This window comes from Hymenobacter aerophilus DSM 13606 (assembly GCF_000382225.1).
Taxonomy (GTDB): domain Bacteria; phylum Bacteroidota; class Bacteroidia; order Cytophagales; family Hymenobacteraceae; genus Hymenobacter; species Hymenobacter aerophilus.
Window position 1 is genome coordinate 57109 of the sequence record NZ_KB907809.1, and the last position, 97509, is coordinate 154617.

Here is a 97509-nt window from a genome sequence, read left to right on the forward strand (position 1 = left end):
GAGCTGGAGCAGCGCGGCTACGAGGTAAATGCCAACGACACCATCTGCCGGCAGGTAAGCAACCGCGACAAGGATTTGCGCCGCTTTGCCGCCCAGTATGACCAGGTAGTGTTCGTGTCGGGCACCAAAAGCTCCAACGGCAAAGTGCTTTACCAAGTCTGCAAGGATACCAACCCCGCCACCCACTTCATCTCCAAAATCGACGACCTCGACCCCGCGTGGTTCCAACCCGGCCAGAGCGTGGGCATTTGCGGGGCCACCAGCACCCCAATGTGGCAGATGGAGCAGGTGCGCGACACGCTGCTGGCGCTGTGAAGTGGTGCGTGAGTTGGTGAATGACTAAGCAAGCGAATGAGTGAACCAAGCTATCCTGCTGCCGAAGTTACTGTCGCCCCGCCCACCGCGAGCCGGCCGGGGCGGGTGCGGCCGGCGCCGCTGCAGGGCCGGGGCGTGCTGGCGGCGGGGCTGATTCTGGCCTGCTGGACCGGGTTGCTCACGTTTCTGCTGGCCTTTTACCAACCCGACTGGCGCACGCCGTGGCCTTACCTGCTGGCGCTGCTGCAAACCCACCTCTACACCGGCCTGTTCATCACGGCCCACGATGCCATGCACGGCGTGGTCAGCCCCAACCGGCGCCTCAACCACGCGATTGGTACGCTGGCGGCCGGACTGTTCGCCTTCAACTGGTTTCCGGGGATGCTGGCCAAACACCACGCCCACCACCAGCACGTGGCCACCGAGCACGACCCCGATTTCCATAACGGCCGCCACCCGGGCTTTTTGCCCTGGTTCGTGCGTTTTGCCTGGAACTACGTGACGGTGTGGCAGGTGCTGCTGATGGCGGCCACTTACAACGTGCTGAAACTGTGGTTTCCGCAGGCCAACGTTATTGCCTTTTGGATGCTGCCGGCCGTGGCGGGCACGTTTCAGCTGTTCTATTTCGGCACCTACCTGCCGCACCGCGGCGAGCACGCCGAGGACAACCCGCACAAGTCGCGCAGCCAGTTTCGCCACCACGCCTGGGCCTTCGTGAGCTGCTATTTCTTCGGCTACCACTACGAGCACCACGACCAGCCCTACCTGCCCTGGTGGCGCCTCTGGAAAGCGAAAAGCTAGTTTCGCCGGATAAGGGTACTGTTGACAATCTGCTCGGTTACCCGCTCGCGGTAGGTCTGGCCCAGCGGCAGGGCGTGGCCGGCCACCTTCACTTCCAGCGAGTTCATGGAGTCGATGTGGGCGGCATTGACGAGGTAGGAGCGGTGGGTGCGCACAAACAGGCCGCTGGGCAGCTGGTACTCCAGGTTTTTGAGGTTCACCAGCGTCAGGTGCGAGCGGCCGTCGGCGGTTTTTATTCTGGTGAAATCCTTGAGCGCCTCAATGTAGAGCACTTCGCGGTAGCGCAGGCGCACAAACTGCGCATCGGTACGGATAAAAAACGAGCCCCAAACCGCAGCCGTATCCGGCGGCGGCTCCAGCGCGCCGGTTTGGCCGCGCAGCAGGTTCGCCACTTTGTTTACCGCTTTCAAAAACCGCTCAAGCGAAATAGGCTTGAGCAGGAAGTCAATCACATCGAGGTTGAAACCCTCCATGGCGTACTGCGGATGCGCCGTCATGAGTACCACCAGCGGCGGCGCGTGCAACGACTTCACCAGGTCGATACCGCTGAGGTGGGGCATCGTGACGTCGGAAAACAGCACCTGCACGGGGTTCTCCAGCAGGTACTGGTGCGCCTCTAGCGGGTCGGTAAAGGCCGCCTTTATCTCCAGCACGTTCGTCATGGTGGCATACGCCCGGAGCAGTTCCAGCACCAATGGGTCGTCGTCGAGCAGCAGACAGCTGATTTTCATAAGGCGATAAAGAACCTGGGGTTTCAGGTGAATATAGAAGGATAAAATCAGATTATTTCAATAGATAGGGAAATATAGCAAGTTCATCTGGTATCAGCGCGCGTTGGTATACTATTTATTCTGTTTGCTATACTATTCAAGGGGCTGATAAGTCGAGCATTATAAAGCCCAAACAGCCCGACAGGCGGCACCAACCATCCCGGGATGATTAGTGCCGCCTGTCGGGCTGTTTGCTTAGAACGGACCAGCTGTAGCTGGCCCGTTCAGGCATTATTAGTGAACGGCGTTGGTTTTCTTGCAGCACTCGGGCAGCCGCTCGTACGCCTTGTCGTCGGCCAGCTGGTCGTTGGCGTCGTAGCCGGTTTTCTGCACGGCCGTTGTCAGGGCGGCGGCGCTGGTTTTGTCGGGGCGGTAGGTAACGGTCAGCATCTGGCTGGGCACGTCGAGGGTGGCCTGCTGCACGCCTTTCTCATAGGCCATGGCCTTTTCGAGGCGGGCCTTGCACATGTCGCACACGGCCGAGGTTTTGAGCTGCAGCGTTTCGGTGGCGGGGCCTTTGGTTTTCACCTTGGTCGTGGTCTGGGCAAATGCACCGCCCGAAATCAGCAGCAGGCAGGAAAGCAGGAAGGAGGGGAAGAATTTCATAAGTCTAAAAAAGGTTGGAGAGTGAAAAAAGTGCGTTTTCAACTGAAAAAAAGTGGCGTTACGGCAGCGTGAAGCGCATACCCAGGTAGCTCATGCGGCCGTACACCGGGCCCCACACCATGGCCGCATCGAAAGTCGGGCCAAACGGCGCGGCGGCTCCCTGAATGGGGTTACGCTGGCGGTAATTGGTCAGGTTTTCGACGCCGGCATACACCTCCCAGCGCTTGAAAGCCCGCGTCAGCTGGGCGTTCAGCAGGGCATAGCGCGGGCTGAAAACCGGCCCCTGCTCGGCCGTGCCGGGCTCGGGCGCCAGCGGGCGTTGGCCGTAGCCCTGCACCGTGAGATCGGCGCGCCACTTGTCGAAGGCCGTGGCGTAGGCCAGGTTGAGGAACAGGCGGTGGCGGGGCACCAGCACCCGCGGCAGCAGCTCGCCGTTGTAGCTGGTTTGCACGTCGAGGTACTTGTAGGCCGCCTTGGCCTGCAGGCCCTTCACGGGTTCCACCTGCACTTCGGTCAGGAAGCTGCGCGAGAAGCTGCGCCCGCCCGGCTCGAGGTTGCCAATCAGCAGCCGTTCGGGGTCGGTGTAGGAGTCGGCCACCACCTGGTTCTGGAACTCGGTGTGGTAATAATCGGCCACTAAAGTGCCCTGCCGGCCGAAAGCGGTGAAGTACTGCGTGGCCGAGCCGCCTACACTCCAGGCCTTCTCGGGCCGCAAATCGGGACTGATGACGAACTCGCGGGAGCTGACGAACATACCCGAATTCTCGGCCAGCGGGTTGGCCACGCGCAGGCCCTTGCCGGCCGCAAAACGCAGCACGGTGTTTTTAGCCGGGTCGTACTTCACGTTCAGCCGGGGCGTGAGCAGCCAGCCGTACAGGTTGTGGCGGTCGAGGCGCAGGCCGCCGACAACGGTCAGGTTGCTGGCGTTCTGGTAGGTGTACTCGCCGAACGCGCCCGGCACCTGCTCGCGGCGGTTGCGCGCCAGCAGGGTAGAGTTGGTCGTGCTCGGGTTGTACGTTTCGCGGTAGTCGTCGTGCACAAAGCTCAGGCCGGTGCGGTAGGTGTGGGCCGTGGTGCCGATGATGCTCTGAAACAGCAGCGTGGCCAGGCCCGTGCGCTGGCGGCCGTCGTAGTCGCGGCGGCCGTAGCGCGAGGTGAAGTCGTGGTCGGTGGCGCTCAGCAGCAGCCCCAGGCTCTGGTAGGGGCGGCCGGCCCAGGCGTAGCTGGTTTTGGCGTAGCCGGTGTAGCGGTTGGTTTCCTGCGTAATGCCGTACGCAGGGCCGTTGGGTGCATCCTTTTCGCGGAAGCTCACCTGCCCGCCCTGCCGGGTTTCGCGCAACGCGCCCAGCCCGATTTCCGTCACGAAGCCGTTGCCCGAGTTGTACTTCCACTTGTTGAAAGCATTGAACTGGGTGGCGCGGGGCAAATCCAGAAAGCCGTCGTCGTTGCGGTCGATGCGGCCGCCCAGGTGGTCGGTGTGCAGCAGCAGGGCCGTGCTCAGCTTGGGCGTGAGGCGGTGGGCCAGGTTCAGGTTGACGTCGAATTTGCCCATGTCGTTGACGTAGGCGTTCAGGTGCAGGCGGTCGGTTTTTTCGGGGTCTTTCAGGTGGATATTCACCTGGCCGGCCATGCTTTCGTAGCCGTTCACCACCGAGCCCATGCCCTTGATGATGTCGATGCCCTCAATCCAGGGGCCGGCCAGATAGCCCAGCCGGTAGGGCGTGGCCAGCCCGCGCAGGGCCGGCAGGTTTTCCAGCGTCAGCAGCGTGTAGGCGCCATCGAGGCCCAGCAGCTGAATCTGCTTGGCGCCCGACGCCGCGTCGGTGGTCGATACCTCGACCGAGGCGTTGGTTTCGAAGCTCTCGGCCAGGTTGCAGCAGGCCGATTTGGTCAGGTCGCGGCTGGTGATGACCTGGGTGTTGGTGGGCGTGAGGCCCGAGTAGGCGAGGGCGCGGGCCTCTACTTTCACCTCGGCCAGCTCGGCGGAGCGGCGCAGCGGCACGCGCAGGTAGCGTGCGCCCTCGGCCCGCACGGTGTCGGGCAGGTAACCCAGGAAGTTGATGATGAGCCGGTTGTCGGTGCCGGCGGGGCGCACCAGCGAGAAGGCGCCCTGCTCGTCGGTGGTGGCGGCCCCGGCGGGGTTGCTCAGCCAGCGCACCACGGCGCCGGGAATGGCCGATTGATTGGTGGCGTCGAGCACCTGCCCACGGACGGGGGCCACGGAGGCATCGGGCGTCTGGGCGTGGGCGGCCGTCGTGGCGGCCAGCAGCAGGCCGGCCACCGTCAGGGCCCGGCGGCTGAGCCGGATAGGAGAATCCATAAAAAGCAGCGGTTTAGCGTTTTCCGAAAAATGCGCCGGCCCCATCGGGCGCGGCGAAGCGGGCGGCCAGGCACGGCCGCCACCGGAAAAACGCTAAACGACCAGTACGCCCACCCGCGTGAGCAGCGCCCGCCCGCCCAACGGCGGTGGCGACGAATCGGCGGCGTACCAGCGCAGCGCGGGTACGAGGCCAACGGCGGCCTTAAAAGCCGGGAACGGGGCCGTCGGCCAGGCCGGCAGCAGCGCCGGAGCCGGCGCCTTCACCAGGCTTAGCTGCGCCGAAGCGGTGTCGAGCTTATGAAAATCGGCCCCGAACTCGCAGCACGACTTGGTGAGGTGCGCCGGACCGGCCTCGTGGGGGCCATCGGCCAACTGCATCGGTGGGCAGCCGTGGCGGGCCGCCTGGAAGATGATATCGGTGCTGCGCTGCCCGCTCTGGCGGCACAGGTGCTGCTGCACCGCCAGGCCCACCGAGGAGGTGAGCACCAGCAGGGCCAGCCAGACACTGAAGAGCCGATGGAGGAGCGGGCGTTTCATAAGCAACGGCAAAGATACGACTGCCGGATTTAATGCCCGTGCACAATCACGGATGGCCCGTTCATTATTAAGGGGTTCCTGCGAATGCCTGGGCCGGGTAAGCCGCGCCACGCCGGGGCCGCGCCTTTGCTGCCGCGCACCCCCGGGCCGGCTTCCGCCGGAAAATTTGCGGCAATAAGGTTGCACTAAGCAGGTGCGTTTTTGCCGGGTAGATGCGTACTTTTGAGTTTCCCCGAATCTTAAACGGCCCTTTTTGTGCCCGACTACGCCAACGATACCGCCTACCACCGCCCCGTGATGCTGCGCGAGTGCCTCGAAGCCCTCGACCTGCAGCCCCAGGGCCGCTACGTGGATGTTACCTTCGGCGGCGGCGGCCACTCGGCCCGCATTCTGGAGCGCCTGCAAAGCCCCGGCCACCTCTACAGCTTCGACCAGGATGCCGACGCCGAGGCCGAAGCCGCTCAGCTGGCCCGCCCCGAGTTTACCTTCATCCGCGCCAACTTCCGCGACCTGCTGCCGGAGCTCCGCCAGCGCGACGCGCTGCCCGTCGATGGCCTGCTGGCCGATCTGGGCGTTTCGTCGCACCAGTTCGATACGCCTGAGCGCGGCTTCAGCACCCGTTTCGACGGGCCGCTGGACATGCGCATGAACCCCGACGGCGCCGACGCCTCGGCCGCCGACCTCATCAACAACTACTCGGAAGCCGAGCTGCACCGCATTTTCGGTATGTACGGCGAGGTAACCAACGCCCGCACGCTGGCCGCCACCGTGGCCCAGGCGCGGCGCGGGCAGGCCATTACCACCATTGCGGGCCTCAAGAAAGCCATTGCGCCCTGCACGCCGCGGGGCAAGGAAAACAAGTACCTGGCCCAGGTTTTCCAGGCCCTGCGCATCGAGGCCAACGACGAAATGGCCGCGTTGCGCGAAATGCTGGAGCAAACGGCTCAGGTGCTGCGCCCCGGCGGCCGGCTGGTCGTCATGAGCTACCACTCGCTCGAAGACCGGCTGGTGAAGAACTTCCTGGCCAAGGGAAAATTCTTCGGTGAGGCCGACAAAGACCTGTTTGGCCGCACCGATTTGCCCTTCGAGGTCGTTACCCGCAAACCTATCGAGGCCACGGCCGAAGAAATTGCCCTCAACAGCCGCGCCCGGTCGGCGAAGTTGCGCATCGCTACGAGGAATTAGTAATTGATAATTTGTAATTAATAATTTTCAGATAATTAGCTTGCATTATTTCGGTTATACAAGACTTGCTTTTTTGTAAAAGTCTGCTCTGTGAATAAACCAGCAAATTGAAAAATAGAATTATTCATTACTAATTCTTAATTACTAATTAACAAAAAGAATGTCCGCCAATACCGTTCGTCCTGCCAGCACCCCGCCCCGCGCCAACGTGCCCCGCGCCGTGGAGCCGGAGCCGGTGCGCCCGGTGGCCGCGCCGGAACCCGAGCCGCTGGCCCCCGAGCCGGAGCCCGCGCCCCGGCCGTCGGCCCGGATGGCCCGACCGGCCGCGCCGACGGCCGGCAAGCGGAGCACCTGGAGCGTGTTTACGCTGCTTGAGCGGGCCACGCGCATGGATGGGCTGTTTCGGGAGGGGCTGCCGGTGCGGCTGCTGCCGCATCTGCTGTTCATCATGTTTCTGGTGCTGCTCTACATCGGCAACACGCACTACGCCACGCGCATGAACCGCGGCATTCAGAAGCTCAAGCTGGAAACCGAGGACCTGCGGGCCGACTACACCACGCTGAAGTCGGACTACATGGAGGCCAGCAAGCAGAGCGAGGTGGCCCGGCGCGTGGCGGCCTACGGGCTGGTAGAAAGCTCCTCGCCGCCCTTCCGCATTGCCGTGCCCGGCGGCGGCCTCGACGAAGCCAAGCTCGACATGATGCCCGGCCTCACGGCCGACTCGGTGGTGGCCATGACGGCCCGCGCCCGCGCCGACTCGCTGCGCCGGGTGGTGGGCCCGGCCCTGGGCACCGATTCGGTGGTGGAGGTGGGCGCCCCGCCCGCGCCCATCGGCACCGACCTCAATGGCGAGCCGGCGCCGGCCGCCGCATCTTCCAATCGAGCCGCAACCCGCCCGCGATGAAAGGAAACGTAAAAAAAAGCATTGTTACCCGCATCCGGCTGGCCTTTCTGGGGGTCTGCCTGTTTTCGGCGGCCATTGTGTGGCGCATTGCCCACATCCAGTTCACCGAGGGTGCCAAGTGGAGTGCGCTGGAGCAGGAGCGCCGCGTAATTTACCAGCCCGTGTTTGCTACCCGCGGCAATATATATTCTGATAATGAGAGTATTATGGCCACTTCGCTGCCCTTCTACCGGGTGGCCTGGGACCCGAGTGTGGTCAACGAGGCGCTGTTCAATCAGAAGGTGGACTCACTGGCCGGGCTGCTGGCCAACTTCTTCGGCGACCGGACCAAGCAGGAGTACTACCGGCGGCTCAAAAACGCCCACGACCCCAAGCGCGGCGTGCGCTATATCCGCCTCAACTCGCGCCAGATCAACTACCAGGAGAAAAAGGAGCTGGCTTCGTGGCCGATTTTCCGGGAGGGCAAGAACCGCGGCGGCATCATTTTCGAGAAGATTGACAAGCGGTTCCGGCCCTTCGGCGGGCTGGCCCAGCGCACGATTGGCTTTCTGAACGAGGACAAGAACGGCGCGGGCCTGGAGTTCACCTTCAACCGCCACCTCGCCGGCAAAGACGGCGAGGCCCTGTTCGAGCGCCTGCCCGGCGGCAACAAGCCGATTTACGACGGCACCGAGGTGAAGCCCCAGCCGGGCTACGACGTGAAAACCACGCTCGACATCAACCTGCAGGACATGGCCGAAAATGCCCTGTACAAGTCGCTGGTGCAGAATAACGCGCAGTACGGCACCGTGATTCTGATGGAGGTGAAAACCGGCCATATCAAGGCCATTGCCAACCTGGGCAAGGTGGCCGAGGGCGTGTACCGCGAAAATTACAACTACGCCATTGCCGACCAGGGCCGCACCGAGCCGGGCTCGACTTTCAAGCTGGCCTCGATGATGGCCGCCTTCGAGGAAAACTCCGATCTGCAGCTCACCGACACGATAAATACGGGCCGCGGGGCCATGAGAATCGGGGGCGCCGTGAAAACCGACTCGCACCCCTACGGCCGCATCACGCTGCAGCAGGTGATGGAGAAGTCCAGCAACATCGGCGTGGCGCTGCTCACCGAGCGCACCTTCAGCAAGAACCCCGAGCGCTACACCAACCACCTCAAATCGTTCGGGCTCGATAAGCCGCTGGGTTTCCAGATGGCCGGCGAGGCGCGGCCCTACATCAAAGACCCCAACGACCGGAGCTGGAGCCGCACTTCGCTGAGTACCATGAGCATTGGCTACGAATTGAAGCTGGCCCCGCTGCAGACGCTGGCCCTCTACAACGCCGTGGCCAACGACGGCGTGAAGGTGCAGCCCATGATTGTAAGCGAAATCAAGCAGGCCGATAAGGTAATTGAGCGGTTCGAGCCGGTGGTGCTCATCCCCAAAATCTGCTCCGAGGAAACCCTGCAGAAGGTGCGCACCATGCTCGAAGCGGTGGTGGAGCGCGGCACGGCCCGCGGCATCCGCACCAGCGACTACCTGATTGCGGGCAAAACCGGCACGGCCTGGAAGTTCAAGAACGGCGCCTACACCCGCACCTATTCCACCAGCTTCTGCGGCTACTTCCCGGCCGACAAGCCCAAGTACAGCTGCATTGTGGTGGTCGATTCGCCCAAAAACGGCCGTATTTACGGCGGCGACGTGGCCGCGCCCGTCTTCCGCGAGCTGGCCGACAAGGCTATGGCCCGCGACGCGGCCTCGGAGCGGCCGTTGCTAGCCCGCGCCCCGGTGCGCCGCTCGCCGGTGCCGCTGGTGAAGGCCGGCATGCAGGACGAGCTGACGATGATGTTCAGCCAGCTGGGCATCCGCCATGAGGCCGCCGCCCCCACCGAAGACTGGGTGCGCACCGCCCGCCCCGACTCGCAGGCCGCCGACGTGCAGCTGCAGCCGCTGCCGATGCGCCCCGGCCGGGTGCCCAACGTGGCCGGCCTGACGCTGCGCGATGCGCTGTTCTTACTGGAAAACCGCGGCCTGCGCGTGCGCACCAGCGGTACGGGCCGCGTCGTGAGCCAGTCGGTGGCCGCCGGCACGCCCGCCAAGCGCGGCACCACCGTGCAGCTGACGCTGGAGCCGATTGGCATGCAGCCGCGGCCGCTGGCAGTGGTTAATTAGTATTGGGTAGCAAGTACTGAGTAGTGAGATGACGTTCAGTAGCCTGCAAAGGACTTTTCAAGCGGCAGCTCACTGCTTTCTACTGCTCACTCAATACGCAGTACCCAATACTCAATACTACAGATGACGCTTACCCAACTCCTCGCCGCCACCACTATGCTCGCTCAGCGCGGGCCAACGGACCCAACCATTACCGCCCTCACGCTCGATTCGCGCCAGGCGGGGCCGGAGACGGTGTTTTTTGCCCTGCGCGGCACGGCCACCGACGGCCACCAGTTTATTGCTAAAGCCGTGGCACAGGGCGCGGCCGTGGTGGTGTGCGAGGAGTTGCCGGCCGAGTTGAACCCGGCTACCAGCTACGTGCAGGTGGCTGATTCGGCGGAGACTATGGCGTTGATGGCGGCCGAGTTTTACGGGCATCCGTCGCGGCAGCTGCAACTGGTGGGCATTACGGGCACGAATGGCAAAACCACCTGCGCCACCATGCTGCACAAGCTGTTCCGCGAGCTGGGCTACCACTGCGGGCTGCTGAGCACGGTGCAGAACCAGATTGATGAGCAGGTGATACCCAGCACCCACACCACGCCCGACGCCATCCGCCTGAACGCGCTGCTGGCCGACATGCTACGGGCCGGCTGCACCCACGTGTTCATGGAAGTTAGCTCGCACGCCGTGGTGCAGCACCGCGTTACGGGCCTGCACTTTGCGGGCGGCGTGTTCACCAACCTCAGCCACGACCACCTCGACTACCACGGCACATTCGATAACTACCTCAAGGCCAAGAAGAAGTTCTTTGACGACTTGCCGAAGTCGGCCTTTGCCCTGAGCAATGCCGACGACAAGCGCGGGGCCGTGATGCTGCAGAACGTGGCCGGCCGCCGCGAACTGTACTCGCTGCGCGGCCACGGCGAGTTCCGGGCGCGGCTGCTGGAAAACGCCGTGCACGGCCTGCACCTCGAAATTGAGGGCCGTGAGGTGCAGTTCCGGCTCATCGGCGTGTTCAACGCTTACAACCTGCTGGCTATTTACGGTACGGCGGTGCTGCTGGGCGAAGACGCTACGGAGGTGCTCACGGTGCTCTCGGGCCTCACGTCGGCGCCCGGCCGCTTCGAGCCGGTGGTATCGGGCCCGGCGCGCATCACGGGCATTGTGGACTACGCCCACACGCCCGATGCGCTGGAAAACGTGTTGCAGACCCTGGCCGATATCCGCCAGCCCAGCCAGCAGATTATTACGGTAGTGGGCTGTGGCGGCAACCGCGACGGGGCCAAGCGCCCTGAAATGGCCCGCCTGGCCGCCGTGCTTTCCGAGCGCGCCGTGCTCACTTCCGACAACCCGCGCTTCGAAGACCCCAACGATATTCTGGCCCAGATGCAAACCGGCGTGCCGGTTACGGCGCTGGGCAAAGTCCTGACCATTGCCGACCGGCGCGAGGCCATCAAAACGGCCGTGGCGCTGGCCCAGCCCGGCGACATTGTGCTGGTAGCCGGCAAGGGCCACGAAACCTACCAGGAAATCAAGGGCATCAAAAACGACTTCGACGACAAGCGGGTGCTGAGCGAGATGTTCGCGCTGCTGGGGAAGTAGGGCGTTGGGGCTGATTTGATGAAACAACATTATTCAGAGCGAAGCGAAGAATCTCGCGTGCCAAAGTAACTCAGGTGTTGAGGTTACCATTGCACGCGAGATTCTTCGCTTCGCTCTGAATGACGTTGTTTTTCATACTTAATCTCCCAAAAACTCCGCGCCAACCGCCAAAAACGAAGCGCTAAAATCTACCTTTGCGCTTCAACCTGCCTGCCGACCACCGCGCCCATGCTGTACTACCTGTTCAACTATCTGTATAAAGTACACCACATTCCGGGTACCGGCGTGATGCAGTACAGCTCGTTTCGGGCGGCGCTGGCCATCGTTTCGTCGCTGATAATTGCGCAGTATTTCGGGGCGCCGCTGATTCGGCTCTTGCAGCGCCAGCAGATTGGCGAAACCATCCGCGACCTGGGCTTGCAGGGGCAGGCCGAGAAGAAGGGCACGCCCACGATGGGCGGCCTCATCATCCTGCTGGCCATTCTGGTGCCGGTGCTGCTGTTTGCCAAGCTCGACAATATCTACATCATTCTGATGCTGCTCAGTACGGTTTGGTTGGGATTGATTGGCTTCGTGGATGACTACATCAAGGTAGTAAAGAAGAACAAAGACGGGCTGTCCGGGCGCTTTAAAATTCTGGGGCAGGTGGGTTTGGGCCTTACGGTGGGCTGGGTACTGTTTTTCAGCAACGACGTAACCGTGCGCCAGTACGTGCTGCCCAACGGCACGTTTTCGGCCGTGAATGCCAGCACGGTGTACCAGGACGTGAAGCTGATGATTACCACCGTGCCCTTCATCAAGAACAACGAGCTCAACTACGGCGACCTGTTCGCCACGGCCGGCGACTTTTTCAACGAGTACTACGCCTTCTTCTACATTCCCATCGTCATCATCATCATCACGGCCGTCAGCAACGGGGCCAACATCACCGACGGCCTCGACGGGCTGGCGGCGGGCACTTCGGCCATTATCGGTACTACGCTGGCCATTTTCGCCTTCGTGAGCGGCAACGCCCTGCTGGCCGACTACCTCGACGTGATGTTCATCCCGAACTCGGGCGAGCTGGTTATCTTCTGCGCCGCTTTTGTGGGGGCCTGCGTGGGCTTTCTGTGGTACAATAGCTATCCGGCGCAGGTGTTTATGGGCGACACCGGCTCGCTGGCCATCGGCGGTATTATTGCCGTGCTGGCCCTCATCGTGCGCAAGGAGCTGCTGATTCCGGTGCTGTGCGGCGTGTTCCTGATTGAAAACCTGTCGGTGATTGTGCAGGTGAGCTACTTTAAGTACACCAGGCGCAAGTACGGCGAGGGCCGGCGGCTGCTGCGCATGTCGCCGCTGCACCACCACTACCAGAAGCTGGGCTACCACGAGTCCAAAATCGTGTCGCGCTTCTGGATTGTGGGCATCATGCTGGCCGTGCTGACGCTGGTGACGCTGAAACTGCGCTAGAACGAGTACTGAGTAGTTGGTATTGAGTAGTGAGACTTTGCCAATTCCAACTAACCGGTTTTCTCACTACTCAATACCAACTACTCAGTACGAAAGAATGCACTACGTAATCTTGGGAGCCGGCGAGAGTGGGGTAGGGGCGGCGCTGCTGGCCCAGGCCAAGGGCCACACTGTGTTCGTGTCCGACCAAAGCCCGATTCAGCCCCGCTACCAGCAGAAGCTGCGCGACGCCGGTATTCAGTTTGAGGAGGGGCAGCACACGCTGGCCGAAATCCTGACGGCCGACGAGGTGGTGAAAAGCCCGGGCATTCCGGAGAAGGCGGCAGTTATTCAGGAATTGCGAAAGAAGGGCACGCCCATTATTTCCGAAATCGAGTTGGCCGGGCGCTACACCCGCGCCAAGTGCATCGGCATTACGGGCACCAACGGCAAAACCACCACCACGCTGCTCACCTACCATCTGCTGAAGGAAAGCGGCCTGAACGTGGGGCTGGCCGGCAACGTGGGCTTTTCGCTGGCCGAGCAGGTTATCGAGGACCGGCACGACTATTACGTGCTGGAGCTGAGCTCCTTCCAGCTCGACGACACCTACGATTTCCAGCCCTGGGTGTCGGTGCTGCTCAACATCACCCCCGACCACCTCGACCGCTACGACTACTCGCTCGAAAAGTACGCCAAGGCCAAGCTGCGCATCACCCAGCGCCAGGACAGCAGCAACTTTTTCATCTACAACGCCGACGACGAAACCATTCAGCGCTACTTCCCCGGCGCGCTGCGGCCGGTGCGCCAGTTGCCCTTCAGCCTGCACCACCGCCCCGATTTCCATCTGGCGGGCTACTACACCGAGCAGGATGAGGTGTGCGTGGATTTGCTGCCCGGTTTCTACAGCCAGGCCGAAGAAATCAGCACTGCCGCTTCGCCGCTCATCGGCCGCCACAACCGCCAGAACACGCTGGCCGCCATTCTGTGCGCCCGCCTGGCCGGCCTGGAGGCCCCGCAGATTGAGGCCGCCCTGGCCACCTTCCGCAACGCCGACCACCGCCTGCAGCTGGTGGGCGAGCTGAACGGCGTGCGCTTTATCAACGACAGCAAGGCTACCAACGTGGAGGCCGCCTGGTACGCGCTCGATGGCATTGAGGCCCCGATTGTGTGGATTGCGGGCGGCACCGACAAGGGCAACGACTACGCCACGCTGCTGCCGCTGGCCGAAAACCGCGTAAAAGCGCTAATTTGCCTGGGCCTCGACAACGAAAAGCTCCGCGCCAGCTTCGGCGGCGTGGTGCCGCACCTCGAAGAAAGCCAGCGTATGGCCGAGGCCGTGCAGCGGGCCGCCGCCCTCGCCGCCCCCGGCGACGTGGTGCTGCTCTCGCCCGCCTGCGCCTCCTTCGACCTGTTTCAGAACTACGAGGACCGCGGCCGCCAGTTCGCAACGGCCGTGGCGGAGTTGGAAGCCGGGGCGTAGGGGCCGGAAAGACCGTGTCCTGCTTCATTTGGCGTCCGCGCCGCCGAAGTCTGACTCGCTCCAACTCTTAACCGGCCGAAAATCAGCGTAATAAATTCAATCAGCGAAAATCAGTGATTCATGGTAACCAACTGGCTGCGTAAAAACCTGAAGGGCGACCCGGTGCTGTGGGGCATTGTGGTGCTGTTTTCGCTGATATCCATTGCGGTGGTGTATTCGGCTACGGGTACGCTGGCCTACAAGAGCCGCGGCGGCAACACCGAGTACTTCCTCTTCAAGCACAGCAGCCTGATTGTGCTGGGGTTGCTGTTTATGTGGCTGGCCCACCGCATCGATTACCGCCACTACTCGCGCATCTCGCTGTACGCGCTGCTGGCTTCGGTGCCGCTGCTCATCTTCACCTTCGTGATGGGCTCGACGCTCAACGAGGCCTCGCGCTGGCTCACCATCCCGGTTATCAACCAGACGTTTCAGCCTTCCGACCTGGCCAAGCTGGCCCTGATTACCCACCTGGCCTCCATGCTCAGCCGCCGCCAGCAGCACGTGGGCGACTTCAAAACGACCCTGCTGCCGGTGATGCTGTGGGTGGGCGTGATTTGTGGATTGATTATCCTTTCCAACGCTTCCACGGCGCTTTTGCTGTTCGCTACCTGCCTGCTGCTGATGTTTATCGGGCGGGTGCCGCTCAAGCAGATGGCCGTGATGGTAGCTATTGGCGTGGTCGTGGGGGGCGTGGGCCTGGCGTCCGGGCAGCGCTGGAAAACGGTGCAGTCGCGCGTCGAGAGCTTCACCGATAAGAGCAAGCCGGTGCCGTTTCAGTTGGAGCACGCCTACATTGCCGAGGCCACCGGCGGCTTGTTCGGCAAGGGGCCCGGCAAAAGCACCGAGCGCAACATCATGCCCCACCCGTATTCCGACTTCATCTACGCCATCATCATTGAAGAATACGGCCTGTTTGGGGGCGTGGTGGTGCTGTTTCTGTACCTAGCCTTCCTGTATCGGGGGCTGAAAACGGTAATGAACAGCTACGGGGCCTTCGGGGGGCTGCTTTCGGCGGGACTTACGTTCAGTCTGGTGCTGCAGGCCATGGTGAACATGGGCGTGGCCGTGGGCCTGGGCCCGATTACCGGCCTGCCGCTGCCGTTGCTGAGCATGGGCGGTACCTCGCTTATCTTCACCGGCATCAGCATCGGCATCATCCTAGCCGTAAGCCGCGGCGAGCGGGAAATCCGCCCCATGAGCGACCAGCCCGCCGACACCGCCCGCATTCCTAAAGTGGCCATTTCTTGAGCTGTTAGCTGAAAGCTGTTAGCTGTGAGCTTTCGTTGAGAAGCAGCAGTTGGCGGTCAGCTAACAGCTACTAGCTCTCAGCTAACAGCTAAAAAATGAAACTTATTATCAGCGGCGGCGGCACCGGGGGGCACATTTTTCCGGCCGTGGCCATTGCCAACGAAGTGCGCCGCCGGTTTCCCGAGGCTGAAATCCTGTTTGTGGGCGCCAACGGCCGCATGGAAATGACCCGCGTGCCCGAGGCCGGCTACGAAATCATCGGCCTCGATATTGCCGGTTTGCAGCGTAGCCTGACGCCCAAAAACCTGCTGTTCCCCATCAAGGTGATGCGCGCCGTGCGCAAGGCGGGCAAAATCATCGACAAATTCCGGCCCGATGCGGTGGTGGGCGTGGGGGGCTACGCTTCGGCGCCGGTGCTGCTGGCGGCTACTTCGCGCAGCATTCCGGCCCTGATTCAGGAGCAGAACTCCTACGCTGGCCTCGTGAATAAGCTGCTGGCCCGGCGCGTGCAGCGCATCTGCGTGGCGTATGAAGGCATGGAGAAGTTCTTCCCGCAGGAGCGGCTCACGCTGACCGGCAACCCCGTGCGCACCGAAATTGCCAGCGGCCAGCGCGCCGAAGCCCTGGCGTTTTTCGGGCTCGACGCCACGCGGCCGGTGCTACTCGTAATTGGCGGCAGCCTGGGGGCGCGTACGCTCAACCAGGCCACGGCCGCCGCGCTGCCCCGCCTGCAGGCGGCCGGCGTGCAGCTGCTCTGGCAAACCGGCAAGCTGTATTTCCCGGAGGCCGAAAAGCAGGTTGCCCCGTTTGCCGCCGACAACTTACAGGCCCTGGAGTTCATTCGCCGCATGGATTTGGCCTACGCCGTGGCCGATGCGGTGGTGAGCCGAGCCGGGGCGCTGTCGGTATCAGAGCTGTGCCTGACGGGCAAGCCCAGCATCCTGGTGCCCTCGCCCAACGTGGCCGAAGACCACCAGACCAAGAACGCCCTGGCCCTAAGCACCCGCGACGCCGCCCTGCTCGTGCGCGACGCCGAGGCCGCCACCACGCTCTACGACGAGGCGCTGGCGCTGCTCCAGAATCCGGCCCGGCAGCAGCAGCTAAGCGCCAACATCCGGGCGCTGGCCCGCCCCCAGGCCACCAGCACGATTGTCGACGAGCTGCTGAAACTGATTCCGAATGTGGGCTGAGGACCACGTTTTATTAATCCATCATCCCGAACCTGCTACTGCCTTCCTGAAATGAAATCCAACGTCTTTTTCCTGGGAATCGGGGGCATCGGCATGTCGGCGCTGGCGCGCTGGTTTCGGGCCAACGGGCACGTGGTAAGCGGCTACGATAAAACCCGCACGCCCCTGACCGACGCCCTGACGGCCGAAGGCATCACGATTCACTACGACGACGCGGTGGAGAACATTCCGGCCGCCGTGCGCGAAAACCCGGCCGATACGTTGGTCGTGCTCACGCCCGCCATCCCGAAGGACCACCGCGAATGGGCCTGGCTGCGGGAGCAGGGCTACGACATCCGCAAGCGCAGCCAGGTGCTGGGCGTGCTCACCGAGGGCCGGCCCACCATTGCGGTGGCCGGCACCCACGGCAAAACCACCACCAGCAGTATGGTAGCCCACCTGCTGCACCACGCCGGCGTGCCCTGCGCGGCGTTTCTGGGCGGCATCAGCGTAAATCTGGGCTCGAACCTGCTGCTGCCTGCGGCCGGAGCCAGCAACGAAGCAGCCGCCAGCCAAATCCCGGTTGTGGTAGAGGCCGATGAGTACGACCGGAGCTTCCTGACGCTGTTCCCGACGGTTGCCATCGTCACCAGCACCGACGCCGACCACCTCGATATTTACGGCGACGCCGATACGCTGCTCGAATCGTTCCGGCAGTTTGTGGGGCAGATTCAGCCGGGCGGCACACTTATCATCAACCACACGGCCCACCCCAGCGTGGCCGCCGCCGCGCCGGCCGGCGTGCGGGTGCTGCGCTACGGCCTGAACCCCGAGCAGGGCCCGGAACTGTACGCCGGCAACATCACGGCTGAGGGCCACCTGTTCCGCTTCGACATGCACGGCCCGGCCGGTTCGGCCAGCTCGAACGGGCCGGAGCAAAACAAGCCAAAAGCTGACGGCTCTCAGCTGACAGCTCAAATAGAAGGGCTGGAGCTGGCCGTGCCGGGCTTCCACAACGTGGAGAACATGCTGGCCGCCGCCGCCGTGGCCCGCCTTTATGGCCTTTCTGATGAGCAGCTGCGCGCCGCCGTGGCCGCTTACCGGGGCGTCAAGCGCCGGTTCGAGTTCATTGTAACGGCCGGCACCCCTCAGCAGCCCAAGGTGTACGTGGACGACTACGCCCATCACCCACGCGAAATTGAGGCGTTTTTGCAGTCGTTGCGGGCCCTGTACCCGGGGCGGCGGCTGCGGGTGGTTTTCCAGCCGCACCTGTTCAGCCGTACCCGCGATTTTGCGGCCGGATTCGCTGAGAGCCTGAGCCTTGCCGATGAAGTGGTACTGCTCGACATCTACCCGGCCCGCGAGCAGCCGCTGCCAGGCGTAACGGCGGAGTTGATTTTATCCCAAATCACGGCCCCGGAAAAATCTCTGCAAACCAAGGCCGAAATTTTGCAGAATGCCGAAACCAATCCGAATTTTGACGTATTAGCCACCGTAGGCGCGGGCGACATCGACCAGTTAGTGCCTCAATTAAAGAATATTTTGAATATTCGCTGGCCGAATGGTTGAGCTGGCCGGCCCCGCCGCTCGTCTGCCCTTCTGCCTCTCAAGCCCTTAGTACCCACCTGCCCCAATGAAGCGCGACGCCCAGAACCTGCTGATTGCCACCGTCTGCCTGCTACTGCTGCTGGGCTTGGGGGCATTTGCGGCCACGCGGCAAGCCAACCGCAAAGTGGGCGGCGTGCTGGTGTCGGTGAGCAATGAGTTCAACAACTTCTTCATCGGCCAGCGCGAAGTAACCGGCCTGCTCACCCGCCAGGGCCGCGACCGGCTCGAAGGCGCCGACCCGGCCGACATCGACCTGAAGGCCCTCGAAGCCCGCCTGAAAGCGCATAGCTTCGTGAAGGAAGCGCAGGTGTACCGCGACCTGGCCGGCAATCTGCACGCCGATGTGCGCCAGAGCCGCCCCATTGCCCGCCTCGTGCACGCCGACGCCCGCCAGGACAGCTACCTCGATGCTGACGGCCGCAAGCTGCCGCTGTCTTCGCTGTTTACGGCCCGGGTGGTGCCCATTTCGCGGCCCGGCGGCCAGCCCCTGGCCGCGTCCTTTTTTCAGGACAGCAGCGGCACACGCTACCTGGAGTTTCTGCGTTACATCGACGAAAAGCCCTTCTGGCGCGCTCAGGTTGCCGAAATATTTGTGGCGCCCAACGGAAAAATTTCGTTCACCCAGCAAGTAGGCGACCAGCGGGTAGAATTTGGCTTTCCGGATAATATTTCTGAAAAATTCGCGAAACTAATGGTATTTTACCGGCAAATTCCGCCGGTGCTTGGCTGGGACACGTACCACCGCGTCAACGTCGAATTCAAGGACCAAATCATTTGCGAATAAAACTGTCCGTGTAAACCGCTACCTTAAAGCGGATTAAACGCCTTATCTCTGCCTGCTCCCGCAAACCTCTCGCCCTCCCTCCCCATGCAACACGATAAAATTGTAGTCGGCCTCGATATCGGTACCACCAAAATCTGCGCCCTGGTGGGTCGCAAAAACGAATTCGGCAAGCTGGAAATTCTGGGGCTGGGCAAAGCCGTGTCGGAGGGCGTGGTACGGGGCATTGTGTCGAATATCGACAAAACGGTGGACGCCATCAAGAAGGCCATCCGGCAGGCCGAGGAGCAGTCGGGCATCAACATTGGCGTGGTGAACGTGGGCATTGCGGGCCAGCACATCAAGAGTCTGCAGCACAACGGCAGCATCACCCGCGCCTCGGCCGAAACCGAAATCACCCAGGCCGACGTGGAGCGCCTCACCAGCGACATGTATCGCCTCGTAACGCCGCCCGGCTCGCAGATCATCCACGTAATGCCCCAGGACTACAAAGTAGACTACGAGGAGGGCATTCTGGACCCCGTGGGCATGTCGGGCGTGCGGCTGGAGGGCAACTTCCACATCATCACGGCCCAGAGCACGGCCATCAACAACGTCTATAAGTGCGTAACCAAGGCCGGGCTGGAAATTGACAACCTGATTCTCGAGCCGCTGGCATCGAGCATGTCGGTGCTCAGCGACGAGGAGAAGGAAGCCGGCGTGGCGCTGGTCGATATTGGCGGTGGCACCACCGACCTGGCTATCTTCAAGGACGGCATCATCCGCCACGCGGCGGTGCTGCCCTTCGGCGGCAACATCATCACCACCGACATCAAGCAGGGCTGCCAGGTGATGCAGAACCAGGCCGAGCAGCTCAAGGTGAAGTTCGGCAAAGCCATTGCCGAGGAAGCCTCGGAGTACGAAATCGTGAGCATTCCCGGCCTGCGCGACCGGGCGCCCAAGGAAATCAGCCTGAAAAACCTGGCCTACATTATCGAGGCCCGGATGGAGGAAATCGTGGAGCTGGTGTACGCCGAAATCCAGCGCCTGGGCTTCCAGGACAAGCTGGCGGCCGGCATCGTGATGACCGGCGGCGGCTCGCAGCTCCAGAATCTGGTGCAGCTCACCGAGTACGTTACCGGCCTCGACACGCGCATCGGCTACCCCAACGAACACTTGGGCAAGAGCAAGATTGAGGCCGTGAAGTCGCCCATGTACGCCACCACGGTGGGCCTGGTGCTGGCCGGCTACCGCTCGCTCGACGACCGCCTGGCCCAGCGCGGCTACGAGGAGCCCGAGCAGGAGCAGAACTACTACGTGGCCACGCCCGAAGTACGGCCGGCCGCGGCCCCTCCTCAAACCCCACCTGCTCCCGCCGCGCCGGCCGCCGAAAAGGCCGCCAAAAAAGCGGGCGCCGGGGATTTTTTCCAGCGAATTCTTAATCGCACGAAAGACCTGCTGATTAACGATTTCGACGACAAACAATACTAGCGTTAATTATGACTTTTGAATTTTGAATTCTGCGTTTCGATACCAATAGTCTGCTGAACGGCAGGCGCCGCGACGTCTAATTCCTGATTTAAAATCCATAATTCATAATTGACTTTCCGCATGAATTATACTTTCGACATTCAGCCGCAATCAACCTCCATCATTAAAGTGATAGGGGTAGGGGGCGGCGGCTCCAATGCCGTCAAGCACATGTATGCCCAGGGCATCAAAGACGTGGAGTTTGTTATCTGCAACACCGACAAGCAGGCCCTGGCCTCCTCGCCGGTGCCCAACCGCATGCAAATCGGCATCGACCTGACCGAAGGGCTGGGGGCGGGCGCCAACCCCGAGCGGGGCAAGCAGGCCGCCATCGAGAGCCGCGAGCAGATTCGGGAATTGCTGAGCCAGGGCACCCGCATGGTGTTTATTACGGCGGGCATGGGCGGCGGTACCGGTACCGGGGCCGCGCCCGTAATTGCCAAAGTGGCCAAGGAGCTGGGCATTCTCACGGTGGGCATCGTCACGGCGCCGTTTATGTTTGAGGGCCGCAAGAAGCGCCAGCAGGCCGAGCAGGGCATCAAGGAGCTGAGCGAGGACTGCGACACGGTGCTGGTGATTCTCAACGACAAAATCCGCGAGATGTACGGCAACCTGCCCCTGAGCGCAGCCTTTGCCAAAGCCGATACCGTGCTGACGACGGCCGCCAAGTCGATTGCCGAGATTATTACGGTGACTTCGGACGTGAACGTGGACTTCGAAGACGTGAAAACGGTGATGAAGGACTCGGGTGCGGCCGTGATGGGCAGCAGCGTAACGGAAGGCGAAAACCGCGCCGCCCGCGCCGCCGAGGAGGCGCTGGCTTCGCCGTTGCTCAACAACACCGATATTCACGGCGCTCAGCGCATCCTGCTCAGCATCATGTCGGGCGACCAGGCCGAGCTGGAGATGGACGAGCTGACCGAAATTACGGAGTACATCCAGGATAAGGCCGGCCAGAATGCCGAGGTGATTTTCGGCCACGGCATCGACCCCTCGCTGGGCCAGAGCATCCGGGTAACCGTAATTGCCACTGGTTTCGCCCGCGACGCCCACAACATTACGGCCGTTGTGCCCCGCGACGATGCCCGCGCCGACCCCGGAACGGGACCAGCCGCCGAGCAGCAGCCGGCCGAACCGGCCGCTGCGCCAGCCGCGCCGGTGGTACCCACCTTCGGCAGCCCGGCGCCGGCCGAGCCGCCGGTAGTGGTGCGCGACCTCGAAACGTCGCCGCCGCAGCACACCGCCGGGCCGGTGTCCGCCCCCTCGATGCCGGCCCCCGAGCCGCAGCTGCAGTACCAGTACCCGCCGCAGCCCCAGACGCCCCCCGTGGCCACCGTGCAGCACAGCTTGCCCCGGCCCACGCTGGAAGCCCGCGCCGAGGAGCGTCGCCAGCGCCTGCAGGCCCTCAGCAACGGCCTGACCAACGACGCGCTGAAGGAACAGCTGGAAACGCCGGCCTACCTGCGCCGCCAGGTGAAGCTGGAAAATGTGGTGCCCTCCTCGGAGCAGAACGTGAGCCGCTTCAACCTCTCCGACGACAACGAGCTGCTGGGCGACAACCGTTTCCTGCACGACAACGTCGACTAGTTCTCTCAGTCAGGCTGATTCTGACAGATAGAAGTTAAAAATCAACGGGCCGCCCCAGCAATGTCTGGGGCGGCCCGTTGATTTTTGCGGTCAGTGGTTAGCGGAGCGAGTCGGGCGGCGACAATTCAGGCGACAATTCAGCCGAATCGGCAGGGAAGCGGTCGGGGTGCATCATTTCGCGCTCGGGGGCCAGGTGGCCGCTACGGCCCCGGCGCGGCGCCGACGTACAGGCCCCCAGCAGAACAAGGCCAAACAGGAGAGTATATTTCATGGGGCGAAAGCAGGGAAAAGAAACAGCGCTTACGCAAACGGCAAGCTTTCGGCCACCCCTTACATTTGCACCCGCGCCATTAGCCGGCGGCGCCTGGCTTCCAGGCCAGATGATGCGCAGCGGAGCCTAGAAGCGCAGCAGGTACTCTACCTGTTCGCGCAACAGCTGCTGGTAGAAGGGCTCGGTTAGCTCGCCATCGGCGTTCAGGTGCTTGTCGATGAAGGGCAGGCGCACGCGCTGGGGCAGCACGGCCGTGCCTAGGTACATCAGCACATCGGTGAGGTGGTTGAGGGGCAGCAGCCCACCCTGACTGCCGCTACTCAGCCCGACCAGCGCCGCTTTTTTGTGGCCCAGGCCCGCGGGGTAGGGGAGCCCGTCAATAAATGCCTTTAGCACGCCCGGAAACGAGCAGTTGTACTCGGGCACGATGAATACCAGCTTTTCGGCACTGGCGGCCAGCGAGGCCAGGGCGTTGAACTCGTCGTGGCGGCCGGCATTGTTGTAGAGGGCCGAAGTCGTGAAGTCGGCCGGCAACTCCAGCAAATCCAGTATCTGGGCCTCCACGCCGTGCTCGGCCAGCAGGCGGGCGTACAAATCGGCTACGCGGCGGGCGCGCGACTCGGGGCGGTTGGTGCCGACAACTATGGTTATCATTCAGTAAGTGAGTAAAGCGAAGGGTAAAGGTAGTCGCCGGGTGGCGACAAAAAAGGCGAAACGGAAGCCCGTTTCGCCTTTTCAGGGAATCCTGCGAGGATAACCGCCGAACCTTACGCCAGGTTATTCGACGTGGCCTTGGCCGACAGGAATTCCTGGTTGAGGATGGCAATGTTTTCGAGCGAGATACCCACGGGGCACTCGGCCGCGCACGAGCCGATGTTGGTGCAGGCACCGAAGCCCTCCTTGTCCATCTGGGCCACCATGTTTTCCACGCGGGTTTTGCGCTCCACGTGGCCCTGGGGCAGCAAGGCCAGCTGGCTCACCTTGGCCGACACGAACAGCATGGCCGAAGCATTTTTGCAGGCTGCCACGCAGGCGCCGCAGCCGATGCAGGTAGCCGCCTCAAAGGCGCGGTCCGCAATGTCCTTCGGAATCGGAATTTCGTTGGCATCGGGCGTACCGCCGGTGTTGATGCTCACGTAGCCGCCCGCCTGAATGATGCGGTCGAAGGCCGAGCGGTCCACGCTCAGGTCTTTGTTGATGGGGAAAGCCGAGGCGCGCCAGGGTTCAATGGTGATGGTGTCGCCATCGGAGAACTTGCGCATGTGCAGCTGGCAGGTGGTAGTGCCCTGCTCGGGGCCGTGGGCCCGGCCGTTGATGAACAGGTTGCACGAGCCGCAGATGCCTTCGCGGCAGTCGTGGTCGAAGGCCACGGGCTCCTGGCCCTGGCGCAGCAGGTCCTCGTTGAGCACGTCGAGCATCTCCAGAAACGACATATCGGGCGAGATGTCCTTTACCTGGTAATCGACGATGCCCCCCTGGCTGATGCGGTTTTTCTGCCGCCACACCTTCAGGGTGAGGTTCATGGGTTTGGCGTTGGGGTTACTTCCGGCCATTGTTTTATGAGCTTCAAGCTGTCAGCTACAGGCTGCAAGCTTTTCGTTTTAAAATTGAGACTACCGAACTGCACTTGCAGCTTGCGGCTTATTGCTTGCGGCCTATTTGTAGCTGCGCTGGGTGAGTTTCACGTTTTCGAACGTGAGCTCCTCCTTGTTCAGCTTCTCGGGCTGGTTGTCGCCCATGTATTCCCAGGCGGCCACGTAGGCGTACTCGTCGTCGTTGCGCAGGGCCTCGCCCTCGGGGGTCTGGTACTCCTCGCGGAAGTGGCCGCCGCAGCTTTCGTTGCGGTCCAGCGCGTCGTCCACCATCAGCTCGCCGAGCTCCAGGAAGTCGGCCACGCGGCCGGCCTTCTCCAGGGCCTGGTTCATCTCGGCTTCGGTGCCGGCCAGCTTCAGGTCGCTCCAGAACTCCTGGCGCAGCTTAACAATTTCCTGCTTGGCGAAGCGCAGGCCCTCGGCGTTGCGCGACATGCCGCAGTATTCCCACATGATGTGGCCGAGCTTCTTATGGAAGTCGTCGGGCGTGCGGGTGCCGTTGATGCTCATCAGCTGCTGCATGCGCGACTGCACAGCGGCCGTAGCCTCGGCAAAGGCCGGGTGCTCGGTCGTGACGGGCTTGGGCGGCGTCTTGGCCAGGTAATCACCAATGGTGTAGGGAATTACGAAGTAACCATCGGCCAGACCCTGCATGAGGGCCGAAGCGCCGAGGCGGTTGGCGCCGTGGTCGGAGAAGTTGCACTCGCCGGTGGCGTACAGGCCGGGCACGGTGGTCTGCAGGTTGTAGTCAACCCAGAGGCCGCCCATGGTGTAGTGCACCGCCGGGTAGATGCGCATGGGCCGCTCGTAGGGATTTTCGCCAGTGATTTTGGCGTACATATCGAACAGGTTGCCATACTTTTGGCTCACGGCCTCGGCCGAGGTACGCTTGATAACGTCGGCAAAGTCAAGGAATACGGCCAGGCCCGTTGAGCCTACGCCGCGACCTTCGTCGCACATCATTTTGGCGTTGCGCGAGGCCACGTCGCGGGGCACCAGGTTACCGAAGGCCGGGTACTTGCGCTCCAGGAAGTAGTCGCGGTCGGCCTCCTGAATGTCGTTCACGTGGATTTCGCCCTTGCGCAGGCGCTCGGCCATCTCCTTGGTGGCCGGCACCCACACGCGCCCGTCGTTGCGCAACGACTCCGACATGAGCGTCAGCTTCGACTGGTAGTCGCCCGATACGGGGATGCAGGTGGGGTGAATCTGGGTGAAGCAAGGGTTGGCGAAGTACGCGCCCTTTTTGTGGGCCCGCCACGCAGCGGTGGCGTTGCAGTACATAGCGTTGGTGCTCAGGAAGAACACGTTGCCGTAGCCGCCGGTAGCCAGCACCACGGCGTGGGCCGCGTGCTGCTCAATCTCGCCCGTGAGCAGGTTGCGGGTGATGATGCCGCGGGCCTGCCCGTCGACGGTCACCAGATCCAGCATCTCGGAGCGGGTATATAACTTCACTTTGCCGTAGGCCACTTGGCGCGAGAGGGCCGAGTAGGCACCCAGCAACAGCTGCTGGCCGGTCTGGCCGCGGGCGTAGAACGTGCGGCTTACCTGGGCGCCACCGAACGAGCGGTTAGCCAGCAGTCCGCCGTATTCGCGGGCGAAGGGCACGCCCTGGGCCACGCACTGGTCGATGATGTTGACCGATACCTGCGCCAGCCGGTACACGTTGGCCTCGCGGGAGCGGTAGTCGCCGCCCTTCACCGTATCGTAGAACAGGCGGTACACCGAGTCGCCGTCGTTCTGGTAATTTTTGGCGGCGTTGATGCCGCCCTGGGCCGCAATGGAGTGGGCGCGGCGGGGCGAGTCGTGGAAGGTGAAGGCCTTCACGTTGTAGCCTAGCTCGGCAAACGAGGCGGCCGCCGAAGCGCCGGCTAGGCCGGTGCCGACCACAATAATATCGTACTTCCGCTTGTTGGACGGGTTGACGAGCTTGACGTTGAACTTATGCTTTTCCCACTTCTCGGCTATCGGGCCTTCGGGGATTTGGGATTCGAGTACCATAAAGGGCAGAATAAGAAGGTGGGAAATTAGCGCAGCGCGTCGGGCGCCTCAGTCAGCGACTGTTCAACGGCCTGCTCGGTGGGCAGGCGGGGCTGATAGGCGTCGCTGAAGAACATGATAATGGGGATGATGGCGAACAGCGCCGATACTACCACCGCGAAGGCGTAGCCCGTGTAGTAAATGGCGGGCGTGTACTTGGGGTGCTTCACGCCCAAGGTCTGGAAGCCGCTGCGGAAGCCGTGCCAGAGGTGGTAGCCCAAGGCAATCTGCGCCAGCGCGTACAGCGCCACGTACCACGGAATTTTAAACGAGGTGGCCGCTACCGAGTACAGGTCGCCGACCGGGTGGTCGAGGTTGGGCACTTTCACTTCGGCCAGGCCGCCGAAGGCGTCGAAGCGAGAGCGAATCCAGAAGTTCATCAGGTGCACAATCAGGAAAATGAGCAGCAGCGTACCCAGCAGGGCCATGTTGCGCGAGGCCCACTGCGAGTTCTGCTCGGAGTGATTCACCACGTAGCCCTGGGCGCCGCGGGCCTTTTTGTTCTTGATGGCTAGGGCCAGACCCTGGTAGATATGCAGGGCAAAGCCCAGCATCAGCACGATTTCCATGAACCGGATGATGGGGTTGGTACCCATGAACTCGGCCCAGAAGTTGAAGCTGGCCCCGCCGTCGTGGCGCAGCAGCTGCAGGTTAATCAGCAGGTGAACCAACAGAAAGGAGCACAGAAACAGGCCGGTAGTGGCCATAATGATTTTGCGGCCGATGCTGCTGGTGAGGGTTTTGGAAATCCAACTCATAGAGAGCTACTAAGTAGGGTGGGGAAGTCGATTATAACGGCCAAAGTTAGGCGCCCGGCTAGTAGGAAACAATCTGAATAAAGACGGTGGTCTGGCCGGAATCAAACGGAAGCCAACTCCGTTAGTATCTTGCTTCGGCCTAACAACCTCCGCTGCCCGGGTTTTGTTAGGTTTCCGCCGGGTTTTTCCGGACCTTTCTATCTGCCGTTTCTTCGCCGGCCCAGCTGCCCGAATCTATGCGTATCGCTCTACATATCCGCCCGTTGCAGCGTTGGCTGGCGGGGCTGCTTCTTCTGCTAGGCTTTCTGGCGGCGGCCCCGGCGGCCCGGGCCTCGCACCTGGCCGCCGGCGACATCCAGGCCCGCACCGACCCCAACAACCCCCGGCGCATCTTTTTCACGCTCTCGCTCTACGTGCGCGTGCCCGGCCCCAACATCGCCGAGGAAAACACGGTCACCATCTTTTTCGGCGACAAAACCTCCCAGCAGAAGATTCCTTTTGTGTCGCAGACCCGCGTGGCCCCGGAGTATCTGCTGAACGTGTACAAGTTCGAGCACACCTATAACTCCACCGGCATTTTCACGGTGGGTTACGCCAGCGTCAACCGGCCGGCAGGGGTGCTCAACATGGCCAACTCGATCAACGAGAGCTTCTATATCTCGACGACGATTCTCATTAACGCCTTCGTGCAGAACACGTCGCCGAAGCTGCTGGCGCCGGCCATCGACAAAGGCAGCGTCGGGCAGGTGTTTCTGCACAACCCGGCCGCCTACGACGCCGAGGGCGACTCGCTGGCCTACGAGCTGCTGCCCAGCCAGAAGGCCGGCGACCCGCAGACGGCCATTGCCAACGGCAACCAGCTCAGCCCCAGTATCACTACGGGCTTCACTTTTCCCAACAACCTGCCCGGCATTGATGCGCGGCAGGTAGCCTACAGCGGCCCGCCGGCCGGGGTGCCGGGCGACAAGGCCATTTTCACCATTGATGCCTTTACCGGGCAGCTGGTGTGGAATGCGCCGGCCCAGGTGGGCACCTACAACGTGGCCTTCAAGGTGAAGGAGTACCGCCGCACGCCCGGCCGGCCCACCCAGCCCACGCTGCTGAGCGAAACCATCCGCGACATGCAGATTATCGTGAAGGCAGAAAAGAACCTGCGGCCCGTTATCAATGTGCCGCCCGATATCTGCGTGGTGGCCAACACGGCCGTGCCCGGCGGCACCATCACGGCCACCGACCCCGACGGCAACCCGGTGCTGCTCGAAGCCTTTACCGGCCTACTGCCCACGCCGGCTTCGTTCCAGCAGAGCACCAAGGGCCCGCCCGTGGCCCGCGCCCTGTTCCAGTGGACGCCCGACTGCTCCTACATCCGCCGCCAGCCCTATTCCATTCTGTTCAAGGCCACCGACGAGCCCACCAACGGCAGCTCGCCCTTAATCGACCAGCGGGCCTGGAATATTACGGTGGTGGGGCCGGCCCCGCAGAACCTGCAGGCCACGCCGCAGGGCAACGCCATGCTGCTGAACTGGGACAGCTACAGCTGCCAGAACCCGGGGGCGCAGATGCTGATTTTCCGCCGCGAAAATTGCTTTGCCTTCACGCCCACTACCTGTGAAACGGGGCTGCCCGCCGGCTCGGGCTACGTGCAGATTGGCTCGGTGGGCGTGGGCACCCGCACTTTCCTCGACGACAACGACGGGGCCGGTCTGGTGCGGGGCAAAACCTACTCGTACCGCATTTATGTGAAGTTTGCACAGCCCGGCGGGGGCGAAAGCCTGGCTTCCAACGAGGCCTGCGTGAAAGTGGAGGGCCGCTCGCCGCGCCTGACCAACGTGACGGTGGACAAAACCGATTCGGCCGCCGGCCAGATTACCGTGCGCTGGAACCAGCCGGCGCCGCTGGGCAACTTTGCCGAGCCCCGCGGCTACCGCCTCTACCGCGCCACCGGCCTCAACCCGGCCCCGGCCGACTTCCAAAAGGTGTACAGCACAACCAATCTGCGCGACACCACCTTCGTGAACACCGGCCTCAACACCACCGACAACGCCTATACTTATCGGCTCGACTTTTTCAGCAAGACCACCATTGCGGCCGATTCGGTGGAGCGCACCCAGCCGGCCTCAAGTGTGCGGCTGAAGGCCACGCCCAATCCGTTGAACAAAACGATTGGCATCAGCTGGACCTTTAATGTGCCCTGGGACAACAGCCAGCGTCCGACCACGGTGTACCGGCGCGAGCCGAACGGCGCGTTCCGGCCCGTGGGCAAAGCCAGCAGCACGGCCACCGGCGGCCAGTTCGTGGACGATGGCAAGGTGCTGCCGCTGGTGCAGGACCGCACGTACTGCTACTACGTGAAGACCAACGGCACCTACGACATCACCCTGCCCGACTCGCTTATCAACCTGAGCCAGGAGCAGTGCGTGCCGCTGCAGGCCGTGCCCTGCACGCCCATTCTCACGCTCAAGCCCACCAACTGCGACAGTCTGGCCAACCGGCTGTTCGAGCTGCCCAAAACGCCCATCGAGGGCATGCGGTTTAATAATGTGCTGAGCTGGACGCTGAGCAACCTGCCGACCGAAGATTGCAGCCGCGACATCAAAGAGTACATCATCTACTTCGCGCCCAACGACCAGGCCGAATTGAGCGAGCTGGCCCGCGTGCCCGGCACCCAGACCACCTACACGCACACCGATCTGGCCACGGCCGAGGGCTGCTATGCGGTGCAGGCCGTCGACTCCAAAGGAGCCGTGAGTGCGCTCAGCAACAAGGAGTGCAAGGACAACTGCCTGCTGTTCCTGCTGCCCAACATCTTCACGCCCAACAGCGACGGCAAGAACGACACGTTCCGGCCCAAGGTGTTCAGCCCGATTGAGCGCACGTCGGTTAAGATTTACAACCGCTGGGGTAAGAAGGTGTACGAAGGCGACCAGGACCCGCTCATCAACTGGAACGGCGGCGGCACGGGCGAAGGCAACTCCAACGGCAAGGTGTCGGATGGCATGTACTTCTACCAGGCCGAGGTAACGTTCAAGGATGCCCGGCGCACCACCCGCACTTTCAAAGGCTGGGTGCAGATAAACCGCTAACCATAGCGAACTTCAGTCAACTGAGAAGCCGGGTTTCCTTGCATAGGAGCCCGGCTTTTTTGGGGGCAGGCCGAACCAGGTTTGGTGGGGCGGTGCTTTCCGGTCCGGCATTTTTATGCAGCTTGCGGCCGTAATCTTCCCGCCTGCCCCGGCGGCGCTTCCACCCGGAGGCTGCCGTGGGGCTTATTCTGACATTTCTGACACGTATGAAAGCAGTTATTTTCCCCGGCCAGGGCAGCCAGTTCAGCGGTATGGGCCGCGAGCTGTACGAGCAGCACCCCGAAGCCAAGCGCCTCATGGACCAGGCCAACGACATCCTGGGTTTCTCGCTGACCGACGTAATGTTCACCGGCTCCGACGAGGAGCTGCGCCGCACCGACGTAACGCAGCCGGCCATTTTCCTGCACTCGGTGGCGCTGGTGGCCGTGCTGCCCGATTTCCGGCCCGATATGGTGGCCGGCCACTCGCTGGGCGAGTTTTCGGCGCTGGTGGCGGCTAAAGTGCTGCGCTTCGAGGACGCGCTGCAACTGGTAGCCCAGCGCGCCCGCGCCATGCAGGCCGCCTGCCAAGAGCAGCCCGGCACCATGGCCGCCATTTTGGCTCTTGATGATGACACCACGGCCCGCATCTGCCAGGAAATTACGGCCGGTGGCAACATAGTGGTGGCTGCCAACTACAACTGCCCCGGCCAGCTGGTGGTGTCGGGCTCACAGCGCGGCATCGAGCTGGCCTGCGAGCAGCTGAAGGCCGCCGGGGCCAAGCGCGCCCTGCCGCTGCCCGTGGGTGGCGCCTTCCACTCGCCGCTGATGCAGTCGGCCGAGGCGGCGCTGGCCGAGGCCATTGCCAAAACCAGCTTCGCGGCCGGCATCTGCCCCGTGTACCAGAACGTGGACGCCGCCCCGCACACCGACCCCGACGAAATCCGCGAAAACCTCGTGCGCCAGCTCACCGCCCCCGTCCGCTGGACCCAGAGCGTGCAGCGCATGGTGCACGACGGCGCCACCGAGTTCGTGGAGTGCGGCCCCGGCAAAGTGCTCCAGGGCCTCGTGAAAAAGATTGCGCCCGAGGTAACGGCGCAGTCGGCAACGGTGGCGTAGCGTTTCCCGCAGAGGGGCGCAGAGGTTAAACCGCAGAGGTCCGCAGAGCCGTTCTTGAACAGCTCTGCGGACCTCTGCGGTTTAACCTCTGCGCCCCTCTGCGGGAAATCAAATCCGAGTCACAGCCAGCGTATCCCCACACTCGGCCAGCAGTTCTGCCATAGTGCGCCGGAGCCCCGGATGCACCACGGCCGCCGCAATTTCGGCCAGCGGCAGCAGGGCGAAGCGGCGTTCCGGCAAGCGTGGGTGGGGCAGTTGCAGCGTGGGCGTATCGAGCACTAAATCGTCGTAGAGCAGCATGTCCACGTCGAGGGTGCGGGCACCCCAGCGCACCAGCCGCTGCCGGCCCGCGTGCTGCTCGGCGGCCTGGCAGGCGGCCAGCAGCTGGGCAGGGGAGAGGCTGGTTTGCAGCGCCAGCGCCTGGTTGAGGAAGGCTGGCTGCTCGGTCAGGCCCCAGGCGGCCGTTTCGTAGAGGCCCGAGGCGGCTGTTACCGGGCCGGCCGTGCGGCCTAGCTCCGCCACGGCGGCCTGCAGCGTGGCGGCCCGGTTGCCGAGGTTGGAGCCCAGCAGGAGGTAAGCGGTGCTCAATGGTTAACGCTTCAGATTGGATTCAAAGAACTCCACCGTGGCTTCGGCCGCCTGTCGGGCTTGCTCGGGCAGCTCGGCCGACTGCCAGGGGTGGGCGCCGCCGAAGTTGTGGGTGGCGCCGGGCAGCACACGCAGTTCGGCGGCGGGCTGCCACTCGTGCAGCTGGTGGGCGCGGGCCAGCGGCACGGTTTCGTCCTGGTCGCCGTGCACGATGAGCACGGGCCGGCTGCCGAGGCGCTGGCGCAGGTTCTGCTCGATGTCGAGGCGGTCCTGGTTCTGGTAGTAGTTCTCCACGAGCTGGTAGTAGAGCGGCAGCTGTTGTTTGGTGCGCGAGTTTTCCACGTGCAGCACACCCTTCTGCTGCCAGTCGGCCATCTGCTGCTCGGTCCAGCCGGGGTTCACCTGGCTGATGGCGGCCCAGGTGGCCACGGCCCGCACGCGTGCGTCTTCGGCCGCTTTCAGCAGCACCAGCCCGCCGCCCCGGCTGTGGCCGATGAGGGCCAGCCGGGCCAGGTCCATGTCGGCGGCCGGAATGCCCGTGGCGCCCGGCGTCTGCAGGGCATCAAATAATGCGCCCACATCATCCAGCTCGATGCTGAAGTTGTTGCGGCCGAAGGCTTCGAGGTCCTCTAAATCGCCCGAGCCGCCCACTACCACGCCATTGTGCGAGAGGTTGAGCTTCACGAACACAAAGCCCCGGCGGGCGAACCAATCGGCCAGCACGTTGAAATGGCCCCAGTCCTTGAACCCCTTAAAGCCGTGCACAAACACCACCACCGGCTTGGCTTGGCCATCGGCCACGAAATGCGCATCGGCGGCAAACGGACGGTTGTGGGTGGGGTTAGTCAGCTGAAAATCGACGATAGTAGGCTGGGGCGTAGGCATGTTGGGCTGATGATGATGGGCTGATAGGGCAAATATACTGTCATCCTGAGCGGCGCGAAGGACCTTATAACAGTAGCACAGATATAGCAACGATTGGTGCTACCGCAAGAAGGTCCTTCGCTGCGCTCAGGATGACAGGCGGACTCATTCCCTAACTCCCTCATTCACGCATTTACTGCCCCCTCCGCCTTTTCCCGTATCATTGCAGTGCCCAAACCCGCCGCATGACCAATTCGCTGGACCAGATACAGGCTCCGATTGCCCTGGAGATGGTGGAATTCGAAAAGAAATTCCGCCAGTCGATGCAGAGCAGGCAACTGCTGCTCGACAAAATCATGGGCTACATCATCAAGCGCAAGGGCAAGCAGATCCGGCCGATGTTCGTGTTTTTCACGGCCAAAATCTGCGGCGGCGACCCGCTGCCCGAAGCCACCTTCCGCGGCGCGGCCCTGATTGAGCTGCTGCACACGGCCACCCTGGTGCACGACGACGTGGTGGACGAAAGCAACTACCGCCGCGGCTTTTTCTCCATCAACGCCCTCTGGAAGAACAAGATAGCCGTGCTGGTGGGCGATTACCTGCTGAGCAAGGGCCTGCTGCTGAGCCTGGAAAACGACGATTACGAGCTGCTCAAAATCGTGAGCAACGCCGTGCGCGAGTTGAGCGAGGGCGAACTGCTGCAGATTGAAAAGGCCCGCCGCCTCGACATCACCGAGGATGTGTACTTCGACATCATCCGGCAGAAAACGGCCTCGCTCATTGCCTCCTGCTGCGCCGTGGGCGCCTCCTCGGCCGGCGCCGACCGCGAAACGGTGGAGCGGGCCCGGCTGTTCGGCGAGAAGGTGGGCATGGCCTTCCAGATCAAGGACGACCTGTTCGACTACGGCACGGCCGAAATCGGCAAGCCGGTGGGCATCGATATCAAGGAGAAAAAGATGACCCTGCCGCTCATCTACGCCCTGCAGCAGGCCGACTGGCTCACCAAGCGCCGCGTCATCTTCAACGTGAAAAACAACGACGGCCGCCGCGACCGGGTGCAGCAGGTGATTGAGTTCGTAAAGCAGTCGGGCGGCCTCGACTACGCCATTGCCGTGATGGAGCGCTACCGCGACGAGGCCCTGGCCGTACTGCGCACTTTCCCCGAATCGGCCTCGCGCACCTCGCTCGAACAACTCATCAACTACACCATCGAACGAAATCACTGATTCACGCTGATTATTCGTGATTTCGCTGATTTTTATCGGTGTATTCGTCGTAATAGAAAAAGCCACTGCTACCTGGTAGCAGTGGCTTTTTCTATTACTCTAGTACAGTGCGTAAGCGCGCACAGAATCGGTGTAATAACGACTAATCAGCGTGAATCAGTGATTTAGTGCTGCACCTGGTAGTACACCTGCTCGGGGTCGACTTCCGATACCTCGAAGCGCACGCCTTTGGGGCTGCTCTTGACGGTAATTTCGTGGGTCATTTCGCAGGTGGGGCACTGCAGCTGCTCGGTTTCGTACTGGCCGTCGTCGGGCATGGTGGCGAAGTGCTCGGCGGCGGGCACACCGATAGAGGCCGTGAAAACTTCCTTGTGGCACTTATTGCACTCAAACTTAAGGCCTACGGTGTGGCCCTGAAGCTCATCGACGGGGGCGGGGGTACTCTTCTGCTGAATCCACATAAACAAAGCGGGTTTGGTTGGTAGAGGGATGGGGAAAGGGAAACTAGGGCCGCAGCCCTGCCCGGTGTACGCAGAAATGCCAACGCGGGGTTGGGTCGGCGTAGCACCGGCCCAACCCCGCGTTGGCATTTCTGACTTTGCGGCCTGCCCGGCTTACAGATGGAACGTGAGCACCGGCTGGGCGGAGTGGGTGGCCACCTTTTCGGCGATGCTGCCCTGGAAAAACCGGCTGAACGCCGAGCGGGCGTGGGTGGGCACCACAATCAGGCCGGCGCCGAGCTTGCGGGCCGCATCCTCGATGCCGCCGCTGATGCTGCCGGCTTCCATCAGCATCGGCTCGGCGGGCGCCAGCTGGTGGCGCTCGATGAAGCCGTCGATTTGCTGGCGGGCCTGGTTGGCGTTGCCGTCCGTCACGTGCAGCAAGTGCAGGCGCGCCTCCGGAAACAGTTCCCGCACCTGCTGCAGGCCGGGTACGGCGCGGTCGGCTTCGGCCCCGAAGCTGGAGGCAAACACGATGTCGTGCACCTCGTTGAGGTTGGTTTCCTGCTTGACGGCCAGCACCGGGCAGGGCGCCAGGCGCACCATCTGCTCGGTGTTCGACGAGGCAAAAAACCGCTCTACCGCGTCGTGGTGCTGGGGGCCGAGCACGACCAGGTCGATGTGCTGGCGCTCAATTACCTTCAGAATGGCCTCATCCACGCCCACCTGGTCGGTCAGGTCGTGCACGGGCACGCCGGGGGCGAGCTGGGCCGCCTCGGCCAGCAGCTGCTGCATGCGCTGGCGGGTGGCTTCGAGCAGCTTGATGACGAAAATCCGGTCGATGCCGTGGCTGTTAGGCAGCTCGGTGCCGCCAACCGGCCCGCCAAAGGTGCTGAAGTTGGCCGTGCGCGGCTGGTCGGGCAGGGCCAGCACGTGCAGCAGCGTAACCGTGCCCCCGGCCCGTTGGGCCAGCTGCAGCGCGGCCCGGAAGGCGTGGTGCGCCTCGGCCGAAAAGTCGGTGGGAACCAGAATGTTTTTCATAATCCGGAAGATAAAAGAGTGAAAAAACGCAGCCAGCTTTAAGCGGGCCAACATGGGCCGGCACGATGCGCCCACCCATGTTGCCCCGCCTAAAGCTAGGAGTTAATTCGCACCGGGCCGCATGACGCCCGAGCCGGGTTGCGGGCCTTACTCGGCCAGCAGCTGGTCGATGGTCTTGTTGAAGTCGGCCTTTTCCTGCTCGTAGTACTGGCCGGTGCCGGGGCCCGAGAAGCCGCTGTGAATCTTGCGCACCTCGCCTTTTTTGTCCAGGAAAATGGTGGTCGGGAAGGCCAGCACTTTGGTTAGCTGGGGCAGGCTGGCACTGGCGGCCGCGGCTTTGCCCTCGCCGGCATAGGCCAGGTCGTAGCCCACGTTCAGGCGCTGCTTCATTTTGCGCAGGCGCTCCTTGGCGGCCTCGGGGGCATACGTGGCCCGCTCGTAGCCCAAACCAATAATTTCGACGCCGCGCTGCTTGTTTTCGGCGTACCAGGGGGCCAGGAAATTGGTTTCGTCCATGCAGTTGGGGCACCACGAGCCCAGCAACTGCACCACCACCACCTTGCCGCGGTACTTGGCATCAGATGGCGAAATCGAGCCGCTGCCTTCCACGCTGGGGAAGCTGAAGGCGAGCTTTTTCTGGCCGGGCTTCATGCCAGTCAGGGCGTTGGCGTCGGGCAGCTGCACGGTGGGGTCGAGCGTGGCCGTCCAGGTTTCGTGCCCCGTCAGGCCCGAGTAGAAGTCGCCGCTGATGCGGTTGATGTTGCCCGGCTGGCTGAGCTTGCCATCGAACAGGTAGCCGTGGCTGCCATCGAAGGTCGAGAGCAGGATATGCTCACTGCCGTCGGCCTGCTTCACGAGGTTGCCGCTCAGGTAGCGGTAGTCGCCGGTGGTGGTCAGGAAGGTGCCGATAACGCGGCTGGGGTGCGCCGCATCCTGCTTAAAGGAACCCACGGCCGGGTAGGTTTTGCCATCGGCTTCGCGGAACTCGGTGCGGAACAGCGCCCCTTCTTTCAGGTCGCCAAACACGGGCGCAGGCTGCGGGCCGGCGGCAAACAGCTCCGTATCGGCGGTGGCTTTGCGGGCCGTGAGCGGCACCCGGTACGGCTTGTCGGCGTCGTACTTCACCCAGGCGCCGGTCAGCTGGCCTTCGCCGGCGGAGCGCAGCACCAGCGCAGCATCAAACACGCCCAGCCTGATGGTGGTCGAGTCGCCGGCGGTGGTTATTTCGTCGAGTTTCAGGCGCTCTTCGCCGTTGCGCAGCGTCAGGGTGGGCTGGCCGCCGTCGGTGGCTACGTCGAACAGAAACGGGATTTGCTGGCCCTGGGTGGCGAGTACGCCGCGCCAGGTACCGGCCGTAAGGGGCGAGGCGACCCCGGCCGGAGCCGCACCGGCCGCGGCATCGGTTTCGGTGCCGGAGTTGGACTGGCAGGCGGCAACGGCCAGCGCGAGGCCGGCCCCGGTCAGGGCTTTACGCATAAGAGAGGCAACGGGCATGGGCGAAAAAGAGTAAAAGTGAATTCGGGGCTAAACTACGGCGGCGCCCGCATAGTTTAGAAAGTACCCGCACGCCGCCTAAAGCTCCCGGTTCTTTTGAGAGCTTCTAAATAGGGCTTTAGCCGGGCCCGGCGCCACTTCATGGGTTTGCCGGGCCCCCGCCCTTCGCTATATTTGCACGTTGGCCCCGGCCGACTCGTTCTCTCCACTTTTTCAACCTGATTATGGCATTCGATTTAGAAATGATTCAGGCCGTCTACGCCAACATGGGTCCTCGCATTGAGGCCGCCCGTGCTGCCGTCGGCCGTCCGCTCACCCTGACGGAAAAAATCCTGTACGCCCACTTGTACGGCGGCACCGTTTCGCAGGCCTACGAGCGGGGCGTTTCCTACGTCGACTTCTCGCCCGACCGCGTGGCCATGCAGGACGCCACCGCCCAGATGGCGCTGCTCCAGTTCATGCAGGCCGGCAAAACCACTGCCGCCGTGCCCAGCACCGTGCACTGCGACCACCTCATCCAGGCCCGCGATGGGGCCGACCAGGATTTGGCCATGGCCAATTCCGAAAACAAGGAAGTGTACGACTTTCTGGCCTCGGTTTCGAATAAGTATGGCCTCGGCTTCTGGAAGCCCGGCGCCGGCATCATTCACCAGGTGGTGCTCGAAAACTACGCCTTCCCCGGCGGCATGATGATCGGCACCGACTCGCACACGCCCAACGCGGGCGGCCTGGGCATGATTGCCATTGGTGTAGGCGGCGCCGATGCCGTCGACGTAATGGCCGGCATGGCCTGGGAGCTGAAATTCCCCAAGGTAATCGGCGTGAAGCTGACCGGCAAGCTTTCGGGCTGGACTTCGGCCAAGGACGTAATTCTGAAAGTAGCCGGCATCCTGACCGTGAAAGGTGGCACCGGCGCCATCGTAGAGTACTTCGGCGAAGGAGCCGAAAACCTCTCGGCTACCGGCAAAGGCACCATCTGCAACATGGGCGCCGAAATTGGTGCTACCACCTCGGTGTTCAGCTTCGATGAGAAGATGGCCACCTATCTGCAGGGTACCGGCCGCGCCGAAGTGGCCGAGCTGGCCGCCGGCGTACGCCAGCACCTGCGCGCCGACGACGAGGTGTACCAGAACCCCGAGAACTTCTACGACCAGCTCATTGAAATCGACCTGAACACGCTGGAGCCCTACGTGAACGGTCCGTTCACGCCGGACGCCGCCTGGCCGATTTCGGAATTCGCCTCGGCTGTGCGCGAGCACGGCTGGCCCGAAAAGCTGGAAGTAGGCCTGATTGGCTCGTGCACCAACTCCAGCTACGAAGACATCACCCGCGCCGCCTCCATCGCCAAGCAGGCCGCCGACAAGGGCCTGACGGTGCAGGCCGAGTACACCGTAACGCCCGGCTCGGAGCTGGTGCGCTACACCGTGGAGCGCGACGGATTGCTCGACACGTTTGCCCAGATGGGCGGCGTGGTGCTGGCCAACGCCTGCGGTCCGTGCATCGGCCAGTGGGCCCGCCACACCGACGACCCCAAGCGCCGTAACTCCATCATCACCAGCTTCAACCGCAACTTTGCCAAGCGCAACGACGGCAACCCTAACACCCACGCCTTCGTGGCCTCGCCCGAAATCGTGACGGCCTTCGCCATTGCCGGCGACCTGACCTTCAACCCGCTCACCGATACGCTGACGACCAGCACCGGCGAGCAGGTGAAGCTGGCCGAGCCCGAGGGCATCGAGATGCCGCCCCGCGGCTTTGCCGTGGAAGATGCCGGTTACCAGCAGCCCGCCGCCGATGGCTCGGGCGTGAGCGTGATGGTGTCGCCTGATTCCGACCGTCTGCAGATTCTGGAGCCCTTCAAGCCCTGGGAAGGCACCGACCTGCTGGGTCTGCGCCTGCTCATCAAGGCCAAAGGCAAGTGCACCACCGACCACATTTCGATGGCCGGCCCGTGGCTGAAGTACCGCGGCCACTTGGATAATATCTCCAACAACATGCTGATCGGGGCTATCAACGCCTTCAACGACCAGCCCAACGCCGTGAAGGATGCCCTGACCCAGGGCACGCCCTACTCGGCCGTGCCCACGGTGGCCCGTAACTACAAGGCCCAGGGCATTGGCTCGGTGGTAGTTGGTGATGAGAACTACGGCGAAGGCAGCTCGCGTGAGCACGCCGCCATGGAGCCCCGCCACCTCGGCGTGCGCGCCGTGCTGGTGAAATCCTTCGCCCGGATTCACGAAACCAACCTCAAAAAGCAGGGCATGCTGGGCCTGACCTTCGACAACAAGGCCGACTACGACCTGGTAGAGGAAGACGACACCATCGACATCCTCGGCCTGACCGACTTCCAGCCCGGCAAGCCCCTGCAGGTGCGCCTGCACCACGCCGACGGCGACACGGACCTCATCACGGTGAACCACACCTACAACGAGGGCCAGATTGCCTGGTTTAAGGCCGGCTCGGCCCTGAACCTGATTCGCCAGATGGAAGCCGGCGGCGACGCTCAGCTTTCGGAGCGCGCGTAGTCTGACATTTAGCTGACTGAAAACGGCCGCCTTCCCGGATAGGGGAGGCGGCCGTTTTGCGTTTGCAGGGTCGTGGGTAACTTCTCGGCTGGTTGCTGGCGGAAGCATTGGCACTTTTGGCAAAGCCAGCGAGCCTTTTGGGGCGGAGCCCGTATAGGCAGACGTCACTTCTGCCTTCCCATGCGAAAAACGAACTCACTTTATCCCTTAACCGCGGCCGTTGCCTACACCGGGGCCGGCATTATCGGGCTGGTAGCCGTGTATCTGCTGGCTTCCGTGGTCCTGTCGGCCATTCCGGTGGCCGGCGAAAAGGCTACGCCCGCGCCCGGCGAGGCTGTAGAGGTGTACCTGCTCTCTAACGGCGTGCACACCGACCTGGTAGTGCCCGTGCGCAGTGCTCAGAAGGACTGGACGCAGTTTATTTCTTACGCCGACACACCCGCCAACGACACCAGCCAGGAATTTGTGGGCTTCGGCTGGGGCGACCGGGGCTTCTACCTCGACACCCCGACCTGGGCCGAACTCGAACTCAGCACCGGCCTGAAAGCCATGTTCTGGATGGGCACCACAGCCATGCACACCACTTTTCATCACCGCCCCGAAATAGGTCCTAAGTGCGTGCAGCTCACGCTCACGGCCGCCGAGTACGACCGGCTTATCCGCTTCATCGAAACCAAGTTTGACGTGGATGCCCAGGGCCGCCCGCAGCAGATTAGGGGCCACAGCTACGGTGAAAATGACGCTTTCTACCTCGCCAACGGCACGTATAACCTTTTCGACACCTGCAACAGCTGGACCAACCGGGGCCTGAAAACCGCCGGCCAGCGCGCCGCCCTCTGGACGCCCTTCGACTTCGGCATGTTCTGGCATTACTAGCTCTTTTGAGGCTGTTAGCTGAGTGCTATTAGTAGCCAGCCTCTCTTCAGAAAATTCTTTCTACTGCATAAAAAAGGGCACCGCACTCAACTGAGTGCGGCGCCCTTGGCGTTTTAACGGCTGACAGCTAATTAAGCCAGACCTGAGCTATGTGCTCGAAGCGGTGTTGGGCAAAGGCGCCGTAGGGCCGCTCGGCATAGAAGCCCAGCACATGTACCTGCAAATCGCCGGTGTGGGCGTTGCGGCGCATCTGCACGGGGTACACCTGCCCGCGCGCAGGCCAGTCGCCGATGTAGTCGGCCGGGCGGTTCCGGGCATCTATGCAGCGCGCAAAATGCTGTACCGGAAGAGGAACGGGAAGCTTCGTTTTCGACATATACAAAGATACGCATATTATCGAATAAAACTAAAATGATTAGCTGAATATTTTCAGTTAATCTACTTTTGCAACTGCTGAGCTAAGCTGATAATACGAAATTTTAGCCGTTATTTGAATTAGCCTAATCATACATTCCGAATATTAAATAAAAATAATACTTAGGTATATTGCTAAAAGTAATGGTTAAATAATCAGAATGGGAAAATCTGAGGTGAATGGGCTCTACGGGCGCTTTAACACCCTATAAGTGGCTGCCCCGGCAGAAGTTTCTACGCGCAGCAGATATACGCCCGCCGGATAACCCGACAGGTCCAGCGAAGCCGTTGCCTGCCGGAAGTGATAAGTGGCCAATTGCCGCCCCAGCACCGACAGCACCCGCACCGTAGCGCCATCAGTGGCTGGTAGTTCCAGCCGCACCGGGCCAGCAGTTGGGTTAGGGTATAGCCGGACACCGGCCAGCGCCGCCGGACGGATGGCTGTGGGTACCTGCTGGTAGCCGGCACTCGCCGCATCGGCGGCGGCCTGCAACTCGGTCAGCGAAGGGGCGGCCAGCACCGCGAAGGCCACGGTTACCGAGTCGGCGGGGGCGAGGTAGGGCAGGGCCGCGCCCACTACCTGGGCCGCATCGGTGCCGGTGGGCGGGCCAGCGGTGGCGTTGGTAGTACCGCTGCTCAGCGTCAGCCACTTCTCGGTTCGGCTGAACCCGTCGTTCAGGCGCACCGGGCCGGCGGGGGCGTCCGCACTGTTATCGAGGCTGAACACACTGGGCTGGCCGCCCGCTAGGTGCTGCACGCCGGCAAAAATCGTCTCGGGCGCGTCGAACACGTAGCCCAGGTGCCGGGCGGCATCCCAGCGGGCCACGTTACGCGCGGGGTCGTCGGGCAGGTCCCAATCCATAAACAGGCCCAGATGCAGCGGCCGGAGCGTGTCGGCGGTGAGGTTGGTGAGCTGGTATTCGAGCAGCACGTAGTTCTGGTGGGGCGCGGCCGCCCGGGCCGTGGCCTGCTGCCGCAGCGCCACGCCCACCGCCCGCGGATTTTCGGGAGGCAGCAGCTCACGCAGGCGGCCCTCGGCCCGCTGGTCGGCCGGGCCGGCGGCGGGCAAGCGGCGCACCTGGGCCTGGGATACAAAGTCGGCATCGGTGCCGCGCTGGTCGTTGCGCACGTTGCTGGCCAGGCGCTGGGCCGAGGTAGCCAGCAGCAGCCCGCCCTCGGCCAGCAGCGGCGGGCCCTGTCGGTAGCTGATGCCTTCACCGAGGCTGGGGTTGGTGGCCTCGTAGCCCAGGTTGCCGCGGCTGGTTAGCGTGAGGCGCAAATTGTTGGCGTCGAGCACCACAAAATCGGGGTTGAGCAGCAGGGTTTCGTACTGGTCCTCGCTGTAGCCGCTGGCCTCGTGGTGTAGGCGGTAGCGCAGCACGGCGCGGGTATTGAGCGGCACACCTTCCGCCACCACGGCCAGCTGGAAAGGTGCGGCGGCGTTGCCGGCCTCGGCCAGCGTGGCCAGCGCGCCGGTGCTGAACTCGCCCTGGCGCACTGTCAGATAGGGCGAAAGGGAGGTGAGCGTTACGGTGAGGCCCGGCAGCTCGCGCAGCAGGTTCTGCACCCGCACCGCGAGGCGCAGCGTGTCGGCCGGCCCGTAGTAGGTGCGGTCCGGGCTGGCGGTCCGGGCCACCACCCGGGCCGAGTACGGCTGCTCGGTAACGGCCCGAAAGGCATTCAGGCGGCCCGAACCCAGCCGGCCGGCGTAGGCCACGTTGCCGGGCAGGTTGTCGATAAAATCGGTGGTGCGCCGGATTTGCGCGGCCACCTGGGCCGCGTTGTAGCCCGGGAAACGGCTGCGCACCAGTGCGGCCACTCCCGCCACCTGCGGCGCGGCAAACGACGAGCCGCCCGTTCTGGTGTAATCGGTATCGGTAATGCCGAGCGTGGTCACAATGCCTTCGCCGGGCGCCGACAAATCAACCCGGTAACTGAAGGTGCCGACTGAGCTACGCACGTCGGTGCGGGCGGTCATGGCCACCGAAAGTACGTGCTGGTAGCTGGCGGGGTAAAAGTCGAGGTCCTGGGGTGTGTTGCCGGCGGCGGCCACTACTACCACGTCGTGGTTGAGGGCGGCGTAGTCAATAACTTCCTGCTCGAAACGCGAGGGCGCGCCTGGCCCACCCCACGACAGGTTGATGACCTGGCAGCCGTGCTCGGCGGCGTACACGATGGCCTCGTAGCCGCCAAACGAGCCCTGGGGCGTCGAGGGGTATATTTTCAGCGGCATGTACCGGCTGAGGTAGCCCACGCTGGCCCCACCCAGCCCGTTGTTGGTGGCGGCGGCCGCTACGCCGGTTACCATTACGCCGTGGGTTAGGTCGGTGGGGTTGCGGGCGCGCTCGGGGTCGTTATCGTGGTCGGCGAAATCCCAGCCGTAGTAGTTGTCGGTGTAGCCGTCGCCGTCGTTGTCGAGGCCGTCGATGGGGTCGGCGCGGTTGAGCTGGTTTTTGCCCGCCAGGTCTTCGTGGGTGAAACGAGTGCCGCCGTCGGCAATGCCGATGACGATGCTGGTGTCGCCCTTGGTAACGTCCCAGGCCTGGTAGGCGCGGATCTTTTTAAGATGGTACTGCTCGCCGGTGCCGGTCGTATCGGCTCGTGGGTCGTTGGGCAGCTGCAGGGGGCGGTAGTCGTAGAGCGGCTCGGCATATTCCACCAAACCCGATTTCAGCAGCCGTTGCCGCAACTGTGCCGGCGAAGTGCCGGCGGGCAGTGTCAGCTCGTACACCAGCCCCAAATCCACGGCGCCGGCCTGGCGGCGGGCGGCGGTAGGCGCCGCAGCTTGCGGAAACTTGGGTCGGGCCGTAGCGCCAAAAACCTTAAATGTGGTGCTGAGGGCCGCCGGCAGCGCAACCGGCCCTGGCCGGCGGGGCTGGCCGGCATCGGCCGGGGCCGCTTTCAGCCGGAAAACCAGCACGCCCGGCCGCGCCGTGCGGGTGGGGGCATCGGGGGCGGCCGATTGGGCCACGGCCGCGGTGGCACTGCCCAGCAGCGCGGCGCCGCAAATAAACCAGCGTAGAAGTAAGGACATAGCAGCAGAAAAACAGGCGGAAAGGGCGCGCCGGCCCGGTACTCAGGCAAACGAAACTGCGGCCCCGGCGGATTGGTTCGGGCGGGTTCGGGGCCGATTCCGTAAATTTAGCCACCCCGTAGCAGTCGGCCCGGGCTTTTCGCCCAAGAAGCTGTCCGGACCGGCCAGCCGCCGCCGCTACGCTGTGCAACCAGCCGGCAGTGGCTGGCGGAAAGCCTTTTGCGGCGACCCGCTGTTTACGTTTCGGTTGACTCGTTGCAACTCCTTATTTTACTTTCCCACCCTTATTTTTCTGCATGACCACCACCACCGACACCACCCTCAAGCACCAGGCCACCCTCGATGCGGCCGTGGAGGCCCTGCACGGCCGCACATTCTTCGCCGCCTTCCCCGAAAACCCCTCGCCCGATATCTATGGCGCCGACGCCGACAAGGAAGGCCGCGCCAGCTTCAAAGCCCACCGCGACCAGCGCTTTACCGAGCTGCAGCAGGGCGAGCCCGCCGGCTGGGCCGGCCAGGAAGAGTCGCCCTACGAGCAGGCTTCGCTGGGCATCGAATATCCGTATTATCAGCCTGAAACCTTGGTGCAGAACGCCCAGGAAGTGTTCGGGCAGTGGCGCAGGCTGAAGCCGGCCGACCGCGCCGCGCTGCTGACGGAGACGCTGGAGGGCATGAAGGAGCGGTTCTTCGAAATTGCCTACGCCACCATGCACACCACCGGCCAAGCCTACATGATGTCGTTTCAGGCCAGCGGCCCGCACGCCGCCGACCGGGCCCTGGAGGCCATTGCCGCCGGCTACGAGGAGCAGACTCGCTTCCCCGAGGAAACCCGCTGGGAAAAGCCCATGGGCAAGTACAACCTGCAGCTCAACAAAACCTGGCGCGCCGTGCCCAAGGGCGTGGCCCTGGTGATTGGCTGCTCCACGTTCCCGACCTGGAACACGGTGCCCGGCATGTACGCCTCGCTGGTAACGGGCAATCCGGTCATTATCAAGCCCCACCCCAAGGCGGTGTTGCCCATCGCCATTGTGGTGGCCGAAGTGCAGAAAGTGCTGGCCGCCCACGGCCTCGACCCGCGCATCTGCCAGCTGGCCGTGGATGCCAACGACCACCTGATTGCCAAGGAGCTGGCCGAGAATCCGGCCGTCAAGCTCATCGACTACACCGGCGGCTCGGCCTTCGGCGAGTACATCGAGGGGCTGAAGGGCAAAACGGTGTTCACCGAGAAAACCGGCGTCAACTCCATCATCATCGACTCCTGCGACGACCTCGACAAAGTAGCCCAGAACCTGGCTTTCTCGGTGAGTTTGTACTCGGGCCAGATGTGCACCGCGCCCCAGAACTTCTTCATTCCCGAAGGCGGCGTGCAAGTGGCCGGCGAGCTGGTGCCCTACGAAGACGTGGTGCAGAAGCTGGCCGCCGCCGTAACGGGCCTGGCCCAGAACCCCAAGGCCGGCCCGCACGTGCTGGGCGCCATCCAGAGCCAGGCCACCCACGAGCGCGTGCGCGATTTGGCCCTCGAAGGCAGCCGCGCGGTGCTGGCTCACGGCAGTGTGGACAACCCCGTGTTCCAGAACGCGCGCACCTGCTCGCCCAGCATTCATGAGGTAGAGGCCAGCCGCGTCGAGCAGTTCAGCCAGGAGCTGTTTGGGCCCATTATGCTCATCATCAAAACCCGCGACACCCAGCAGAGCATCCGGCTGGCGGCCGATTTGGCCCGCGAGTACGGCGCCATTTCGTGCGGCGCCTACACCACCGACCGGGCTATCAAGGAGCAAATTATGGACGAGATGAGCCTGGCCGGCACGCCCGTCAGCTTCAACCTGACCGGCGGCATCTACGTGAACCAGAACGCGGGCTTCTCCGACTTCCACGTAACCGGCGGCAACCCCGCCGGCAACGCCAGCTTCACCAACCCCGAGTTCGTCATCAAGCGCTTCACTTGGGTAGGCTTCCGCGAGCCGGTTTCTGCTTAAGCTGTTAGCTAAGAGCTGTTAGCGGTTAGCTTTCGTTCAGAAAGAACTGTAAACGCGCATAAAACAAGGCCCCGCACTCGGTTGAGTACGGGGCCTTATTCGTTTCAAGCTAACAGCTAACAGCTAACAGCTAACAGCTAACAAAAGACTTACCGGGCCTTTTTGTATTTGTACTTTTTGGGCGCGTCTACTTTGTGGAATTTCTGGGGGTCGTTGGCGTGCAAATCGACGCCCAGGCCGATGGGGCTGCGGTTTTTGTAGGAGCGCGACTTGTCGTTGGAGCGCTTGACGGAGGTGGTGCTGAAGCGGGTAGGGCGCTCCATGGCCGCGTCGCCGCTGGAGCAGGAGGCGGAACCCAATAGCAGCAGGCCCAGGGCAGAATATAGTAAGGGAGTTTTCATGACGAATACGATAAATGACGGCTGACAGCAGGTTGCCAGTAGTCTTGTGTACCCCGTTCTTCCTCAAAAGGATACAGTCGCCCCGGAATAATCCTTGTTTCACCCCGCTTGTCAACGGCCGGTTGGCTACAGGCTCAGCAGCTCACGAAACCGCGCCGACTGCTGGCGCGAAACCTCTACCTCGGGCCCACCCCGCAGCCTGATTTTAAGCGTGTTGCTAAACCAGGGCGTGATACTTTCCACCCATTTCAGGTTGATGATTTGCTGGCGGTTGGCCCGGAAAAACGTGCGCGCATCGAGCCGCTGCTCCAGGTGCTGCAGGGTGCGCGGAATCAGGGGGCGGTGGCTGTCGAAATAAATCTGGGTGTAGCCCCCGCTGATTTCGAACAGCCGCACCTCGCTCAGGCGCACAAACCAGCACTGCTCGCCGTCGCGCACAAATACCTGGTCGTGCTCGGTGAGGGGTGTAGTGGCCGGCTCAGCCGGCGTTTCGGCAGGCGCCGGGGCGACGGGTGGCGCGGTTTCGGACGGCGCAGTGCTGCGGCTGCGGGCCTTGGTGAGAGCTGCCGCCAGCCGCTCGGGCTGCACGGGTTTGAGCAGGTAGTCGAGCGCGTTTACCTCGAAGGCCCGCAGCGCATATTCGTCGTAGGCGGTGGTGAAGATGACCTGGGGTGCGGCGTCCAGCGAGGCCAGCAGCTCGAAACCAGTTTCGCCGGGCATGTGAATATCGAGCAGCAGCAAATCGGGCCGGACGGTGGCCAGCAGCGCGCGGGCTTCGGCGGCGTGGCGCGCCTCGCCCACCACCGTTACCTCGGGGAAAGCGCCCAGCAGGTGCCGCAACTCGGTGCGGGCCAGCCGCGAGTCATCAACAATAACAACTTCCATATATTACCGAAAAGAATGGTCGGCCGGGCTTTTCCAGTTGCTCGCAGGACCGATTTACGGACCCTAATTTCTTCTATTATTCTTTTCCAATCGGGCTGCCGGTTTGGCTTTCCTGTTGAGCGGTGCAAGCAGGCGGGCGTGGCCGCTTGCGAGCCGGTGAGCCGCGGCGGGGGCGGAACTGCCGGAGTCGGCAAACATTTTCGGGCGCTCTGCGGCGGCGGCTTAAGGGCAGACCCGAAAAACGCTGTTTTTACGGGTTCCGGTACGCTTCTTCGGTGCTGGCCGATGCTGAGGCGTACCGGCATATCTTCTTTCCTCCTTTCTATTTTCTGACCCGATGACCAACCTGACTGTCCCCGTCAAATCCCGGCTGAACCTGCTGGAAGAAACGCGCTTCGAAAAGCAGCCCGTTCGCGTGTTTGCCAGCGCCGGGCAGGCCTCGGTGCAGGTGGCCGCCCGCATTGCCGCCCTCATCCGCCGCAAGCAGGCCGCCGGCGAGCCGGCCGTGCTGGGGCTGGCCACCGGCGCCACGCCGGTGCAGGTGTACGCCGAGCTGGTGCGCCTGCACCGGCAGGAAGGACTCAGCTTCGAGAACGTGGTCACCTTCAACCTGGACGAGTACTACCCGATGGCGCCCACCGCGCCGCAGAGCTACGTCACGTTCATGCACGAGCACCTATTCGACCACATCGACATCCGGCCCGAAAACATCCACATTCCCGACGGCACACTGGCCCCCGAGGACGTGGCCGACTACTGCCTGCGCTACGAGCAGCAGATTGAGGAAGCCGGCGGGCTGGATTTGCAGCTGCTCGGCATCGGCCGCACGGGCCACGTGGGCTTCAACGAGCCCGGCTCGGCCCCCAACTCGGGCACGCGCCTGGTCACGCTCGACGATCTGACGCGCCGCGACGCCTCGCGCGAGTTCGGCGGCAAGCAGAACGTGCCGCGCAAGGCCATCACCATGGGCATCGGTACCATTTTCAAGGCCCGCGAGCTAGTGCTGCTGGCCTGGAGCGGCAAGAAGGCTTCCATTATAAAGAAGGCGGTGGAGGGCGACGTGTCGGGCGAGGTGCCGGCCACCTACCTGCAGCTGGCGGGCAACGTGGAGTTCGTGCTTGACGAGGCCGCCGCCGCCGAGCTCACGCGCTTCGATACGCCCTGGCTGGTGAAGGACTGCGTGTGGAACGAGCAGCTGATCAAGAAGGCCGTTATCTGGCTTTCCAACACGCTGGGCAAGCCCATCCTCAAGCTCACGGAGGAGGACTACAACACCAACGGCATGGCCCAGCTGGTCACCGAGAGGGGCCCGGCTTACGACATCAACATTGCCATTTTCAACCAGCTGCAGCACACCATCACGGGCTGGCCCGGCGGCAAGCTCGGCGCCGACGACGCGCAGCGGCCCGAGCGGGCGCTGCCCGAAAAAAAGCGCAGCCTGATTTTCTCGCCCCACCCCGACGACGACGTCATTTCGATGGGCGGCACCTTTATTCGCCTCATCGACCAGGGCCACGACGTGCACGTGGCCTATCAGACGAGCGGCAACACGGCCGTGTGGGACGACGACGTGCTGCGCTACATGGAATTCGCCATCGACCTAGAGCGCAGCCTGGGCCGCGACGGCCACGAGCTGCTGAAAGTGTACGAGCAGATGCGCGCTTTCATGGAGCAGAAGCAGCCCAATGAGGTCGACCCGCAGGAGATTCGCAACGTCAAGAGCTACATCCGCAAGAGCGAGGCCATTGCCGGCGCCCGCTACGCCGGCCTGCCCGACAGCCACATTCACTTTCAGGCCCTGCCGTTCTACGAATCGGGCAAGACGGTGAAAAACCCGGTCACCGACGACGACATCGCGCTGACCATGCAGTTGCTGCAACAGATCAAGCCCCACCAAGTGTTTCTGGCCGGCGACTTTGCCGACCCCAACGGCACGCACATCGTGTGCTTCAACATCGTGGCCGAGGCGCTGCGCCGCCTGAAAGCGAGCGAGGAGTGGGTAGCCGACTGCTGGGTGTGGCTGTATCGCGGGGCCTGGCACGAGTTTCCGGTACACGAGATTGAGATGGCCGTGCCCCTGTCGCCGCAGGAGGTGCTACGCAAGCGCAACGCCATCTTCAAGCACCAGAGCCAGAAGGACACGCCCGTTTTCCCCGGCGACGACGCGCGCGAGTTCTGGGTGCGGGCCGAGCACCGCAACCACGAAACGGCCCGGCAGTACCTGCGCCTGGGCATGGCCAACTACGAAGCCATGGAGGCCTTCGTTCGCTGGCGCTTCTGAGCCGGCGTGTTGTGGCGCTTTTGGGTCGCAGCCCGGCAGGTGGAACCTATTGGCCGACCAGCGGGGCAACGGGCTGCACCGGCAGCTGCAAATGGGCTACCACGGTATCGGGCGCGTGTGGGTCGTTGGCTAAGTGCAGGTGGGCGGCGGGGCCGAACAGCAGGGCCAGCCGCTCGCGGGCGTTGCGCAGGCCTACGCCCTGGTGGCCGGGCGCGGGCGCGTAGTTGCCAGTGCTGCGCACGCGCAGATGCAGCGTGCTGGAGTCGTTGAGCTGGGCCGTGAGCTGGATGGTGCCGCCTTCGGGGCGGGGCGCGAGGCCGTGTTTGATGGCGTTTTCGATGAGCAGCTGCACCGTCATGGGCGGGATGAGGACGGGCAGCGCAGCCGGGTCCACGTCGAGCGAGTAGCGCAGGCGCTCTTCCAGCTGAATGGCTTCGAGCTGCAGGTAGTGCTCCACAATTTCCAGCTCGCGGGCCAGCGGTACCTGCTCGGTGCTGTTGAGCTGGATGGAGTAGCGCAGCAAATCGGAGAGGTGGGTAATCATGGCGCGGGCGCGGGCCGGGTCCTCCATCACCAGGGCCCGGATGTTGTTGAGGCCGTTGAACATGAAGTGCGGGTTGATCTGGGTTTTGAGCGTGCGCATTTCGGCCTCGCGCACGGCGGCCGTCAGCTTCCATTTATCTACCTCGGCCTGCCGCGAGCGGTTCAGGTAGTGCCAGCCGAAATAGAACCCTTCCCAGAGCCAGAGCAGCAGATTGACGTTGAGCGCGTAGCCCAGAAACTGCCCCCAGCCCTGCGGCTGCCCATCGGGGGTGGGGCGCACCACCCAGATAATCAGCGCCCAGATAATCACCTGGCTCAGCACCGACAGCAGCAGGTTGGTGAGCACCAGCCGCCCTAGCAGCGGCAGCGGGGCCAGATGCTCCCAGCGCCGGGCCCGGATGTGGTAGCGCAGCGCGTGGGTCAGCCCCAACAGCGTCAGCACAATGGTAAGCGTAATCAGGGCCACATCAGCCGAAAACCGGCTCAAAGCCGAGAACACCACAACGTTGAATGCGGCGTAGAGCACCCAGCCGCCGGCCTGGCAGTACCAGTAGGCGCGGGTGGGAGCGGGCACGGCGGCGTAAGCAGACATAAACTAATGATGCATCAACCCGAAGCAGGTGCGGCGGCGCTTCGTTTTCGCCCAACCCGGACTTTGCCCGCCAAGGGCCGGAAACGAAGTGCCGGCCGACTGGCAGTAAGGCAGCAGCGGATTTTCAGCGGGGTATCAAAAACGACGTTGGAAAGATACCAACTACTTGCGGGCCGCGGCCGACTGCTTCAGAAAGGCGTCGGTCTGCTGAAAAAGCCAGGCCGTGTCGTCCCACATCAGAAAGTGGCGACCGGCCTCCGACATTTCCACGCGGTGCTGGGGCAGGGCGGCGTACTGGCGCTCAAAAATGGCTTTGGTACTTTCCTTGGTTGAGCCGTAATTCTTGTAGGCGGCCCAGGCCCCGAGCACCAGTACCGGCTGTTTTATCCGGCTTAGCTCGGCGCGCAAATCGGTGGTGTAGAGGTCGTACATGGCCTGGCCCACGGTGGCCGGGTCGGAGGCCAGGCTCCAGCGCGTGGCCTGGCTGATGCGGGCCGTGTCGGTTATCATGGTAGCGCTCATCTGGCGGGCCATGGCGGCGGGCATTGGGCCGGTCATCTGCTGGCGCATGTTAGCCGCCATCGGGCGGGCCATTGCTACCGTCATATCGGGGTTTTGCATGGCCGCCAGAAACGGCAGCGAATCCACAATCACCAGCGGCCCCACGGCGTCGGGACGGGCAACGCTCAGCCACAGCGCCATAAAGCCACCCAGGCTGTGGCCCACCACCACGGGCTTGGTCAGCTTCTGGGTCTGGATGTAGGTCAGCAGCTGGTCGCGCACGTGGCGCAGCAGCGAATCGGTAGAGGCCGGGGCCGCCGCGCCGCCAAACCCGGCCAGGCTGACGATGTGGCATTGGTACTGCTTCTGGTAGTGGGCTACCGTTTCGTCCCAGACCGCGCCGGGGCAGGTCAGGCCCGGAATCAGTAGCATGGGCGCGCCCTTGCCCACTACCCGCACCGAAATGTTGGGGTGCGCAGCCGGATTATCGGCTACAACGGTAGTCGTGGCAGAGCGCGAAGCCGGGGCGGCAACGGCAGGCAGGGCAGTAGCGGCCAGCAGCAGGGCAGCGGCAGTGGCAGCAAAAGGGCGGAAGGCGGCGGGCAGTTTCATGGGGCGAAGGATAGAGGTTGGAAGAAGATAGTCCAAACCTACCGCGCCCCCGGCGCCCGTAAAACTGTTTTTCCGCGAACGGTTAATTGGCCCGCCGAATGGCTGGCCAGGGCGCCCGAATGGCCGCGGCCGTTCTATAACAGGTCGCGCAAATCCTGGCGCAGGTTTTCCACGCCGCGCCGGATTTCCTCCCACACGCCGGTTTCTGCCTCGTCGGCGGTGGCAGCGGCCGGGGTATCGGCAGCGGCGGTTCTGGCCTGGCCCAACTTGTCGAGCAGGCGGGCCCGTTTGGCCTCCAACGCCTCGGCGTGCTGCTGATAGGTGGCCGTGGAGCCAGCTACGGTGGCGTGGGCGCGCCGGTGCAGGGTCTGGATTTTAGTGTCGAGCTCATCGAGGGCCCGCTGCAGGTCGGCGGCACTCAAATAAGCCGGAACGCGGATATGGTCGGGGTCGGGAACGGTAGCCATGGCCAGAGAAAAGGAGGTGAAACCCGGCCGCCCCTCAGGGCCGGCCGCAGCTACAGGAACGGCAGTTTTTCGGCGGGGTTACTTTCAATTATTATCCCACGCGGTCGGCAGGCCCAGCTCGCGCGCCAGCGGCGCCGCGGCCGAGGCATACAGGAGCCGCAACAGCTCGTTCACGGCGGGCGCGTACTCGATGCGGTAATCCTCATGCAGCTTGCCGATGGCTTTGAGCACGTCGTGGGTGCGGCGCGCCAGGTGCTGGAGCAGCGGCTGGGTGGGGCCGTGCAGGCGGGTGGTAGCCTCGGGCTGCTCGCTTAGCACGTTGGTCAGCAGCCGCAGCGTCAGCTCAATTTCGCCGTGCGTGTCGCCCGTAATTCTGGCGTGGTAGGCCAGCCGCTGCTGCAGCTGCCGCACAATGTGCAGCAAATCGTTAGGCGTCTGGTGGAAGCCGCGCACCGGGTCATCGACCTGCCGCTGCAGCGCCTCGCGGCGGGTTTCCAGCGCCTCCTCGCCCTCCAGCAGCCGAAACGTGAGCTGCTCCATCAGTACGGCGTCTTTGCCTACCAGCTTGATGAGTAACTGATCTTTTTCCTTGGCAGGCAACGCCAGCAGGGCTTTGCGCAGGTCGGTGGAAAGCATATTTGGTTGAGCTGTTAGCTTAAAGCTATTAGCTGATAGCTTTTTGTTCTTGATAATACACCAGCCAACTCAACGAGCCCACCAGCCCCGCCCCAGCCGGTAGGCGGACACGGCCGAGAGTAGCAGCAGGAGCAGCGTGGAATTGCGCCAGTCAGAGTTCCAGAGTTGTAATTTGGCCTCTAGCCAGGAAGGAGATTCGCGTTTATTGTCAAACTCTACCACGGTACCACACATTAAAAGATTGGAAGGTGAATGAGGCCGAATATTGGTTATCGGTTTCGACTTAGTAGTGAATGTGTAGAAAGTGGTCAGCTCGTGCCGGAGGTCAACCCAGTATTTCTTCATGCCATACACATTGCACCAATCCAACACCTGTACCAAACTGGAGTAGCTAGCCTCCTGACCAATTCGTACTTGAAGGCCCCTGTCATGATTGGGGTCGACTTCCAGATGATGAAAGACGGCTTGGGCGTTGCGTAAGGCAAAATAGTCCTCGAATAAGTTGCCTGTTACCGCGAATACTTGCCAGGGGCGAAAGGCCGCAATTATAGCTGACGACGAGTAAGGAAGAGAGGGACCCTCTACAATATAATCAGCGAGAATATCTGAGTTAGGTTGTAATGGAAGAAAGTTAACTTCCATCACGTGCTGCACCCGCACACCCCGCACCTGTGGCAACGCCACGCAGCTTAGCCACAGCAGCCACGTCAGCGCCAGCAGGCCCGGGGGCAGCAGTAAACGGCGACGATGGAGACAGGGGAGAGATAGCAGAAGCATAAAGCTAAATATCAGATAGTCAAGGTTATATAGACGGTTTCGAGCCGATTTTCGGGGGAAACCAACTCCGGAGGTAATTTTGGGGTTACTACGACCCAATCTACCAGTTTTTCCTGTTGATGCGCTATTGTTCCGCCGCGCTGCTACTGCTGCCCGTTGCTGCCTTCGCCCAACCTACCGCCCCACCTGATACGGCCCGTTCCATAGCCCTGCCAGAGGCCACCGTGGCCGGCTACGGCCAGCAGCTGCCGCTGCGCCGCACGGCCGCCGCCGTAGGCACACTCGACCGCGCCGATTTTGAGCGGTTCCCTGATAATGCCCTCACCCAGGTCGTGAACACGTTGCCGGGCGTGCGGCTGGAGGAGCGGGCTACGGCCAGCTACCGCCTCAGCGTGCGTGGTAGCACGCTTCGCTCGCCCTTCGGCGTGCGCAACACCAAAGTGTACTACCAGGGTTTGCCCTTCACCGAAGCCAGCGGCAGCACGCCCCTCAACCTGCTCGACCCAGGTTTGCTGGGCGGGCTGGAAGTGATTAAGGGCCCGGCCGCCAGCGTGTACGGGGCCGGCACCGGCGGGGCCGTGCTGTTGCGCGGGCGCCGCCCCGCTGGGCCCGGCACGCACGTTTCGGCGGGCTTTACGGCGGGCAGCTACGGGCTGCGGCGCACCACGGCGGCCCTCGAAACGGCTACCGCCACCGGCTACTGGCGCGCCGCCTACGCCCGCCAGACACTTGATGGCTACCGCCGCCAAAGCGCCCTGCGGCGCGACGTGCTCAGCCTCGACGGTGAGTGGCAGCCCACCGCGCGCCAGACCCTCCGCCTGCACGCGCTCTACACCGATATCGACTACCAGCTGCCCGGCGGCCTTACCCGGGCCCAGTTCGAGGCCGACCCGCGGCAGTCCCGGCCGGGCACGGCCACCGCGCCCGGCACGGTGGCCCAGCGCACCTACTACGCCTCGCGCACCGGCCTGCTCGGTGCCACCCACGAGGCCCGCTTTACGGAGCGGCTGGAGTTGCGCTCGGCACTGTATTTGAGCGGCAGCCGTATCAATACGCCGTATCTGATTGATTTCGAGCGCAATACACTGCTGGGCGGGGGCGGGCGCACGGTGCTCGGCTACCGCACGGCGCTGGCGGGCCGCACGTTGCGCCTGCAGGCCGGCGCCGAGGGCCAGACGGGCTTCAAGAGCGCCCGCAGCTACCAGAACCGCGCCGGCCAGCCCGGCCCGTTGCGCTACGACGACGAAATCCGCACGCTCACTGGCTTCGTGTTTGCCCAGGCCGATTACGAGCTGCCCGCCGAACTGCTGCTGACAGTGGGCGCCAGCTACAACCGCCTGCGCTACCGCATCAGCCGGCTTTCCGATGCTGCTACCAACCCTACCGGGTATGAGCTGAGCCGCGACTTCCGGCCCCAGGTGTCGCCCAGGGTGGCGCTGCTGCGCGAATTCGGGCCGGGCCTGGCGGTGTACGGGAGCGTGAGCACGGGCTTCTCGCCGCCCACCGAGGAGGAAATCCGGCCTTCCGACGGCTCCATCAACCGGGGCCTGCAGGCCGAGCGAGCCACCAGCTTCGAATTGGGGGCGCGGGGCCAGCTCTGGCAGCAGCGCCTGCGCTACGACGTGGCTCTCTACGACCAGCGCCTGCGCCAAACAATTACAACCCGCACCACCGACCTGGGCACCCAACTGTTCCTGAACGCCGGCACCACGCGCCAGCGCGGGGCCGAGGTGGCCGTGAGTGGCTGGCTGTGGCAATCGGGAGCTTCAAGCCGCAAGCTTCAAGCCGCAAGCTTTATAGAGAGTTCTACTAATAAGGAAACGGAGCTGCCAATCGGGCTGCGGGCCTTCGTGAGCTACGCCTACAACCACTACCGTTTCGGCAGCTACCAGCGCGGCGACGATGATTTCAGCGGCAACCGCCTCACCGGCACCGCGCCCCACACGCTCACGGCCGGCCTCGATTTCCGTCAGCGTCACGGTTTCTACCTCAGCCCCACCGTCAACCACCAGGCCCGCCTGCCGCTCAACGACGCCAACACTGCCTACGCCGCCGGGTACTGGACCTTTGGCTCCCGCGGCGGCTGGCGCGGCCAGGTGGGCCCGCTGGCGCTGGATGTGTTCGGTGGCGGCGAAAACCTGACGGACCGCCGCTACTCGCTGGGCAACGACCTCAACGCCTTCGGCGGCCGCTATTTTCAACCCGCCGCTGCCCGCAACTGGTACGCCGGGCTGGCGGTGAGATGGTGAGTTGATTGGGTAGTGAGGAACTGAGGAGAAGTACTGTCATCCTGAGCGCAGCGAAGGACCTATATAGAAGGTGTCATCAGACGTTACCTTCTATATAGGTCCTTCGCTGCGCTCAGGATGACAGTACTTCTCCTCAGTTCCCCAGTCCCTGACTACACCTTCACTGCTTTGCCGGTGCGGGCGGCTTCGTAGATGGCGTGGACGAGGCGGATGTCGCGCAGACCTTCTTCGCCGGGCGTTTTGGGCGTTTTGTTGTTGAGTACGCACTCGGCCATGTGGTCGAGTTCGGCGGCAAACTGGTTGCCTTCCTTGAGCTGGGGTTCGCGTTGGCCGTCCTTGTCGCCGATGGTCATGTGGTGCCTGTAATAATCAGTAGCCGGGTCGAGGTCGAGCCAGGCCTTGTCGCCGAAGGCGCGGAAACGCTTGACTTCCTGGATGCTGTAGGCACTGGTGCAGGTGGCCAGTGCGCCGCCAGGGAAGCGCAGCGTGAAATGAATCCGGTCCTCGACTTCCTTGAAGCGCGGGTCCGAGCGGTCGGTCATTTCCATGGCCGTTACCTCGGTGGGCTCCTCGCCGGTGAGGTAGCGGGCGGCGTTGAGCGAGTAGATGCCGATATCCATGAGCGAGCCGCCGCCGGCCAGCTTTTTCACCACCCGCCAGCTGTCGGCCTTGTCGCCGGTGGGGTCCACGATGCGGCCGTGGTCGGCCGTGATTTGCATGAGTTTGCCCAGTTCGCCGCGCCGGATGCGGGCAATGGCATCGAGGTTGAAGGGCTCGTACTGGGCACGGTAGGCAATCATGAGCTTTTTGCCGGCCTCGCGGCAGGCGTCAATCATGCGCTGGCACTCGGCCACGGTGGGGGCCATGGGCTTTTCGCTGAGCACGTGCTTACCGGCCCGGGCAGCGCGCACCGCAAAGTCGGCGTGCAGGGCCGGGGGCACCACCACGTACACCACATCCACGGCGGGGTTGTCGCGGATGGTGTCGAAATTCTGGTAGTTGTAGATGTTTTTCGGCTCGACACCGTACTCGCGGGCCAGGCGGGCGGCCTTGTCGGGCGAGCCGCTCACCAGGGCCACAATGCGGGCGTGCTTGGTTTCCTTGAAGGCGGGCATCATCTGCTCGGTGGCAAATTTGCCCAGCCCCACGATGGCAAAACCTATTTTCTTCTGGTCGGCGTGTTGCATGGCGGTTGAGGAAAGGGAGGAAAGCGGGAGGGCGGCGGCCGGACCGGCTACCGCGGCCAGGGCCGTACCCAGCCCGGCCTGGCGCAGAAACTGCCGCCGCGAATCCGGCGAAACGGAACGGTCCATGAGTGAAAATGAAAAGTTAGCGTGCAGCTGATTCAACGGCCCGCAAAAGCAGCGTGTTGCGCCCGGCGGCCAGGTTTCTGCCCAAGCTCAGCCTTAGCCGGCCAGCCGCAACCCGGCAAAAAGCCCCTCCGCCGCAAGGCAAAGGGGCTGAAGTAATCCTGCCGTTCGAACTTATTCGGCGGCGCTCCTAAAGGCCACGCGGGCCCACCGCTTAGCGGTTGTTGTCGTCAATCGGGTTGTTGAAGCCGGTGATGCGCAGCTCGTCGGTAGTTGATTCGCTGTCGGGGTCGGGGCCGGTGGTGGCGCTGCCGCTGGGCGTGCCCGACATGGCATCTTCGAGCTGCTCGCTCGTGTCGAGCGTGCCTTCGTCGTCTTTTTTATAGCCGTACAGCTCCTCTCGGTGCTGGCGCTGCTCCTCGGTCAGGTTGGCGTTTTTGGCGTCGAGGGCGGCGGCCGGGTCCTGGTCTTTTGGGTCTTTCGACGTTGTTTTTTTATCGGTACTCATCAGAAAAGTCAGTCAGAAGTGAGGAAAGAGGCACGGCGGGCCTAGTCGTTGTTGGGCATTTCGTTTTCCTTGCCCGAGCCGGGAATGCCGCGGCCGTTGTCGGGGCGGAAGGCGCTGAACTCGTCGGGGTTGTCGTTCTGGCCCACGTTGGGGTTGCTTTCCTCCACGGCGTCGGAAGCGGGCGCCTGGGTGCGGTTGGCGGGCTCGTTGGTGGCCCAGTTGCGGGTGCCGCCGCCGTAGCGCGGGTCGTCTTTGGCCCAGTCTTCGCGCTGCTCGTCGTACTCGGCGTCTTTGGCGTCCTGCACGGCGGCCGGATCGAGGTTTTGCGGGGCGCTGCCACGCTGCTCGGCAAAGGCTACCGAAGGCGCCGACTCGCCGCCGTTGGTGACGCTTTCGTCTTCGTTTAGCGGCTCGTTGGGGTTGTCGGGGTGGCCGAAGCTACCGTAGTTGGGCGTATCATTGGCGGCCTGCGAAGGGTTGCGGGAGGTATCGGGCGAGTTGAGCGGGTTGGTGGCCATAAGAAAAGCGTAAGGGTAGGAGGAGGGAATAGGGAAGAAACGACGGCGCAAGTGGCCGCCGTTGCCATTCATACGTAAACTTCCGGGAAATGGCGGTGTCCGGTCGGGCTTCCGCCGCCTCACTTCCCCGATTCTTTCCTTCTTTTTTCCCGCTTATGTCGCTCTCCGTTCAGCATCACTCCGAAAACCAGGAATTTACCGTTTCCCAGGATGGCCACTCGGCCGAACTCTCCTATAGCCGGCCCGCCGACGGCGTCATCGACTTCACCCACACCTTCGTCGAAGAAGAGCTGCGCGGCCAGGGCGTCGGCGACGAGTTGGCCAAAGCCGGCCTCGCCTACGCCCGCGAAAACGACCTGAAAGTGCGCACCAGCTGCACCTTCATGGCCGGCTACGTGGCCGCCCACCCCGACTACCAGGATCTGGTGGAAGCTTCCTAGAGCTCAGAACTTAGAGCTTAGAAACAGACGAGTCCCTGATGTCATTGCTGACGCCAGGGACTCGTCTGTTTCTAAGCTCTAAAATCTAAGCTCTAAGTTCTAAAACCTGAACCCTACCGGCGCACTTCCACGCGGCTGGTGTAGGTGATGCCGTCGGCCGTGACGCGCAGCAGGTACAGGCCCTCGGCCAGCGGCTGCACATCGAGCGTAGCCGTTTCGGTGGCCGAGAGCGGCTGGCGGCGGCTGAGTACCTGCTGGCCCAGCATGTTGTAGAGGCTCAGGCTGGCCGACTGGCGGCCCCGTAGCTGCGGTAGGCGCACCTGCACGCGGCCGGTCGCCGGGTTCGGGAACACCTCCACGCCTTCGCCCAGCCGGGCCGCAGCGGTGGTGCCGGTAATCGTTACGCAATCAGAAGTGTGGCGGCCGAGGTTGTCATACACGTCCGTGCCCACAAAAGTCCATTCGGCCTGCGCGTCGGCCCAGCGCTTCTGGCCCTTGTTCACGCTGGCTTTGCGCACGAGCGTGGCGTCGGTGGTGGTGCCGCCCGTAACTGCCCAGCCGCCGGCCGGCTTCTGCCCGATTACGCCAATTACGTCGAGCGTATCGGTGCCGTCCATCAGCAGCAGCGCATCATCGCCATTGAAGAAACCCACGTTCGACTCCAGATCAGCCTGAGCCTTAACGATGGGCGAAACGACGCCGCCATTGGCAATTACGTACACGTCGCCGGGGGCAATGGTGCCGCTAAGCTCGGCCGTGGCGTTCGGGGTAGTCTGGCCGTTGGCGAACAGGCTTACCGTAATGCCTTCCAGGTCGATGGGCGCGTTCGAGGGGTTGTAGATTTCAATGGCCTTGCTGTTGCTGGCCTTGCCCTCAATGTACTCCGAGAAGAACAGCGCAGTGCAGGGCGCCGCGGGCGGGGCCACATCGTCGTTGAGAATCGTCAGCTCGTGGGTGCGGATGGCGCCCAGCACCGCGCCGCCCGTGGTGGGCGTGCCCAGGGCCAGCACCACCGTTTCGTTGGGCTCGGCGAGCAGGTCGCCAACTACCGTCAGCGTCACGGCCTGGGTCTGGCTGGCCTGGCCGGCCGCGAAGGTGAGGCTGGTGGTGGTCAGCGTATAATCGGCGGGCGAAGTGGCGGTGGTGCCGGCCGGCCGCACCGTTACCGGAATAGTTACGGCCGCCGTGGGGGCCGCGCCGGTCAGCGTTACGTTCACGGTGTAGGTACTGGTGCCGTCGTTGCCTTCGGTAAGGCTGCCTTTGGCGCTGGCAAACTGCAGGGTAGGAGCGGGGCCGTCGTCGTTGAGGATGGTCAGCTCGTGCTGGTTGGGGCCGCCCACGGCCGCGCCGGTGGCGGGGTTGCTCAGGGCCAGCACCACGGTTTCATCGGCTTCGGGCATCTGGTCGCCGTTGATAGTCACGGTTACCGGCAGCGTCGTCTGGCCGGCCGCGAAGGTCAGCGTCTGGGGCGAGGTAAAGGTGAAATCCTGGCCGCTGGTGGCCGTGGAGGTCATATTCAGGCTCAGCTGCACCGTGAGCGGGGCCGTGGGGGCGGGCGTAACCGTTACGCTAGTGGTGTAGGTGCTGGTGCCGGCGTTGCCCTCGGCAATGCTGCCGGTGGCGGTAGCAAACGCGAAAGTCGGCAGCACCTTGAAGCCCCAGGCGCGGGCCACCAGGTCGGGGTAGGCCACGTAGGGGTTGAAGTTGCCCTGGCTTTTGGCCGCGCGGCGGTTGCGCTCGGTTTCGCGGGCATCTACCGGGTCGGCCAGGTGCCACTGGTAGAGCGTGTTCAGGTCGGCGGCGGCCGTAATCACGTCCTTGCCCGCATCAAACTTCTGGCCCTGGTGCATGGTGTAGAAGTAGAACAGGGCCCGGGCCAGGTTGCCCTTGTGGTCTTCGCGGGGCTCGAACTGCGAGTCGGTGTCCTCGCTGTACTCGTCGATGTTGGTGGTCGGAATGGCCGTCTGGCTGGTCGAGCCGCGCATCCAGAGCTTGGTCTGAGTGTCGGGAATTTCGGCAAACGGGTCGGAGCCGCGGTTCGAGTTCCAGGCGATGAACGTCGGGAACAGGTGGTGAATATCGGAGCGCATGCGCACCTGCTCATCAAACCACGACTGCGGCACGGTGTGCTCGCAATTAATCTGCTTAACCACGCCGGTGCTGGTGTTGCTCGAATCGAGCTTCACGGTTTCGGTGTAGCCCGAATACACACATACGAGCTTGCCGTCCTGGTTGTCCACGTAGTTGTACATCTTGCCGCGGGCCGTGCCGTAGTCGAGCACCACGCGCTTGCCGTCGTACCAGTTCTCGCGCAGCCAGTCCTTCAGGTTCTGGCCCTGCAGGCTGGTGGGCGGCGCTGCCGGCAGGGTCTGGGCCGAGGCCGTGCCCAGGCCGGCGAACAGCACGGCGGTCAATATCCAAGCGAAAAAGTGTTTCATCGGGTAGTGAAAAAGTGAGAAGCGAACTAGCTCCTAAAGGTCGGCAAAGATTTTTCGCCCGCCAACTGCCCTGCACTACTGCCGCCGGATTGGGCGCTGCCACCGCCTCCAGCCAGTAAAAAGAGCGCCCGCCCCTAAATGAGGGGCGGGCGCTCTGCTATTTTTTAGTGTCGCTCCAGCCTTATTTGGCCGGCATCAGCACCGTGTCGATAACGTGCGTCACGCCGTTTTTCGATACCGCGTCGGCTACCGTTACGGTGGCCATGCCGCCCTTGGCATCGTGCAGCATCACCGAGTTGCCGTTGCGGTGCACCATCAGGGTTTCGCCTTCCACGGTGGTCAGCGTCTGACCGTCCTGCAGGTCGGCGGCCAGCAGGCGGCCGGGCACCACGTGGTAGGTCAGGATGGTGGCCAGCTTAGCCTTATTCTCGGGCCGCATCAGCATATCGGTCGTACCGGCCGGCAGCTTGGCAATAGCGGCGTTGGTGGGGGCAAACACCGTAAACGGACCGTCGCCCTTCAGGGTGTTCACCAGGTCGGCCGCTTTCAGGGCCGCTACCAGCGTAGTGTGGTCGGCGGAGTTAACGGCGTTGTCCACGATGTCCTTGTCGGCCGTCATCATGGCGCCGCCCACCATCACGCCGGCCGGGGTGCTCATTTTCATGTCGGCCATATCGGCCGCTTCGCGGGGCTTGGTGGTGGCCTTCATTTTGGCGCCGCCGGGCGTTTTGCCCTTGATTTTGGTTTTGCCGTCGTCGGCGACTTTGGTTTTGGTCATCATCCCGTTTTCGGTCGTGACTTTGGCCTTCTCGTCATCCGATTTTCTGGTTACTTTTCCCTGGGCTACGGCCGAGCCGGCGCTAAGCGTAAAGGAAAGAGCCAGAGCGGAAAGCAGGTACTTATGCATAGGAATGGGGGTTGAAGTGAGGCGTACCGTTGAGGTAAACGCCCGCCTTGTACGGCCTCATCCTCATAAAAGATGCCCCGCCCCGCCGGGAGCAAACAAAAAGCCCCTCCGCGCAAGGCAGAAGGGCTTTGGTGTGGTCGCGCTAGGAATCGAACCTAGATCTAGAGCTTCGGAGGCTCCCATACTATCCGTTGTACTACGCAACCCGGTTGGGAGCCGCAAAACTAGAGAGAAAAAGCCCGTTTGCCAAACGCACATCCGCATTTTATGCGAAATCCTGCACCCTGTTCAGGTAACCTTCCGGCGGGCTAGAGAGTTAATTAGGCAAACCTCTTTCTCACCAACTATTCCTTTTTATGGCCAGCACTGAAAAAAAGACTCTCTACACCGCCGATGCCACTGCCGTAGGCGGCCGCAGCGGACACGTTCGCTCCGCTACCGGTACCATCGACATGGAAATGTCGGTTCCTGAAGGCCTGGGCGGCAAAAAAGGCGCCACCAACCCCGAAGAACTGTTCGCCGCCGGTTACTCCTCGTGCTTCCAGCAGGCGCTGCTCGTTATTGCCCAGCGCGCCGGCGACAAGCTCGACTCCGGCACCGAAGTGAAGTGCTCCGTCTCGCTGTTCCAGGAGGGCGAAGCCTACGGTCTTTCGGCCATTCTCGATGTCGACCTGAAATCCTTCGACGAGCAAAAAACGGTTGAAATGGTGCGCGAAGCCCACAAAATCTGCCCTTACTCGGTCGGCACCCGGGGTAATATGGAAGTAGAGCTGCGCGTAAAAGGCAAAGCCATTCCGGTAAAAGCCGAAGACAACGCCGGTGTTGCCAGCGAGAAATAACCTTAGTTGCAACTGAAGCCCAACGGCCCGGAATCCAAACTGGATTCCGGGCCGTTGGGCGTTTAGCAAGCGTGGATAAGTAAGGTGGCGACTAACTAGTAGGTCAGTAGTGCCGGGTCAGCTTCGGCTTGGGCTATCTGGGGGCGGGCTCTTGAAGGCGGGGCGTAAAATGTGGTTGCTGAATGGGTGTAGCGCATATTGCGAATACGGGTAGTGCGCTGAAAAATAGTGGGTTTACGCGCTCCAACAGGCACCAACATCAGGCCGGTCAACGATTTGCGAATCCCGTAGCGATTATCGGGCGTCGTGTCGAAATAATATAGGTACTGTTTTACCCATCGGAAGTAGGAGCGGGGCGGAGACTTAGTGGAGCTCAGCGCTGTCAGTTCGGGCCGACGGGCCAGCAGGGCCTGTTGTAGCTCCAGAGCATTGAGCGGGATGGAGCCGAGCATGGGGATGATGTCGGCTTGGGCGTCAACCATTACCCACTTGCCTTGGTCGGGCAACCAGGCTTCGGCCAGGGCGTGGCCGGCAGCCGAGGCCTTGGTTTGCACGTTGGCCGCCTTCAGGTATAGCGGCCGGGCCGGAATGCCCACTGCGTTAAAGGCCGTTGCCAACACCAGCCCATACTCCACGCATTGCACCGACTCTCCGGCCTGGGCGGCCTGCAGAATATCGAAGGCATCAGTTGATTCGAACGTTTGGCGGCCATCGTGCTCCAGCCGAAAATACACCCAACGGCACAAGGCCCGGGCCCGGCCCAAATCGGTACTTTCCGGGGCAATTACGCTGGCCAGTCCAAACATTTCGCGAAACCTCGTGAGGTAAGCAGAATCGGGGGAACTGAAGATAAATGGGTAAGCTACCGCATCGGGAGAGGTCTGGTAAGGAAAGGCTTCCAGATAATCGACAGTGGGGGCATCAGGCTGGGCCATTGCTGGAAACAAGAGGCCTCCAATTAATAGTGCTGTGAGTAAAATTATAATTTTCATACGTTAAGGTCAATTTAAGGAGAAATCGACTTAACGCAGACTTATGGGCTAGGGTTGGCCGGCCCAACAACAAAAAGCCCGCCCGGAAATCCGGACGGGCTCTTGGCTGAACAGTAAGCTATTAATCTGCCGGTTTTACTTTGCCAGCACTTCCTTTACGCGCTCGGCGGCGTCTTTCAGCAGCACGGCCGAGTACACTTTCAGGCCGCTTTCGTCGATGATGCGGGCGCCTTCTTCGGCGTTGGTGCCCTGCAGGCGCACGATGATGGGCACGCGGATGTCGCCGATGTTCTTGTAGGCTTCCACCACGCCGTTGGCTACCCGGTCGCAACGCACGATGCCGCCGAAGATGTTGATCAGGATGGCCTGCACGTTGGGGTCCTTCAGGATGATGCGGAAACCGGCTTCCACGGTTTCGGCCGAGGCCCCTCCCCCTACGTCGAGGAAGTTGGCCGGCTCGCCGCCGCTGAGCTTGATGATGTCCATCGTGGCCATGGCCAGACCGGCGCCGTTCACCATGCAGCCCACGTTGCCGTCGAGCTTCACGTAGTTGAGATGCGAGGCCGAAGCTTCCACTTCCAAGGGGTCTTCTTCGTTGGTGTCGCGCAGGGCGGCGAAGTCCTTGTGGCGGTAGAGGGCGTTTTCGTCAAGGTCAACCTTGGCGTCAACGGCCAGGATCTTGTTGTCCGACGTTTTCAGCACGGGGTTGATTTCGAACATGGCCGAGTCGGTTTCGTCGTAGGCCTTGTACAGGGCGGTCACGAACTTCACCATCTCCTTGAAGGCATCACCCGACAAGCCCAGGTTGAACGCAATTTTGCGGGCCTGGAAGCCCTGCAGGCCCACGCGCGGGTCGATATGCTCGCGGTGGATTTTCTCGGGGTGCGCCTCGGCTACTTCCTCGATATCTACGCCGCCCTCGGTGGTGTAGATGATAACGTTCTGGCCAGTAGCGCGGTCGAGCAGTACGCTCATGTAGAACTCCTGGGTTTCCGACTCGCCGGGGTAGTACACGTCCTGGGCCACGAGCACCTTGTGCACCTTGCGGCCTTCGGCGCCGGTTTGCTTGGTAACGAGCTGCATGCCGATAATCTGGCCGGCAATTTCCTTTACCTGCTCCAGGTTTTTGGCGAGTTTCACCCCGCCTCCTTTGCCGCGGCCGCCGGCATGAATCTGGGCCTTGATAACGTACCAGCTGGTGCCGGTGTCGGCAGTCAGCTTTTCGGCGGCTTTTACGGCCTCCTCAGCCGTATCGGCCACGATGCCTTCCTGCACGCGCACGCCGTAGCGCTTCAAAATGTCTTTGCCCTGATACTCGTGAATGTTCATAGAGGTCAGTTATGGGGGTGATTTCTATCCGCGAAAGTAGGCAGAATTGAGTTGGCAGCCGAGAAGTGAGGTGGTGAAACAGTGAAATAGTGCGTCTGAGCGGATAATTGAAGAAGAGTGAAAACGCCTGTCATCCTGAGCGCAGCGAAGGACCTTCCTGCGGCAGCACTAATTGTTGGTGATGTTGTGCTGCCATAAGAAGGTCCTTCGCTGCGCTCAGGATGACAGGCGTTACCCTTCAACCCCGCTTCAAAAACCACGCGCTCATCACCTGCTCGGCGGGTTTGTGCTGGGGCGTGAAGTCGGCGTGGCGGCGGGCGGGGCCGTCGGGCCGCAGGCCGGGGTACCACTTCCAGATGAACAGGCCTTTAAACCAGGGCCGGGGCCAGAAGGTCTCGAACAAAGCGGCGTAGCAGGCGGCCTGCGTGGCCTCGTCGGCGGGCGTAAGCATATCAGTCTGCCGGGGCCATTCCCAGGGCTTGGCCGCTGCGTCGGCGGTGGTTTTGTAGCCGGCTTCGGTGAACACGACCGGCTTGTTATATTTTTTCTGGATGGCTTCGAGGCGCCGCAGTGGTTCCTGCCAGGCCGCTAGCAGGCTGGCCTTATCGGGGCTGGGCTGGGGGCTGAGCGGGAAGTAGGCCTGCACGCCGATAAAGTCCAGCGCGTCCCAGAAGCGCACCTGCTCGAACTCGCCGCTCCAGTTGGCCGCGTACGTCAGCGGCCCGTGATACACCTGCCGGATTTGCCTGATGAGCTTGCGCCACTCGGCCTCGTGGCCCACAGTGCGCTCCAGCTCGGTGCCGATGCACAGGGCGTCGAGCTTACCGGTTTCGGCCAGCCGGGCGTAGTGCAGGATGAAAACCGAGTAGCTGCTGAACCAGGTTTGCCAGTCGGCTTCGGAATTCATATTGATGTCGCCCGACCAGCTGCCGGGGCCGCGCAGCCACAAATGAGGCTTGAGCAGCGTGCGGATGCCGCGCTCCTTGGCGCGTTGGGCTGTGAGCAGGATGCCCGCGTCGCTTTCGCCCCAGTAGCGGCGGCTGGCTACATTGGGGCGAAGTTGCACCGCTGGTTCGGCGGCGCCCGCCTGCCAGCCGAAGGGCATCTGGGCAATCCACGTCACGCCGGCGTTGGTCAGCGGCGCCAAATCGAGCATCGAAGCCGAATCGGTGCCTACCCAGCTCACGCCCCGCATGCGGCCGTCGGCGGGCGGCGGGCCAGTGGGCGAAGTAGTCTGGTAAGCGGTGGCTGGTCCGAGGCCCGCCGGGGCCGGCACCGCACGCGGCCAGGTCCACCAGGCAGTGGCCAGCACCAGCAGCACGGCTACCAGCAGGAGCGCGCCAAGCCAGCGCGGAAAGGAAAAGGCAGGAAGAGACATAGGCAGCATACGAACCGGGAAGGTACACCCGGGCCGGCTTCGCTCCACAACGTGGCCCCTGATACCACCGCAACGACCGACATTGCGTAGATTTGTTTCTGTACTTCTTTCTGGCCCCGTTCCCCGACTCGTTTTGCTGCAAGCCATCAACATCCGCAAAAGCTACAACACGCTGGAAGTGCTCAAGGGCATCGACCTGACCATCGAGAAGTCGGAAATCGTGAGCATCGTGGGCTCGTCGGGCGCCGGCAAAAGTACGCTGCTGCACATTCTGGGCACCCTGGATAATCCCGATTCGGGCGAGGTGCTGTTTGATGGCGAGTCGGTCAGCTCGCTGGGGCGCTCCGATCTGGCGCGGTTTCGCAACCGTCACATCGGCTTCATCTTCCAGTTTCATAACCTGCTGCCCGAGTTCACGGCCCTCGAAAACGTGTGCCTGCCGGCCTATCTGGCGGGCCGCTCGGAAAAAGAAACCCGGGTGCGGGCCCGCGAATTGCTGGGCATGCTCAACCTGGAGCGCCGCGCCGACCACAAGCCCTCGGAAATGAGCGGCGGCGAGCAGCAGCGCACGGCCGTGGCCCGCGCCCTCATCAACTCGCCCGAAATCATCTTCGCCGATGAGCCCTCGGGCAACCTCGACTCGCAGAACGCCCAGGAGCTGCATCAGATTTTCTTCCTGCTGCGCAAAGAGCTGGGCCAGACCTTCGTTATCGTGACGCACAACGACCAGCTGGCCGAAATGGCCGACCGCACCATCACGATGAAGGATGGTTACATCTGGGAAGGCCCTAACTAAAAGGCACTTCCAACTTCTTCAATAGCTTTACTGACGCCGGCAATCCGCCGGCGTTTTTTTGTGGGCGAACAGGGCCAACGGATAGAGCTGCCGGAACCAGGGGCAGTGGAGCAGGGAAGTTGATAAGCTAAAATGAATAGTGGCTAACCATGTTGGAAATTATGTTTTTAAGTAACTGTATATCAGTGATAAAAATTATATAAAAACTTGTGAATTTTTGCACCTTTTAGGCCGGGCGAAGGTTATACATCCGAACACACCATATGTCATTACAGGAACCTAACGGAAAAGCACCATGAGCCAAGCAGTGAAAGCCCCCAAAGAGCCCACCACCCGCAAGCCCAAAGTTGAGAGCTATGATTTGTCGCACTCCGACGAGACGCTGCATCTGGCCACGGATTTGGCCAAATTCATCAAGGAAAACAAGCTCACGACCAACGTCCAGGGCAAGGAGTTTGTGAACGTGGAGGGCTGGCAGTACGCCGGCTCGCGCCTGGGCATTGTGCCCGTGGTCGAGCACGTTATCAATGTCAGCAATGACCAGGAAATCAAGTACCAGGCCAAGGTCAACCTCTTCGATCTGAAGAGCGGCCAGACGGTGGGTGCCGGCTTCGCGGTGTGCTCCAGCAAGGAGCAGGGCAAGAAGTTCTACCAGGAGTTTGCCATCATGAGCATGGCCCAGACCCGCGCCATCGGCAAGGCTTACCGGAACATTTTGGCCTGGATTATCCGCGCCGCCGGCTACGAGCCCACCCCGGCCGAGGAAATGGATTACGGCGGCAACACGCCCACCGTGGCCGAAACGCCCGCTGCTCCGGCTCCGCAAGCCGCCCCAGTTGCGCCCGTGGCCATGAAGGCCGTACCCGCCGAGCCTACTGCCGCTGCCGAGTCGTCGGCCCCGGCTTACGCTTCGGCTTCGCAGAAGGAGGAAATTATCCGCCTGCTCAACCACCCGGTGGTAACCCGCGCCGAGAAGACCAAGATGCTGCTCAACATCAACCGCCTCGATGAGGAGCGCGCCACCCAGGCCATCGCCAAGCTCAAGAAGGCCATCGACGAGCGCGAAAACGGCCAGACGGCCGCCGCCGCGTAAGCGTTAGGTAGAAAGACCGGAGCCCGGTTCCTGCAGAGGAGCCGGGCTTTTTTGTACCTGAACGAAAGTCTATAGGACTTACGCAGAACGATTGTAGCGCGAAGCTTCTGCTTCGCGTATCGTTGCTGACTGTTAGGTAACTATGTTCAACAGTACGCGAAGCAGAAGCTTCGCGCTACAAGCCTACGGCCCCCTTTTGCGTAAGTCTTAGTCTACTTGCACAAGGCTACAACTCCTCATACAGCCACGCCATCTGGCTGCGGCTCACGGCGGCGGGCAGCAGGCGCATTACGGTGTTGCGGATGCCGGTGAGCAGGGGGCTTTCCAGCTGACCCACGCGGCCCAGCTGCCAGGAGGTGCGCACGATGCGGGCCGTGCGGGCCCGGCGCCGCTGCTCGAACGAGTTGAAGGCAGCCCAAACGTTGGTGGGGGAGGCGCGCAGGCAGCGGGCCAGTACGGCGGCATCCTCGATGGCCATGCCCGCGCCCTGGCCCATGTTGGGCGTGGTGGCGTGGGCCGCGTCGCCGAGTAGCAGCACCGGGCCGCGGGCGAAGTGGGGCAGGGGCGGCAGGTCCAGAATGTCGTTCCAGAGCAGCCCATCGTTGTGAGTGAGGGCCAGCAGCTCGGGCACCGGCGCGTGGAAACCGGCAAACTCGCGCTGCAGGTCGGCTACGCGGTAGGCCTGGTATTTCGGGCTGCGCGGCGCGGGGCTGTTGAGGCAGGCAAACCAGTACACCCGCCCGCCGCCCACCGGCACGTAGCCAAACCGCCGCCCCGCCGCGCCCCAGGTTTCGGCCGACTCGCCGGCCGGCAGCCCCAGCGCCCCGGCCTCCACCACGGCCCGCCAGCAGGTGTAGCCCGCGTAGCGCGGTGCAGCGGCCGGCAACAGCTGCCGCCGCACCCGCGAGTTCAGCCCATCGGCCCCAATGAGGGCAGCGGCGTGGGCCTGGGAGCCGTCGGCGAAGTGGGCCCGCACGCCCGTCGGGGTTTCTTCGTACCGCTCGAAGGCCTTGCCCAACTGCACGGTGCCGGGCGGCAGGCCCGCCAGTAGCGCCCGTTGCAGGTCGGCCCGGTGGATGCCTATGTTCTCGAAGCCCAGCCGCCGGGTGAAATCGGTGGTGTCGGCGGTTTGCAGCAGCCGGCCCTGCTGGTCGAGCAGCTGCAACTGGCACACGGAAGCGCCCAGCACTGCCACGGCATCGTGCAGGTCCAACTCGTGCAGGGCCCGCATGGCGTTGGCCCCCAGCACCACGCCCGCGCCCACGGCCCGCAGCTCGGCCGCCGCCTCGTACACCCGCACCGCGTGGCCCAGCTTCAGCAGCGCGTGTGCCGTAGCCAGCCCGCCGATACCCGCCCCGATGATGATAAAATCAGCCATAACGTAAAGTCAGCACCCTATACTACCACGCAACTGCGCGCCGCTTTCTGGCTTAACGTCGAAGCCTGCAAACCGCATAAAAAAAGGGCCCGGAGCAAATTGCTCCGGGCCCTTCAAACTTACCAGAAATCAGCGCAATCAATTCAATCAGCGCTAATCAGTGATTTACTTGCCTTCGACTTCCTCGTAATCCACGTCGGTTACGTTGTCGGCGTTGGCACCCTGCTGGCCGTTGCCGCCGGGCTGACCTTCGCCGCCGAAGGGGTTGCCACCTTCCGCGCCGGGCTGGCCGCCTTCGGGGCCGCCCTGGGCGTACATCTCCTGCGAGGCCGCCTGCCAGGCCGTGTTGATGGCGGCCATAGCGGTATCAATGGCGCCGAGGTCCTTGCTCTCGTGGGCCTTCTTGAGGTCGGCGAGGGCGTTTTCGACGGCCGTTTTGTTGCCGGCGCTCAGCTTGTCGCCGTACTCGGTCATCTGCTTCTCGGTCTGGAAAATCATGGAGTCGGCTTGGTTGACCTTCTCGATTTTCTCGCGCTCGGCCTTATCGGCTTCGGCGTTCGACTGCGCTTCCTGACGCATCCGCTCGATGTCGGCGTCGGAGAGGCCCGACGAGGCTTCGATGCGGATTTTCTGCTCCTTACCGGTGCCCTTGTCCTTGGCCGTTACGTGCAGAATACCGTTGGCATCAATATCGAAGGTTACTTCAATCTGCGGAACGCCGCGGGGGGACGGTGGAATGGAATCGAGGTGGAACTTACCGATGGTGCGGTTCTGCGAAGCCAGCGGCCGCTCGCCCTGCAACACGTGGATTTCTACGCTCGGCTGGTTGTCAGAAGCCGTCGAGAACGTCTCCGATTTCTTGGTTGGAATGGTGGTGTTGCTTTCGATGAGCTTGGTCATCACGCCACCCATCGTCTCGATGCCGAGGCTGAGCGGGGTTACGTCGAGCAGGAGCACGTCCTTCACCTCACCGGTGAGCACGCCGCCCTGGATGGCCGCGCCGATGGCTACCACTTCGTCGGGGTTCACGCCCTTGCTGGGCTTCTTGCCGAAGAACTTCTCCACCTCTTCCTGAATGCGGGGCATCCGGGTCGAGCCGCCTACCAGAATCACGTCGTTGATGTCCGAAGTGCTCAGGCCGGCGTCCTGCAGGGCCTTTTTCACGGGCTCCATGCTGCGCTTGAACAGCGAGTCGGCCAGCTGCTCGAACTTCGCGCGGCTCAGCTTCACTACCAGGTGCTTGGGGCCCGAGGCCGTAGCGGTGATGTAGGGCAGGTTGATTTCGGTTTCCGACGACGAAGACAGCTCCACTTTGGCTTTCTCGGCAGCTTCCTTGAGGCGCTGCAGAGCCATAGCGTCCTTGCGCAGGTCGAGGCCTTCGTTTTCCGAGGCAAACTGGTCGGCCAGGAAGTTAATGATAACCTGGTCGAAGTCGTCGCCGCCGAGGTGAGTGTCGCCGTTGGTGCTCAGCACCTCAAACACACCGTTGTCGAGCTCCAGAATCGAGATATCGAACGTACCACCACCGAGGTCGTACACGGCCACTTTGTGGTTGGAGTGGTCTTTATCGAGGCCGTACGCCAGCGCGGCGGCGGTAGGCTCGTTGATGATGCGCTTCACATCGAGGCCGGCAATAGCACCGGCTTCCTTGGTGGCCTGGCGCTGGGCATCGTTGAAGTAGGCGGGCACCGTAATAACGGCTTCGCTTACGGTCGTGCCCAGATATTCCTCAGCCGTCTGCTTCATCTTCTGAAGCACCATGGCCGAAATTTCCTGAGGCGTGTACTGCCGGTCGCCGATTTTCACGGTAGCCGTGTTGTTGGTGCCGCTGGTTACGTCGTAAGGCACATTCTTGGCCTCTTCGGAAACCTCCGAAAAGTTGCGGCCCATGAAGCGCTTAATGCTCTGAATTGTGTTGTTGGGGTTGGTGATGGCCTGGCGCTTAGCGGGGTCGCCCACCTTACGCTCGCCCTTACCGTTGTCGAGAAACGCGACGATAGAGGGAGTCGTGCGGCGGCCTTCGCTGTTCGGAATTACCACCGGCTCGTTGCCTTCCATTACAGACACGCACGAGTTGGTGGTGCCGAGGTCAATACCGATTATTTTGCCCATGATGTTAGGTGTATGAGTAGAAAGTAGATTGTCAGTTGAATAAGGGCCGAAACCCTCGTGCCCCGGTAATTACAAGAGACGTACCAGCCCCGGAAATGCGCGTTTCTAATGACAGATTGTCATTTTCGGGGCCGGTAAGGCCGGTTTTCCCGCCGCTCTGACTTTCTACGGGAAAATAGGGGGCAGGATTTCTGCCAGGCGGGCAGAAGAAAGTAGCGGGAGCAGTAGCGCGAAAATCTGTTTCGCGCTACTGCTCCCGCTACTGCTGTTCGCTCAGAAACCCTGCCACCGTACGCTGCCACAGCGCCTCGTGCTGCCGCCAGTACGGCTCGTGGCCGGAGCCGGGGAAATCCTGCCGCTGCTTGGGGCCGGCCAGGCGGGCGAAGATGGCGTCGGTTTCGGCGCGGGTGACGCGCGGGTCGACGCTGCCCCACATAAGCAGGGTGGGCGTGGGCGTGCGGGCGGCGTAAGCGGTGGCGTCGAGGGCGAAGGCGTTGAAGCCGTTGGCCGCCCCGCCCCAGAACACCAGCAGGTTGGCCATCGGAAAGGCCGGCACGCCCATCGAGCGGAAGCGGCTTTGGGCAGTGGCCAGCATCGAGCCGTAAGGGCATTCGAGCAGGTTGGCGGTGGGCCGTACGCCCAACTCGGCCTCGGCCCGCAGGGTGGCTACCGCGCCCATCGAGTTGGCGTAGATGAATACCGGGCCCGGGCGCCGCTGCAGCCAGCGCAATACGGCCGCTACATCGGCGGCTTCGCGGTAGCCCACGGTGCAGCGGTAGCCCTGCGAGTTGCCGCTGCCCGCAAAATCGGTGAGCAAAACGTTATAACCGAGGCCTCGGAAGTAGGCGGCCTCGGGCAGCAGCTGGCTTTTGGAGCTGGTGTAGCCATGAAACAACGCCACCGTGCCGCGCGCCCGGGGCACCGCGCCGTACCAGCTTCCCAGCCGCCCGTTGGGCCCAGCCAATTGCACGGTAACGTACGGAAACGCGGGCCGGGCGTGGTTACGCGGCTTGGGCGTGCGTACGCCGGTGGCCAGCAGCCACAGCTTGCGGGGCGGCGTCAGCTGTCGGGGCTGCCGGTTTTCCGGCCGTCATCCGCAACAAAATGGGTAAAGCGCCAGGCATGAAAAAAGGCCACCGCATTCAGCAGCACCCCGCCCAGCACGAGTGCCCACAACGCCCGCCGCCCGAGTAGCCGCCGGGGCATCAGCCGCGCCGCTTGGGCCCGCCGCTCGTCGGACCGGGCTTGCTGCCGGGCTTGCCACCGGGCTTACCGCTGGTCGGCTTCGGGCCGAAGGTTTTGCCGCCGGCCGGTTTGCTGCCAGTTGGCTTACCGCTGGCGGGCTTGTTCGGGATGAATTTGCCAGGCGCCTCGGCCCGGCTGCCGGCTGGTTTGGGGCTGGCCGATTTAGCTCCGCCCGCGGGCCGGCCGGGCTTGCCGCCGGGCGCTTTGGCACCCGCAGGCCTAGTGCCGGGGGCCGTGAAGCCGCCGCGGTTGCTACCGCTCTTCTTGCCGCCGGGCGGGATACCACCGGGCCAGTATTCGGAGGTTTTGGGCGTTTTGAAGGTGCCGGCCGCGGCCGTCTGAGCGGCCATGTCCTCGGTGAGCAGGCGCACTTCGGTGTTCGTCAGCTCGCGCCACTGGCCGGGCTGCAGCTCGCCCAGGTCCATATCGGCAATGGCGGCGCGCACGAGGCGGAGGGTGGGGTAGCCCACGGCGGCCGTCATCTTGCGCACCTGCCGGTTCATGCCCTGCGAAATGCGGATTTGCAGCCAGCTGGTCGGGATATTGGCCCGGAAACGGACCGGCTTGCTCCGCTCCCATAGCTCGGGCGCATTGGGCAACATCTCCACTTCGGCGGCCGAGGTGTAGCCGGTTTTCAGGTCCACGCCGCGGCGCAGGTTTTCCAGCGCCGCGGGCGTCGGCTCGCCTTCTACCTGCACCCAATAGGTTTTGGGCACCTTGAAGCGCGGCTCCGACAGCCGATGTTGCAACTGCTTGTCGTCGGTGAGCAATACCAGCCCCTCCGAGTCGTAATCGAGCCGCCCGACGGGGTAGATGCCGGGTACCTGCACGAAATCCTTGAGCGTCTGCCGGCCGGTTTCGTCGGTAAACTGGGTGAGGACTTCGTAGGGCTTGTTGAGCAGGATGTAGCGCATGGGGGCGGTGAATAAGTGAGGCCGCCTGTCATCCTGAGCGCAGCGAAGGACCTATACAGAGGCTATTACTTGATGTTACCTTCTGTATAGGTCCTTCGCTGCGCTCAGGATGACAAATGCGGGCCGGCAAAGGTACGGTTACTGGGCCAGCCGGCGCTTGCGGACGCTTTCGGCAATCAGCAGGCGCACCTCGCCGTTGGGGCGCACCACGTACTCGCCACTGTCGCGGATGAGGATGTCATCGGGTGTCTGGTCGCGGTAGTCGTGGTGCACCAGGATGCCGATGCGGGCCGTGTCGGCGGGTGAGGGCGCGGGCGGGGCAGGTTGGCCGTTGATTTGGGCCATCTGGGCCAGGTACAGCAGCGAGTCGCGCTTGGTGTAGGGCTCCAGCCGGAACTTGCCGGGGGCGTAGTTGCGGGCCGTGGAAACCCGGTTGCGCAGGAAATCCTGCACGGCCAGCTCGGCTTGTTTTTCGGGCGATTTTTTGCAGCCGGTAAATAGCAGAACGGTAGCGAGGAGGGGTAGGTATTTCATTAGGAGGATGTTTATAGGAGTGGAACGTCATTCAGAGCGTAGCGAAGAATCTCGCGTGCTGACGTTGAGTTACCGTTACAACGTCAGCACGTGAGATTCTTCGCTATGCTCTGAATGACGTTCCTTTTACTGGCAACTGGCAACTGACAACCAACTCACACGCCGCCGGAGTATTTGCGGGTAGCCCATTCGGCCGTAACCAGGGCCAGCAGCAGGAAGAACAGCCATTTAAGATTAATAAGGTCCTGGAGGTCTTCCTGCTCGTAGATGACGGGCTTGTAACCGGCCTTCTCGATGTCCTGGGCCAGCTGGTCGATTTGGGCGGGGAAGTACAGGCGCTGGCCGCTCCGGCGGGCCAGCTGGGCGAGCAGGTTGTGGTCGGCGCGGCTTTGCAGGGCTTCGAGCTGCTGCTCCTGCACCAGCACTTCGCCGGCATCCTGCTGGGCCTGGCCGCCGAGCGTGGCGCGGGCCTGGTAGTGGTAGAGGCCGGCCGGCAGCTCGCCCAAATGCACGGGCGCGCCGTCGGGCGTGGGGGCGAAGCTGAAGGTGCGGACTTTCTGCCGCTCGTCGGTGAGCGTGAGCGTCACGGGCTCACCATACGTGCGCTCGAAGATGGCGTTGTAGGTTTCCACCCCGAAGGTTACGTCGTCGGATGTATTGAACGCATCCTGGGTCGGGTACACGTCGAGGCGCTTGCGGTTGGCGTTCTGGGTGAGCAGCTGCAGCGTCCGTAGCACCAGCCGGTCGTAAGCTTCGGGCTTGTCGTCGTGCTCCACGGCTTCCTGCAGGCGCCACTGCCAGCTGCCCTCGGTGAGCAGCGTGGCCTGGCGCCGGGCGGGCGTACCCCCGAACACCAGCAGCGGCTTCCGGGTGGCCACCCGGCCCACCCGCTGCCACAGCGCGGCCTCGGCCCCGCCGCTGAGCCGGGCCTCACCGAAGGGCACCGGCGCGGGCGGGTAGTCGGCAAAGCGCTTCAGCGCGTCCTCTTCAAAAGAAAACCGGTTGAAGGCCGGGTTGGGTACGGGCGTCACATCGTCGGTTTGGGCGCCGCGGGGCTGCACCGTCAGGCCGGTGCCCAGGCGGTTGTAGGCCCCAAAGTTCGACTGCGCCCCGAGCACGTACAGGGCCGGGGCGCGGCGGGCGGCCACCTGGGCCAGCACCTCCTGGCCCACGCCCGAGCGGGCCGGCAGCTGATGCAGAATGGCCACGTCGAAATCCTGGTTTTTGAGCGGACTGATGCCGGGCAGGTAGGTAATCAGGTCGAAGTTGTCGTTTTGCTGGATGGCGGCGCGCAGGGCCTTAAGGTCGGGGTGGGGGGCGGCGCCGGCCAGCAGCACCCGCAGCTTGCCCTTCACCACGTCGAGGTAGGCAAATTTCTGGTTGTTGAGCAGGGTGAACTCGCCCTGCAGCGGCACGGCCCGCACCTCGTAGCGGCGCTTGCCCGTGCCGGTGGCCGTCAGCAGAAAGCGGGTTTTGGTGCGCCGCTGCCCGGCCGGCAGGGCCACCTGCCTGGTTTGCAGCACCCGGCCGTTTTCCAGCAGCTGCACAGTGGCCGTGGTGCCGGCGCCGTAGCCGTCGTAGGCCAACTCGGCTTCAATAGGAAACTGGTTGCCGCTGAAAGCCACCCGGTTGTAGCTGAGCGCGGGCACGCTCACATCCTTCTTCGGAATGGTGTCGCCCACGCCCACGGTGTAGAGCGGAAAGCGGTAATCAGCGAATTCGGGCGCCTGGCCCTGATTCACGAGGCCATCGGAAAGCAGCACCACGCCCGCCAGGTTGCGGCCCTGCAAGGTTTCGCCGATGCCGGCCAGCAGCCCGTCGAGGTCGGTGGCCGGGGCCTTAAACTGCACTGAATCGGGCCCGATGGCGCGGGTGGCCGAGAGCGTGCGGGTTTCCACGGTGAAGCCCTTCTGGCGCAACGTTTCGGCCAGCCGCGTGAGGCCCGCCGTGGCCTGGCGCAGCACGGCCGGCGGCGTAAACAGCGCCACCGACTGGGAGTTGTCGAGGGCCAGCACCACGGTGGGCTGCTCGGTGGTCGTGGTGGTTGATTTCAGGAAGGGCGAGAGCAGCAGAAAGCACAGGAAGCTCACGACCACAAAGCGCACAGCCGCCAGTGCATAGTTGACGGCCCGGCTCCAGGGCGCTTTGGCCGAGTAGAGCAGCGCCGCGTAGCCCGCGCCCACCAGCAGGCACAATCCAATCAACCAAGGAGAAGCAGATAACAGCAAGAGCCGACGTAATCAGTGGAAAGCCAATAACCCCCGGTACGGGTGCAGAGTTGCGCGAAGGTACGATTGAGCTATTAGTGAGTGGCAGTTGGTAATGAAACGTCATTCAGAGCGCAGCGAAGAATCTCGCCTGTAGTTGTTGCAACAGTATTGCAGCGTTAGCGCGCGAGAGTCTTCGCTGCGCTCTGATGACCTTTCTCCACTAACCACTAACCAACGCCGCGCACTGGCGGGCAATTTCCAGCTCCTCGTTGGTGGGGATGACCAGCACCGGCACGCGGGCGCCGGGGGCCGAGAGGTTGCGCAGGCCGGGGGTGCGGCGCTGGTTCTGCTCCTCATCGAGTTGGATGCCCAGAAAATCCAGGTGCTGGCAGGCGAGGCTTCGGACGCGGGCGTCGTTTTCGCCCACGCCGCCGGTGAACACCACGGCTTCAGCGCCGTTGAGGGCAGCCAGGAAGGCACCGAGGTACTTTTTGATGCGGTAGGCGTAGAGGTCGTAGGCCAGGCGGGCGCGCTCGACACCGGCTTCGAGTTGGCGCGTGATGTCGCGCATATCGGTGTGGCCGGTGAGGCCCAGCATCCCACTTTCACGGTTGAGCAACGTTTTCACTTCTTCCAACGAGTAGCCCAGCTGCTCGACGAGGTAGAAGATGATGGCCTGGTCGGTGTCGCCGGCGCGGGTGCCCATCACCAGCCCGTTCATCGGCCCGAAACCCATGCTGGTATCCACCGAGCGGCCGGCTACGGTGGCCGTCATGCTGCAGCCGTTGCCCAGATGCACGGTTATCACGCGGGCCTCGGGCTGCTGCAGATAGCGGCGGGCCTCGTCGCACACAAACTTGTGGCTGGTGCCGTGGAAGCCGTAGGCCCGCAGGCCGTGCTCGGTGTAGAGCCGTTCGGGCAGGGCGAAGCGGTAGGCCTGGGGCGGCAGAGTGCTGTGGAAGGCCGTGTCGAACACCGCCACCTGGCGGGCCTGCGGGAACAGCTGTTCGGCCACCTCCATGCCCAGCAAATTGGCCGGGTTGTGCAGCGGAGCCAGTGCAAACAGCTCCCGGATTTTGGCCTTCACGGCCGTCGTAACCAGTGTGGGGGCCATAAACTGCTCGCCCCCATGCACCGCCCGGTGCCCCACCACGGCCACCTCCTCGGGACTTTGGATGACGCCCAGTTCCGGGTCCGTCAGCAGCGCCAGGGCCAGCTGCAAGCCGGCGCGGTGGTCGGGGATGGGCTCGGTGCGGGTCAGGGTACGTTCCTGGCCGTCGGGGCCGATGGCGGTATGGGTAAGCTGGCCCTCGGCCTGGCCAATCCGCTCGATGAGGCCCCGGCACCGCGGCTGCTCCTGGGGCCAGGCAAACAGCTGGTACTTAAGCGAACTGCTACCCGAATTGATAACGAAGATGTACATTATTTGAGCTGTTAGCCTTCAGCTGATAGCCGTTAGCTTTCTGGGTGGTGAGTGAGGTATAAGCCTTGCGTGGCGCACGTGACGTGAGGCGCACGCAAGGCGCAAAGTAAGCCAATAGCGCCCGTCTGCAACCCGGCTGCTGCTGCAACTACTGCCCGGCCGCCGCGTACCCCGTAGCCTACCCCGGCCCCGCACCGGCCGCCGTCCGCACATGAAACGCCTGCTGCTCCTGCTCCCCCTGCTACTTTCCGCCACCATGAACTCTGCCCAACTCCGACTCCCCACCGAACCCGTCCTCACGGCCGAGGCAGCCCTGGCCATGGTGCAGGCCGCCCGCGCCGAAGCCCAGAAGGCCGGCCACGCCGTCTCCATCACGGTAGTCGACCGCTCGGGCCAGACGCTGGCCGTGCTCCGCGACCACCAGGCCGGCGTGCACACGCTCCGGGCCAGCTACAAAAAAGCCTACACCGCCGCCTCCCAAAAGCGCGAAACGGCCGTTATTGCCCGCGGCATTAAAGAAGGCAGCATCCCCGAAGACATCCGCTACCTCGACGAAAACGTGCTGATGATGGATGGCGGCGTCCCCATCGTCGTGAGCGGCATAGTCGTGGGCGGCATCGGCGTCGGCGGGGCCCACGGCAATGAGGACGCCCGGATTGCCAAGGCGGGGTTGAAGGTGCTGGCGGATTAAAGAGAATTTGGGGGTAGCGCTGAATCTGACTGCTCCATGAAACTGTATCTTCGGTAAGTATAGTGAGGGTAGTTGCTTTTTGAAAACCTGTTACGTGCTTGGCGCCGCTTCCTGAGGCTTATAGCTATACTTGGTTTCGCGAAGCCTGAAATTAAGAGGAATTTAAAAGTAACTGTATAGAATGCATGATAAGTTAAAAATCGCCGTTGAGAGGCAAAACGAGCAAGAACTCGTAGAATGCCTTGCCTTTGGAAGTATAAACGAGGTCGATGCGTGTTGCTATAACTCAATCGAAAAGGCATTATTGGGTACCTGGCATAGCCAACACGAAGACCTACTCAGCACAATTATTATGAAAAGATTGGCTGACGACCGGTTTGTAGAACCAATCCTGAATATTGCCTTGCATAGACAGCCGTTCAGGTGGTATGATGACGAGTTAGAGCCAACCTTAAGAAAATGTGTTCACGCTTTAATGACTATTGATTCTGATAAGTCTCACCAGGCATTAAAGCAACTAGAAAGTCTAGGCAATGATAATGTGAAGCTTACACTTGAGTTGTATAATCAAAATCGTACGTAATAGGAAGGTTATCTCAGACCCCCGATTACTACCCCAAAACCAAAGCCGCCGCTGCTTCTCCCGAAGCAACGGCGGCTTTTGCTGTTCTCACTCAACCCTACTCCCCGCTGGTGCCGGCTGGCCCCTCAACGGCGGCTGGGGCGCTGCCTTCGGGACGGGGGCCGCGGTTGTTGCGGTTGCGGCCGCCGCGCTTGCGGCGGCGCTTTTCGGCTTCACCAGCTTCGCCTCCTGCTCCTTCGATGTGGGCGCCGGGGGCGTCGGCGGGCAGGGGCAGGCGCGGGGCCTGGCGCTGGCGGGCGGTGGCGGCGTCCTGGGGCTGGCCTTCGCCGGGAGGCGTTACCTCCCCTTCGGGGCGGGGCAGGCGGGGGGCGCGGCGCGGGCGGTTGGGGTCGTTGTCGCGGCGGGGGCGGTCGTCGCGCTCGGGCCGGTCTTCGCGGGGCGGGCGCTGGTAGGGCTGGGCGGGTGCCTGGCCGGCATCCAGGGCCGCTAACGCCGCCTGGGCGCGGGCGATGCGGGCCTGCTGGTCGGCGTCGGGCTTGTCGCCGCGCCGGTCGGGGCGGTTGCCCCCGTCCCGGCCGCCGCCACCCGAGCGGCCACCGCCGCCGGAGCGACCTCCGCCGCTGCCGTTGCGGGCGCCGCGCTCGGGGCGGCCGCCGATTTTGCCGCGCAGGCCGCTGAAACGCTTGGGGTCGAACTCGGGCGCTTCGCCCAGGCCTAAGCCCTCGGTGATGCTTTGCTTCTCGACTTCGCGCTCGATGAGCTGCTCAATTTTGAGCACCCGGTCCTGGTCCTGGTCGGCAATGAAGGTGATGGCCGTGCCCTTGGTGGCAGCCCGGGCCGTGCGCCCGATGCGGTGCACGTAGTCCTCGGCGGCACGCGGAATGTCGTAGTTCACCACGTGGCTCAGCGAGTCGATGTCGATGCCGCGGCTGAGCACGTCGGTGGCCACCAGAATCGGGAACTGCTTGTTCTTGAACTCGCGCATAATCTGCTCGCGCTCCTCCTGGGTGCGGTCGGAGCTGATGCCCTGGGCCACGTAGCCCAGCTTGTTGATGGCCCGCACGATGCCGCTGACGGCCGCTTTCTGGCTCGTAAACAGCACCATGCTCTGCACGTCCTGGGTTTTGAGGATGTGTTCGAGCAGGTAGATTTTCTGGCGGTCGAAAGCCATGTAGAACTGCTGGTCGATGCCGGCGGCGGGCTTGCTCACGGCCAGCCGGATTTCCTCGGGGTCCTGGAGCAGCTGCTTCGAGAAGTCGCGGATTTTGGTGGGCATGGTGGCCGAGAACAGCAGCGTCTGGCGCTGCTTGGGCAACTGCCGCACGATGTTGAGGATGTCGTCGGAGAAACCCATGTCCATCATCTTGTCGGCCTCGTCGAGCACCAGGTATTTCAGGTCCTCGAACTTCACGTAGCCCATCTGCATGTGGGCAATCAGGCGGCCGGGCGTGGCCACGATAATGTCGGCGCCCGAGGTGAGGGCGCGCTTCTGCTGCTCCCAGCCCTCGCTTTTGCCGCCGCCGTAAATGGCGATGGAGCTGGCTTCCACGAAGTAGCCGAAGCCGGTAATCTGCTCGTCAATCTGAGTGGCCAGCTCGCGGGTGGGCACCAGCACCAGCGTGGACGTGGTGCCGTGCTTGGCGTGCGAAATCTTGTCGAGTAGCGGCAGCAGGTAGGCGGCGGTTTTGCCGGTGCCGGTCTGGGCGCAGGCAATCAGGTCTTTGCCGTCGAGGATTTTAGGAATGGCCTGCTCCTGGATGGGGGTGGCCTGCTGGTAGTTCATGGCGTTGACGCCGGCCAGCAAATCGTCGTGGAGGTTGAATTCGGAAAACGTCAAGGTTCAGCTTGAAATGAAGGATGAAGAAAGGCTGACCTGTCGTTTCTGGGCCAGCAAACCGCGTTGGTGCTCTGCTAACAAAGATAGATGATAAAGGGCGGAACCGGCCTGGCGGGGTTAGGTGCATACTATTTTGCGCAAAATAGACGTTTCTTGCTGACAGTAAATTGCTTGTGAGCAGCAGACCCGATTTAGCGGGCATTCTCATCCACTATTCCACCATTATGAAAAAGTATCTGGCTCCGTTGTTCCTATTGCTGTCTATATCGGGCCTCGCCGTTGCGCAAACGCCGGTTTCCTTCGTGCTGAAGGGCCGCCTGGGTTCGGATACGTACCGCGCCGCGCCTACCTACGTTTATCTGCGCAGCGGGAGGATGCTGGATTCGGCACTGATAGAGAAAGGACGCTTCGAACTGAAAGGTGCCGTGGATGAACCCACTAAAGGGTTTCTTTCCATGCGGCGGAATATGCAGGATATGTCAGATTATAAGGCGGTCTTTTGGCTCGAACAAGGCACGCTCGTCTTCACCAGTCCCGATTCGCTCAAGAACGCGCAAGTGGGCGGCACGCCGCTTACGGACGCCTGGCGGGAGTTGTGGTTTGCAACAGAACCGATTGCTCAGCAACGGAACGCGCTGAAAAAGGAGTTTGAGGCCGCTACGCCGGAGCACCAAGAGTCGCTGGCGTTCCGGCAGCGCCAACAGGTACGGCGAGCTGCGTTGCTGCGGGAGGAAAAGCGCATAGATTCTGCTTTCGTCCGCGCCCACCCTACTTCGTTCATCAGCCTGACTGTACTGAATAGCATGAGCAGAGACCCAGCAAACGCCGCGCTGGTGATGACCTTGCTCCCTACCCTGTCGCCCGCAGCGTTCAACCACTCGCTAGCCGAGGAAATCCGGACAAAAATCCGGCAGAACGTACTGGGCATCAAACCCGAGACGGCATTGAAGCCGGGGCAACTGGCCCCCAATTTCACCCAGGCAACCCCTGATGGGCGGCAGGTTTCGCTCTCCGACTACCGCGGCAAGTACGTGCTGGTTGATTTCTGGGCCAGCTGGTGCGGCCCCTGCCGCCAGGAAAACCCGACGGTTGTCAAGGCCTACAACGCCTACAAAAGCAAGAACTTCGAGGTGCTAGGCGTGTCGCTCGACGAGGCTAGGGACCGGGCCAAATGGGTGAAAGCCATTGCCGATGACCAACTCCCCTGGACGCAAGTGGCCGAGTTGAAAGGCTGGCAAGCTAAAACGGCCAGAGCGTATTTCGTAACGGCCATTCCGCAGAACTTTCTGGTAGACCCCGCGGGTAAAATCATCGCCATGAACCTGCGCGGCGAAGAGCTGCCGGAGGCCCTGGCGCGGCTACTGAAATAGCTGCTCGGTATTGGGGTAGTGTTGATTCAGCCAACATCACCCGTCTTTTTGCGTTAGTTACGCCCAAGCCGCCCCGGCCGGAGCCATTCCTCTGTTTGATTGCGTATGAAGCACCTTTTCGCGCTGCTGGCGGCTACGGCCCCGGCACTGCTGCTGCCGGCCACCGCCGTACAGGCCCAAACTGCCCCCGCCGACTCGGCGGCCACGGCCGTCACCCAGCCCACTAACCCATTCACAGTGTATGGCTTCGTGGATGCGTACTACGGCTACGATTTCAGGCACGCGGCCGGCAACGAGCGGCCCGGCTTTCTGTTCTCGCACAACCGTCAGAACGAGTTTACGGTGAACCAGGGCCTCATTGGCCTGCGCTACGATAACGACCAGGTGCGAGGCGAAGTGGGCCTGCACGCCGGCACCTACCCCTCGGCCAACTACGCGCCCGAAGACCCGATTATCCGCAACATCTACCAGGCCTACGCCGGCTTCCGGCCCTTCCGCAAGGCCTGGATTGACGCCGGTATCTTCAGCTCCCACATCGGTATCGAGTCGGCGCTGAGCAAGAACAACTGGACGCTGACCCGCTCACTGGCCGCCGAGGGCTCGCCCTACTACGAGGCCGGCGCGCGCTTCACCTACGAAGTGGCCCCCCAACTGACGCTGACCGGGCTGGTGCTCAACGGCTGGCAGAATATCCGCGAAACCAACCAGGCCAAGGCCCTGGGCACCCAGATTCAGTGGCAGGCTACCGACAAGCTGCTCATCAACTCCAGCACATTCTACGGCAACGAGCAGCCGGAGGGCCTTCAGCGCCGCCGCCGCTACTTCCACGATTTCTATGCCCGCTACGCCGCCTCCGACCGCCTGAGCCTGGCGCTGGTGTTCGATGTGGGCAAGCAGGAGCGACCCGAACAAGGCGCCAGGGCCGACACCTGGTACACCGGTACGGCCCTGGCCCGCCTGCAACTAACCGAAAAGTGGCGCCTGGGCGGCCGGCTCGAATACTTTTCGGCCGACCACGGCGTGGCCAGCCTCAACACCACGCCCACCCTCACCGACCCCGATTTTAAAGTCCGGGCCGGCTCGCTCAACCTCGATTACCTGCCCACCAGCCACGTGGCCGTGCGCGTCGAGGGCCGCCTGTTCAACTCGGGCCACGCCTTCCTGACTGACCGCAACGGGCGCCCCACCAACAGCTACGGCAACCTCACCAGCAGCATCGCGCTGTCGTTTTAACGATACCTCACCCCCTAGCCCCCTCTCCTTGGGGAGAGGGGGAACTAGTTTTTAGTTTCTAGAACTAGAGCAGCCACAATTAGATAGAAAACTAGCCCCCTCTCTCCCTTAGAAGAGGGGGCTAGGGGGTGAGGTGTACCGTAACGTGCCTTACCCAGCCAGGATTTCCAGCTGCCAGCGCAACTGCTCGGGGCGCACCGGAAAGGCACGGCCGTGGCGCATGGTTCGGTACACGGCGTCGAATAGCCCGGCGTAACTACCCACCGGGGCCGGCAGCTGCTCGGTGCTGAACTGACCCGGTTCGGTAGCCAACGTGAGCACGCCCTCGGCGCCGGCGGGCTCGTGGCCGTAGCCGGGCGCGGTGGGGGAGAGGCCGGCTACCAGTTGGGTTTCCTGTGCATCGGCGCGGTTTTTCTGGAAAGAGCCGGCCATGCCGTGTAGCACGTAGGCCGGGCCGGGCGCGGCTGTCAGCAGCGAGCCGGCCACGAACACGTTCAGGCCCGCAGGGTATTCGAGATGGGCGTGGAAGTAGTCGTCGACGCGGGAGCCGGGGCGGTGGCTGGTGCGGGTGAGGCGGTGGCGGACTGGCTGGCCGAACAAGCTCAGGGCCTGATCGAGCACGTGGGGGCCGAGGTCGAAGCTGAGGCCGCTGCCGGGCGCGGCGGGGTCTTCCTTGAACTGCTTGGGGTTGAGGGCCAGCTTGTATCGGTCGAAGCGAAAATGCACTTCAATCAGCTCGCCCAGCCGGCCGCTTTCCACCACTTGTTGCACCAGTTGGAAGTCGGAGTCCCAGCGGCGGTTCTGGTAGGCCAGCAGGTGGCGCTGCTGCCGTTGAGCCAGGGCCAGCAACTCATCCAACTCGGCCACGGTGGTGGCCACGGGCTTTTCGATGAGCACGTGCTTACCAGCCTCCAGCGCCTGCCGGGCCAGTGCAAAATGCGTATCGTTGGGCGTATTGATGACGACTAATTCCAGCGCGTCGTCGGCCAGCAGCGCGTCTACCGAGTCGTAGCTAATAATATCCGGGTACGTTTCGGCGGCGGTTTTGCGGTTGCGTTCCACCACGGCCCGCAGCGCGAACTGGGGGCTGGTGTGCAGAAACGGCGCGTGGAACACACGGCCCGACATGCCGTAGGCCAACAGGCCGGTTTGGATAGGAGGCATTCTGGTTGCGGGTTGTCAGTTGTCGGTTTTCAGTAAAGAACGTCATTCAGAGCGAAGCGAAGAATCTCGCGTGAAGTCGTTGCAATACTTTTGAACGTCAGCACGCGAGATTCTTCGCTTCGCTCTGAATGACGTTCTTTACTGAAAACCGACAACCCGCGACCAAGATGCTCGACCGATTCTCTGCCCAGGCCAAAACCTACGCCCGCTACCGCATCAACTATCCGCCGGAGCTGTACGCGTGGCTGCTGGGGCAGGTGCCGGGCCAGAACCGGGCCTGGGACTGCGCCACCGGCAACGGGCAGGTAGCGGCGGTGCTGGCCGGGCACTTCGGTCAGGTGGAAGCCACCGACATCAGCGCCGCCCAACTGGCCGAGGCCCCGGCACTGGCCAACGTGCGCTACCAGATCAGTCCGGCCGAAAGCACGCCCTTTGAGTCTGAAAGCTTCGATTTGGTAACCGTGGCCCAGGCGCTGCACTGGCTGGAGCCCGAGGCCTTCAACCATGAAGCCCGGCGGGTGCTGCGGCCCGGCGGCGTGCTGGCCGAATGGGGCTACAAATTCTGCCACTCCGACAGCCCGGCGCTCAACGAGGCCCTCAACCGGTTTCATAACGACACGGCGGGCCCCTACTGGGACACCAACCGGCAGCACATCGAGGAGGAATACGCCCGCATTCCGTTCCCGTTTGCCAACGTGCAGCGGGCCAGTTTCGAAGTGCGGCGGCAGTGGCGGGTGGCCGATATGCTGGGCTACCTGCGCTCCTGGTCGGCCACGGCCAACTACGCCCGCCAGCACCACGGCGCCGATTTGGTGGCGTTGGCAGCCGGGGAGCTGACGGACCTGTGGGGGCCGGGCGAGCGAACCATTACGTTTCCGGTATTCGGGCGGCTGGGCCACAAAGACTAAACCGCACCGGGGCGCGTTACGCCCTCGTTTCCGGTGGTATTTCCCTTATGCTGTTTTCTGTTTATCCGCGGGCGCTGGCCCTGTTTTACCGCAGCGTTCTGCCGCTCACGGGGCTGCTGTCGGCTATTATTGTGGGGGCCGATAGGGTTAGCGCCGGCCTGCTAGGCACGCCGTGGCCGCCGCCGCTGAGCGCGGGGCTGGTGCTGCTGAAGCTGAGTACGTTTCCGCTGGCGGCCTACCTGCTTAGGCGGATGCGGCCCCATCAATACGGCTTCTACCGCAACCTGCACTTGGCACCCTGGCAGCTTTGGGCCTTTGTGGCAGTGCTGGATACCGGGCTGTTTGGCGGCCTGATGACAATGCTCCACTTGCTGTTCGCCTGATGCCAACGCTTGGTTTTGCGCCTTCAGCCGGCCTGGCCCATGTGCTCGAAGCCGACGGCATCCAGCTTCGGTTTGGCAACCGCGTGCTGCTGTCGGATGTGTATTTGCGGGTGGATACGGGCCAGATCGTGGGCCTGCTGGGGCGCAACGGCTGCGGCAAATCCACGCTGCTGCAAACCGTGTTCGGGGCCCGCTCGGTGGCCGATGCCTCGGTGCGCCTGAACGGGCGGCGAGTGGTGCCGGCCTACCGCCGGCCGGGCCTGCTTAACTACCTGCCCCAGGCGCCGCTGTTGCCGCCCGGGCTATCGGTAGCGGCCGCCGCCCGGCTGCTCGGGGTAGATGCCACCGCCGCCCTGCACGACTTCCCGGAGCTCCTGACGCAGCTAAACCAGTCGGCCGGAAGCCTGTCGGGCGGCACCGCGCGGCTCGTGGAGGTGCTGCTCTTACTGCACGCCGACACTCACTTCACGCTCCTCGACGAACCCTTTACCGGCGTAATGCCCGTGCACACCGAAGCTCTGGCCGACACAATGCGCCGCGTAAAGTCGCGTAAGGGGCTGCTGCTCACCGACCACCGCTACGAGGAAGTGCTGGCCCTCTGCGACGCCGTATACCTGCTGCACGACGGCCGCCTGGAGCTGCTGGCCGACCCGCAAACCGGCTTGCGCGACCGGGGATATTTGCGGTAAGAAGTGAACGAAAGGTAGAAAGTGAAGAGGCCTGATAAAAATGAACGTCATTCTGAGCAAAGCGAAGAATCTCGCGTGCTGGCATTAGGATGCTAAAAGGGCAGTTACTTTGGCCCGCGGGATTCTTCGCGCTGCTCAGAATGACAGTGCTTTCTCATTCAGAATCCCGTACCGTTTCTCACTTCTCACTTCTCACTTCTCACTTCTCACTTCTCACTTCTGATGACAGAACTTCCCCTCCATGGATTGCGCGTGCTGGAGCTGGCCTCGGTGCTGGCCGGGCCGCAGGTGGGCCAGTTTCTGGCCGAGCTGGGGGCCGAGGTACTGAAAATCGAAGCCCCGGCCGGCGATGTAACCCGCACCTGGCGCACGGCCGCCGAAAGGCCCGATGCCCCGGTTTCGGCTTATTTCAGCGCCGCCAACTGGGGCAAAACCAGCCGCGTACTCGACCTCACGACCGAAGCCGGCCGGGCGGAACTGCACGCGCTGGCCGCCACCGCCGACATCGTGCTGGCCTCCTACAAACCCGGCGATGCCGAGAAGCTCGGCGCCGATTACGCCACGCTTTCGGCCCTGAACCCGCGGCTGCTCTACGGCGCCATCACCGGCTACGGACCCGACAGCCCCCGGGCCGGCTACGACGCCGTGCTGCAGGCCGAAACCGGTTTCATGCACCTCAACGCCGCCGGCCCCGGCGAGCCCGCCCAGAAAATGCCGGTGGCCCTCATCGACCTGCTCACGGCGCATCAGCTCAGGGAGGCCCTGCTGCTGGCGCTGTACCGGCGCGAGCGAACCGGCCGCGGCGCCCTGCTCGAAGTGTCGCTGCACGACAGCGCCCTGGCTTCGCTGGCCAACCAGGCTGCCAGCTGGCTGGTTACGGGCCACGAGCCGCAGCCGCTGGGCTCGGGCCACCCCAGCATCGTGCCCTACGGCACCGTGTACCGGGCCGTCGACGGTACGCAGTTGCTGCTGGCCGTGGGTTCGGACGGGCAGTTTCGCCAGCTTTGCGCCGTGCTGGCCCGGCCGGCCTGGGCCACCGACGCCCGCTTCAGCCGGAACCCGGCCCGCGTGGCCCATCGGCAGGAGCTAGAAGAACTGTTGCGTCAGCGGATAGCGGAAGTGAATGGCACGGAGCTGCTCACGGAGCTGGAAAAGCGCGCCGTGCCGGCCGGGGCCGTGCGGGCGGTAGGGGAGGCGCTGGCCCGCCCCGCTGCCCACCCCATGCTGCTGCCGCCCACGGCCGGTTTTCTGCACCAGGGCCTGCGCACGGTGGCTTTCCGGAGCAGCACCTGGCCGGTGACAGCCGCGCTGCCCGGGCCACCGGCGCTGGGCGAATCGGGGGCCGGCGAAGCGCTGTAAGGATAAGCCGGCCGCTGCGTTGGTGCACTGCTTTGCCAACTTTTACGTAGATAGGGCTTCGCCTTTGTTGCTCACCCGCGCCTTTTCGGGCGCCCTAGCTGTTTTCTGCTGCATGGAAGAAGAACTGCCCCGCATCCCCTCAACCCCTACCGCCCTCACCGGCCCGCCTACCAGCTCGCGCCCCGCCATCCGCACCACGGCCGACCACAGCCAGGCCGGCACGCCCAACTCCGACGGCGACGCGCCCAATGCCCCCGGCGACCCGGCCGCCGCGCCTACCGACCGCCTCGACCAGATTTTCGAAGGCCTCAGGCAAAAATCCTCGGCCAAACAGGCCATTTACCGCAACACGCTGGCCACCTTCGATATGCTGCGCCAGGTTTCGCAGGAACTGGTGCTGGAGCTCAGCAGCAAGGTAACAGCCGTCGATTCGTCGGTGCTGATTGAGTACCGGCCGGTGAACGAAATGGAATTCCACATCCGCTTCAGCGGCGATTTACTGGTGTTCGTGCTGCACTCCAACATCGTCACCTTCCCCGACGACTACGGCCCCATGCCCACCAAATACGTGGAGGAGGACTTCCGGCGGCGGTTTTTCGGCCACATCATGGCCTACAATTTCATGGCCGACAGCATCAAGTACCAACGCCTCAACGACCCCGGCTACCTGGTGGGCCGCCTGCTCATCAACATCGACCAGCACTACTTCCTCGAAGGCGTGCAGCAGCTCGAACTACCCGACAACGACATGTCGGACAATCTGGTGACGGAGGACGGGCTGCGCCTGTTCGTGGAAAGCGCCATGATTGCGGCCGTCAACAACGACCTGATTGCCCCGCCCCTGACGGATATCCAGAAAATTACCGTCAAGCAGAAGCTCGAAAATCAGCAGGTCAGCCGCGGCCGCAAAGTAGGTTTCAGCTTCCACAATCAGCAGAAAATCCAGCACATCGACGGGCTGCCGTATTGAGTTAAGACGAAAGTCTATCTGCCATCCTGAGCATGTGGCGCATCAAGCTACATGCTCAGGATGACAGATGAAAGACGGATTTGCTGGCTTACCGCGCCGAATACCCCACTTTCTCGCGCACCTTGTTCAGCACGCCCGTGCCATATTCCTGGGCCTTGCGGGCGCCTTCGGCCAGTTTTTTATCTACTTCGGGCAGGTTCTGGCTGTAGAAGGCGAACAGCTCGCGCTCCTGGGCAAAGCGGGTGCGGATGAGCTCAAACAGCGCCTGCTTGGCGTGGCCGTAGCCGTAGCCGCCGTTGAGGTAGTTCTGGCGCATTTCGGCCAGCTGCTCGGCGCTGGCCAGCAGCGAGAACAGCTTAAAGGTGGTGTCGGTATCGGGGTTTTTGGGCGCTTCGAGCGGGGTGCTGTCCGAAACGATGGTTTTGATGGTTTTGAGCAGCGTTTTGTCATCCACGAAAATATCGATGGTGTTGCCGTAGCTCTTGCTCATCTTCTGGCCATCGACGCCGGGCACCAGCATCACCTGCTCATCTACGCGTGGCCGGGGCAGCACGAAGGTGTCGCCGTAGCGGCTGTTGAAGGCCTGGGCCATGTCGCGGGCAATTTCGAGGTGCTGCACTTGGTCTTTGCCCACGGGCACGATGTCGGCGTCGTAGAGCAGGATGTCGGCGGCCATGAGCACGGGGTAGGTGAACAGGCCCGCATTCACGTCGCTCAGCCGGTCGCTTTTGTCCTTGAAGCTGTGGGCGTTGGCCAGCATCGGATAGGGCGTGAAGCAGCTCAGATACCAGGTCAGCTCCGTTACCTGCGGCACGTCGGACTGCCGGTAAAACAGGTTTTTATCGGTGTCGAAGCCGCAGGCCAGCCAGGCGGCGGCCACGGCGTAGGTGTTCGCGCGCAGCAGTTCGGCGTTGCGCACCGTGGTCAGCGAGTGCAGGTCAGCAATGAAGTACAGCGACTCGTTCTGCGGGTTTTTCGACAGCTCGATGGCGGGCAGAATGGCGCCGAGCAGGTTGCCCAAATGGGGCCGGCCGGTACTCTGGATGCCGGTAAGTATGCGGGACATGTTTTTAGCTTATAGCTGTCAGCTGTTAGCTGTTAGCTTTTTGTGGGGTGAAAATAGAACGTCAGCTAATGGCTGTCAGCTAAGAGCAAATAGCTCAAAAATTATACGCTCGCATCGGCCTCCGCCTGCTCCTGCAGCGCCTCGGTTTCCTCGCGGCCCAGGTACCGGTCGATGAGGTAGTGGGCGAGGTAGAGCAGGGGCGTGAGCAGGATGGCCGCCGCGAATTTATACCAGTAATTGGTGTTGGCCACTTCCAGTACCTGGTTCAGGCTCCAGTTGCCGAACACGTAGAAGGCCACAAACAGCACGACCACCGAATCGACGAGTTGCGAAACGAGCGTGGAGCCGGTGGCCCGCAGCCAGATGTAGCGCCCGCCCGCCACGCGCCGAAACCACTGGAAAATGCTGGCATCGAGCACCTGCCCGATAATAAAGGCTGTGAGCGAGCCAATGATAATGCCCAGGCCCTGCCGGAAAATGCTGTGGTAGGCAAACTCGATGTTGAAGGGCCGGCCCTGCGCGTCGGTGCTGTTCACGTCGAGCCAGAACTGGGCCGGCGGCAGCTCGGTAGTGGCCAGAATCACGAGGAAGGCGTACAGAATCAGGCCCACCGTGAGGAAGCTGATGCGCAGCACGCCCTCGCGCCCAAAGTACTCGTTGATGATGTCGGTGGTGATGAACACCACGGGCCAGATGATGACGCCCGCCGTGAGGTTGCCGGGCAGCCCCATCAGCTTGTCAACCGAGAAAATCTTCACCCCGATGATTTCGGCCAGCAGCGCATTCACGATAAAAATACCGCTGAGCACCAGGTAGAGCTGCTGCTTTTTGTGGGCGAAGGTTTTGGCGGGCATGAGGAGGATAGGGGAGAAGAGGAGGAGGCTAGCGGACTGTGAAACCGCTTGTCATCCGGAGCGGAGCGAAGGACCTATACAGAAGGTAATGTCCTGTCATGCTTGGCGCAGTGAAGAACCTATACAGCAATGTTAATCTCAGATGTTAGCCTCTGTATAGGTCCTTCGCTGCGCTCAGGATGACAGGACGGTTCACCCGGATTCTCACTCGGCCACCGAAAACGTGCTGCCTTCCAGGGCCAGGCTGGTCCACGGGAACTGGGCCTGCGCCTCGGCCAGCAGCGGCTCCAGGTTGCGGTAGCGGCTCGAAAAATGGCCGATGAGCAAGCGCTGCACCTCGGCGCGACGGGCCAGCAGGCCGGCCTGGCGGGCGGTGCTGTGGTGGGTGGTGGCGGCCCGCTCGCGCATATCGTCCAGAAACGTGGCCTCGTGGTAAAGCAAATCCACGCCGTGCACCAGCTCGGCCAGCGTTTCGGTGTAGAGCGTATCGGAGCAGAAGGCGTAGCTGCGGGCGTGCTTGGGCTCGGTGGTCACGGCCGCGTTGAGGGCCAGCGCCTGCCCGGTTTCATCGCGCACATCTTCGCCCAGCGTGAGGGCCGCGAGCTGGGCGGGGGTGAGGCCGGCGGGCAGCCGCTCGGCCACCAGGCGGCGGCGCTTGGGCTTTTCGCGGAACAGGTAGCCGCAGCAGGGCACCCGGTGGCGCATGGGCAGCGAGTGTACCGTCAGGTGCTTGTCTTCGAAAATGAGCCGGTGCTCGGTGGTTTCAACGGCCGTAAACTCCAGCGCAAAGCCCAGCTGCGTGTGCGAATGGCGGAACTGGGTGGTAAGAACTTCGTCGAGGCCGGCCGGGCCGAACAGCTGCAACGGCTCGGTGCGCCCGCTCAGGCTCATGGAGCCCAGCAACCCGAAGAGCCCGAAAAAATGGTCGCCGTGCAGGTGGCTGATGAAAATGCTGCTCAGCCGCTGGGGCCGAAGCTTGTGCTCGAGCAGCCGCCACTGCGTGCCCTCGCCGCAGTCGATGAGGTAGGGCGTGCCGGCCACCGTCAGGACCTGCGCCGTGTGGTGGCGGTCCTGGAAGGGGGTGGCCGAAGCGCTGCCGAGAATTTTCAGCTCAAACTCCATAGAAAGCTGCAAGCTACAAGCTGCAAGCTGCAAGCCGCGAGCTGAGGTTTGACCGTCAGCCTGCAGCTTGCAGCTTGTAGCTTGCAGCTAAAAAGTTACTCCTTGCTGGTGAGGTCGCGCTCGATGGCGTGCAGGAAGATGCGGTCGATGCCTTCTTCCACGGTGGGCAGAATGTGCAGTACCGATTCGAGCTTGCTGATGGTGATGAGCTTCATCACGTGGTCCTGCAGGCCGGTCATCACCAGCAAACCGCCGGTCGAGTTGCAGAGGCGGTTGGCAATCAGAATAGAGCTCAGGCCCGACGAATCGGTGTACTTAACGTTGCTCAAATCCAGAATCAGGTTGTTGATGCCCTCGGCATTGAGCTTGACGAATTCCGATTTCAGATCGGGCGCGACGGTGGTGTCGAGCTTTTTTTCGTCAATGGTGATGATGGTGTAGGTTTCCTTTTTATCAATGGAGTACTTCATACCGCAGGTCGGTTCGGTGGTTTTGGGAGGAGTTGCGAAGGTAGCAAAAAAAGCCGTTGGGCGTGAATCTGGGATGAACGACCAAAAAACACGCTTGCGGCGTCAGGGCCGGGCTTTTCCCGGTACCCCGAAGGTCAGCGTGCTCCAGGTGCTTTGCCAGTCGGCCCCGGTGGCAGCCGGCGCGCTTTCCATGCGCACGGTGCTGACCAGGTACTGGCCGGGACCGGACAAATGTAACAACACCCGGCCGTTTTGGTTGCTGCGAAGTTTTTGCAGCAGCGGCCGGGGCCGGGCGCCGCGCCGCCACAGCAGCACCAGCTGGCCTGCCACCGGCTGCCCGGCTCGCAGCACGCGCACCGTCAGGGGCGCCCCGGCAGCCAGCCCGTAGGGGTTTTGCTCGGGCACCAGCTCCAGCGGCAACCCCACCGACCGGGCCCAGGCGCGGGCCGTATCGGCGGGGTTGTATGGGCCGGCCTGCACCAGCGTTTTGGCGCAGCGGCGGTAGGCCTCACGGCCGGGCGCGGCAGTCTGGCCGCGCTGCTCGCGCAGGGCCAGCACGTTGTCGAGGCCTTCTTCCCGCAGGTAGGCCGTAAACTTATCGGCTTCCAGGGTGATGGTGGCGTTGTTAGTGGCCAGGGCCACGAGGTGGGTGCCGGGCTCCGTGAACGTCACGGTGCTTTGGATGGAATCATCGGGGGCCGCGGCGGCCGGCCGTAAATCGGCGGGCGGCATAGCAGGCGCATAGTGGCGCAGCAGTTCGAGACGACCGTAGCGGCCGGCCCAGCCTTCGCCCGTAAAATTTTCGCCCGTCAGCCGCCGCAGGTGCACCCTGGTGCCTGGGGCCACTACAAACCGCGCCGGCTCCAGCCAGAACTCGTGGGCCAGCGCCGCCGAAGCAGCCGCCAGCAGCAGTAGCAGCGAGGCAGGCGAAAGTGGTTTCATGCGGTGGCGCTGGAGTAAAGCAGCAGCCTGTAAGATAATTGCCAGAGATTAATTTGCTGCCAAATAGCCTAATCACTACAGACTAAACGCATTTAGCAATTTGGGCAAGCAGGGCATCTAGATGCTCGTTGTTCCATCCCAACCGCTTTCGTTTGACCTTAAGACTGTCCTTACTAGAGTGTGTGGACAGTCATCGGAGCCAATCAAGGGCGGCAAGCAAGTGGGCGGCGGCCAAAAAGGAGGTGGCCGTTTTTTCATAACGGGTGGCAAAGCCGCGCGCCTCCTTGAGCCGCCCAAAGAAGCGTTCCACTTTGTTGCGGTCGGCATACAGATTCTCGTCGTAGCCGCGCTGCTCGCACCGGTTGGCTTTGGGCGGAATGACCGGTTCAGCCTGCTGCTGGGCCACGGCCTCGAGCACGGCGTTGGTATCGTACGCCTTGTCGGCGACCACCGCCCCCGGCGGCTCAGGCAGGGCCGCTAACAAGTCCGGCAGCACCGTGCAGTCCGCTTGTTGGCCTGGCGTGAGTTTGAGCCTCAGGCAGTTGCCCAGCGCATCGACCACGGCATGCACTTTCGTGGTAAAGCCGCCGCGGCTGCAGCCTAAGCCTTCTGCGGTGGCCGTGCTTTTTTTGGCCCGCCGCGGCTTTGTGGGCTTTGACGGTAGTCGAATCGACTAGCACCCAGCCATAGTCGGGTTCCTGCACGGCCTGAAAAATCGTTTCCCACACGCCCGCTTGTGCCCAGCGGCGGAAGCGCCGGGCCACTGTGTTGCAGGGGCCAAACCGATCGGGCAAGTCGCGCCAGGCACAGCCCGTGCGTACGCGGTAGACCACGGCGTTGACAAAGCGGCGGTTGTGACGGCCCGTGCCGCCCGCCGTGCCCGGCTTGCCTAACACATGGGGTTGAATCCGTTTCCATTCGCGTTCAGTAAGTTCGTGGCGTCGCATTCCACAAAACTAAACATGACTGTCCACACACTCTAGTATAGGCGCGCAGCAGGTTTAGGGCCATTTTACGTACAAGTGCCAGATTTTCGGCCGCTCGTTGGTCCCGCAGCCGGTGCGCGTCTTGGTGCAGGGGCACGTCCAGGTGCCAATGCAGTGACTGATGTTACGCAGTCTTGAGAGGCTGCTTCTCGTTGAAGGATCTATGAAGGGTTGCACGATTGACTTGTACACGGACTATCTGGTGAGTTCGACGGGTCCGACGACGGCCACGGGCTTGTCGCGACTGCTGGACGGGCCTTGAGCCACGACCACATCACGCGCTGGCTGGGGGCGTGTGCGCTGGGCTCGGCCCAGCTTTGGCGGGCGGCCAAGCCCCTGATTCGCCAGGCCGAAGCGAAGCGTGCGCCGAGGAGTTCGCCGTGCTGATCGTCGATGACTCAGTACTGGAAAAAGCCCATACCGATGCCAACGAATTGATTTGCACCCACTGGGACCACAGCCAGCGGCGCTATGTGAAGGGGCTCAACTTCCTCACATTGCTCTACCAACAGGGCGAGGTTGCCCTGCCGATAGCAGCGGAATTGATTCGCAAAAACGTGCCCGTCTGGGATGGCAAAACGCAGACAACTAAGTATCAAAGCGCTTTCACCAAGAACGAGACCTGCACCATATGCTGCGTCAGGCCCAACAGCAGGTGGCCTACCGCTACCTGCTGGCCGACAGTTGGTACGCCTCGGCCGACAACATGACCCTGGTGCGCCAACTGGGCCACCACTTTGTGTTTGCCCTGGAAAGCAGCCGCACCGTCGCCCTGAGTGAGCAGGCGCGGACAAAAGGCCAGTTCCAGGCCCTGCATACGCTCGATTTTTCGACCGAACACCCCCTGCGCGTCTACCTGCGCGCCGTCGAGCAGGTGGTGCTGGTGATTCGACAGGTCTTCACACACGAGGACCACGGCCTAGGCGTGTTGTATCTGGTCAGCAGCGACACGGACCTGGACCAGGCCAAGATGACGACGATTTACCAAAGACGGTGGAAAGTGGAAGAGTATCATAAATCGCTCAAACAGAATGCATCGATGGGCAAATCACCTACTAAAATGGTGGCCACGCAAGCCAATCACTTTTTTTACGGCGGTATTGGCTTACGTCAAACTGGAAATGCTCAAGCTTAAATGTGGGCTTGGCCATCTCCGCCTCAAAGCCCAACTCTACAGTGTTGGCCTGAAAGCCATGTATCAGCAACTCGCACAAATCCGTGCGTAACATCAGGTAATAACGCATGGATTGCGCCTGTAGCGTACCGCCGGCATACCGGCTCGTCTCGACCCGAATCAGGGTCGCTAGGGCGGGCCAGCGTTGGCCTTCGTGCGCCCAACGCAGGTCCGACTGCACCGTCACGTGCCAGCGCACGGGCGTGTTGTGGCTAGTCCAGCCCGTGGCCGTGTGCTGCGGGACCACGCCGGCTAGCGCCCACTCTGCTTCGCCGCACAGGCCCGGCTGGTTGCGCTTGAGGGCTAATAGGTTGTGGCCACGCTGGGTCACGATTTGTGTGGCAATGGCCGGTGGGCAGGCCATTGAGTCCAAGCTCACCAGTGTGCCACCCGACAGGTCGAGCAAGGCCAGCACAGCCGGCAGGTCGGCTAGCTTGTAGCTCTTGCCGGCCGTGGCTACCAGCGCCAGACACAAGCCCTGAGCGCGGGCCAGCGCCGAGACCAGGTGCAGCGCCTGTGGGCCGCTGCCGCGCACGGTCTATCCGTCTACCCGTCTACGCATACCTGCGCCGTCACGGCCGCGGGCAACAACTGGCGCACCCGGCCCAGAAAAGTGGCGTTGAAGGCGGCCGTGTCCAGGTGCTGGAACACGCGCCGGAAAGTGTCGGGTGAGGCAATACCATGGGGCAAATCCAGATGCCGGGCTAGGGCGTGAGGACAATTCGCTCATCGGAGCCAGTCGAGGGCGGCCGCCAAATACCAAAAGCTGAGAAAAGCGGCGCTGGTTTTATCATACCGAGTGGCTAAGCGCCGGTACTGCTTTATACGGTTAAAGAAGCGTTCTACCTGATTGCGTTCTTTATAGCCCTGCTTGTCGAGCGGCACCGGTTCGAGCCGGTTGGCCCGACTGGGAATAATAACCTCAATGGCATGGTCAGTACAGTAGGCCCGGTTGGCATCACTATCGTAGGCCGTGTCAGCCAGTACTTTAGCCGGCTTCAGGCCCTCGAGCAGCGGCAACGCCTGGGGACAGTCGCCCGCTTGGCCCGGCGTTACGAGCAGGCGAATGGCGCGGCCGAGCGCATCCGTGCAGGCGTGCACCTTGGTACTCAGTCCCCCACGCCCCCGGCCCAAACACTCCGTCTTGGCGTCGCTTTTTTTTGGCCCGCCGCGTGTTGGTGAGCCCGCATGATAGTCGAGTCCAGCATGACGCTACTCAGGTCGGGGGCCTGCATGGCCTCGAATACGCGTTGCCAGACGCCGCGCTTGGCCCAGCGGCGGTAGCGCTGGCCCACCGAATTGGCCAGCCCAAAGCGCGCGGGCAGGTCGGCTCACGGGGCACCCGAGCGCATGAGCCAGACAATGGCGTTGACAAAGAGGCGGTTATCGGTCGCCGTCACGCCGCAATCCGTCGCTTTGCCGGGCAGCATGTCTTTGATAGCCAGCCATTGTTTGAAGCTGTTTAGGAAGTAGAAGATGGGGCAATTTTGCGCAGCAACAATACGGTGAAGGCCAACCAATGCATGGCCAGCCAGTTTTGCAAGCTGGTTTCGTAGCGCACGAGCAGGGTCTTGAAGCCGTCAAGCCAGGCGTTGAGGCGCTCAATGACCAGGCGTCGGCGGTAGAGTTCGGGGTCGAGCGGCGTGTCATCGTCGGTCTGCCAGTCGGCCGAGCGTCGGTTTCGCGGGATATTGGCCTCGATACCGCGGCCCGCGCAGGCCTGCCGTAACCTATTGACATCAAAAGCTTTGTCGGCGTTTAGAAATAAGCCATCCAGGCGCAGGTTGGCCGCTTCGAGCAGCGCACAGAGTTCGGCGAACACGCGCTCCAAGTCAAACGTGTCATGCTGATTGCCCGCCTGGGGCGTGGCCACGGCCAGGGGCATGCCTTGGTTATCGGCCAGGAAAAGGGCATTGGTCGTGCGGGCTGCTTTGCGGCCCTGGTAGCCGATGGCCGCCCCGCCGTTCTTAGCCGGCGTGTGGCTGCCGTCGAGTTGGATGCTGGATAAGTCAAGCAGGCGCCGATGCAGACGCAAGCTGTTGAGCCAGATAGTT

The 97509-nt window shown here is 62.8% G+C and carries 82 protein-coding genes, 1 tRNA gene and 4 pseudogenes (1 of these 87 only partly in view); 36 read left to right on the forward strand and 51 right to left on the reverse strand.

All coding sequences use genetic code 11. The annotated features are described in order from the left end of the window. Positions 1-315, forward strand: partial view of a 4-hydroxy-3-methylbut-2-enyl diphosphate reductase gene (locus H145_RS0109175; RefSeq protein WP_026351383.1) — the final stretch only. It extends 534 nt beyond the left edge of the window; 315 of the gene's 849 nt are visible here — the last part of the coding sequence; its start codon lies off the left edge, out of view; it ends in the stop codon at positions 313-315. A 105-nt stretch (positions 316-420) separates the two neighbouring features. Further along, positions 421-1116: a fatty acid desaturase gene (locus H145_RS0109180; protein WP_019947850.1), complete on the forward strand. Its 696-nt coding sequence runs from the start codon at positions 421-423 to the stop codon at positions 1114-1116. Here H145_RS0109180 and H145_RS0109185 read toward each other — a convergent pair. The 4 genes from H145_RS0109185 to H145_RS0109200 form a co-directional block, all read right to left on the reverse strand. Further along, positions 1113-1847: a LytR/AlgR family response regulator transcription factor gene (locus H145_RS0109185; protein ID WP_019947851.1), complete on the reverse strand. Its 735-nt coding sequence runs from the start codon at positions 1845-1847 to the stop codon at positions 1113-1115. The genes H145_RS0109180 and H145_RS0109185 overlap by 4 nt on opposite strands. Positions 1848-2120: 273 nt before the next feature. Next, positions 2121-2492 (reverse strand): heavy-metal-associated domain-containing protein, encoded by a 372-nt coding sequence (locus H145_RS0109190; protein WP_019947852.1) that lies wholly within the window; start codon positions 2490-2492, stop codon positions 2121-2123. Between the two features lie 58 nt (positions 2493-2550). Then, the gene (locus H145_RS0109195; RefSeq protein ID WP_019947853.1) at positions 2551-4812 is read right to left on the reverse strand and encodes a TonB-dependent receptor; all 2262 of its coding nucleotides are present in this window, start codon (positions 4810-4812) and stop codon (positions 2551-2553) included. Positions 4813-4905: 93 nt separating this feature from the next. Beyond that, entirely contained in the window at positions 4906-5349 is a 444-nt protein-coding gene (locus H145_RS0109200; RefSeq protein ID WP_019947854.1) for an HYC_CC_PP family protein, read from the reverse strand. A 255-nt stretch (positions 5350-5604) separates the two neighbouring features. On the opposite strand from H145_RS0109200, the gene rsmH reads away from it, so the two are divergent. From rsmH to ftsZ, 12 genes are all read left to right on the forward strand, one after another. Then, on the forward strand, positions 5605-6534 hold the full coding sequence (gene rsmH, locus H145_RS0109205; RefSeq protein WP_019947855.1) for a 16S rRNA (cytosine(1402)-N(4))-methyltransferase RsmH: 930 nt from the start codon (positions 5605-5607) through the stop codon (positions 6532-6534). A gap of 160 nt (positions 6535-6694) precedes the next feature. Beyond that, positions 6695-7438, forward strand: coding sequence for an FtsL-like putative cell division protein (locus H145_RS24605; RefSeq protein ID WP_019947856.1), 744 nt, complete (start codon positions 6695-6697; stop codon positions 7436-7438). Then, a complete protein-coding gene (locus H145_RS0109215; protein ID WP_019947857.1) occupies positions 7435-9588 on the forward strand; it encodes a penicillin-binding protein in 2154 nt (717 codons plus the stop codon). Before H145_RS24605 ends, H145_RS0109215 begins: the two co-directional genes overlap by 4 nt. A 123-nt stretch (positions 9589-9711) precedes the next feature. Continuing rightward, positions 9712-11175, forward strand: coding sequence for a UDP-N-acetylmuramoyl-L-alanyl-D-glutamate--2,6-diaminopimelate ligase (locus H145_RS0109220; RefSeq protein ID WP_019947858.1), 1464 nt, complete (start codon positions 9712-9714; stop codon positions 11173-11175). A gap of 228 nt (positions 11176-11403) precedes the next feature. After that, positions 11404-12624 carry a phospho-N-acetylmuramoyl-pentapeptide-transferase gene (gene mraY / locus H145_RS0109225; protein ID WP_019947859.1) on the forward strand — a complete coding sequence of 407 codons (1221 nt, stop codon included), beginning with the start codon at positions 11404-11406 and terminating at the stop codon, positions 12622-12624. Between the two features lie 97 nt (positions 12625-12721). Next, positions 12722-14086: a UDP-N-acetylmuramoyl-L-alanine--D-glutamate ligase gene (murD, locus tag H145_RS0109230; RefSeq protein WP_019947860.1), complete on the forward strand. Its 1365-nt coding sequence runs from the start codon at positions 12722-12724 to the stop codon at positions 14084-14086. A gap of 120 nt (positions 14087-14206) precedes the next feature. Beyond that, on the forward strand, positions 14207-15376 hold the full coding sequence (locus H145_RS0109235; protein ID WP_019947861.1) for an FtsW/RodA/SpoVE family cell cycle protein: 1170 nt from the start codon (positions 14207-14209) through the stop codon (positions 15374-15376). A gap of 95 nt (positions 15377-15471) precedes the next feature. After that, on the forward strand, positions 15472-16566 hold the full coding sequence (gene murG / locus H145_RS0109240) for an undecaprenyldiphospho-muramoylpentapeptide beta-N-acetylglucosaminyltransferase (RefSeq protein WP_019947862.1): 1095 nt from the start codon (positions 15472-15474) through the stop codon (positions 16564-16566). Between the two features lie 51 nt (positions 16567-16617). Further along, complete coding sequence (gene murC / locus H145_RS0109245; protein ID WP_019947863.1) at positions 16618-18114, forward strand: UDP-N-acetylmuramate--L-alanine ligase; 1497 nt, start codon at positions 16618-16620, stop codon at positions 18112-18114. A 64-nt stretch (positions 18115-18178) separates the two neighbouring features. Continuing rightward, complete coding sequence (locus tag H145_RS0109250; RefSeq protein WP_019947864.1) at positions 18179-18937, forward strand: cell division protein FtsQ/DivIB; 759 nt, start codon at positions 18179-18181, stop codon at positions 18935-18937. 84 nt (positions 18938-19021) lie between these two features. Further along, entirely contained in the window at positions 19022-20404 is a 1383-nt protein-coding gene (ftsA, locus tag H145_RS0109255; protein ID WP_019947865.1) for a cell division protein FtsA, read from the forward strand. A gap of 120 nt (positions 20405-20524) precedes the next feature. Further along, entirely contained in the window at positions 20525-22030 is a 1506-nt protein-coding gene (gene ftsZ, locus H145_RS0109260; protein ID WP_019947866.1) for a cell division protein FtsZ, read from the forward strand. 97 nt (positions 22031-22127) lie between these two features. On the opposite strand, the gene H145_RS24090 is transcribed toward ftsZ, so the two are convergent. The 5 genes from H145_RS24090 to H145_RS0109285 form a co-directional block, all read right to left on the reverse strand. Then, a complete protein-coding gene (locus tag H145_RS24090; RefSeq protein WP_019947867.1) occupies positions 22128-22301 on the reverse strand; it encodes a hypothetical protein in 174 nt (57 codons plus the stop codon). 126 nt (positions 22302-22427) lie between these two features. Continuing rightward, positions 22428-22955: an NADPH-dependent FMN reductase gene (locus tag H145_RS0109270; protein WP_019947868.1), complete on the reverse strand. Its 528-nt coding sequence runs from the start codon at positions 22953-22955 to the stop codon at positions 22428-22430. A gap of 113 nt (positions 22956-23068) precedes the next feature. After that, the gene (locus tag H145_RS0109275; protein WP_026351385.1) at positions 23069-23824 is read right to left on the reverse strand and encodes a succinate dehydrogenase/fumarate reductase iron-sulfur subunit; all 756 of its coding nucleotides are present in this window, start codon (positions 23822-23824) and stop codon (positions 23069-23071) included. A 132-nt stretch (positions 23825-23956) separates the two neighbouring features. After that, positions 23957-25891 carry a fumarate reductase/succinate dehydrogenase flavoprotein subunit gene (locus tag H145_RS0109280; RefSeq protein ID WP_019947870.1) on the reverse strand — a complete coding sequence of 645 codons (1935 nt, stop codon included), beginning with the start codon at positions 25889-25891 and terminating at the stop codon, positions 23957-23959. 26 nt (positions 25892-25917) lie between these two features. Beyond that, complete coding sequence (locus H145_RS0109285; protein ID WP_019947871.1) at positions 25918-26688, reverse strand: succinate dehydrogenase cytochrome b subunit; 771 nt, start codon at positions 26686-26688, stop codon at positions 25918-25920. Between the two features lie 236 nt (positions 26689-26924). Here H145_RS0109285 and H145_RS0109290 point away from each other — a divergent pair, with 236 nt between their 5' ends. Further along, entirely contained in the window at positions 26925-29771 is a 2847-nt protein-coding gene (locus H145_RS0109290) for a T9SS type B sorting domain-containing protein (RefSeq protein WP_157541404.1), read from the forward strand. A 206-nt stretch (positions 29772-29977) separates the two neighbouring features. Continuing rightward, a complete protein-coding gene (fabD, locus tag H145_RS0109295) occupies positions 29978-30868 on the forward strand; it encodes an ACP S-malonyltransferase (RefSeq protein ID WP_019947873.1) in 891 nt (296 codons plus the stop codon). Between the two features lie 108 nt (positions 30869-30976). On the opposite strand, the gene folK is transcribed toward fabD, so the two are convergent. After that, positions 30977-31456: a 2-amino-4-hydroxy-6-hydroxymethyldihydropteridine diphosphokinase gene (folK, locus tag H145_RS0109300; protein ID WP_019947874.1), complete on the reverse strand. Its 480-nt coding sequence runs from the start codon at positions 31454-31456 to the stop codon at positions 30977-30979. A gap of 3 nt (positions 31457-31459) precedes the next feature. Then, a complete protein-coding gene (locus tag H145_RS0109305; protein ID WP_019947875.1) occupies positions 31460-32341 on the reverse strand; it encodes an alpha/beta hydrolase family protein in 882 nt (293 codons plus the stop codon). A 224-nt stretch (positions 32342-32565) separates the two neighbouring features. Here H145_RS0109305 and H145_RS0109310 point away from each other — a divergent pair, with 224 nt between their 5' ends. After that, positions 32566-33546 carry a polyprenyl synthetase family protein gene (locus tag H145_RS0109310; RefSeq protein WP_019947876.1) on the forward strand — a complete coding sequence of 327 codons (981 nt, stop codon included), beginning with the start codon at positions 32566-32568 and terminating at the stop codon, positions 33544-33546. A 164-nt stretch (positions 33547-33710) separates the two neighbouring features. Here the strand turns inward: H145_RS0109310 and H145_RS0109315 are convergent, their stop codons facing one another. The 3 genes from H145_RS0109315 to H145_RS0109325 all read right to left on the reverse strand — a co-directional run bounded on the left by H145_RS0109315 (position 33711) and on the right by H145_RS0109325 (position 36521). Continuing rightward, positions 33711-34007 carry a hypothetical protein gene (locus tag H145_RS0109315; RefSeq protein ID WP_019947877.1) on the reverse strand — a complete coding sequence of 99 codons (297 nt, stop codon included), beginning with the start codon at positions 34005-34007 and terminating at the stop codon, positions 33711-33713. Positions 34008-34160: 153 nt separating this feature from the next. Then, positions 34161-35027 (reverse strand): universal stress protein, encoded by an 867-nt coding sequence (locus H145_RS0109320; protein ID WP_019947878.1) that lies wholly within the window; start codon positions 35025-35027, stop codon positions 34161-34163. A gap of 147 nt (positions 35028-35174) precedes the next feature. After that, entirely contained in the window at positions 35175-36521 is a 1347-nt protein-coding gene (locus H145_RS0109325) for a peroxiredoxin family protein (protein ID WP_240471681.1), read from the reverse strand. A 224-nt stretch (positions 36522-36745) separates the two neighbouring features. Here H145_RS0109325 and H145_RS20650 point away from each other — a divergent pair, with 224 nt between their 5' ends. Next, the gene (locus H145_RS20650) at positions 36746-39046 is read left to right on the forward strand and encodes an aconitate hydratase (protein WP_033426067.1); all 2301 of its coding nucleotides are present in this window, start codon (positions 36746-36748) and stop codon (positions 39044-39046) included. Positions 39047-39226: 180 nt separating this feature from the next. Then, positions 39227-39922 carry a TIGR02117 family protein gene (locus H145_RS0109335; RefSeq protein WP_019947881.1) on the forward strand — a complete coding sequence of 232 codons (696 nt, stop codon included), beginning with the start codon at positions 39227-39229 and terminating at the stop codon, positions 39920-39922. A 127-nt stretch (positions 39923-40049) separates the two neighbouring features. Here H145_RS0109335 and H145_RS0109340 read toward each other — a convergent pair whose 3' ends face one another. Then, positions 40050-40298 (reverse strand): hypothetical protein, encoded by a 249-nt coding sequence (locus H145_RS0109340; protein WP_019947882.1) that lies wholly within the window; start codon positions 40296-40298, stop codon positions 40050-40052. A 225-nt stretch (positions 40299-40523) separates the two neighbouring features. Beyond that, positions 40524-43370 carry a S8 family peptidase gene (locus tag H145_RS20655; protein ID WP_019947883.1) on the reverse strand — a complete coding sequence of 949 codons (2847 nt, stop codon included), beginning with the start codon at positions 43368-43370 and terminating at the stop codon, positions 40524-40526. Positions 43371-43666: 296 nt separating this feature from the next. Here H145_RS20655 and paaN point away from each other — a divergent pair, with 296 nt between their 5' ends. After that, positions 43667-45346 (forward strand): phenylacetic acid degradation protein PaaN, encoded by a 1680-nt coding sequence (gene paaN / locus H145_RS0109350; RefSeq protein WP_019947884.1) that lies wholly within the window; start codon positions 43667-43669, stop codon positions 45344-45346. Positions 45347-45495: 149 nt separating this feature from the next. Here paaN and H145_RS0109355 read toward each other — a convergent pair whose 3' ends face one another. After that, a complete protein-coding gene (locus H145_RS0109355; RefSeq protein WP_019947885.1) occupies positions 45496-45747 on the reverse strand; it encodes a hypothetical protein in 252 nt (83 codons plus the stop codon). 126 nt (positions 45748-45873) lie between these two features. Beyond that, positions 45874-46632: a LytR/AlgR family response regulator transcription factor gene (locus H145_RS0109360; RefSeq protein WP_019947886.1), complete on the reverse strand. Its 759-nt coding sequence runs from the start codon at positions 46630-46632 to the stop codon at positions 45874-45876. A gap of 337 nt (positions 46633-46969) precedes the next feature. On the opposite strand from H145_RS0109360, the gene nagB reads away from it, so the two are divergent. Continuing rightward, on the forward strand, positions 46970-48913 hold the full coding sequence (gene nagB, locus H145_RS0109365) for a glucosamine-6-phosphate deaminase (RefSeq protein WP_019947887.1): 1944 nt from the start codon (positions 46970-46972) through the stop codon (positions 48911-48913). Positions 48914-48959: 46 nt separating this feature from the next. Here nagB and H145_RS0109370 read toward each other — a convergent pair whose 3' ends face one another. The 5 genes from H145_RS0109370 to H145_RS24095 form a co-directional block, all read right to left on the reverse strand. Beyond that, positions 48960-50048 (reverse strand): sensor histidine kinase, encoded by a 1089-nt coding sequence (locus H145_RS0109370; RefSeq protein WP_019947888.1) that lies wholly within the window; start codon positions 50046-50048, stop codon positions 48960-48962. Positions 50049-50210: 162 nt separating this feature from the next. Beyond that, the gene (locus tag H145_RS0109375; RefSeq protein WP_019947889.1) at positions 50211-51161 is read right to left on the reverse strand and encodes an alpha/beta fold hydrolase; all 951 of its coding nucleotides are present in this window, start codon (positions 51159-51161) and stop codon (positions 50211-50213) included. A gap of 134 nt (positions 51162-51295) precedes the next feature. Next, the gene (locus H145_RS22730; RefSeq protein WP_019947890.1) at positions 51296-51628 is read right to left on the reverse strand and encodes a hypothetical protein; all 333 of its coding nucleotides are present in this window, start codon (positions 51626-51628) and stop codon (positions 51296-51298) included. An 84-nt stretch (positions 51629-51712) separates the two neighbouring features. Further along, positions 51713-52264, reverse strand: coding sequence for a hypothetical protein (locus H145_RS0109385; protein ID WP_019947891.1), 552 nt, complete (start codon positions 52262-52264; stop codon positions 51713-51715). Between the two features lie 69 nt (positions 52265-52333). Next, on the reverse strand, positions 52334-53041 hold the full coding sequence (locus H145_RS24095) for a hypothetical protein (protein ID WP_157541406.1): 708 nt from the start codon (positions 53039-53041) through the stop codon (positions 52334-52336). Positions 53042-53160: 119 nt separating this feature from the next. Between H145_RS24095 and H145_RS0109395 the strand changes: the two genes are divergently transcribed. Next, positions 53161-55290, forward strand: coding sequence for a TonB-dependent receptor family protein (locus tag H145_RS0109395; protein ID WP_019947893.1), 2130 nt, complete (start codon positions 53161-53163; stop codon positions 55288-55290). A 152-nt stretch (positions 55291-55442) separates the two neighbouring features. Here the strand turns inward: H145_RS0109395 and H145_RS0109400 are convergent, their stop codons facing one another. The 3 genes from H145_RS0109400 to H145_RS0109410 form a co-directional block, all read right to left on the reverse strand. Further along, entirely contained in the window at positions 55443-56603 is a 1161-nt protein-coding gene (locus tag H145_RS0109400) for a Gfo/Idh/MocA family protein (protein ID WP_019947894.1), read from the reverse strand. 211 nt (positions 56604-56814) lie between these two features. Further along, positions 56815-57108, reverse strand: a complete 294-nt coding sequence (locus H145_RS0109405) for a hypothetical protein (protein ID WP_019947895.1) — start codon at positions 57106-57108, stop codon at positions 56815-56817. A gap of 41 nt (positions 57109-57149) precedes the next feature. Continuing rightward, positions 57150-57626, reverse strand: a complete 477-nt coding sequence (locus H145_RS0109410) for a hypothetical protein (RefSeq protein ID WP_019947896.1) — start codon at positions 57624-57626, stop codon at positions 57150-57152. Positions 57627-57781: 155 nt separating this feature from the next. On the opposite strand from H145_RS0109410, the gene H145_RS0109415 reads away from it, so the two are divergent. Further along, the gene (locus H145_RS0109415) at positions 57782-58066 is read left to right on the forward strand and encodes a GNAT family N-acetyltransferase (RefSeq protein ID WP_019947897.1); all 285 of its coding nucleotides are present in this window, start codon (positions 57782-57784) and stop codon (positions 58064-58066) included. 113 nt (positions 58067-58179) lie between these two features. Here H145_RS0109415 and H145_RS22735 read toward each other — a convergent pair whose 3' ends face one another. The 3 genes from H145_RS22735 to H145_RS0109430 all read right to left on the reverse strand — a co-directional run bounded on the left by H145_RS22735 (position 58180) and on the right by H145_RS0109430 (position 61617). After that, entirely contained in the window at positions 58180-60504 is a 2325-nt protein-coding gene (locus H145_RS22735; protein WP_083937741.1) for an endonuclease, read from the reverse strand. 181 nt (positions 60505-60685) lie between these two features. Beyond that, positions 60686-61411, reverse strand: a complete 726-nt coding sequence (locus tag H145_RS0109425) for a fasciclin domain-containing protein (protein ID WP_019947899.1) — start codon at positions 61409-61411, stop codon at positions 60686-60688. Positions 61412-61545: 134 nt separating this feature from the next. Then, positions 61546-61617: transfer RNA gene (locus H145_RS0109430), tRNA-Arg, on the reverse strand. A 150-nt stretch (positions 61618-61767) separates the two neighbouring features. On the opposite strand from H145_RS0109430, the gene H145_RS20670 reads away from it, so the two are divergent. Next, entirely contained in the window at positions 61768-62250 is a 483-nt protein-coding gene (locus H145_RS20670) for an Ohr family peroxiredoxin (protein ID WP_019947900.1), read from the forward strand. A 95-nt stretch (positions 62251-62345) separates the two neighbouring features. On the opposite strand, the gene H145_RS20675 is transcribed toward H145_RS20670, so the two are convergent. The 3 genes from H145_RS20675 to H145_RS20680 form a co-directional block, all read right to left on the reverse strand. Beyond that, positions 62346-63185, reverse strand: a complete 840-nt coding sequence (locus H145_RS20675; RefSeq protein WP_169513179.1) for a transglutaminase-like domain-containing protein — start codon at positions 63183-63185, stop codon at positions 62346-62348. Positions 63186-63377: 192 nt separating this feature from the next. Further along, a complete protein-coding gene (gene sucC, locus H145_RS0109445) occupies positions 63378-64571 on the reverse strand; it encodes an ADP-forming succinate--CoA ligase subunit beta (protein WP_019947902.1) in 1194 nt (397 codons plus the stop codon). A 238-nt stretch (positions 64572-64809) separates the two neighbouring features. After that, the gene (locus H145_RS20680; RefSeq protein WP_019947903.1) at positions 64810-65949 is read right to left on the reverse strand and encodes a glycoside hydrolase family 113; all 1140 of its coding nucleotides are present in this window, start codon (positions 65947-65949) and stop codon (positions 64810-64812) included. A 133-nt stretch (positions 65950-66082) separates the two neighbouring features. On the opposite strand from H145_RS20680, the gene H145_RS0109455 reads away from it, so the two are divergent. Both H145_RS0109455 and H145_RS0109460 read left to right on the forward strand, forming a co-directional pair. Beyond that, on the forward strand, positions 66083-66745 hold the full coding sequence (locus H145_RS0109455) for an ABC transporter ATP-binding protein (RefSeq protein ID WP_019947904.1): 663 nt from the start codon (positions 66083-66085) through the stop codon (positions 66743-66745). Positions 66746-67040: 295 nt separating this feature from the next. Then, positions 67041-67838, forward strand: a complete 798-nt coding sequence (locus H145_RS0109460) for a hypothetical protein (protein WP_019947905.1) — start codon at positions 67041-67043, stop codon at positions 67836-67838. 226 nt (positions 67839-68064) lie between these two features. Here the strand turns inward: H145_RS0109460 and H145_RS0109465 are convergent, their stop codons facing one another. The 7 genes from H145_RS0109465 to H145_RS0109500 all read right to left on the reverse strand — a co-directional run bounded on the left by H145_RS0109465 (position 68065) and on the right by H145_RS0109500 (position 77654). Then, a complete protein-coding gene (locus tag H145_RS0109465) occupies positions 68065-69216 on the reverse strand; it encodes an FAD-dependent monooxygenase (RefSeq protein ID WP_019947906.1) in 1152 nt (383 codons plus the stop codon). Positions 69217-69381: 165 nt separating this feature from the next. Beyond that, a complete protein-coding gene (dnaK, locus tag H145_RS0109470) occupies positions 69382-71328 on the reverse strand; it encodes a molecular chaperone DnaK (RefSeq protein ID WP_019947907.1) in 1947 nt (648 codons plus the stop codon). 259 nt (positions 71329-71587) lie between these two features. After that, positions 71588-72298 (reverse strand): alpha/beta hydrolase, encoded by a 711-nt coding sequence (locus H145_RS20685; RefSeq protein WP_205619304.1) that lies wholly within the window; start codon positions 72296-72298, stop codon positions 71588-71590. Between the two features lie 235 nt (positions 72299-72533). Beyond that, positions 72534-73487, reverse strand: a complete 954-nt coding sequence (locus H145_RS24475; RefSeq protein WP_019947910.1) for a pseudouridine synthase — start codon at positions 73485-73487, stop codon at positions 72534-72536. 138 nt (positions 73488-73625) lie between these two features. Beyond that, positions 73626-74021 (reverse strand): hypothetical protein, encoded by a 396-nt coding sequence (locus H145_RS0109490; protein ID WP_019947911.1) that lies wholly within the window; start codon positions 74019-74021, stop codon positions 73626-73628. Positions 74022-74176: 155 nt separating this feature from the next. Next, on the reverse strand, positions 74177-76225 hold the full coding sequence (locus tag H145_RS0109495) for a VWA domain-containing protein (protein ID WP_157541408.1): 2049 nt from the start codon (positions 76223-76225) through the stop codon (positions 74177-74179). A gap of 226 nt (positions 76226-76451) precedes the next feature. Beyond that, positions 76452-77654 carry an acetate/propionate family kinase gene (locus H145_RS0109500; protein ID WP_019947913.1) on the reverse strand — a complete coding sequence of 401 codons (1203 nt, stop codon included), beginning with the start codon at positions 77652-77654 and terminating at the stop codon, positions 76452-76454. Positions 77655-77910: 256 nt separating this feature from the next. Here H145_RS0109500 and H145_RS0109505 point away from each other — a divergent pair, with 256 nt between their 5' ends. Together H145_RS0109505 and H145_RS0109510 are read left to right on the forward strand one after the other, a co-directional pair. Beyond that, on the forward strand, positions 77911-78345 hold the full coding sequence (locus H145_RS0109505) for a GlcG/HbpS family heme-binding protein (protein WP_205619305.1): 435 nt from the start codon (positions 77911-77913) through the stop codon (positions 78343-78345). Between the two features lie 181 nt (positions 78346-78526). Beyond that, positions 78527-78928: a hypothetical protein gene (locus H145_RS0109510; RefSeq protein WP_019947915.1), complete on the forward strand. Its 402-nt coding sequence runs from the start codon at positions 78527-78529 to the stop codon at positions 78926-78928. 97 nt (positions 78929-79025) lie between these two features. Here the strand turns inward: H145_RS0109510 and H145_RS22245 are convergent, their stop codons facing one another. Further along, the gene (locus H145_RS22245) at positions 79026-80711 is read right to left on the reverse strand and encodes a DEAD/DEAH box helicase (protein WP_157541414.1); all 1686 of its coding nucleotides are present in this window, start codon (positions 80709-80711) and stop codon (positions 79026-79028) included. A 278-nt stretch (positions 80712-80989) separates the two neighbouring features. Between H145_RS22245 and H145_RS0109520 the strand changes: the two genes are divergently transcribed. Together H145_RS0109520 and H145_RS0109525 are read left to right on the forward strand one after the other, a co-directional pair. Next, complete coding sequence (locus H145_RS0109520; RefSeq protein WP_026351389.1) at positions 80990-82135, forward strand: TlpA disulfide reductase family protein; 1146 nt, start codon at positions 80990-80992, stop codon at positions 82133-82135. 105 nt (positions 82136-82240) lie between these two features. After that, complete coding sequence (locus tag H145_RS0109525) at positions 82241-83368, forward strand: porin (RefSeq protein WP_019947918.1); 1128 nt, start codon at positions 82241-82243, stop codon at positions 83366-83368. Between the two features lie 150 nt (positions 83369-83518). On the opposite strand, the gene H145_RS0109530 is transcribed toward H145_RS0109525, so the two are convergent. Further along, positions 83519-84532, reverse strand: coding sequence for a Gfo/Idh/MocA family oxidoreductase (locus H145_RS0109530; protein ID WP_019947919.1), 1014 nt, complete (start codon positions 84530-84532; stop codon positions 83519-83521). Positions 84533-84699: 167 nt separating this feature from the next. Between H145_RS0109530 and H145_RS0109535 the strand changes: the two genes are divergently transcribed. From H145_RS0109535 to H145_RS20710, 5 genes are all read left to right on the forward strand, one after another. Further along, positions 84700-85440: a class I SAM-dependent methyltransferase gene (locus H145_RS0109535; protein ID WP_019947920.1), complete on the forward strand. Its 741-nt coding sequence runs from the start codon at positions 84700-84702 to the stop codon at positions 85438-85440. Positions 85441-85487: 47 nt separating this feature from the next. Next, positions 85488-85823: a hypothetical protein gene (locus H145_RS0109540; protein ID WP_019947921.1), complete on the forward strand. Its 336-nt coding sequence runs from the start codon at positions 85488-85490 to the stop codon at positions 85821-85823. Further along, positions 85823-86512, forward strand: coding sequence for an ATP-binding cassette domain-containing protein (locus tag H145_RS0109545; protein ID WP_019947922.1), 690 nt, complete (start codon positions 85823-85825; stop codon positions 86510-86512). Before H145_RS0109540 ends, H145_RS0109545 begins: the two co-directional genes overlap by 1 nt. Before the next feature lie 222 nt (positions 86513-86734). After that, positions 86735-87871 carry a CaiB/BaiF CoA transferase family protein gene (locus H145_RS20705; protein ID WP_033426068.1) on the forward strand — a complete coding sequence of 379 codons (1137 nt, stop codon included), beginning with the start codon at positions 86735-86737 and terminating at the stop codon, positions 87869-87871. 112 nt (positions 87872-87983) lie between these two features. Beyond that, positions 87984-88841, forward strand: a complete 858-nt coding sequence (locus H145_RS20710) for a hypothetical protein (RefSeq protein ID WP_019947924.1) — start codon at positions 87984-87986, stop codon at positions 88839-88841. A gap of 88 nt (positions 88842-88929) precedes the next feature. Here H145_RS20710 and trpS read toward each other — a convergent pair whose 3' ends face one another. From trpS to H145_RS25035, 6 genes and pseudogenes are all read right to left on the reverse strand, one after another. Continuing rightward, positions 88930-89907: a tryptophan--tRNA ligase gene (gene trpS / locus H145_RS0109560; RefSeq protein ID WP_019947925.1), complete on the reverse strand. Its 978-nt coding sequence runs from the start codon at positions 89905-89907 to the stop codon at positions 88930-88932. Positions 89908-90008: 101 nt separating this feature from the next. Beyond that, on the reverse strand, positions 90009-90761 hold the full coding sequence (locus H145_RS0109565; protein ID WP_019947926.1) for a queuosine precursor transporter: 753 nt from the start codon (positions 90759-90761) through the stop codon (positions 90009-90011). A 204-nt stretch (positions 90762-90965) separates the two neighbouring features. After that, positions 90966-91883 carry a ribonuclease Z gene (locus tag H145_RS0109570; RefSeq protein ID WP_019947927.1) on the reverse strand — a complete coding sequence of 306 codons (918 nt, stop codon included), beginning with the start codon at positions 91881-91883 and terminating at the stop codon, positions 90966-90968. Between the two features lie 95 nt (positions 91884-91978). Next, positions 91979-92353 carry an STAS domain-containing protein gene (locus H145_RS0109575; protein WP_019947928.1) on the reverse strand — a complete coding sequence of 125 codons (375 nt, stop codon included), beginning with the start codon at positions 92351-92353 and terminating at the stop codon, positions 91979-91981. A gap of 102 nt (positions 92354-92455) precedes the next feature. Next, entirely contained in the window at positions 92456-93295 is an 840-nt protein-coding gene (locus tag H145_RS0109580; protein ID WP_019947929.1) for a DUF4198 domain-containing protein, read from the reverse strand. Positions 93296-93488: 193 nt separating this feature from the next. Next, positions 93489-94247 (reverse strand): annotated as a pseudogene (locus H145_RS25035) (IS5 family transposase); the annotation flags it as partial. Positions 94248-94444: 197 nt separating this feature from the next. On the opposite strand from H145_RS25035, the pseudogene H145_RS25120 reads away from it, so the two are divergent. Continuing rightward, a pseudogene (locus H145_RS25120) lies at positions 94445-95507 on the forward strand (IS701 family transposase). A 12-nt stretch (positions 95508-95519) separates the two neighbouring features. Here H145_RS25120 and H145_RS24110 read toward each other — a convergent pair. The 4 genes and pseudogenes from H145_RS24110 to H145_RS0109615 form a co-directional block, all read right to left on the reverse strand. Continuing rightward, positions 95520-95990 (reverse strand): annotated as a pseudogene (locus H145_RS24110) (ISAs1 family transposase); the annotation flags it as partial. An 11-nt stretch (positions 95991-96001) separates the two neighbouring features. Further along, positions 96002-96145, reverse strand: coding sequence for a hypothetical protein (locus H145_RS24115; protein ID WP_019947933.1), 144 nt, complete (start codon positions 96143-96145; stop codon positions 96002-96004). A 36-nt stretch (positions 96146-96181) separates the two neighbouring features. Beyond that, positions 96182-96616, reverse strand: a pseudogene (locus H145_RS24620) (IS5 family transposase); the annotation flags it as partial. Positions 96617-96917: 301 nt separating this feature from the next. Beyond that, on the reverse strand, positions 96918-97509 hold a 592-nt coding region (locus H145_RS0109615), incomplete at its 5' end, for a transposase (protein ID WP_019947936.1).

Coding starts and splice junctions, on each gene's coding strand:
- H145_RS0109185 (WP_019947851.1), bottom strand. CDS start 1,847: ATGAAAATCAGCTGTCTGCTGCTCGACGACGACCCATTGGTGCTGGAA.
- H145_RS0109190 (WP_019947852.1), bottom strand. CDS start 2,492: ATGAAATTCTTCCCCTCCTTCCTGCTTTCCTGCCTGCTGCTGATTTCG.
- H145_RS0109195 (WP_019947853.1), bottom strand. CDS start 4,812: ATGGATTCTCCTATCCGGCTCAGCCGCCGGGCCCTGACGGTGGCCGGC.
- H145_RS0109200 (WP_019947854.1), bottom strand. CDS start 5,349: ATGAAACGCCCGCTCCTCCATCGGCTCTTCAGTGTCTGGCTGGCCCTG.
- H145_RS24605 (WP_019947856.1), top strand. CDS start 6,695: ATGTCCGCCAATACCGTTCGTCCTGCCAGCACCCCGCCCCGCGCCAAC.
- H145_RS0109215 (WP_019947857.1), top strand. CDS start 7,435: ATGAAAGGAAACGTAAAAAAAAGCATTGTTACCCGCATCCGGCTGGCC.
- H145_RS0109220 (WP_019947858.1), top strand. CDS start 9,712: ATGACGCTTACCCAACTCCTCGCCGCCACCACTATGCTCGCTCAGCGC.
- mraY (WP_019947859.1), top strand. CDS start 11,404: ATGCTGTACTACCTGTTCAACTATCTGTATAAAGTACACCACATTCCG.
- murD (WP_019947860.1), top strand. CDS start 12,722: ATGCACTACGTAATCTTGGGAGCCGGCGAGAGTGGGGTAGGGGCGGCG.
- H145_RS0109235 (WP_019947861.1), top strand. CDS start 14,207: ATGGTAACCAACTGGCTGCGTAAAAACCTGAAGGGCGACCCGGTGCTG.
- murG (WP_019947862.1), top strand. CDS start 15,472: ATGAAACTTATTATCAGCGGCGGCGGCACCGGGGGGCACATTTTTCCG.
- murC (WP_019947863.1), top strand. CDS start 16,618: ATGAAATCCAACGTCTTTTTCCTGGGAATCGGGGGCATCGGCATGTCG.
- H145_RS0109250 (WP_019947864.1), top strand. CDS start 18,179: ATGAAGCGCGACGCCCAGAACCTGCTGATTGCCACCGTCTGCCTGCTA.
- ftsA (WP_019947865.1), top strand. CDS start 19,022: ATGCAACACGATAAAATTGTAGTCGGCCTCGATATCGGTACCACCAAA.
- ftsZ (WP_019947866.1), top strand. CDS start 20,525: ATGAATTATACTTTCGACATTCAGCCGCAATCAACCTCCATCATTAAA.
- H145_RS24090 (WP_019947867.1), bottom strand. CDS start 22,301: ATGAAATATACTCTCCTGTTTGGCCTTGTTCTGCTGGGGGCCTGTACG.
- H145_RS0109270 (WP_019947868.1), bottom strand. CDS start 22,955: ATGATAACCATAGTTGTCGGCACCAACCGCCCCGAGTCGCGCGCCCGC.
- H145_RS0109275 (WP_026351385.1), bottom strand. CDS start 23,824: ATGAACCTCACCCTGAAGGTGTGGCGGCAGAAAAACCGCATCAGCCAG.
- H145_RS0109280 (WP_019947870.1), bottom strand. CDS start 25,891: ATGGTACTCGAATCCCAAATCCCCGAAGGCCCGATAGCCGAGAAGTGG.
- H145_RS0109285 (WP_019947871.1), bottom strand. CDS start 26,688: ATGAGTTGGATTTCCAAAACCCTCACCAGCAGCATCGGCCGCAAAATC.
- H145_RS0109290 (WP_157541404.1), top strand. CDS start 26,925: ATGCGTATCGCTCTACATATCCGCCCGTTGCAGCGTTGGCTGGCGGGG.
- fabD (WP_019947873.1), top strand. CDS start 29,978: ATGAAAGCAGTTATTTTCCCCGGCCAGGGCAGCCAGTTCAGCGGTATG.
- H145_RS0109305 (WP_019947875.1), bottom strand. CDS start 32,341: ATGCCTACGCCCCAGCCTACTATCGTCGATTTTCAGCTGACTAACCCC.
- H145_RS0109310 (WP_019947876.1), top strand. CDS start 32,566: ATGACCAATTCGCTGGACCAGATACAGGCTCCGATTGCCCTGGAGATG.
- H145_RS0109315 (WP_019947877.1), bottom strand. CDS start 34,007: ATGTGGATTCAGCAGAAGAGTACCCCCGCCCCCGTCGATGAGCTTCAG.
- H145_RS0109320 (WP_019947878.1), bottom strand. CDS start 35,027: ATGAAAAACATTCTGGTTCCCACCGACTTTTCGGCCGAGGCGCACCAC.
- H145_RS0109325 (WP_240471681.1), bottom strand. CDS start 36,521: ATGCCCGTTGCCTCTCTTATGCGTAAAGCCCTGACCGGGGCCGGCCTC.
- H145_RS20650 (WP_033426067.1), top strand. CDS start 36,746: ATGGCATTCGATTTAGAAATGATTCAGGCCGTCTACGCCAACATGGGT.
- H145_RS0109335 (WP_019947881.1), top strand. CDS start 39,227: ATGCGAAAAACGAACTCACTTTATCCCTTAACCGCGGCCGTTGCCTAC.
- H145_RS0109340 (WP_019947882.1), bottom strand. CDS start 40,298: ATGTCGAAAACGAAGCTTCCCGTTCCTCTTCCGGTACAGCATTTTGCG.
- H145_RS20655 (WP_019947883.1), bottom strand. CDS start 43,370: ATGTCCTTACTTCTACGCTGGTTTATTTGCGGCGCCGCGCTGCTGGGC.
- paaN (WP_019947884.1), top strand. CDS start 43,667: ATGACCACCACCACCGACACCACCCTCAAGCACCAGGCCACCCTCGAT.
- H145_RS0109355 (WP_019947885.1), bottom strand. CDS start 45,747: ATGAAAACTCCCTTACTATATTCTGCCCTGGGCCTGCTGCTATTGGGT.
- H145_RS0109360 (WP_019947886.1), bottom strand. CDS start 46,632: ATGGAAGTTGTTATTGTTGATGACTCGCGGCTGGCCCGCACCGAGTTG.
- nagB (WP_019947887.1), top strand. CDS start 46,970: ATGACCAACCTGACTGTCCCCGTCAAATCCCGGCTGAACCTGCTGGAA.
- H145_RS0109370 (WP_019947888.1), bottom strand. CDS start 50,048: ATGTCTGCTTACGCCGCCGTGCCCGCTCCCACCCGCGCCTACTGGTAC.
- H145_RS0109375 (WP_019947889.1), bottom strand. CDS start 51,161: ATGAAACTGCCCGCCGCCTTCCGCCCTTTTGCTGCCACTGCCGCTGCC.
- H145_RS22730 (WP_019947890.1), bottom strand. CDS start 51,628: ATGGCTACCGTTCCCGACCCCGACCATATCCGCGTTCCGGCTTATTTG.
- H145_RS0109385 (WP_019947891.1), bottom strand. CDS start 52,264: ATGCTTTCCACCGACCTGCGCAAAGCCCTGCTGGCGTTGCCTGCCAAG.
- H145_RS24095 (WP_157541406.1), bottom strand. CDS start 53,041: ATGCTTCTGCTATCTCTCCCCTGTCTCCATCGTCGCCGTTTACTGCTG.
- H145_RS0109395 (WP_019947893.1), top strand. CDS start 53,161: ATGCGCTATTGTTCCGCCGCGCTGCTACTGCTGCCCGTTGCTGCCTTC.
- H145_RS0109400 (WP_019947894.1), bottom strand. CDS start 56,603: ATGGACCGTTCCGTTTCGCCGGATTCGCGGCGGCAGTTTCTGCGCCAG.
- H145_RS0109405 (WP_019947895.1), bottom strand. CDS start 57,108: ATGAGTACCGATAAAAAAACAACGTCGAAAGACCCAAAAGACCAGGAC.
- H145_RS0109410 (WP_019947896.1), bottom strand. CDS start 57,626: ATGGCCACCAACCCGCTCAACTCGCCCGATACCTCCCGCAACCCTTCG.
- H145_RS0109415 (WP_019947897.1), top strand. CDS start 57,782: ATGTCGCTCTCCGTTCAGCATCACTCCGAAAACCAGGAATTTACCGTT.
- H145_RS22735 (WP_083937741.1), bottom strand. CDS start 60,504: ATGAAACACTTTTTCGCTTGGATATTGACCGCCGTGCTGTTCGCCGGC.
- H145_RS0109425 (WP_019947899.1), bottom strand. CDS start 61,411: ATGCATAAGTACCTGCTTTCCGCTCTGGCTCTTTCCTTTACGCTTAGC.
- H145_RS20670 (WP_019947900.1), top strand. CDS start 61,768: ATGGCCAGCACTGAAAAAAAGACTCTCTACACCGCCGATGCCACTGCC.
- H145_RS20675 (WP_169513179.1), bottom strand. CDS start 63,185: ATGGCCCAGCCTGATGCCCCCACTGTCGATTATCTGGAAGCCTTTCCT.
- sucC (WP_019947902.1), bottom strand. CDS start 64,571: ATGAACATTCACGAGTATCAGGGCAAAGACATTTTGAAGCGCTACGGC.
- H145_RS20680 (WP_019947903.1), bottom strand. CDS start 65,949: ATGTCTCTTCCTGCCTTTTCCTTTCCGCGCTGGCTTGGCGCGCTCCTG.
- H145_RS0109460 (WP_019947905.1), top strand. CDS start 67,041: ATGAGCCAAGCAGTGAAAGCCCCCAAAGAGCCCACCACCCGCAAGCCC.
- H145_RS0109465 (WP_019947906.1), bottom strand. CDS start 69,216: ATGGCTGATTTTATCATCATCGGGGCGGGTATCGGCGGGCTGGCTACG.
- dnaK (WP_019947907.1), bottom strand. CDS start 71,328: ATGGGCAAAATAATCGGTATTGACCTCGGCACCACCAACTCGTGCGTG.
- H145_RS24475 (WP_019947910.1), bottom strand. CDS start 73,487: ATGCGCTACATCCTGCTCAACAAGCCCTACGAAGTCCTCACCCAGTTT.
- H145_RS0109490 (WP_019947911.1), bottom strand. CDS start 74,021: ATGAAATACCTACCCCTCCTCGCTACCGTTCTGCTATTTACCGGCTGC.
- H145_RS0109500 (WP_019947913.1), bottom strand. CDS start 77,654: ATGTACATCTTCGTTATCAATTCGGGTAGCAGTTCGCTTAAGTACCAG.
- H145_RS0109505 (WP_205619305.1), top strand. CDS start 77,911: ATGAACTCTGCCCAACTCCGACTCCCCACCGAACCCGTCCTCACGGCC.
- H145_RS0109510 (WP_019947915.1), top strand. CDS start 78,527: ATGCATGATAAGTTAAAAATCGCCGTTGAGAGGCAAAACGAGCAAGAA.
- H145_RS22245 (WP_157541414.1), bottom strand. CDS start 80,711: ATGAACTACCAGCAGGCCACCCCCATCCAGGAGCAGGCCATTCCTAAA.
- H145_RS0109520 (WP_026351389.1), top strand. CDS start 80,990: ATGAAAAAGTATCTGGCTCCGTTGTTCCTATTGCTGTCTATATCGGGC.
- H145_RS0109525 (WP_019947918.1), top strand. CDS start 82,241: ATGAAGCACCTTTTCGCGCTGCTGGCGGCTACGGCCCCGGCACTGCTG.
- H145_RS0109530 (WP_019947919.1), bottom strand. CDS start 84,532: ATGCCTCCTATCCAAACCGGCCTGTTGGCCTACGGCATGTCGGGCCGT.
- H145_RS0109535 (WP_019947920.1), top strand. CDS start 84,700: ATGCTCGACCGATTCTCTGCCCAGGCCAAAACCTACGCCCGCTACCGC.
- H145_RS0109540 (WP_019947921.1), top strand. CDS start 85,488: ATGCTGTTTTCTGTTTATCCGCGGGCGCTGGCCCTGTTTTACCGCAGC.
- H145_RS0109545 (WP_019947922.1), top strand. CDS start 85,823: ATGCCAACGCTTGGTTTTGCGCCTTCAGCCGGCCTGGCCCATGTGCTC.
- H145_RS20705 (WP_033426068.1), top strand. CDS start 86,735: ATGACAGAACTTCCCCTCCATGGATTGCGCGTGCTGGAGCTGGCCTCG.
- H145_RS20710 (WP_019947924.1), top strand. CDS start 87,984: ATGGAAGAAGAACTGCCCCGCATCCCCTCAACCCCTACCGCCCTCACC.
- trpS (WP_019947925.1), bottom strand. CDS start 89,907: ATGTCCCGCATACTTACCGGCATCCAGAGTACCGGCCGGCCCCATTTG.
- H145_RS0109565 (WP_019947926.1), bottom strand. CDS start 90,761: ATGCCCGCCAAAACCTTCGCCCACAAAAAGCAGCAGCTCTACCTGGTG.
- H145_RS0109570 (WP_019947927.1), bottom strand. CDS start 91,883: ATGGAGTTTGAGCTGAAAATTCTCGGCAGCGCTTCGGCCACCCCCTTC.
- H145_RS0109575 (WP_019947928.1), bottom strand. CDS start 92,353: ATGAAGTACTCCATTGATAAAAAGGAAACCTACACCATCATCACCATT.
- H145_RS0109580 (WP_019947929.1), bottom strand. CDS start 93,295: ATGAAACCACTTTCGCCTGCCTCGCTGCTACTGCTGCTGGCGGCTGCT.